A 113,668-nucleotide genomic window follows, 5' to 3' on the forward strand; every position below is an offset into this window, starting at 1 on the left:
AGGGCAGGGGTGGGGGTGAACCGCACGGGCAGCTCCGTCAGCCCGCGCAGCCAGGGCGAGGGGCGACGGGTCAGGGAGTCGGCCGGGATGTCGAGGTCGATGTCGGGCAGCCGGTCGAGGACGACCTCGATCCCCGTCCGGGCGATCACCTCGGCGACCTCCTGGGCCGGGAACGGACAGCGGTGCTCACCGTGGCCGAAGGAGAAGTGCGCGTTGTTGCCGCCGGTCAGATCGTCTCCGACGGGACGCACCTGAGGGTCGGAGTTGGCCGCCTGGAGGCCGAGCAGGAGCAGGTCTCCGGCCCGGATGTGCCGGCCTCCCAGGTGGGCGTCCCGCGACGCCCAGCGGCCGGCGACGACCTGGCTGGGAGTGTCCTCCCAGAGCACCTCGTTCATCGCCTCCGCGACGCTGTTGCGGCCGCCGAAGAGCGAGGCGGCGAAACGGCCGTCGGTGAGCATCAGCCGCAGCGAGTTGCCGATCCAGTCGGCGGTGGGCTGGTGTCCGGCCGCCATCATCACCATGAGGTCCTGGGCGATCTCCTCGTCGGTGAAACCACCGGGGTCGGCCAGCATCCGGGAGACGACGTCATCGGCGGGCGCGGCCCGGCGGGCGGCGAGCAACTCGCCCATCGAGGACGCCAGATGGCTCTGTCCCGCGAGGGCGCGCTCCCGGCCGTCGATCATGTCGTTGAGCGCGGTGACCAGGCCCGGGCCCTCCTCGTCGGAGAAGCCGTACAGCTGCGCCAGGACCCGCACGGGCAGCAGCATGGCGTACTGGCCGATGAGGTCGGCCGTCCCCTCGGTGCACAGCGCGTCGATCAGTTCGTCGGCGAACCGCTCGGCGTGACGGCGCAGCCGGGTGGGGTCGCTCGCCTCCAGCGCGTTGCTGATCATGGCGGCCCGCTCGCGGTGCCGCTCACCGACCGTGTAGAGGATCGACGGCTGCTTGCGGCCGATCATCGGCAGCAGGGGCCAGTCGCCGGGGATCGAGTCCCACTGGTTCCACAGCTCCGAGTCGCGGCTGAACAGGACGGGGTCGCCCGTGACCTGGTGCAGTTCGCGGTAGCCGAGGACGAGCCAGGCCGGGACGTCGCCCTCCAGCAGGACGGGCGTGACGGCGCCGTGCTGCGCACGCATCTCCCGGTACATCCGGAAGGGATCGGTCTGGAAGCGCGAACCGCTCAGCGGAACGGCGTCGGTGCTCACACGAACTCCCGTGGTGAAGCGGCGGCGTGGGCCCGCTGCCCGGCGTACCGGCTCTGGATGTGCTGGACGAGCGTGATGAGGACTTCCTTGCTGGACTCCCGGGTACGCGCGTCGCAGTCGATCAGCGGAACCTGCGGGTCGAGGTCGAGGGCCTCACGGACGTCGCTGTGCGCGTGGCGGGCGCCGCCGAAGTCGTTGCAGGCCACGATGAACGGCGTGCCGTGGCGCTCGAGACGGTCGATCGCGTACCAGGAGTCGTCGATGCGACGGGTGTCGACCAGGACGACCGCGCCGAGGGTTCCGGAGAACAGCCGGTCCCACAGGAACCAGAAGCGTTCCTGGCCGGGCGCGCCGAAGAGGTACAGCACGTTGCGCTCGTCGAGGGTGATCCGGCCGAAGTCGAAGGCCACCGTGGTGGCGGTCTTTCCCCGGATCTCGCTGGTGTCGTCGACCGCTTCGCCGGCCCTCGTCATCGTCTCCTCGGTGTTGAGGGGACGGATCTCGCTGACCGAACGGACCATGGTCGTCTTTCCGACGCCGAAGCCGCCCACGACGACGATCTTCAGACCGTTGTCGGCGGTGGCACCCAAGGGGGTGCGCACGTCAGAGGTTGCGGAGTCCAACGAGCACCTGCTCCAAGACGTCGGGATCGGGAAGGGCGGAGTTGCGGGGGTGGCGGGCGCTGACGCGGCCGGCGGCGAGCAGGTCGGACAGCAGGATCTTGGTGATGCTCACGGGAAGCCCCAGTTCGGCGGCGACCTCCACCACGGCGGTGGGCGCCTGCGTCAGCCGGAGGACCGCCGCGTGTTCCGACTGCATGCCTACGGTGGGGCCGCTCTCGGCCACCACCAGCGTCACCAGGTCGAAGGGACTGTCGGGCCCCGAACCGCTCCGTCCCCCGGTGAGGGTGTAGAGCCGGTCGGGGGCGTCGTCCCTGCCGGGGCGCTTCACGCCGTACGGGGCGGGGCCGTCAGGTGCTCGCCCAACTGTTCCACCAGCTCACTCATGTTGTGCCCGACGAGTCCGGGTTCGGCCTCCTCGGTGGTGACCACGGCCAGGTGCGCGCCCTCGCCGGCCTCCACGATGAACAGCGTTCCGCCGTAGAACTCGGTCATCGAGGAGCGAACGCCTCCGCTACCGTCGCCGAACTCCACCGAGGCGCCGTGCGACAGCGACTGGATGCCCGCGGCGATGGCGGCGAGCTGGTCGGCCTGGTCGACCGTCAGTTCCGGGGTGCGGCACAGCTTCAGCCCGTCGCGGGAGAGCACGAGGGCGTGCCGGGCGCCCGGGGTGCGCTCGAGGAGGCCTTCTATGAGCCAGGTGAGCTTCTCGTCGGCGGTGGTCGTGCCGGTCATGAGGTGGTGTCGCCTTCCGGGTGCGAGGGAGTGGGACCGCCGTGGACCGTCTCGGTCTGCGGGGACGGCGTGTCGTGTGAGTCGTCGGGGACGTCCGGCAGCGGGTGCCCGCCCGTGCGTTCCGCCGCGCCGCCCGCGCGCACCGCCTGGCGGAACGCGCCGAAGCGGTTGGCGCGGGTGCGGATGTCCTCGGGCGGGTCCGTGCGGCGCTCGACGCTCTGGGCGGCGGCGCGGGCGGACTCGGCGGCGGCCAGGGTGCGGCCGCGCCGCCGCTTGGGCAGTCCGTCGCCCGTTCGCGGGGTGTCGGCGCCGTCGTCCTGGGGCGGGAGCTGCTCCGCGGGCGCGGTGACCTCGGCGGGAGCGGGCGCGTCGAGGTCCGGCTCCGGGGCGCGCGGCGGGGCGTTGCGCGTGGGCGGGTCCGCCGGACGTCGTACGGGGGACGGCGCCGTGGTGAGGATGTCCTGGGGGATGAGGATGAGCACCCCGGTGCCGCCTCGCGCGGAGGGCCGGAAGGACACCTTCATGCCGTGCTTGCGCGAGAGTCGTCCCACCACGGCGAGGCCGAGCCGGGTGCCGGTGAGGCCGCCGAGGCCGCCCGCGTCGCCGGAGACGGCCTGTTCGGCGCGGCGCAGCTGGACGTCGCTCATGACGAGCCCGCTGTCCTCCACCGAGACGATGGCGCCCGCCGGTACCTCCTCGACGTAGACGTGCACTTCGGCGTTGGGAGGCGAGAAGTTGGCTGCGTTGTCGAGCACTTCGGCGAGTGCGTGCATCACGCCCTCCGCCGCGTGTCCGGCCACCGCGGTGTCACTGACGGAGTGCAGGCGGATGCGCTGATAGCCGCTGATCCGGCCCATGGCGCCGCGCAGTACGGACTCCATGGAGATCGGGCGGGCCCAACGGCGCCCCGAGCGCGCCCCGGTGAGGACGGCGACGGAGTCGGCGAGACGGCCGGCCTGGGCCGTGCGGTGGTCCAGGTGCAGCAGGTCGGCGAGGACTTCCTCGTCGCTGTGCCGCTCCTCCATGGCCCGCAGGTCGGCCAGGGTGCCGGTGGCCAGCGCCTGCATCCGGGCCGCGGCGTTGGCCGTCGCGGCGATCGCGGAGTCGCGGTCGCCGAGGGCGCGGTCGAGTTGCTCGGAGAGCCTGCGGACCTCGGCCGCGAGCCGGACCCGTTCGCCCTCGGACTCCTGGGCGCGCAGGGCGCGTTCCCTGGTGAACTCCTCGGCGAGGCGGGCTCGTTCGTGTGCGGTGGCGTCGGTGTGCCGCTGGTGTTCGCGGCGCCAGCGCTCGGCTTGGAGGTCGCGCTCCTGGGCGGCCCGCTCGGCCTCGGCGGTCGCCGTCCGCAGCGCGGCGCGGACGGAGCGCGCGGCGCGCCGGGCCTGCACGGCGACGGTCACGGCCACGCACAGCAGGACCGCGGCGGCGGCACCGCAGCAGCCCACGAGCGTCTGCGCCGACGCGGGTGCGGACGCGACGGCCCACAGGACGGCAAGGACGGACAGGGCAGCGGTCAGCAGGGGCAGGGGAAGCAGCGAACGGATGGTGGATCGGTCGCCGGAAGGGGCGGGCGCGGTCATCGCTCAGGTCCTCGGGTGGCCGCTCGTGAACGCGACCCTTGTGTTGTCCTAAGGGGCAGATAGTGCACAGAAGTCTGTAGTCGGTGATCAACCGGGCGTCACTATACGAGAGTTTCGATCAAGCCGAACAGTGTTCGACCAGCCCAGTTCGTAAACTCCCCGCCAAGCGGCGCGACATGGGGGCGTCGGACGGCCCCGCCCGACGCCCCACCACCCCTACTGACCAGAGCTTCTTTGCGCGAGCTGTGCGTGAGCCGTGTGCCGCATGTGCTGTCTGTGCCGCGTGTGCTTTGTGGTCTGTGGGGGTACGCGGGCCCGATGGGCTGGGTGAGGCCGGTGCCCGCGAGGCGACGACGGAGGAGCTGACTGCACATGCGGATCGATCTGACGGGACGCACCGCCCTGGTCACGGGCTCGACGCAGGGCATCGGCGCGGCGATCGCCGCCGGACTCGCGCGCTCCGGCGCCCGGGTGGCGGTGAACGGGCGGGACGAGCAGCGGGTCGCGGCGGGCGTGGCGCGACTGGCGGCGGAGGTGCCCGGTGCCTCCTTCGTGCCCGTGGCCGCCGATGTGGCAGGCGAGGAGGGCGCCCGGCGGGTCCTGGAGGAACTGCCGGAGGTCGACATCCTCGTCAACAACCTCGGCATCTTCGGCTCCGCCGACCCGCTGGAGATCAGCGACGAGGAGTGGCGGCGCTACTTCGAGGTGAACGTGCTGGCCGCCGTTCGGCTGACCCGGCTGTACCTGCCGGGCATGACGGAGCGGGGCTGGGGCCGTGTCCAGTACATCGCGAGCGACTCGGCGGTCGTCATCCCGGCCGAGATGATCCACTACGGCATGTCCAAGACCGCGCTCCTCGCCGTGGGCCGCGGCTTCGCGAAGCAGGCGGCGGGCACCGGGGTCACGGTCAACTCGGTCATCGCCGGCCCCACCCACACCGGCGGCGTCGAGGACTTCGTCTACGAGCTCGTCGACCGCGACCTGCCCTGGGACGAGGCCCAGCGGGAGTTCATGCGCAAGCACCGGCCGCAGTCCCTGCTCCAGCGGCTGATCGAGCCCGAGGAGATCGCCCACATGGTCGTCTACCTCAGCTCCGACCAGGCCTCGGCCACCACGGGCGGAGCCCTGCGGGTCGACGGCGGCTACGTCGACTCGATCCTGCCGTAGACCGCCGGGCGGGCCGGCGTGCGCTCAGCCGTGCAGGTGGGGCCGGTAGACGAGTTCCTGGATGTGCCCGTCGAGCGTCCGGCTCTCGATCAGCTCGAGGTCGAAGTCGGCCGCACCCTGGAAGATCGGGTCGAGACCCGTCCGACCGGTGATCACCGGGAACAGCGTCACCTGGACGCGGTCGACCAGACCTGCGGCCATCAGCGCCCGGTTCATCGACAGGCTGCCGTGCGAGCGCAGCGGTACCTCGGACTCCGCCTTCAGCCGGGCGACGACGTCGACGGCGTCGCCGCTCATGAGGTTCGCGTCCGGCCAGTCGAGGGGCCCCTCCAGCGTGGTCGACACCACCGTCGCCGGGAGACTCCGCATCCGTGTGACCCAGGGGTCACGCACCTCGGACTCCTCGGTGCTCGATGCCAGCATCCGCGCGAACGCCCGATAGGTGTTGGCCCCGAAGACCATCCGCTGCTCTTCGCGGTACAGGTCCAGACGGTGATCCAGCAGCTCAGGGCCCTGCTTGCCCCAGTAGCCGGTCCAGTCGCCGCCTGCGGCGCCGAAGCCGTCGAGGCTGGAGAAGACGTCGAAGGTGTAGGTCGCGGTCATGATGGTCTCCTCGGGTGGGGTCGATCGCGTCTCGCAAGGGAGACCGACGAGCGCACCGAGACTCATCGCCTCCGGCTCCCGGCTCCCGGCTCCCGGCTCGCGGACGCAGGAGACGGCGCCCCTGGGGCTACGGCCCGGTACTGGTGGCCTGGGGCTGTGAGACCGGGCTCTCCCAAGGCCAGAGAGGCTCGCCTCGGCCGGGACACGTCACACGCCTCGCCGCCCGCGGACGCGAGCGGCCGAAGTGGTCGGCCGAAGCGGTCGTGGCCGACCTGACAGCGGCTGTCCGTCAGACGTACCGCCCGGTCGACAGGGCCGTCACATCCACAGCATGCCGTCGTCCTCGTGCTCGCGCACACGGAAGGCGATCGTCCGCCGAAGCAGGTCGCCCGGCACGGGCCGGCCGCACGGGGGCTGAGGTCCAGCTATCCGAGGGGCCACTTCGATGCTCTTCGCGAGTTCTACGCAGGTGCCTCGAAGCGGGGCCTCGTGGTCGTCTCATGGTGAAACTGAGGGCCGAAGGCCGGAGACGCCGGCCTTCTCACGCGCGCTGGTTGCCGTGCCAGTCCAGTATCAGGACCGTGGCGTCGTCCTTGAGGTTGCCGTGGCAGGCGTCAAGGACCGCGGCGGTCAGGCTCCGGACGGCTTCGCGCGGGTGCAGCGCGCGGGTTTCGTAGATGACCGAGGCCAGGTCGACGGCCGCGGCTCCGCGTTCCTGCATTCCGTCGGTGAGCAGGACCAAGCGGTCGCCCGGACGCAGCTCCAGTTCCTGCACGCGGTAGGCGGTCGGGGCCACCACGCCGAAAGGCAGATTGACGGCGAGTCTGACCTCGTCGACGGTGCCGTCCCGCAGCCGCAACGGCCGGGGATGGCCGGCGTTGACCAGTTCGCACCGGCCCGTCTCGAGGTCGACGCACAGCAACTGGCCGGTGGCCAGGCCCCGGCTGTGGGCGAGCAGCGCCTGGTGGGCCTGGTGGGCCTGCTTGAGGGCGTCGCAGCCGCTGCGCCGTGCCTGGCGCAGGGCGCCGACCAGCAGGGTGGCCAGCAGAGCCGAGTTCGTGTCGTGGCCCATGGCGTCGGTGATGGACAGGTGCAGGGTGTCACGGTCGAGGGTGTAGTCGTAGGTGTCGCCGCCGATGTCGTCGGCCGGCACCAGCCCGGCCGCCAGGGTGAACTGGGGCGCCTCGCAGCAGGGCGCCGAGGGCAGCAGCTGGTGCTGGATCTCCGCGGCCAGGCTGGTCTCGGTGGTGCGCCGGCCGAGGTGGTACAGATCGGTGAAACGGCGGTCCGTGACGATGATGTAGGCCAGCGCGTGCGCGGCCTCGCGGACCTGCCGCAGCACGGTGTCGTCCGCGGACTGGAGGGTCAACTCCAGGACGCCGATGCAGTCGCCGCGGTTGGTGACCGGCGTGATGACGCGCCGTCCGCCCTGGCCGTCGGGTTCCACGTGCTGGCGCTGACTGCGCAGCACGCTGTCGTAGACGCTGCCGTACAGGTCGATCGGCTCGGCCCGGTCCTCGACTTCGGGCCCGGCCGCGGCGAGGCGTACCAGCCGCTGACCGATGAGGTCGACGAACAGGAAGGACACCCGCTCCGCGCCGAACCGCTTTTGCAGATCGTGTGCCACCACATCGATGGACTCACCGGGCGGCGCCGCCTCAGCGGCGGCCAGCAGCTCGCCCAGTTCCAGATCTCTGCCCTCCACAACAACCTCCTGTCGGTTGTCGCAACTTCTTCCCCGCGTCTCCGCAACATCACCTGGTTTATCCGTCTTGGCTGGTCAGAGCCACGGATCAGGTCGATGAGCCGTTCGAAAACCGGTGGAACAGCGCCGGGGTGCGGCGCTACCGTGCTGTCGAATCCGAGTCGTCTGGGCAAGGACGTGCCGTTGTACACCGTGTGAGACACCCCGAGAGCTGATCTGTCGCGCGTCGCGCATCCGCGCCGCGCTCCTTTTTGCTGCGGACTTCTCACTGGAACCGGTGTACTTCTGTGCTCGAAAACTGGGTGGTCATGCCCACCTGCCTGCCGACCGTTCTCCGTCGTTGCCACGCGTGCGCGTCCGAACGATTCCGGGCGAACGGCAAGTTCCGCGTCAACGCGCACCACAAGCTCCTCGACGCCTGGCTCCTCGTGCTGTGTGCAGCTTGCGGGGACACGGCGAAGCTCACGATCCTGGAGCGGGTGAACGTGCGCTCCGTACGACCCGGGCTGCTGGACCGGATGCACGACAACGACCCGGCCCTGGCGGCCGAGTTGCTTCAGGATCCGGTCGTGCGGCGCCGTAATCGCATCGCCCTCGACTGGGACGGCGCCTGGCGTCTCGAGACCGGCGGATCGGACCATCTGGACCGTGAGGTGATCGACATCTCGGTCCGCTTCGCGGCGCGGATCCCGGTCCGGCCGGTGCGACTGATCGCTGAAGGGTGCGGTCTTTCGCGGGCCGAGGTCGAGGGGCTGATCGCGGAGGGGAGGCTCGTTTCGGCGGTCCGGCTGAGCGGCAGGGTCTCCGGCGACTTCACCTTCACGCTCAAGCGCTGAGCCCTCCTCCGCCCTACGCCCCGCCCACGGGACAGTGGCGTGTCCGCGGGGCCACCACGGGCGGGCCCGTCCGGCACGATCTGCCGGACGGGCCCGCTTTCCCTGGCCGACAGGCCGGACAGACCCGCTTCCCGGACCGGCCGACCGGGTGGAGTCAGGTCTGCTGCTCCATGCTGATGGCCCGGCGCAGTTCCTCGCTCGCGGCGCCCGGTTCCTGCCGTTGGCTCTCCAACAACGCGGCGGCGATGGCGTCGAGTTTGCGCTGGATGGCGTGCTCGGCTCGGCGTTCGGAGTTCTTGAGCAGGGCGAGGAGCAGCAGCGAGACGGCGGACATCGTCTCGCCCACCATCAGCAGCCACGGCGTGGGCAGCTTCAGCGCGTGCGCGGTGATCGCGGTGGCGACCAGGACGAGGCACACACCGAAGAAGGCGGGCGAGCTGGTGAAGTTCGAGGCGTGTTCGGCCAGGCGGGTGAACCGGCCCGGCCGGTCGCCGTCCCGGTGCGCGGGGTGCTGAGGTGCCATCAGGTCACCGGCCGCCTTCACGGGGCCGGCCGGTCGGCGGGAGCCCCCAGGGCCCAGCCGGAGACGTCACCCAGCCGCCCACGCCACAGCGGAGCGGTCGCGGTCCCGGGCACGGACAGGAAGGTGACGTCGACGAGGTGGATGAAGGTGTGCAGCCCGTCGCCCGTTCCCGGCTCGGACCCGGCCTCCTTCACGGCGGCCCGGACCATGTGCGCCAGGTGTGCCATGTGGTCGGCCGCGTCCTCCGCTCCGGTGGCCTCCGACACCACCTCCTCCCACCGGTCGGCCCACGCGCGGGAACCGACCAGGTTCCCCGCGACGATGCCACCGGGCGTGGTCAGGCAGATCTTGAGGGCGGCCTCGGGCTGCGCGTCCACCAGTCGCAGCAGGATCTCCAGATGCGCGTCGATCGGCGGAAGCGCGGCACCGTGTTCGCTCACCACACGTCCTCTCTGAGTTTCCGCAAGGGCCACAGCTGTCGGTTCCACGGGGTTCCACTGAGGGTTGTCACTGGGTTGGTCACGGGTTTTGTCACTGGGTGGTGAGCATGCCCTTGCGCAGGCGCTTGAGGGTGCCGGAGAGCAGGCGGGAGACGTGCATCTGCGAGCAGCCGAGCCGTTCGCCGATCTGCGCCTGCGTCAGCTCCTCGACGAACCTCCAGTGCAGGATGAGCCGTTCACGCTCGTCGAGCTGGGCGAGCAGGGGCGCCAGCGCGTGGAAGTCCTCCACCAGTTCCATGGCCGCGTCGTCGGAGCCGATGAAGTCCGCCAGTGCCGTCTCGCCGTCGGGGCCACCGCCGATGGTGGCGTCCAGGGAGGCCGAGTTGTAGCCGTTGGACGCGAGGCGGGCCTCGATGACCTCCTCCTCGGTCAGGTCCATCAGTTCCGACAGCTCCTTGACCGTGGGGGTGCGGCCCATTCGGCTCTGGAGCTCCTCGGTGGCCTTCGCCAGCTGCACGCGCGCCTCTTGCAGGCGGCGCGGCACGTGCACGGACCAGGAGGTGTCCCGGAAGAAGCGCTTGATCTCGCCGACGATGTACGGGATCGCGAAGGAGGTGAACTCCACCTCACGGGATATCTCGAACCGGTCGATGGCCTTGATCAGCCCGATCACGCCGACCTGGACGATGTCCTCCATCCCGTCCGCGCCGCCCCGGTTGCGGAACCGGCCGGCCGCGAAGCGGACCAGGGACATGTTCATCTCGATCAGGGTGTTGCGTGCGTACTGGTACTCGGGCGTGCCTTCCTCGAGCACCGCCAGCTTGGCGAAGAACAGCTTCGACAGGCTCCGGGCGTCCTTGGGTGCCATCTTGCCCGGTTCCGGGATCTCCGGCAGTGCCGCCGTCGTCTGTCCCTCGGCCGCTTGTGCGATCGTCGCCCTCATCTGTGATCTCCCCACCCTGCCGGTGCCCTGCCTATGAGCTGATGTGGCCGCGTCTACCCCGTCCCTCCCGGAGCATGCACATGCCCGGGGAGAGTGCCCTGACAATCGGCCGGAATCCTGCTCGCCGACGCCGTCGCAGGGGCCGCCGGATGTGTCGTCGGATTGCGTCGATACGGGCCTTGAGCAGGCAGAACTCGTCGCCCCGGGGATGGCCGGGACATGCCACGACGCGTCGCCCGGTCATCGCAACGCGCAGCGAAAACACGCGACCGGCGGCGAGGACCACGGGGCGGCCGTACCCGCGGGGCGAGCGCGGGCGAAGGGCCTTCAGGACTGCGCTCTCGGCCTAGGTCCCGCTTCCGCGGGTGGGTCGCCGGGTGCTCTGACGCTTCTGGCCCTCGTCCCGGGCCTGCCGATAGGCGCTGAAGATCGTCTCCGCGGCGCCGGACAGCGCTCCCTTGGTGGTGCCCCGGGCACCGGACTCGGTGATCTTCTCGGTGAGTTCCGTGATTCCGGCCGGCTTGCGGGGCCCGGCCTCCAGATCGAGGCGGTTGCAGGCCTCGGCGAAGCGCAGATAGGTGTCGACGCTGGCGACGACGATCCGTATGTCGATCTTGAGTATCTCGATGCCGACCAGTGAGACGCGCACGAAGGCGTCGATCACCAGCCCGCGGTCGAGGATGAGTTCCAGAACGTCGTAGAGGCCGCTGGAACCGCCTCCGCCGCTCTGCTGTGTCGCGACGGTCATGCCGACCGACCCCCTTGCCCACTGTCTCTGCGTGCTTCCGTCGGCGATGCGCCTCGCCGCGACGCAGACTCTCTCTGCGAGTGGCCCGCCAACCCGCGGCCAAACGCCCTTACGGGCATTGGGAGTTGCCGATACGGGGATTGGGAGTTGCCGATTCGCCTTCGACAGTGACGGGTCGAGCAGCAGACGGGTCGAGCTGCTGCCGGATCGAGCGGGAGACGGCTTCGGGTGAGAGACGGCTCAACCAGCGGCGGGGAGCATGCCGCCGGGCCGGCCGTGGGAGCAGTTCGCCGCCGGGGCCGCCCGGGGAATGCGCATCCGGTGCAGCAGGTCACGCGTGAGACGGCGGTCGAGCGTGGTGCGCCAGGTGACGTCGGGGTGCCGGGAGCGCAGGTGCGACAGCGCCCTGGTGCCCAGCCCGCAGTCGCGGAACGGCTCGTCCAGGACGACGTCGGTGATCACGCCCTCGGCGCACTCGTCGCACGCCCGGTAGGTGACTCGTCCGACGATCTTGCGGATGTGCACCAGGAGCAGACACTCCTCGTTCGGGCCGCCGCCCAGGGAGGAGGACGGCAGCAGTTCGACATCGCGGTAGGCCAGCAGCCTGCGATGCCATCGCCCCGCCCGGCGCCCGGTACGCCGGTGCCGTCCCGCGACCCGCCGGGGCGCGGCGTCCTCCCCTGACCCGGTCCGGCCGTGCGCTTCGCTCATGACATACGTCTGGTTTCCCTGCATTCCATCGCGTGTGCCCCTGACCACCGCCCCCATGCCACACCACCACGAACCACCCCGCCGACACCGACCGCGCCCTCGATCAGTCGAGCGCCCTGAGCCCTTTTTCCCAGCGGGCACGGCGCTCCTCGTCGCTCTGCTCCCACCAGGGGGTGCCCCGCTCCCCCAGGGCGACCTTCGCCAGCCCTACGCGAGCGCGAGCCGCACGTTCGGCTTCGGTGTCCTGGGCCCGCTTGGCGGCCCCGACCGCGCGGCGGGCCGCCATGAGGTGGGAGCGGAGCCTTGAGGCGTCCTCCTCGGGAATGAGCGGATCGGTCGCCCGCCAGCGGCGTCCACCGACGACGATGAACCGTCCGTCAGGGGTGTGCTCCGGTTGCGCGTCAGGTGTCACGGGGTGAGTCTGCCGGGCGGGTGCGGCGGGACCGGGGAGGCGTGCGGGGGCGCGGGCGGACGGTCTACTTGACGGATCCGGCCATCACGCCCTGGACGAAGTGTCGCTGGAAGGCGAAGAACACGGCCACCGGGACGATCAGGGACAGGAAGGCGCCCGGTGCGAGCACGTCGATGTTGCTGCCGAACTGCCTTATCTGGGACTGGAGTTCCACGGTCAGGGGTTGGGAGGAGCTGTCGGCGAAGAGGAGTGCCACCAGCATGTCGTTCCACACCCACAGGAACTGGAAGATCGCCAGGCTCGCCAGGGCGGGGCGTCCGACCGGCAGCACGAGCCGGGTGAAGATGCGCCACTCGTTGCCCCCGTCCATGCGGGCCGCCTCCAGCATCTCCCGCGGTATCTCGGCGAAGTAGTTCCGCAGAAGGAAGATCGCGAACGGCAGGCCGTAGGAGACGTGGAAGAGGACGACGCCGGGGATCGTGCCGAACAGACCGAGTTGGCCGAAGAGTTTGGCCACGGGCAGCAGGCCGATCTGTACGGGGACCACCAGGAGCGCGACCACGAGCAGGAAGAGGGCGTCCCGGCCGGGGAACTCCAGCCAGGCGAAGGCGTACCCGGCCAGTGCGGCGATCGCCACCACCAGGATCGTCGTCGGTACCGAGATCAGCACGGTGTTCCAGAACGCCCGCGTCATCCCGGCGTTGCCCAGCAGCGAGGTGTAGTTGTCGAAGGACAGCTGGCGCGGACTGGTGAGCGCCGTCCACCAGCCGCCCTTGGCCGTGTCCTGCGCCGATCGCAGGGACGACACGAGCAGTCCGGCGAGCGGGGTGAGCCAGAGCAGTCCGACGACCACGAGGACCGCCTGCACCAGGCTGTTGCCGAGCCCGCGCCGCAGCGCACTGAGGTTCATCGCTGACTCCCTCGGAAACGACGGACGTTGAAGACCATGGCGGGGATCACCAGCAGCAGGAGCAGCACGCCGAGGGCGCTGCCGAGCCCCTGGTCGTTGCCGCCGCCGAAGGACACCAGCCACATCTGGGTGGCCAGCACGGTGGCGTCCTCCTGCACCGGGCCGGGCGCGATGATGTAGACGAGGTCGAACACCTTCATCACGTTGATGACGAGCGTCACGAAGACCACCGTCAGCACGGGTGCCAGCAGCGGCACGGTGATCCGGCGGAACACCTGCCACTCGTTGGCGCCGTCCATCCGGGCCGCCTCGAGCGAGTCACGCGGCAGCGTGGACAGGCCCGCGCCGATCAGCACCATCGCGAAGCCCGTCCAGATCCACAGGTAGGCGCCGATGATCGCCGGTGTGACCAGTGCCGGGCCGAGCCAGGAGATGCCGTCGTAGGGCTGGGAGAAGTTCGAGCCGGGGAGGGCGACGCTGTACGAGCCGGTCTCCAGGCCGGGGAAGCGGAAGGAGCCGTCGGCCGCCGTGGTGGTGCTCGCGACGGTCTTCCCGTCGCGTACCGCCTCGACCCTCACCTTCGGCAGCCCGCTCTCCTGACGGTCCACCGCGCCCTGCTTCCCTCCCCCGCCGGGGGTGAAGTCCAGGTAGACGACCCCCCGCAGTTCGTCGGGGCCCGCCGGGCGGGCGGCCGCCGCGGAGGCCGGTTCCGCGCCCGCCGGGAGGTCCTTGGGCGCGACGCCGACCAGGCCGAGGGTGACCGTGTCACCCGGCGACACCGTCGTGCCCGTGCGGTACGAGCCGTCGGCGCCCCGGGTCAGCCCCGCGCCGTCACGGGCGCGGGCGGTCGGGTAGCCGGCCGTGTCACGGAAGGCGTCGTGGACGCCGACGGCCGCCGCGTTGAGGACGCCCTTGTCGGGGTCCTCGTCGTAGGCGAGCCGGAAGATGATGCCGGCGGCCAGGAAGGAGACGGCCATGGGCATGAAGAGCAGCAGCTTGAAGGCGGTGGCCCAGCGGACCTTCTCGACGAGCACGGCGAGGATCAGGCCGAGACCGGTCAGCAGGGTGGGTGCCACGACCACCCAGACGGCGGTGTTGCGTACGGCTTTGAGGGTGGCCGGGTCGCGGAACATCTCGGTGTAGTTGTCGCCGCCGACGAACCGGGTGCCGGAGGCGTCGAAGAAGCTGCGGCCGACCGAGAACAGCACGGGGTAGACGACGAGGGCGCCGAGCAGGAGCAGTGCGGGAAGGACGAAGAGCAGGGCGACGGTCCTGCCCCGCCGCCGGGCGCGCCGCTTGCGGGCGACGGCCTCGGCGGCGGGTGGTGCGGTCGTCCGCGTGAGCGTGACGGTCATCGCCGTTCAGCCCTTGTAGGCCTTGGCGGCGGCGGTTTCCAGCTGTGCCGCGGTGGCCTTCGGGTCGGACGGGTCGCGCAGGAAGTCCTGGAGGATCTTCCACTCGCCTGCGCCCTTGGTGCCGCCGAACGCGGCCGGGGCCTGGTCGGACATGTCGAAGCGGACGGAGTCCGCGGCGGTGATGAGCGACTTGGCGGTGGTGCGGGTGACGTCGTCGCCGTAGGAGGCCAGGTCGAGCTTCTTGTTCGGGGAGAGGAAGCCGCCCGTCTCGGCCCAGACCGCGGCGGCCTCCGGGGTGGCCAGGTACTCCAGCAGGGCCATGCCGGCCTTGGTGTTCTTGCCGTCCTTGAGGACGACGGCCGCGTCGCCGCCGCTGACCACCGGTGCCTCGCCCGCGCCGACGGGCGGGAAGGCGAAGAAGTTCGCGTCCTCGCCTATCCTGCGGCCGAACTGGTCCTTGGCGACGCCCGCGACGAAGTCGCCCTCGTAGACCATGCCCGCCTCGGGCTCGGGCCCGAAGACCTTCTCGACGGAGCCCGGGAAGTCGGTGTTGAGGGCGCCCTTCTGGCCGCCCGCGAGGAGCTGCTTGTCCTGGAAGAGCTTGCCGAGCGTGGTGAGGGCGTCGACCACGCTCTGGTCGGTCCACTTCAGTTCGTGGGTGGCGAGGGCGTCGTACTTCTCGGGTCCGGCCTGGGAGAGGTAGACGTTCTCGAACCAGTCGGTGAGCGTCCAGCCGTCCTGGCCCGCCACGGAGAAGGCGGCGAGGCCCGAGTCGGAGACGGTCCGCCCGGCTTTCAGCATCTCGTCGTAGGTCTTCGGCGGCTGGACGCCGGCCTGTTCGAGAGCGGCGGGGCTGTACCAGACCGTCGACTTGTGCGCGGCCTTGAAGTAGAGGCCGTAGAGGGTGTCCTCGACGCTGCCGTAGTCCTTCCAGACCGGCGCGTAGTTGGCGGCGACGGCCTTCTGGGTGGTCGACGACAGGGGCAGGAGCCAGCCGTTCCCGGCGAACTGCTGGAGCACTCCGACCTGCGGGACCATCACCACGTCGGGGGCGTTGCCGCCCTCGATCTTGCTGCCGACGACGGTGGAGACGTTGTCGCCGGTGGAGACGAACTGGGTCTTGGCTCCGGTCTTCTCGGTGAAGGCGTCCAGCACCTTCTGGAAGTTCTTCTGCTCGGCGCCGGACCAGACGCCGGCCACGGTGACCGTCTGGCCGCCCAGTGCCTTGTCGCCGCCGCCCGCGGAGACGGGGTCGCCGCTCCCGCAGGCGGTCGCGCCGATTGCCAGGACGAGGGCGGTGCAGCCGGTGAGCAGGGAGGTACGTCGTCGCATCATCGTCGATGTCCGTTCGTGGAAGGGGAATTGGCGGTGGTGGAGAGGTGGAGTGGTGGAGAGGTGGGGAGGTGGTCGTGCTCAGGAGTCGGTGTCGTCACCGATCCACCAGGCGGCCGTGGAGCCGGGGAGTTCCCCGGCCCGGCAGGGGCCGCTGGACAGCAGGGGGATGCCGGGGACGGGCGCCGGAGCGGGCGCCGTTCCGAAGTTGACGGCGCAGACCAGGCCGTCGCCGCGGGCGAAGGCCAGGACCCCCGGCTGGGTGTCCAGCCAGCGCAGCGTGCCCTCGCCGAGCTGGGGCAGGCCGGCGCGCAGCTGGAGGCCGTCGCGGTACAGGTGCCAGAAGGAGCGGGTGTCGGCGAGGGCGCGATCGGTGGCGTACTGGGCGAAGTACTCGGGCTGCGGCAGCCAGGGCTTGGTGCCGTCGACGCCGGAGGTGAAACCGAACGGTGACGCCTGCCCGGACCACGGCAGCGGTACCCGGCAGCCGTCCCGGATGCGGGCGCGGCTGCCGGTGCGGCGGAAGATCGGGTCGGTGAGCACGTCGTCGGGCAGGTCGACGACCTCGGGCAGGCCCAGTTCCTCGCCCTGGTAGATGTAGGCGGCGCCGGGCAGCGCCAGCAACAGCAGGGCGGCGGCACGGGCGCGGGCGGCGCCGAGGCCGCTGCCCTCGACGGCGGGCTCGCCGTAGCGGGTGACCGTGCGGACCTGGTCGTGGTTGTTGAGGACCCAGGTGACGGTCGACCCCGTTCCCGCGATGTCCTGCATGGCCTCGGTGATGACCTTGCGGAAGGCGTCGGCGTCCCAGGAGGCGCTCAGCAGGTCGAAGAAGAAGGCCTGGTGCAGTTCGTCGGGGCGGACGTACAGCGCGTGTTCGCGGGCCGTCGGGACCGAGACCTCGCCGACCAGGAGCCGTTCGCGGCCGTCGCGTGCCGTGTACTCCTCGCACACCGCGCGCCAGCGCCGCCACACGTCGTGCACCTCGGGCTGGTTCCAGGCGAGGGGGTTGACGGAGTCGCGGGTGCGGGCGTCTGCCTCGGGGTCCGGCGAGTCGGGCAGCTCGGGGTGCTTGAACAGTCCGGCGGCGACGTCGATGCGGAAGCCGTCGACGCCCCGGTCCAGCCAGAACCGCAGCGCGCGGTCGAAGTACCCGCCGACCTCGGGGTCGCGCCAGTTCCAGTCGGGCTGCTCCGGCGTGAACATGTGCAGGTACCACTGGCCCGGGCGGCCGTCGGCCTCGGTCACCCGGCTCCAGGCCGGGCCGCCGAACATGGCGTGCCAGTTGTTGGGCGGCTCGGCGCCGTCCGCCCCGCGCCCGTCGGCGAAGTGGAAGCGGGCCCGGGCCGCGCTGCCGGGTGCGGAGGCGAGCGCCTCACGGAACCAGGGGTGCTCACTGGAGCAGTGGTTGGGGACGATGTCCAGCAGCACCTTGACGCCCAGCCGCCGGGCGGCCGCCACCAGCCGGTCGAACTCGGCGAGATCACCGAAGAGCGGGTCGACGTCGCAGTAGTCGGAGACGTCGTATCCGTGGTCGGCCTGCGGGGAGGGGTAGAAGGGGCTCAGCCAGATCCCGTCGACGCCCAGCTTCTTCAGGTACGGCAGTCCGGCGCGGACTCCGGCGAGATCGCCGACGCCGTCGCCGGTGCTGTCCAGGAAGCTGCGGACGTACACCTGGTAGATCACTGCCTCGCGCCACCAGTGGTGCGTGGCTGGGCGCGTGTCGGTGCGCGTGACGACGCGCGTGTCGATGTGCTGGGAGCTCACCCGTTGGCCTGTCTGTGCGGGCTGACTGTTATGCATGCATGTTATGTAGGCGTTTCACGGAGGTGTCAACGAACAGGCAGGGGCCATCTGACAGATGGGGATGGCAAACGCCCACCTATCAGGACAAAACGACACCGGTTGATACGTCGGCGTTACCTAACATGTAAGTAGGCGAAGGATGGTGCGGTGAGAGGGGAGGACAGCCGTGCCGACCGAGCCGGGTCAGCCGCGGCGGGAGATGTCCGCGAGCTCCCGGGCCAGCCGCCGCGCCGCCGCCTCGGGCGTGGAGTGCCCGGACATCGCGTCGTGCACGACCGCCTGCACCACCATGCTGACCTGGTCGTAGCGGGGGCTCTTGGGACGCGGGGCGGCCGTCAGGACACTCGCGCGCAGGGTCGGCAGGTACGGGAACCGCCGGACCAGTCCCGGGTCCTCGTACAGATCCGCGCGTACGGGCGGCAGCGCGCCCCGGGTCAGCACCTGCCGCTGGACGCCCTCGCTGGTGAGGTAGGCGATCAGCCGCGCGGCGGTGTCGGGGTGTTCGGCGTGCGTGTTGACGGCCAGGTTGGAACCGCCGAGCACGCTGGTCCCGGGCCCGTCGCGGCCCGGCAGCGGCACGGCGCCGACCTTGCCGGCCAGCGCGGACCCCGGCGCGGAGGCGCTGACGTACGCGTAGGGCCAGTTGCGCAGGAAGAGCAGGTGTCCGTCCTGGAAGGCCCGCCGGGACTCCTCCTCGGTGTAGGCCAGAGCCTCCTTCGGCACCCATCCCTCGCGGACGCCGCGCGCGAGGAACCCGATGCCCTCGCGGGCGGCGGAGTCGACGGTGACGCGGTCGCCCTCGTCGCCGAGGATCGTGCCGCCCGCCGAGTACACCGCCTCGGCCGCGTTGACGGTGAGGCCCTCGTAGGGCAGGAACTGCCCCGCGTAGCCGTCGAGTCCGTACCGCGGCGCGACGGTCTTCGCGGCCCGCTCCAGTTCGGCCCAGGTGCGGGGCGGCGGGACGCCCTCCGCGGCGAGGACGTCCTTGCGGTAGAGGAGCAGCCCGGCGTTGGTGACGTACGGGACGGCGTACAACCGGCCGTCGTACGTCGCCGTGTCCACGACCGGACGGAGGAAGCTGCCCAGCGGGAAGCGGTCCCTCGGCAGCGGGCGTATCCAGCCGGCGGCGGCGAACTCCGAGGTCCAGGCGACGTCGATGTTGAGGACGTCGAACCGGCTGCGGGCGCCGCCGCGCAGATCGGTGATCATCTGGGCGCGGGTCTCGTCCGCCGAGTCCGGCAGTTCGACGAGGGTGACCCTCTCGCCGGGGTGAGCGCGGTTCCAGCCCTGGAGCAGCGGGCCGAGATAGCCGGTGAGGTCGCCCGCGGTGGCCAGGGTGAGCGGTCCGCGGCCCTCCAGACCGCCGGCCGCCCGCGCGCCGGAGGCGCCGTAACCGGCCAGGACCACGGCGAGAACGAGGAGGCCCCTACCGGCGGCGCGTATCCACCGCATAGGTTCCTCCCTGTACACCCGGCGCCGGGCGCCCTCGCCCGGAGTCAGAGGCTATGTATACCCGTTAGGTATGGGCGATACTAGGGCCTGGACCACAATACGAGGCTGCGAGGAGGACAGCACGAGTGCGCCTGCCCCTCCTGGCCCTGCTGGCGCGCGGCCCGGCCCACGGTTACGAGCTCAAGCAGGACCTTGAGCGGCTTCTGGGCGCCGCGTACCCTCAGCCCAACATCGGCCAGATCTACGTGACGCTGAGCCGCCTCGAGAAGACCGGGCTGATCGAGGGCGAGGAGGTCGAGCAGTCGAGTCGGCCCAACAAGAAGATCTACCACCTCACCGACGCCGGCCAGGAAGCGCTGCGCGTCTGGTACGAGGAGACCTCGGACGAACCGAGGTTGCGGGACGAGTTCTTCATGAAGCTCGCCCTGGCCCCGCAGACCGGGCTCGCCGACCAGATCGCCCTGATCAACAAGCAACGACGCCACTACCTGAACACCATGCGTACCCTGTCGAAGCTCGTCACGGGCGAGCACCGCGAGAACCGGACGGCCCGGCTGCTCGTCGAGGGCGCCATGCTGCACCTGCAAGCCGACCTCGACTGGCTGGAGCGCTGCCAGGAAGAACTGGAGGAGCCGGAATGAACGACACTCCCACTCCTGCGCTGCGGGCCGAGGGCCTCGTGAAGACCCACCACGGCGAGGGCGCGCCCGCCCACGCCGTTCGCGGGGTGGACCTGTCCGTACGGCAGGGCGAGTTCGTTGCGGTCACCGGCCCGTCCGGCGCCGGGAAGTCGACGCTGCTGCATCTGCTCGGCGGCCTCCAGCGACCTGACAGCGGCAGCATCTGGCTGGACGGCGTACGCACGGACGGGTACAGCGAGGCGCAGTGGGCCGTGGTGCGCCGGCGGCGGATCGGCGTCGTCTTCCAGTTCTTCAACCTGGTCTCCAACCTGTCCGTCGCCGACAACGTCGAGCTGCCCGCGCTGCTGGCGGGGGTCTCCCCCAGGCGGGCCCGCGCGGAGCGGGAGGAGCTGCTGGCCGAGCTGGGCCTGGCGGGCAAGGAGCGCAGCATGCCCGGCGAGCTGTCCGGCGGCGAGCAACAGCGGGTGGCCCTGGCCCGGGCCCTGGTGAACCATCCGCCCCTGCTGCTCGCGGACGAGCCGGCGGGCAGCCTGGACAGCAAGGGCACCCGCGAGGTGACCCGGCTGCTGTCCCGGTTCCACCGGCGCGGCCAGACCATCCTCCTGGTCACCCATGACGCGCGCATGGCGAGCACCGCGGACCGGGTGATCAGCTTCTTCGACGGCCGGATCGCCGACGACGCGGTACTGGACGGCACCCCGTCCCCCGGCAAGGGGATATCCGCGGTACTGGAACTGAAGGACTGACCTGTGCGAGCCACGTTGCGCTGGGCGCACTCGGACCTGCGGACGCATCGCGGCGAAGCACTGTTCCTGGTGCTCGCCACCGTGGGCGTCGTCACCTCCCTGCTGCTGGCGGCGGCGCTGTTCGGGTACGCGACGAACCCGTGGGAGCGGGTCTTCACCCAGTCCCGGGGCGCGCACGTGTCGATCCACACCGGCTCCTCGGCCGACGCGGGCAGGCTCTCCGGGCTGGACGGTGTCGAGTCCGTCGCCGGTCCCTACGCCACGGCTTCCACCACGGTCACCTCCCGGGGCGCCCGCGCCTCCGTCGAGCTGCGCGGCAGCGCCGACCGGCCCGCCGTCGGACGGCCCCTGCTCGTCTCCGGCCGCTGGCTCGACCCCGCGGCGCCCGAGGGCGTGGTGCTGGAGAGCAGCCTGGCCCGCGCGCTGCTGGCCGAGCCAGGAGACGTGCTCACCCGGACCGGCGGCGCGGCGCTGACCGTCCTCGGCGTCGCCGACAGCCCCGAACCGCGCTACCGCCAGGGCGAGCGGCCCGGACTGGTCTGGGCACTGCCCTCCGCCGTGCCGCGCACCGGCTCCGAACGCGGCCAGGTGATCGGGCTGCGCCTGACGGATCCGGAGGACACGGACTACGCCGTCCAGCGCGCCGTCACGGTGCTGGGTGCCGGCGCGGTGCGGGAGGTCTCCACCTGGCAGCAGGCGCGGGCCGAGGCGCAGGGCGACGACCGGCTGCTGGGCCAGATACTGGGCCTGTTCGGTCTGGGCGCGCTCGTCGCCGCCGGACTCGCCGTGCACGGGGCCATCGGCACCCGGATCCGGGGTCACCTGCGGGACATCTCGATCCTGAAGGCGATCGGGTTCACCCCGGGCCAGGTGACGCGCGTCTTCCTGCTCCAGCATCTCGCCTACGCGCTGCTGGGCGCCGTGGCAGCGGCGGCGCTCACCCAGGCGCTGGGCAGCCGGCTGCCGGGGCGGCTGGGAGACGCGATCGGGGTGTGGCAGGGACTGCCCGGACATGCCGCGACCTCGGTCCTGGTGCCCGTCGGGGTGGTGCTGTTCATCGGCGCGACCACCGGGCTCGCGGCATGGCGGGCGGGGCGGGTGCCTCCGGTTCCGGTGCCCCGGACCGCCGCCCCGGCCGGGGGGCGTCTGTCGGGGGTGGCGCGTCGCGCGCTCGGCCTGCGGCTGCCGCCCGCGATGGTCCTCGGCTGGCACAAGGCGTTCACGCGTCGCCCGCGCTCACTGGCCACCATCGCCCGGCTCGCCCTGCCGCTGACACTGATCGTGGTGGCGATGAGCGCCTGGACGACCATCGAGCGCTTCCACAGCACCCCGGAGGAGATGGGTCTGGCGGCCGCGCTCACCGTCCGCGCCGACGGAGGGACGGGCGACGCGGCGACCCGGACACTGTTGGCGCGGCGTCCCGAGGTCGCCGCCGTCTATCCGGGCGTCGAGGTCGCGGCCCTGGTCCCGGGCCAGACGGCGACGATCGCCCTGCGCGGTCTGGGCACCCGTACGGACCCGTACCCCTACACCCTGGCCGAGGGCCGCCCCGCGCACGGTGCCGACGAGGCGGTGGCCGGGCAGGGGCTGCTGGACCTGCTGGACGTCCGGGTCGGCGACTGGGTGCGGATGACCGTGAGCGGCCGGCCCCAGATCCTCCACATCGTGGGCCGCAGCATCGAGCCGGAGAACGCCGGTCGGGTCATCTCCACCTCGCTCGACACCCTGAGGGAGAACGACGCGGAACTCCGGCCGACGCTGTACCAGGTCCGGTTGCGCGACGGCGCCGATCCGCGTCGTGTCGCCGCCGCGCTGAGCGCCGCGGCCGGGCGCGGACAGCTGGACGTGCACACGGTGACGAACCCCGCCGACGGTCTGTCGCCGCTGCGCAGTGTCGTCGTCGGTCTGCTCGGTGTCCTCGCGCTGATCGGGCTGGTCGATCTGCTGACGGCCATCGGCGGCACGCTGCGCGAGGGCGAACGGGATCTGCTCGCGCTCCGGGCGATCGGCCTGTCACCACGGCAGATCAGCGGGATCACGGTCGCGGCCACCGGTTGCACCGTGGGGGCCGCGGTCGCCGTCTCGCTGGCGCTGGGGCTCCCTGTCTCCCACTGGCTGATCGACGCGCAGGGCCGGTCGAGCGGCATCGGCGCCGGCATCGCCCGGGCACCGTCCGCCGTCGCGCTGTCCGCGTTCGGCGCGGCGGTGGTGCTGGGCGCGCTGGCGCTCGCCGCGCTGCCCGCGACCCGCGCCTCCCGGCGCCGTCCGGCGGACACGATGAGCGCGGTGGCGTAGTCCGCGGAGGACGCCCGGGCGCCCGGACACCTTTGCGGCCTCACGGCACCGGGCATGACGGGTAGCGGAGTGACCGACGAACCGGGGGGACGCATGCACGCCAGGGTCGAGTACCTGATCCGACACGGGGTGTCCCGACGTGTATGGGTGATCGCCGGCCGGTGCGGCGTACTGGCTCTGCGCCCTGGCCGGAGTCTGGTACCTGATCCGGCAGGGGGTGACGCTCGGCAATGTCGTCGCCCTGCACGTGATCTGTTTCGTGTGCGAAGCGGTCTCGGTGCTGGGGGTCCTGTGGCCGGGCGAAGAGGCCGGTTCGGAGCAGCTCGTGGACGATCACCAGGGTGTGACGGTGTCCGCCGCCTGCCTGAGCGGGATCTTCCTCGCGTTCCCGACCCTGATCACCCTGACCGTGCTCGACCGGACCGGCGTCCCGCTGGAGGCCGTGGTCGCTTCGACGACCGCACTGTTGCTGGCCTCGTTCGCGGGCCTCGTCGCCGTGACGGCCCTCGCTCCCACGGTGCGGCCCGCCCACGACGGGGCCGGTCCGCCGGACGGCCCGGGCTGGTCCGACGCCGGGGACTTCGACCTGGGCGACTAGGGAACCTGTGGGCGACCAGTGGGCTTGTGCGTCAAGGCGCTGCCCGGCGGCAGCGCAGGCGCCTGGACCGACGTCGGCTCACGGCATCGTGATCACGATCTTGCCGCGGGTGTGTCCTCCTTCCAGGCGCCGCAGGGCCTCGGCCGTGTCGGCCAGGGCGCAGGTCCGGTCGATCACCGGGGTGAGGCCGCCCGCCTCGATGAGCGCGGTGACGGCGAGCAGGTCCTCCTGGGCCGGTCCGGCCGGGGTCGCCGGGAGGATCGTGCGGAGCCGTTGCCGGGCGAACCCGTCGACCGCGATCACACGGAGCATGGAGCCCACCGCGCCGAACGCGCGGCCGGGTGAGCCACCGCCGTTGGCCACGAGTGTTCCTGTCGGGATGAGCGTCCGCCGCAGCCGGCTCAGCGGACGGTTGCCGACGTTGTCGAGGATCACGTCGTAGCGCTCCGGTCCCGCCGTGAAGTCCTGCCGGGTGTGGTCGACGACGTGCGCGGCGCCGAGTGAGCGCACCAGATCGACGTTGGCCGTGCCGCACACGCCGGTGACCTCCGCGCCGAGGCCCGCGGCGATCTGTACGGCGAACGTGCCGACGCCACCGGCCGCCCCGTTGACCAGCACCCGCTGCCCGGCCCGCACCCGGCCCACGGTCCGGATGCCCCGCAGCGCGGTCACCGCCGCCATCGGCACGGCCGCGGCCTGCTCGAAGGTCAGACCGGCGGGCTTGCGGACCAGCAGCTCCGCGGTGGTGCGCGCGTGCTCGGCGAGGGAACCGTGGGCGAAGCCCAGTACCTCGTCGCCCGGCCGGAACCCTGTCACGCCGGCTCCGACCGCCTCGATCCGCCCGGCGACGTCGATACCGGCCACCCGGCACCTCGGACGCGTCAGCCCCACGCCTCCCATCAGCCGCGCCACATAGGGATCGCCGCGCAGCATGTGCCAGTCGTAGGGGTTCAGCGCGGCGGCACGGACCCGCACCGAGACCTGGTGGTCCGAGATCTCGGGCCGTTCGGTGTCCACCAGCTTCAGGACGTCCGGCGGGCCGAACCGCTCCTGCACGACTGCCTTCGTCGGGGCGCTCCCTCTGTGCGGCTTCGACGGCCGGCCGAGGCGCCCGAGGCTGCCTTCCGACCCGGTGGGTGTACGCCGTACACCTCTGTCTCTGCGTCGCACGGTAGGTGTACGGCGTACACCCGTCAAGAGCGGAGGGCGATCGGGTTCTCAGGTCCTGCCCAGGAGGCGCTCGAGGCCGTCCAGCGTCAGGTCCAGAGCGAACTCGAACTCGAACTGGTCGTCGCAGCCCGAGCCGACGACGGACTCCGGGTCATGGGCGACCGCCATGGCCAGTTCGGTGATGTGCGGGTAGCGCGCGGCCATCTCCTCGGGCGGCATCGCGTCCGGGTCGGGCTCACCGGTGCCGGCACGGTCCTCGAACAGCTCCTGGGAGAAGCCGAGGAGGCGGCTGCCCATGACGTGCAGCGCGTGATGGACCAGCTGGACCGGGAACCCTCCGGCACGGAAGATCCCGATCATCGAGTCCAGGTACCGCATCACCGCGGGCGTCGGGGCGGTCCGCGCCTTCGTCCGCGACTCGATGACCGCGGGCGCCCACGGGTGGCGCAGCAGCATGCCGCGGGCCGACAGCACCCGCCGGCGCACGGTGGTCTTCCAGTCGGTGTCGGCGGCCGGTGGATCGATCTCGTCCATGAGGACGTCGATCATGCCGTCCAGCAACTCGTTCTTGTTGGCCACGTGCTTGTAGAGCGCCATCGGCACGACGCCGAGCGCCTGGGCGATGTTGCGCATGCTGAGCGCGTCGACACCGCCCTCGTCGGCCAGCGCGACGGCGGCACTCAGCAACCGCCCCTTGCTCAGCGGCGGGCGGGACCGCGCCGCGACGCCCGCCTTCCTCGTGATCTCCACCGTCTCCCCTCCCGTGCGACGACGCCGTCACCGCGCCGGACGGGACACCAGGGTATGCGTGAAGGGGGTGACGGGGCGTTCGAGGCGCTCGCCGTCCACGGTGATGTCGACCGCCTCGTTGTAGAAGGCGACCAGCTCGCCTATCGCGGCCACGGCGGGCAGCGGGGCGGGGTAGCTCCACGCGAGGTCGGGCGGCACGTCCGCCTCGCCGGCCCAGGACCAGTACGTCGCGGTGCCCTTGTAGGGACAGCCGGTGCGGTGGTCGGTGGGGGTCAGGAGGTCGAGTCGGACGTCCTCGCGCGGGATGTAGTAGCGGGTCGGCAGACCGGTCTCGAAGAGCAGGACCGGGCGGCGGGTGTCGGCGACGACCGTGCCGGCGATCTCGACCCGCACATGCCGGCTGCTGGGCAGGGCGTCGACCCGTTTGTGCGGGTCACGGGGGTGGATGTAGATCTCCTCCTCTTCCTCGTACCAGTGGTCGAGTCCCCTGCCCGTGCGCCGGAACCACTCGAAGGCGATGTGACCGGCCAGGTCCGCCGCGGGGAAGGTCCAGGCCGCGTTCTCCAGCAGCTCGCCGTCCACTTCGAGGTCGTAGAAGACCTGCGAGCCCGTGTGGGTGCCGGCGGGCGGGTTCCGCGCCGGCCGCAGCAGGTCCGTCCGCACCTCCGCGCGCGGGAAGGCGTACAACGGCACTGGCACCCCGGGCTCCCAGACCAGGACGGGGTGGCGGCTGTCGACGACGGTGAACTCGCCCTTGCGGCCCCGGACCCAGCGCGGACTGGGCTCCCACAGCAGACCTTCAGGGGTGGCGCGCACGGAATCGGCGGTGCTGAGCTCGGTCATGTCGGTTTCCTCCCTCGGATCCCTCCCTCGGAAGCTCCGCTGCCCTCCGCGTTCCCCGCAGGAGGGAGGCGTCACCGTCCGTGCAGTGCCTCCGGGTCGTCGGCGCCGCTGTAGGTGAACGACCGGAACAGCACCGCGCCCTCGGAGCAGGCGAGTCCGACCGTCCGGCCCGTCATGCCCGCGGCGACCTCGGTCGAGAAGTACCGGCCGTCGATACGGCCGAGTTCCCGGAATCCGTCCGGGCCGGAGGTGCCCGCCACCACCTCGTCGGGCCCCATGTCGACGCCGAAGGGCGTCGCGGCGGTGTGCGGTACGACGCGCAGTTCGAGGGTCGTCTCTCCGGTGGCGGCGGCTTCGCCCAGGACCGCGTGCGCCGCGCCGATCCGGGCGACGGCACGCACGCGGCCGTCCGCCACTTCGACGCATACGGCGTGACGGGGGTCGATGCGCAGCTCCAGTCCTCCGGACCCGCCGGCCTCCTCGGAGGCGATCACCGCTGCCCGCGCCCGCAGGTAGAGGTGTTCCTGGCGACGGCCCACGAAGACCGGACCGGCCGTCGCGGTCAGCAGGCGGCCGCGGTCCGTCGCCTTCAGCACGTCGGCGGGGAAGCCGCCCGGCGCGACCCAGGACGGCGGCAGGGCCCGCCCCGCATCCGGCAGGTGCTCGGTGAGCTCAGCCGCGTCGTCCGGCTGGATCGGTCCGGCGACGACGGGCCACTCCTCGCTCCAGCGCACCTCACAGGCGAAGGTCTCACGGCCGAGCACGTGCCACTCGGGACTGCTGCCGCGCGGCCGGACACCCAGGTAGACCATCGCCCACGTCCCGTCGGGACGCTGCACCAGGTCGGCGTGACCGGTGCTCTGGACGGGAGCGTCGCTGCCGCGCGCGGTGAGGACCGGATTGCCGGGGCAGGCCTCGAAGGGGCCGGCCGGCGAGGGGCCCCTGGCGAGGGTGACCGCGTGGCCGCGTTCGGTGCCGCCCTCGGCGACGATCAGGTACCAGTGCTCGCCGATGCGGTACAGGTGGGGACCCTCCGGGAACTTGCCGCCCGTCCCCTGCCAGAGCCGCCGTCGCTCGGTGAGCAGGGCGCCGGTGCGCGGGTCCAGGACGGCCTGCACGATCCCCTCGCCGAAGCGGCTCCAGGTCAGCAGACAGGCGCCGTCGTCGTCCCAGGCGAGGTCGGGGTCGATGCCCAGCGCGTCGGGGATCCACACCGGGTCCGACCACGGGCCGGCCGCGTCGTCGGCGGTGACCAGGAACATCCTCGGCTCGGCCGCCAGCAGGGTGGTGACCATCCAGAAGCGGCCGTCGTGATGCCGGAGGGTGGGCGCCAGGATCCCGCCCGAGGCCGCGACCCCCTCCAGCGGCAACTGCGACGGCCGGTCCAGCGCGTGGCCGATGTGCTCCCAGGTGCGCAGATCGGTCGACCGGTGGATCGGCACGCCCGGCGCGTACTCGAAACTGGAGTTGGCCAGGTAGTACACGTCTCCCACACGGCAGACGCTGGGGTCGGGATGGAATCCGGGAACGACCGGGCGGACGGGCAGCTGCACGACATGACTTTCTGTTGGTCGGCCGAAGGCGGGACGCGAGGGCAGGGGCGGGCGAGCGGGACAGGGGCGGGAACGAGGCAGGGGCGAGCGAGCGGCGCCGGGGCAGCCGAGCGGGCCGGTCGAGCACGGACGGGCGTCCGGCTCGCCCGGCCTCGGCGCGGCTCACCGATTCGGCCTCGGCGCGGCCCGCCGTGTCGGCCCGGTCAGGCCGCCTTGTCGGCCTCGGTCAGCGTGTCGTCGGTCTCGGGATCACGCAGGGGCGGGATGAACAGGGAGAGCACCAGCGCCAGCAGGGTGACGAGAGCGCCGAGCCAGAAGACCCAGGCGTATCCGGCGTCCTGGTAGAAGGCGGTGCCGTCGACCACGGTGCTGTGGGCGCCGAGCAGGGCGTACGCGCCGGCGGTGACGATGGCTCCGAACAGGCTGATCAGCATGTTGAGCATGCCGCTGCCGAGCCCCTGTTCGTCCCGGGAGACGACGCCGACCACGAGCACCGGCGCACCCGCCACCACGACACCGGCGCCGATGTTGGCGACGCAGGACGTCAGGGCGAGCTCCAGCTCGTTCCCGTGGAAGAAGCCGACGAGCGTGTAGCCGACGGCCATGACCACCAGGCCCGCGATCCAGACCTTGCGGGGGTCGAGGCTGCGCAGGAAGCGGCTGACGAGGATGCCGGTACCGAACATCACCAGGTTCCAGCTCACGCTGACCACGGCGTTGTGCTGCGCCGTCCATCCGAGACCGGCCGAGACACCCGGGATGTGCGGGAAGAGGGCGAGCAGAATGGCCAGGCCCGGCATGGTGAAGGCGACCGTCTGGGCGAGGCCTCCGGCGGTGAGCGCCAGGGCCACCGGGCGGCGGCGCAGCACCCCCAGGTCGAGGATGGGGTGGGCGCTGGCCCGCTCGACGAACAGGAAGGCGACCAGGGCGGCGGCTCCGGCGCCGAGCCAGCCGAGCGTCCGGACGTCCGTCCAGCCCCAGCTCTGGCCCTGGCCCTGGCCCTGGCCGACGGCATAGATCACGGCGGTGAGGCCGCCGCCGAGGACCAGCCCGCCCGCCCAGTCGAAGCCCGAGTCGAAGGCATGGCGCGGCGTCTCCGGCACGAGCACGGCGACCAGCAGGAACGCGACGGCGGTGGCGGCGGCGAGGAACCACAGGGCACCTCGGTAGCCCCACTCGTCGACGAGCCATCCCGCCAGGAAGGGGGTGCCGAGGGCGACCAGTCCGACGCTGCTGCCGATCATGCCGCTCGCCGACTTGACCAGCCGCCGCGGGAAGATGTCGCGCACCGCGGCGAAGGAGAGCGCGCCGAACGGGCCGTAGAAGCCGGCGATCGCGCGGCCGATCAGTACCAGCCAGAAGTCTCCGGCCAGGGCGGCCAGGGCCTCGCCGCCCGCTCCCAGGGCCATCATGGCGAGCATGACGCGCTTCCTGCCGTACAGGTCACCGAGCTTGATGGCGAACGGCGTCAGCAGGGTGGACACCAGAGTGAGCGTGAGCCCGAACCATGCCACCTGGGTGGTGTGGAAGCTCTGCGCGACGCTCGCGGTCGCGTTGGCGCCGAGGATGCCGCCCGCGGCCAGGAGCTGGGTGGGCCAGGCGAGCGCGATGAGCACCGCGACGAGACGGAGGTTCCAGCCGCCGCCGGTCTTGGCGGACGGCGCGATGTCGAGTGAGGGGCTAGGCGACGTCGGTGTCATGCCAGCCCTCCTTTCACGGAGGTGCCGAAGGGAGTGAGCGGAGATGTGGGGAGTGCGCGGAGGATCGAACCCGCCGTGACCTCCTCGTCCCGGAGGGGTCGGCGTGGCGATCCGTCGTCGCGTGACGTCGATGATGACCCGAACACCTAGTGCTTACTAGGTGTTCGGCAGGTGACCCATGTCACACGCCGCTGGGCACTCCCGGCCCGTCACGGGCACCTCACAGCGCCCCGGTACCGTTTCACCCATGGCGACACCCAGGGGGCCGCGCGGCGGCTACACGGCAGGCCGGGCCCGGCGCACCCAGATCCTCGAGGCGGCACTGCTGCGCTTCGGGCAGGACGGCTACCGCAAGACCTCCCTCGCCCGGATCGCCCGGGACGCCGAGATCACCGACGCCGGACTGCTGCACCACTTCCGCGACAAGCAGCAGCTTCTGCTGGCCGTGGTCGAGCACTGGCACGACCGCATGGACACGCAGTGGGAGCGGGTGTCGGAGTCGGTGCGGGACGCGTTCCGCTGCCACCTGGAGGACACCGCCGAGACGCTCACCATGCCGGGCATGGTGGAGCTCGCCGTCGTGGTCTCCGCGGAGGCGACGGCGCCGGACCATCCGGCCCACGACTTCTTCACCCACTGGCAGGAGAAGGGCGTGAAAGAGCTCACGGAGCGCCTGCGCGCCGGAAGCCGCAACGGCGAACTGCTGCCCGACCTGGACCACGACGGCATCGCCCGCGAGTGCGCCGCCCTCGACGTCGGCCTGCGCCAGCACTGGCTCGCCTCCGGCCGCTCCTTCGACCTCACCCCGGTGATGCACGCCCACCTGGACCGTCTGATGCGCAGCATCTCCACGGACGGACGAGGGCTGTAGGGCCGGGACCGCAGGGCGAGGGACGGCCGGGACCGTAGGGCGGGGGCGGCCGGGACCGCAGACCGGGGGCGGCGGGGCAGGGACGGACCCCTCCGGGCAAGGCCCCTCGCTCGATACCAGGAACACCCCCGGAAACCGTTTGTCATGCGCATGACTCACGGTGCGCACCCGCGTGTCCACTCCCGCGCCCACCATGTGATTCACCTCATACACATGAACACCTAGCGTTCACTAGGTATTGGCGCGCATGATCGAGCCTGCTCATCTCCGTTCCACGGATCCCGCCCCCGACATCCACGCCCACGGCGCCGAGGACTCGACATGCCCCACCCCTGGACCGCCCGCGTCATCTCCCCCTCCCGACCGGCACGGCCGTCCGCGACCGAGGTCCGGCCGGCCGCTCTGCTCCGCGGCGAGTTCACCGCGCGGGGCACGGTCGGAGCGGCCCGGCTCTCCGTCACCGCGCTCGGCGTGTACGAGCTGGAACTCAACGGCGCCGTGGTGGGCGACCACGTCCTCGCCCCCGGCTGGACCAGCTACCGGCACCGCCACCGCTACCAGGTCTTCGACGTGACGGACCTGGTCGAGGAGGGCGCCAACGCCTGGGGCGCCCACCTGGCCGACGGCTGGTACCGGGGGCTGCTCGGCTTCAACGGCGGCACCCGGAACATCTACGGCGAGGACACGGGCCTGCTCGCCGAACTGCGGATCGAGTACACCGACGGCACCTCCCACACCGTCACCACGGACGGCGACTGGCGCTGGAGCGACGGACCGGTGACCGCGGCGGGCCTCTACGAGGGCGAGGAGTACGACGCCCGGCGCGAGCAGGCCGGGTGGAGCAGGCCCGGCTTCGACGACTCGGCCTGGGAGCCGGTGCGGCTCCTGCCGTTCGACACCTCCGTGCTCTTCGAGGCCGACAGCCCGCCGGTGCGCCGCGTCGAGTCCGTCGCGCCCGTCGCCGTCACCACCTCGCCCGGCGGCCGCGCTCTCGTCGACTTCGGCCAGAACCTGGTCGGACGGCTGCGCATCCGCGTCCGGGGCGAGGCGGGCCGGACCGTCACCCTGCGGCACGCGGAGGTCCTGGAGGACGGCGAGCTGTGCACCCGCCCGCTGCGGCACGCCACGGCCACCGACCGCTACACCCTGCGCGGCGACGCCGACGGTGAGGTGTGGGAGCCCCGCTTCACCTTCCACGGCTTCCGCCACGCCGAGATCGACGGCCTGCCCGGCGGCCTGGACCCGGCCGACGTCACCGCCGTGGTCCTGCACAGCGACCTGCGCCCCACCGGCTGGTTCTCCTGCTCCGACGCCTCGCTGAACCGGCTGCACGAGAACGTCGTGTGGGGCATGCGCGGCAACTTCCTCGATGTGCCCACCGACTGTCCGCAACGCGACGAGCGGCTCGGGTGGACCGGCGACGTGCAGGTCTTCGCCCCCACCGCGGCCTTCCTCTACGACGTCCGCGCCTTCCTGCGCTCCTGGCTGCGCGACCTCGCCGCCGACCAGCGCGACGACGAGCGGGGTGTCCCGCCGGTCTTCAGCCCCGCCATCCCGGTGATCACCCCCGTCGAGATCCCGCCGGGCAATCCGCCGATGGCCGGATGGTGCGACGCGGCGGTGATCGTCCCCTGGGTGCTGTACGAGCGCTACGGCGACACCGAGGTGCTGCGCGCCCAGTACGCCTCCATGCGCGGATGGGTCGATGCCGTCGACCGCATCGCCGGGGAGGGCCGGGTCTGGGGTGCGGGCTTCCAGTTCGGCGACTGGCTGGACCCGGCCGCGCCCGCCGAGGACCCCGGACGCTCGACGACCCCCTCCGACCTGGTCGCCACCGCGTACTTCGCGTACTCAGCGCGGCTGCTGGCCCGTACCGCCCAGGTGCTGGCGGAGGAGGACGACGCCGAGCACTACTACGCGCTGGCCGACTCGGTGCGCGACGCCTTCCGGGCCCGGTTCCACACCGGGGGCGGACGGCTGACGGACGAGACCCAGACCGCGTACGCCCTCGCCCTGCGCTTCCGGCTGCTGGACGACGACGCGGAGCGCGCCGAGGCCGGACGCCGGCTGGCGGACCTCGTGGCCGCGGGAGGGCACCGCATCGGCACGGGGTTCCTCGGCACCCCGCTGGTGTGCGACGCGCTGACCGACACCGGACACGTGGACACCGCCTTCGGGCTGCTCACGCAGCGCTCCTGTCCGTCGTGGCTGTACCAGGTCGACATGGGCGCCACGACCGTCTGGGAACGCTGGGACAGCATGCTCCCCGACGGCGGGGTCAATCCCGGCGAGATGACCTCGTTCAACCACTACGCGCTCGGAGCCGTCGCCGACTGGATGCACCGCAGCGTCGCCGGCCTGGCACCCGCCGAGCCCGGCTACCGCCGGCTCCTGGTCCGCCCCCGCCCGGGCGGGGGCCTGACCTGGGCCCGCGCCGCGCACGAGACGCCGTACGGCAGGGCCGAGACCGGCTGGCGCGTCGAGGGCAGCCTGCTGCTGGTGGACCTGCTCGTGCCGCCGAACACCTCCGCGCTCGTCGACCTGCCGGGCGCCGAGCCCGTGACCGCGGGCCCCGGACGGCACAGCTTCCACACCCCGCTGCCGCAGCCGCTTCCACCGGCCCCTCTCGCCCGGACCTCCGGAGCCTGACCTCCGGAGATCCGACTGCCGGGGCCGGACCTCAGGAACCTGACGTCCGAGGTCCGGCCCCCCGGCGCACCGGCGTCGCCCCGGTCGGTGCCGGTCCCGGCCCCGACCGCTTTCCTCCACCCGCGATCCCCCACCCATGGAGCACGCAGTGACCCACCCGTACCAGGACCCCAGGAACAGCGTCACCGAGCGGGTGGCGGACCTGCTGGCTCGCATGACCGTCGAGGAGAAGGCCGGGCTGCTCTTCCATCACGTCATCGGCATCGGCGACCGGCCCGCGCCCGCCGGGCGCACCGCCGAGCAGATGATGTCCGAGAGCCTGATGTCCCACTTCAACCTGCTCGGCGCCGGCAGTCCGCGCCAGATGGCCGAGCTGCACAACCATCTCCAGCAGTTGGCCGCCGACACCCGCCTCGGCATACCGGTCACCCTCTCCACCGACCCCCGGCACGCCTTCACCGACAACCCCGGCACCGCGATGCTGGCCGGTCCCTTCTCCCAGTGGCCGGAGTCGCTGGGCCTGGCCGCCATCGGCGACGCCGACCTCGTACGGCGGTACGCGGACACCGTGCGCCGCGAGTACGTGGCCGTCGGGCTGCGCGTCGCCCTGCACCCGCAGATCGACCTGGCGACCGAGCCCCGCTGGGCGCGCGGCTCGGGCACGTTCGGCGAGGACGCCGACCTGACGTCGCGGCTCGTCGCCGCGTACATCGAGGGACTGAGCGGACCAGGCGGCGGCCTCGGTGTCGACAGCGTCGCCGCGATGGTCAAGCACTTCCCCGGCGGCGGGGCGCAGAAGGACGGCGAGGACCCCCACTTCCCCTACGGAAAGGAGCAGGTCTACCCCGGCGGCCGCTTCGACTACCACCTCAAGCCCTTCGAGGCCGCCATCGCCGCGGGCGCCACCCAGGTCATGCCGTACTACGGCATGCCCGTCGGCACCGAGCACGAAGAGGTCGGCTTCGGCTTCAACCGGGGCATCATCACCGGGCTGCTGCGGGAGAAGCTGGGCTTCGACGGCATCGTCTGCACCGACTGGGGCCTCGTCACCGACCAGCTGGTCATGGGCGAACCGCACCTGGCCCGGGCCTGGGGAGTGGAGGACCTCTCCCCCGCCGAACGGCTGCTGAGGATCCTGCACGCGGGCGCCGACCAGGTCGGCGGCGAGTCGTGCGCCGAACTCATCGTGGACCTGGTGCGCACCGGCCACCTGGAGGAGTCGCGGCTCGACGCCTCCGTGGTCCGGCTGCTCGGCGAGAAGTTCCGCCTCGGCCTGTTCGACGACCGGCGCTACGTCGATGCCGACGCCGCCGAGGAGACCGTCGGGCACGCCGACTTCCACGCCGCCGGCGCGGTCGCCCAGCGCCGCTCGGGCACCCTGCTCAAGAGCGGCCCGCTGCCGCTGTCCGGCAGGCCCCGTCTGTACGTCGAGGGCGTGGATCCGGCGACGGCCGCCGAGTACGCCGACCTCGTCCCGGACCCCGCCGACGCCGACTTCGCGGTGCTGCGCCTGGCCACGCCGTACGAACCGCGGCCCGGACTGTTCGAGTCCTTCTTCCACGCCGGCCGTCTCGACTTCCCCGAGGACCGCCTCAAGGAGATCCTCGGCCTGCTCGACGCCGTACCCACCGTCGTGGCGATCCACCTGGAGCGCCCGGCCGTCATCCCCGAGATCGCCGAGCGCTCGGCGGCTCTGCTCGCCGTGTACGGCACCGGCGACCGCGCCCTGCTCGACCTGCTGTTCGGCCGGGCCGCGCCGGAGGGCTCGCTGCCGTTCCAGCTCCCCCGCTCCATGACCGAGGTCGAGGCCGGACGCCCCGACGTGCCCCAGGAGAGCGCCGACCCGCTCTACCCCTTCGGCCACGGCCTGCGCTACGCGGACGGCGTCTGAGGTCCTCGCCGTCTTCCGCCGGCCCGGTCCTCCCCCGTGCCGGCCGGAGGCGGCGGCCGGCACGGCGCGGGTGTCCTGCTCGGGGCCGTGTCCTGCTCGGGGCCGTGTCCTGCTCGGGGCCGTGTCCGGCTTGGGCCTGCGGTTTGTGGGCAGTCGGGACAGACACCCCGCTGATCGGCCCGAGGAGACGGAATGGCGAAGGACTCACCGTTGAAAGCAGTGGGATGGGCGCGTTCCCTGCCCGTGAGCAGCGGGGTGAAGGTCGCCAGGGAGTGGACGCGTTCGCATGTGTCGTCGATCGGGTGGACGAAGACCGCGCCGGATCTGGTGGACTCGATCGTGCTGGCGGTCTCCGAGCTGGTCACCAACGCCCACGTGCACGCCCACAGCGCGGCGCAGTTGATCCTGACCTGGGACGAGGAGTGCCTGCACGTCACCGTGCACGACGCCTCGCCCCGGCTGCCCGAGCCCCGCGACCCGGGCCACAGCGCGCCGGGAGGCCGCGGCCTGCTGCTGATCGACGCCCTCGCCGACAAGTGGGAGGCCTATCCCTGCCCCCGCGGCAAGAGCGTGACCGCCTGCTTCCAGGCACCCCCGTCCGGCGGGCCCGGGACGATCCGCTCGGGATGAGCGTCCCGGGCACCGAAAGGAGGCCCCCATGACAGCCGACGAGGACGAACGGCTGGAACGCGCCATCCTCGACCTCCTGGGACAGCGGCGGCCGGACGCCTCGGTCTGCCCGTCCGAGGTGGCCCGGTCCGTCCACCGGGGTGCGGACGACGGCTGGCGGCGGCTGATGGAGCCCACGCGTGCCGCGGCACAACGGCTGTCCCAGGCGGGTCGGGTGGAGATCACTCAGGGCGGGGAGCCCGTCGACCCGGCGACCGCGCGGGGGCCGATCCGGATCCGCCGGCCCCGCTGAGGGACACCCCGACGGCCTCCGCGGCAGAGGGCGGTCAACGTCACAGGGGTGCGGGCGCAGCGCTCGGCGTCGCCGCGGTCGTCACTGCGGGGGATTGCCGTGCTTGCGCGAGGGCAGGTCCGCGTGTTTCGTCCGCAGCATCGCCAGAGCCCGGATCAACGTCTCACGGGTGGCGGCGGGGTCGATCACGTCGTCCACCAGGCCGCGTTCGGCCGCGTAGTACGGGTGCATCAGTTCCGCCCGGTACTCCTTGACCATCCGCTCCCGCATGGCCTCGGGCTCGTCCGCCTCCGCGATCTGCCGGCGGAAGATGACGTTCGCGGCGCCCTCGGCGCCCATCACCGCGATCTCGTTCGTCGGCCAGGCGTACGTGACGTCCGCGCCGATGGACTGCGAGTCCATGACGATGTAGGCGCCGCCGTACGCCTTGCGCAGGATCAGCGAGATACGCGGCACGGTCGCGTTGCAGTAGGCGTACAGCAGCTTCGCGCCGTGCCGGATGACGCCGCCGTGCTCCTGGTCCACCCCCGGCAGGAAGCCCGGCACATCCACCAGGGTCACCAACGGAATATTGAAGGCGTCACACATCTGGACGAACCTGGCGCCCTTCTCGCTCGCCTCGATGTCCAGGACACCCGCGAGCACCCGTGGCTGGCTCGCCACGATTCCCACGACCTCGCCGTCCAGGCGCGCCAGCGCGCAGACGAGGTTGCGGGCCCAGCTCTCGTGGATCTCCAGGAACTCCCCGTCGTCCACGAGGTGACCGATCACCTCGGTCATGTCGTAGGGCTGGCTGCCGTCGGCCGGAACGAGGTCCACCAGCGCCTCCGAGCGCCGGTCCGGCGGATCCGTGATCGGCCCCCGCGGCGCGCACTCCCGGTTGTTCTGCGGCAGCATCGAGAGCAGATAGCGCACCTCCTCGATGCACGTCTCCTCGTCGTCGTAGGCGAAATGGCACACGCCCGAGGCCTCGGCATGCACATCCGCCCCGCCCAGGCCGTCACGCGACACCTCCTCGCCCGTCACCGTCCGCACCACGTCCGGCCCGGTGAGGAACATCTGTGACGTCCCGCGCACCATGAACACGAAATCCGTCAGCGCGGGACTGTAGGCGGCGCCTCCCGCACACGGCCCCAGCACCACCGATATCTGCGGAATGACCCCTGACGCACGCACGTTGCGACGGAAGATCCCGCCGTAACCCGCCAGCGCCACCACACCTTCCTGGATGCGCGCACCCGCGCCGTCGTTCAAGGACACCAGCGGCGCACCCGCCGCCAGGGCCATGTCCATCACCTTGTGGATCTTCTCGGCATGCGCCTCCCCCAACGCGCCCCCGAACACCCGGAAATCATGCGCGTAGACGAAGACCTGCCGGCCCTCGACGGTGCCCCACCCGGTCACCACCCCGTCGGTGTAGGGGCGCCGCGCCTCCAGCCCGAACCCGCTCGCCCGATGTCGCCGCAACAAACCCACCTCGACGAACGAGCCCTCGTCCAGCAACAGGCCGATCCGCTCCCGCGCCGACAGTCTCCTGCCGCCCGATCCACCGCTCGGACCCGCCACCGCCTCCGCACGGACCTCGCGCAGCTCGGCCACCGCCACCCGGCTACCGGCAACGTTGGAAAACTCGTCCACACCGCTCACGGCACATCCCTCCGTCGTCACGAACCCAGCACCCCCGAAACCCCCACCACGACGAACCGCGCACGCGGTTCACATGGCAGGGGTGGACAACGCCAGGCCCGACACGCCGACATCAGGAACCACCGAGAGCCACCGACCGACCCATCACTCACCCCCCCCCGACCCAGCCCACAGCGCGCGGCCCCCAGCCCGCGGCCCACAGCCGGCGCGACCCCCGACCCCAGACCCGGCCTATCGCCAACTGCGCGGCGAGCGGTAGCCGGAACTCCCGCCCAGGCCACGCCACTCGGACACACCACCGACCCGTCCCTCGTCCACATCGGCACGCCGGGCGGCCAGCAAGGACGCCACCACCGCCACCACGGCGGCGACCTCCGTCTCCGTCACCCCGCCGCCCGACACCCGCACCACCGTGTCCTGAGCGAGTTCACCGCCCATGTCCCCACCTCCCTGAGCCGTCGGCGCTCGTTGTGTGCCGCAACCCTCCTCCACCCCGCTCAAAGCCAACCGGGGCCCCGCTCGAAACCCACTCACCCCTCCCCCACACGCACCTCGCCGGAATCCCGCAGAACCCATCTGAAACATTTGGTGCCGCCCACCGCGTCTGTGAGGTGTAGGACGACGGAAAGGCGCCCAGGGGTGGGAATGAGAAAGTCCCGGACATCGTCCCGGACAGATGAGTTCATGGAGTTCGCCACCGGACGTGCCGGGCATCTGCACCGCTCCGCCTGCCTGCTCACCAGCGGTGACACGCACCTCGCCGAGGATCTGGTGCAGGAGACCCTCAGCCGGATGTACACCCTGTGGGGTCGGATGTCCCGGATCGACAACCCGGCGGCGTACGCGCAGACCGTGCTCGTGCGGACCTATCTGACACACCGGCGGCGGTACTCCGCGGCCGAGCGCCCGCTGGCCGAGCTGCCGGACACCCCGGGGCACCGGGGCTCGGACGACCCGGCCCTGCGGCTCGCGCTGCTCGAGGCCCTGCGGGAACTGCCGCCCAAGGACCGGGTGGTGGTGGTGCTGCGGTACTGGGAGGACCGCAGCGTGGAGGAGACGGCCGACGCGATGAACGTGAGTTCCGCGGCCGTACGCACCCGCTCCACGCGGGCGTTGGCGAAACTCCGCGAACGGCTCGGCGGCAGCGTCGCCGAACTGATCACCCCGGCCTGATCGTCCCCGTCCGCACCCACACATGAACTGGTGGTTCCGTATGCCCTTCGAAGACGAGCTCGGGAAGGCGCTCCGCGACACCGCGGGCACCTTCACCGTCGACCGGCGTTCCCTGGCGGAAGGCAGCCTGGCACGCGGGCGCCGCAGGCTGGCCCGCCGCCGTGCCTCCGCCGTGGCCGGAAGCGCCGCGCTGGCCGTCGTCCTCGTGACGACGGCCGGTGTCCGGCTGACCGGCGGACAGGACGGCGTCGGCACCGTCGGCGGAACGGCCTCGACATCGCCCCCGACAGTCGATCACCGGCACTTCGAGGTCACCGCCGAGGACATGGAGAACATCCTCCAGAACGGTATGGAGGACACCGGGATCGCCGTCGTCCACCCGAAGTTCCGGGCGACGGGAAGCTCCGGGGCCGGCCGGGCCGCGACGGCCTCGGTCGACTTCGGGGACGGCTTCGGGACGGCGCGGGTCACGCTCTCGGTCCGCCGGGTCGACCCGGCGGAGCAGGATCTGAAGGAGCTGATCACCTGCCCGCCCGAAGAGGATTCTCCGTACGAGGAGTGCACGACACAGCCCGGCAACCGGGCCGTGAAGGGATACACCGAGGCGGGCAAGGCGGGCGGGATCAAGGAGTGGGCGGTCACGATGCTCTCCCCCGGCGGATACCTCATCGAGGTCGCCACCCACAACCTGGCGGCGACGAACACCGGCGCCGGCGCCGGCGCCGGCACGGACACGGCCGCCCGCTCCGTGCGGCGCGACCCTCGTATGAATCCCGGCAAGCTGCGCCATCTGGCGATGTTCGTCGACGCCTCGTTCACCCCCGGGGGCGAGGCCGACTCCCTGGGCAGGGTCGAGCCGGGCACCAGGGCCGAGCCGGGCGACTTCCTGCCCCTGCTCAAGGAACTGCTGCCCGGGCGTCTGCTTGTCGACTCGGAGGGCGGCACCGCGGCGCAGGGCCATGTCGTCGTCCTCGACCCCGACAGCGGCATGCGGACCTACATCGAGGTCGGCCGGATCGCCGGCGACAAGGAGGCATGGGACGAGACCCTGCCCGACGGCACCAAGGTGGGCACCCGGCAACTGCCCGGCAAGCAGCCGGGAGTCGTCCGGCTCCGGGTCGACGCGCTCAGGGTGAACGGGCTGTGGATCTCCGCCTCCGCCTACAACGCCCCCAGTCCGACGTCCAAGAAGAGCGGCGCCGCCCCTGCGATCACGGCCGAGGAACTCAAGACGATCGCCACCAGCCGGTCCTGGCTGCTCGCCCGCTGACACCGGTCACCCGCGTCGGTCGCCCGCATCGGTCGCACACGGCGGCCACACAGCGGCCACACGACGGGACGTTCACTCGTCGGAATCAGGACGTCTTGGGCGCGGCGCGCTTCGCGGTTCTGCTCCTGCCGGTGCCCGTGCCGCTGCCGGTGCCCGTGCCGCTGCCGGTGCCCGCGCCGCTGCGACCGGTTTTGGCGGGCACCCTCTTCCGGCCGGTGCCCTGTCTGGTGGCCGTGCCCTGCTTGGTGCTCGTGGCCGGCTTGGTGCTCGTGGCCGGCTTGGTGCTCGGGGCCTCCTCGGCGTCGGCGGACTCCTCGGCGTCGGCGGACCCCTCGGCGTCGGCGGACCCCTTGCCGCTCGGAGGCTCCTTGGCGCTCGTGGTCGACGGCGCGTCCCGGGTCGGGGCGGTCGGCCACTTGAACTCGAACTCCAGCTCGATCTCGCCGCCTCCGACCTCGACCTCGATCTCGGTCCGCAGGTCGTCGGGGATCCGCAGGCTCAGCGTCCCGGGACCGAACTCCAGCTCCACGTCCCCGCCCTCCCGCAGCGCGTCCGCGAGCGCCGTGAGCTGGTCGGCCGCCTCCAGACGTGACAGCGACCGCTTCTGCTCGAACTTCAGGTCTTTCATGAACGTCTCCGATCCGGCATGAACTACACATCACTGCAATTCTGGGGTCATATGCCGTATCGGACATCCGGTGGACCTGCCCTCGCACCCGGGTCAGTCCACCGGATGACCCGGTTCGATCGCGAGCGCGTCCGAGAGCCTCAGCAGCGGACGGCCGTCGGGCCCGCCCCGTGCCCCGGACCGCACGGGGTCCAGAACGAATCCGACATGATCACCGCCGTCGATCCGCTGCTCGACCCCGCCGACGAACCACGCGTACGCGTCCTCGAGGACGAGGGTCCCGCCGTGGCCCCGCGTCCAGCGCGTCCGCGTGAACTTGTCCACCTCGTCGCCGGTCTCGCCCCCGAACAGGGCGGCCAGGTCGAACTGTTCCGGCGTCAGCAGATGCACGGCGAGGAACTCGGCGGCGCGGGCCACCTCATAGGTCCGGTTCACCTTCGACAGCCACACCACGAACCGCACCGGTCGCATGGAGCACTGGGAGGCGAAGCCCACCAGACAGCCCGCCCGCTCGCCGCCCGCCGCGGCCGTCACGACACACATGTCGGGATCCAGCAAGTCGGTGAACGCATCCATGTCCGCCATCCCATGCCCCTCCGTCGGCCACCCGGTACCCGGCGCCGGGCCGGACGAGAACCTGGTTCCCGTGGGCCGTCCGCCCACACGGCCCTCGCGCCACGCGGGCCTCCGTCCGTGCGGAACGGCGTGATTGCTCGAAAGGGCGCGGAAGTCTTCCCCGCCGGCTGCCCCTGCGGCCTTGAGGCGTGCCGCCCGGCCGGGCCACGCTGATCGGTACGGCGCCGATGAGGCGCCCCGGAACGCGGGAGACATCGCGTGACCGGCACCTGAAGAGGAACCCACGGACAGACGGACATGGTGCGCAGAGCAGAACAGGACCCGATGTCCGCCTCTCCCGGGCAGCGGCCCGCCCCGCTTTTGACGGTGACCGCCGCACCCGGCACGGCGGCTCGGGTGTGGGCCGATCTCTCCGGTCGGGGGCTCGCCACCCGAGCCGGTGCGGACACCCTCACCGCGCTCCAGCGGAGCGCGGGCAACGCAGCGTTGAGCCGGACGGTGGGCTCGGCGGACGGCCCGCGCCTTCCCCACTCCCCCGGCCCCACCGGCTCCGCCCGCCGTACCGTCCAGCGGATCGCCACGGTCCCCGGCGGCAGCTACCCGGCGGACCGCGAGGAGGGGGACAGGGGCCCGCACTTCATGGAGCAGGAGCAGGAGGCCCGGGTGGTGGCCGGCAGCGGCGCGACCCTGGGCCCTCGCGGCGTTCCCGAGCGCATCCGCTTCCCCGCCCGTGAGGTGAAACCCGCCGAGGCGGGGCTGCGCGTCGCGGACGACGGCACGCTCGCCGTGCTCGACAAGGACGAGCCGAAGGAGTTCTACGCCGTCCAGCAGGTCGTCGACAACGCCAACGCCGCCCTGGACGCCGCGGGCAGCATCGTGCGCCTCGCCCTCCAGGGCCGGAGCATCACCGTCGGCGGCCGACGGCTCTCCCGGGTGCAGCCGGTGCTCGCGCAGCAGACGCAGCAGCCGGGCGGCGAGGAGTTCGTGTCGCTGGTGCGCAGCACCTGCATCACGGTGGCCTGCAAACTGATGGGCTCCAGCCGGGACAAGACGAGCCGCGTGATGCTCGGCGGCGGCACGGGGAGCTTCGACATCACCCCCGGCTCCGACAGCGATCCGCGGATCAGCAGTCTCGCCGGCCAGATCGCCTCCTCGCCCGACGGCGGCCTGGACGTGTCCGGGGCGGTCGGCGCGGCCGGGGCCAGGGACCGGGCTGCGCCGGACAACGGCAGGGTGTACGGCGAGGCCGTCAGGAACGGCGGCCGGGACGGGACCGCCGCTCGGCTGGGCGTCAACCAGCACGCGTCACCCCACGTCGGCGAGGGGTACGCGATCTTCAGCATGGCCGCCGAGGACGAGCGCGACCACTCCGTGCAGCCGCCCGCGGCCCGCGGTGACAACGTCTGGGGGTACCACTTCGCGGCCGTGGTCGCCTCCTCCCTGGACGGCAGCTGCCGGGTGACGCTGGAGAACTACGCGCGCAACGACTTCGACAGGATCGCGCGTGAGGAGCTGTACGACACGCTGTACCAGCGGGCGAAGAAGGCCGGCGGCTGGTTCAGCACCGTCAGCGCGCTGAACGAGACCGACGACCAGCAGGCGTTCAAGAGGAAGTTCGACGACGTGATGCGCGTGCTGTGCACGGACCCGGCCATCAAGGAGGTCCAGGGGCTCCCGCGGCGCAGACTCCAGGAGGACTTCGAGGACCACACCGGTCGTGCCTGGTTCTTCCGCGTCTACGGCGGCGGGCCGGGCGAGAGCTTCCACGAACAGCAGGCCGCCTCCGGCTACTTCAACAATCCGCTCACCGTGCGGGTCGCCAGGCCCTGAGGGTGACGGCGGGCGGGCCGTCTACTCGGTGGCTCTCGTGGTGGCGCTCCGAGAGCCACGCGCGTCCGGGGGCTCCGTTCCGCGGGGCAGCAGGGCTGCCGCGGCCAGGCCGGCGAGACCGATGACGGCCAGGGTGATCATCGCGGCGGCGTAGGCGCCCTTGCTGAGACCGGCGACGAGGATGGTGCCGGCGATGGCCGTGCCGAAGGACGAGCCGAGGTTCGAAACGCTCCGGGACAGCCCCGAGATCTCCCCCTGCTGCTGCTCGGGGAAGCTGGACTGGACGACGTTGACCGACGGCGTCAGCATGACGCCCAGGCCGAGGCCGATGAGCAGGAGGCCGGGGACGAAGGCCCACGCCGTGGTGAAGCTTCCGGCCAGGGTGATCAGGACGACCACTCCGGCGAGGGAGAGGACGAAGCCGGCCATGATGAGCGTGCGCTGAGGGTGTCGGCGGGCCAGCCGCTCGGCGGCCAGGGAGGTGGCCAGCAGGCCCAGGGTGGCCGCCGTGAAGACGACCCCGGTCCGCACGGCGTCGTAGCCGCGCACGACCTGGAGGTAGGCCGCCACCGTGAACGACGTGCCCATGAGCAACAGCCACTGGATGTTCTGGGTGACGAGTCCGAGGTTCGACGTGCGGTTGTCGAACAGGCGCAGCGACAGCAGCGGTTCCCCGCCGGACGCCTCCTTGGCGCGGGCGGAGCGGAAGAACCACCAGAGCACGAGTGCGCCGAGGACCAGCAGCCCGATCATGAGCCAGACGTTGTCGTCGGCCGCCAGGATGCCCGTGACGACGAGGACGAGGCCGACGGCGGAGAGGACCGCGCCGGCAATGTCGAAGGAGCGGGTCGGATCCGGGGGCAGCGGGTCGTCCATGCGTCGGCTGAGGAGGACGATCACCGCGATCACCAGGGCCTGGAACACGAAGGCCGCGCGCCAGCTGATGGCGGTGGTGATGAGTCCGCCGATCAGTGGCCCCGCGGCGGCGCCGATGCCGCCCAGTGCCATGACGACTCCGAACGCGCGGGCGCGGGAGGTGACGTCCGGGTAGAGGAGGGTGGTGAGGATGTAGACGGGTGGGATGAGCAGGGCGGTGCCGATGCCTTCCAGGATCGAGTTGCCGAGGATCAGCACGCCGAGTCCCGGGGCGGCCGCGCTCAGCAGGGCGCCGACGGCGTAGACGACGAGACCGGTCAGGAAGCAGCGCTTGCGGCCGTAGCGGTCGGTCAGCTTGCCGCCGGGGATCATCAGCGCCGCCATCACCAGCAGGAAGACGGTGATAGCCACCTGGACGCCCTGGACGGTGGTGTCCAGGTCCTCGCTGATGTCGTTGATCATCACGTTCATGTTGGAGCCGGCGAAGCTGCATATGAACTGGGCGAGGGCGAGGGCCGCGAGCGCCTGTCGACGCCCCGTGGGCCGCGCGGGCCGCGCCGTGTCATCCACCTGCGTCGCCCCCGCCCGTGTCCTCGTCGGGCACCGTGAGGCCGTGGGTCGCCGGATGCCCGTGGTTGCCGCGGCGCGGGCCGGACTGCGCCTTCTCCAGCTCCTCGTCGAGCGCCATCGCCGCGGTGACGAGGGCGAGGTGCGTGAACGCCTGGGGGAAGTTGCCGAGTTGCTCGCCCGAGGGGCCGATCTCCTCGGCGAAGAGGCCGACGTGGTTGGCGTAGGTGAGCATCTTGTCGAAGGCGTGGCGGGCCTGGTCGAGCCTGCCGCTGCGGGCGAGTGCCTCGACGTAGAAGAAGCTGCACAGGTTGAAGGTGCCTTCGGAGCCGCGCAGGCCGTCGGGCGACGCGTTCGGGTTGTAGCGGTAGACCAGGCTGTCGCTCACCAGTTCCTCGTCCATCGCGTCGAGGGTGCTGAGCCAGTCCGGATCGTGCGGTGAGACGAAACCGACGCGCGGCATGAGCAGGAGCGAGGCGTCCAGGACATCGGTGTCGTAGTGCTGCACGAACGCCTGCCGCTCGTCGTGCCAGCCGTGGTCGACGATCTGCTGGAAGACCGCGTCGCGCGCGCCGGTCCAGCGGGCGACGTCGGCGGGACGGGAGAACCGGGTGGCCGCGCGGACTCCGCGGTCGAAGGCCACCCAGGTCATCAGGCGGCTGTAGGTGAAGTTCTGGCGGCCGCCCCGGGTCTCCCAGATTCCTTCGTCGGGCTGGTCCCAGTGGTCGGCGAGCCAGTCCAGGACGCCGCTGAGTGCTCGCCAGCCGCGGATCGCGCCGATGTCACCGCCGACGATCAGGGCGTCCGACGCCTCGCCGTAGATGTCGAGCTGGAGCTGGCCGGCCGCCGCGTTGCCCGCCCGTACCGGACGGGATCCCAGGTAGCCCTCCAGATGGTCGAGGGTCTCCTCCGTCAGGTGGGGATCGCCGTCGACGCGGTACATGATCTGCAAGGGGTCCCCCGAGGTGAGGCGACCGGCCTCGATGCGCTCGCGCAGCCAACGGCGGAAGGCGTGCGCCTCCTCCTGGAAGCCCAGGTCGATCAGGGCTCTGACGGACAGCGACGCGTCACGGACCCAGGTGTAGCGGTAGTCCCAGTTGCGCTCTCCGCCGATCTGTTCGGGCAGCCCCATGGTGGCCGCCGCGATGGGTGCCCCGGTGGGGGCGTACGTGAGCAGTTTGAGCGTGATCGCCGAGCGGTTGACGATGTCCTGCCAGCGGCCCCGGTAGGTGCAGGAACGCAGCCACGACAGCCAGTACGTCCGGCACGTCTCGAGGGCGTCGGCGATCCCGTCGAGGGAGGGATGGGGCGGGGCGGGGTCGCCGCTCGCCGTGCTGGTCAGCACGACGGCGGCCGCCTGGCCGGCGGACAGGGTGAAGCGGGCGGTGATGTCGCTGCCGTCGGCGAGGAGCGTGACGCCGGCGGTGGACTGGAGATGCAGGTCCGTTCCGGGGCCGCGGAAGAGCACGGAGTGATCACCGGTCCGCGAGAGCGTGTGCGGGGCGCGGCCGTAGTCGAAGCGCGGCCGGCAGGTGAGGGCGAAGGGCACACTGCCCCGGACGACCCGGGCGACCCGCACCAGACGGTGCGTGTCCGTCGGGTCGGGGGAGTCGATCGGCACCATGAAGTCGGCCACCTCGCCGACTCCGTCGGGTGCCATGAAGCGGGTGATCAGGACGGCCGTGTCGGAGAGATACAGCTGCCGTACGGTCATGCCGTTGCCGTCCGGGTATTCGGCGGCGAGACGGCAGTGTCCGCCGCGTTCGCTGTCCAGGAGCGAGGCGAAGACGCTCGGCGAGTCGAAGCGGGGCGTGCACCACCAGTCGACGGTGCCGCCGGACGAGACCAGGGCGGCGGTCTGGAGATCGCCGACCATGCCGTGTTCCGCGATGGGCGGGTACCGGTTCACAAGATCTCCCTGCTCGGTCCGACGCACTGCGGCAGTTCGGACAGGACCACTTCCGCGCGCGCCCTGCCCTCGTCGAGCGTCCGCCCACACCCCGACCGCCGCCTCACCCCCGGCGGGTGAACCCGCCCCGCCGACCCGCCGGACCACAGCGGAGGGCCGGGGAGGCCGGGCGGCCGGGAGGCCGGTAGGCCGGGAGGCCGGGAGGCCGGGAGGCCGGGAGGCCGGGAGGCCGGGAGGCCGGGAGGCCGGGAGGCCGGGAGGCCGGGAGGCCGGGAGGCCGGGAGGCCGGGAGGCCGGGATGCCGGGAGGCCGGGATGCCGGGATGCCGGGAGGCCGGGATGCCGGGATGCCGGGAGGCCGGGAGGCCGGGATGCCGGGATGCCGGGATGCCGGAGGCCGGGAGGCCGGGAGGCCGGGAGGCCGGGCGGCCGGGAGGCCGGGAGGCCGGGCGGCCGGGAGGCCGGAGGTTGGGAGGCCGGAGGCCGGGCGGCCGGAGGTTGGGAGGCCGGAGGTTGGGAGGCCGGAGGTTGGGAGGCCGAGAGGCCTGGAGACCGCGAGACCGCGAGACCGGGAGACCGGGGCCCGGGAGACCTGGCAGCCGGGGGCCGAGAGGCCTGGCGGCCGGGGAGGCCGGGGGCCGGGAGGGGGCCGGGCCGGAGGCCGGGAGGGGGCCGGGAGGCCGCCGGGCCGGAGGCCGGGAGGCCGGGGCCCGGGCAGCCTGTCGACAGGAGACCGGGCAACCGGGAGACCGAGCAGCCGAAAGGCCGGGCAGCCCGGAGGGCCGGGAGACCGGGCAGCCGGAAAGCCTGACAGGCCGGGGGGGCCGGGGGCCGGGGCGGGGCCGACCGGGTGGTTTGCTACTCGGCGCTGGTCGGCGACGGTGACGCCGCTGTGGCCGGGGATGTCGAGGCGGACGGCTCGTCGGGGTCGTTGAACCCGGACAGCCGCAGGGTCAGCAGGGCCGTCAGTCCCGCCAGGACACCGAAGGTGAGAGCGGCCGGGACGCCGTTGCCCAGCTCGGAGAACCGGTGCACGGGCCCCCACACGTCGGCGGTGTCGTCGAGCGCCATGTGCAGGACCTGGCTCACCAGCAGTCCCGAGACCGTCGCGCAGACCCCGCCCACGGCCATCGCCGGGGCGGTGGTCCGGGTCAGCAGACCGGGGAGCAGCCGCAGCGACCACCACACCGCGGCCAGCATCAGCACGTCGACGGTCCGGTACAGCAGCCAGTCGCCGAACGCCCCGGCCGCCGGGCCCGTCCAGGCGCCGAGCAGCAGCCACTGGCGCAGCAGGTCGCCGGGCTCGGACAGCAGGCCCCCGCCGCCGAACGAGGTCTGGATGCGGGCCGCCACCGACTGGTGCGACAGGACCACCAGGGACACCGCGACCACCGCCGTCCCCGCACTCGCGGCCAGGCGGGCGGCGCGCGACGGCACGGTCCGCCGGGGCAGTGGCTCCGCACCCTTGTCGGTGAGACGTGCGACGAGCACGGTGAGCAGCGCGGTCAGCAGGCCCGCGAACACCGTGACCGGTCCGCTCGACGCGATCACCCCCGCCAGCTGCGGCAGGATCCGGTAGCTGCCGTGCCCCCGGGAGGCGATCAGCCACGGCGCGGAGACCGTCACGGCCAGCTTCGCGGCCACCGGGGCCCAGGCCCACAGCGAGAGCAGCAGGGCCGGTGCGCGGCGCCGCGCCGGAGGGATCCGGTGGATCAGCAGCAGCGCGCCGGCCAGGAAGAACACGAAGAGCGCCACGAACCTGATCTGCATGGCGGTGGCGTACAGATCGGCGTACCGGGTGCTCCCGGTGAGGGCCGCGCCCGCGCCCGCCGTCCCCGCGGTCCCGGCCCCCGTCCCGTCCGACAGCGAGCCCGTCGGCGGGTCGTACGACCAGGGGGCGAGCCAGCGCCGGAGTTCGACCACCGACTTGATGTCGAACACGCTGGTGGTGGCGCGCAGTTGGAGCGCCTGCTCGCTCGCCCCCGCCCACCACAGCAGCAGGGTGATCACCAGGCCGCCGGTCAGTGCCGGTATCGCCGCGCGCCGAAATGTCATGGTGCCTTCCCCCGTGCCGATCCTCGATCGGTGCGTGTTCCGATCAGTCGAAGATTAGGGGGTGGTGATCGCCGGTGACCGTTGATCCAACCCGGAGCGGGTAGCGGGTCCGGCATGGCTGAAGTGGTACAGGCTGGGTTGTGGGGATTGGTGGCGGGATCGGCGCTGCTGCTCGGTGCCGCGCTGGGTTACGGGCTGCGGATCCCGCAGAAGGCGATCGCGACGGTGATGGCCTTCGGTGCCGGGGTGCTGATCTCGGCGGTCTCCTTCGAGTTGGTCGGCGAGTCGTACGACCAGGCCGGGCTCGCTCCGGCGGCCGTCGGCACCCTCATCGGCGCCGTCGCCTACACCGGGGGCAACGTGTGGCTGGCCCGGCGGGGTGCCCGGCACCGCAAGCGCTCCGGTCACGCGCAGGGGCAGCCCTCGGAGGCCGAGCAGGGCGGGTCCGGGACGGCGCTCGCGCTCGGCGCCCTGCTCGACGGGGTGCCGGAGTCGGCGGTGATCGGGGTGAGCCTGCTCGACGGCGGCGCGGTGAGTCTGGTCACGGTGGCCGCGGTGTTCATCAGCAACGTTCCCGAGGGGCTGTCCAGCTCGGCGGGGATGAAGAGGGCCGGCCGTACCAGGGGATACGTGTTCGGCGTCTGGTCGGCGATCGCCGCGGCCGGCACGGTGTCGGCCGTCCTCGGTTACACGGTGGTCGGCTCCTTCTCCCCCGCCGTGATCGCGGCGGTCACCGCGGTGGCGGCCGGGGCGATCCTCGCCATGGTCGCCGACACCATGATCCCCGAGGCCTTCGAGGACGCCCACCTGGCCATCGGGCTGATCACCGTCTGTGGCTTCCTCGTCTCCTTCGCCCTGTCGCACGCTTGACCGCCGGGTGAGGCGCGCGGGGGCGGGCGCTCCGCGGGCAGGTGGTGACATGGTGGGGAAAGCGGCCGGTCGTTGCGCAGGTTCGGCGGATAAGGGATGGTTGCCGGACGGCAATCTTCCCGATCGACAGAGAGGTGGTGGGGTACGCGCGATGCGTTCCCCCGCTTGTGACTTCTTCTCCAGCTCCCTCCGGCAGTGCACGCGCGGGCGTCGGCACGGCGTGGAGTGACGCTCCCTACCCGGTGCTCGTCGTAGGCCGCGGCGGGGTCGTCGTCGGGACGAACGACGCCGCGCGCAGCCTGCTCCTGGAACCGGCCCAGGAGAACACCGCGCCGAACACCGCGGAGATCCTCACGGCGGGCGGCCGCATGCCGCGCTGGCTCGCGGAGGCGCACGGCCGCCTCGAGTCGACCGGGACACCTCCGGGTGCCGTGACGGGCGAGGTGGCGGGCCGTACGTTCCAGGCCCATCCCTCGCCCACCGAGGACGGGGACGTGGTGTGGTGGCTGGTGGAGGACACCGATCTCCGCCTGGCCGAGCAGGCCCTGCACAGCGAACGGGAACGAGCCGCGCTGCTGGCGGACATCTCCGGTGCGCTGCTGTCGTCGCTGAACGTGGACCGCTGTACGGAGGTGACGGCACGCATGGCCGCTGATCATCTCGCCGACGCGGCGGTCATCGTCGCGCCGTCTCAGGGGCGCCGCCATTCGCTGACCCACGCCCAGGTGGGCGGTGAGGTCACCCAGGTCATGGTGCCGATCGACGCGGGTTCGGTGCCCGGACTGGCGGAGGCGCTGCGCGGCTTCCCGCCGGTTCCCACCCGGTGGATCGACCCGGCCGACCTCCCGGACTGGGTGGTACCCCCGGGTTTCGACCGTCCGATCGGGTCGGTGATCGTGACGCCGCTGCCCGGGCACGGGATGCCGGCCGGGGTGCTGATCCTGCTGCGCTCCAGCACGCACCGCGCGTTCACGGACGGCGAGGAGGTGTTCGCCCGGCTGTTCGCCGCGCGGGCCGGGGCCGCGCTGTCGGCGGCGCGCCTCTACGCCGAGCAGGCGTCGATCACGGCCACGCTGCTGCGTGAGCTGCTGCCGCCGCGGCTGGAGCGGGTGCACGGTGTCGAGTACGCCGGGGCCTACCGGGCGTCGCAGGACCACGAGCGGGTCGGCGGCGACTTCTACGACGTCCACCCGGGCGCGGACCCCACCGAGGAGACGTTCGTCGTCCTCGGAGACGTGGCGGGCAAGGGGCTGGAGGCCGCCGTCCTGACCGGGAAGATCCGCAGCGTGCTGCACGCTCTGCTGCCCCTGTCGGGTGACCATCAGCAGGTGCTCGGCCTCCTCAACGGCGCACTGCTCAACTCCCACCACACCCGGTTCGCGACCCTGGTGCTGGCCTCGGTGCGGCGCCGGGCCGATCAGGTCCGGCTGCGGCTGACCAGCGCCGGGCACCTGCCTCCGCTGATCGTCCGCGCCGACGGCCGGGTGGAGGAGGCCGCCACCAGCGGCACGCTCGTGGGGGCACTGCCCGACGTCCACATGCGCAGCGTCGAGGTCGTGCTGGCGCCCGGGGAGACCTGCCTGCTGTACACGGACGGGATCACCGAGGCCCGCGGCGGCCCCCTGGGCGATCAGCTCTACGGTGAGGCGCGGCTGCGGGAGGCGCTGCGCGAGTGTGCGCGGATGCCGGCCGAGGCGGTGGTCGAGCGCGTGCAGATGCTGGCCGCGCAGTGGCTGGACAGTGACCGCCACGACGACATGGCCACGCTCGCGATCACCAACCCCGTCGGCGGTCACGGCTCGCCGCACGTCGTCGTGGACGGGCCCGCGGACCGAGGCCCGCACGGGAAGGAGCTGTGATGGCGGCCGGTGCGGTCGACACCACGCTGCGAGGACTGTCGGATCGCCTGTGGACGGCGGTGATCGGCCGGGACGAGCCGGCCGCGCTGCGGCTGGTGGCCGAGGCGGCCGACGCGGGAGCCGACGGTGAGGCGCTGCTGCTGGACGTGGTCGCCGGCGTGCAGCACCGCGTCGGCACCGAGTGGGCCGCCAACCGCATCACCGTGGCCGAGGAGCACGCCGCCAGCGCGATCACCGACCGGGTCATCGCAGCCCTGGCCCAGCACCGCTCCGGGCCGCCGCCAGGCTCCCCGGGGCGGGGCCGGGTCACGGTGGCCTGCGTGGACGGCGAATGGCATGCCCTTCCGGCCCGGTTCCTGGCCGAACTCCTCACCCTGCGCGGCTGGCAGGTGGACTTCCTCGGCGCCCGCACACCCACGCCGCGACTGATCGCGCACCTGCACGGGACTAACCCCGCCGCCGTGCTGCTGTCGGTCTCGATCCCCACACACCTGCCGACGGCGCACCAGGCGGTCACCGCGGTGCAGTCCCTCGGCATCCCCGTGATGGTCGGCGGCGCCGCCTTCGGCGCGGACGGCCGGTACGCCCGCCTCATCCAGGCCGACGCCTGGGCGCCCGACGCCCGCGCCGCAGCGGACCTCCTGGCCGGGGGTCTGACCGGGCACCGGACCCGGCAGCGGCAGCAGATCGACGACCTGCCCCATCTCGCCGACCAGGAATACACCTTCATCCGGCGGAGCCGTGCCGTCCTCGTCCGGCAGTCGCTGGCCGCCCTGGAGGACCGCTGGCCTGCCATGCGGTCCTACTCCACGGCGCAGCGGGAGCGGACCGCCGAGGACCTCGCCCACATCGTGGACTTCCTCGCCACCGCCCTCTACGTCGACGACGCGGCCCTGTTCACGACGTTCACCACGTGGACCGCGGACATCTTGACGGCCCGCCGGGTGCCCGCCGCCAGTCTGCGGCTCGGGCTGGACATCCTGGCCGATCAGCTGCACGACTACCCGCGCGCCCTGGGCTTCCTCGGGGCCGCGCGCGACACCCTGCCCGCGATGCCCACCGGCCCCGGCTCGGAAGTCGACGCATGACCCCCTGTCCGCCGCCCGAGTTCTCCCTGGCCGTCCAGGCCACCGACGCGCGCACGCTGCGTCTGGCGGTCCACGGCTGTCTCGACTACGACACCAGCGACGAGTTCACGCCCGCGGTGGCCGAGTTGCTGGACGCGCACGCCGACCGGCACGGGCCGGCCCTGCGGCATCTGCATCTGGACTGGGCGGAGCTGACCGCCGTCGACTCCAGCGGGCTCTCCGCCCTGCTCGGCCTGCGCCGCCGCACCCACCCGGCCGGCATCACCCTGCATCTGGACCACCAGCCCGCCCACTTCACCCGCCTGCTCGAAGTCACGGGCGTCGCCGCCCACTTGACCCAGCACGCGCAGCCCCCGGATTCCCCTGCCGCGGCGCGGGCGTCCGGCCGGAGTGCCACGGCCGCTCCTTCGCCGTGAACCGGACGGCGAGCGGCCCGCCCCCGGCAGGGGTACGGGCCGCTTCGGTCGGTGCTCGGATCCGGGTCGGTCAGTGGCCGGATCCGTGTCGGCCGCCCAGCTGGTCGCGGTGGCGCGGGTCGCCCAGGTAGGTGTCCGCGTCGAAGACGGGTGCCGACTTGGCCTGCGCCTTCGTCCGGGACAGCTGCACGATCCGGGCGTCGTGGTCGATGCCCAGGACGGCGTTCGCCGGGATCACCACGTCCTTGCCGAGAACCCACAGGCCGGTGTGCACCACCAGGAAGCGCGGACCGAGGTCCCTGGAGTACTTGCTGACCTTGCCGACGTGACCGTCCGTGGCGTCGACCTGGTATCCGGTGAGGTCGTCGTCCGGGGTGTGGCCGGCGGTCGGCACCTGGTGTGCGCGGTATTGGCTCACGATGTCCTCCCTGTCGTCCTGCTCCTGCGTGTGCCCGCTCAGGCGCGGGACAGGCGTGCGGGATACATCACGGCCTACGGTGCGGGGCTACGCCGTCCACACCCGTTCCGCGTAGTCGAGGAAGTTGCGCCCCATGATCTTCTCGATGCGGCCGGCGGAGTAGCCGCGCTGCTCCAGCAGCCGTATCAGCTCGCGGAACTGGTCCACGCCCCGCAGGTCGACCACGAACGGGTAGGTGTCCGCCCGTTCGCCGGCCGCGGAGACCCCGGCCTCCCGGCGCTGCGCCACATGCTCGGCCAGCCGCGCCCGGTAGGCGTCGAGGTCGTCGATCGCGGTGACGGGACCGTCGGTGCCGATACCGACGTGGTCCTCTCCGCAGACGTCCACGGCGTGCGCGATGTGCTCGACGACATCGGCGGCGCGCGCGTGCCCGGTGGGGCTGAGGAACGGCATGAAGTAGATGCCGACGAAGCCGCCGCGGGAGGCCACCAGACGCAGTTCCTCGTCGGTCTTGTTGCGGGGCAGGTCGGTCAGGGCGCGGCATCCGGTGTGGTTGACGGACACCGGGACGCGGGAGTGGGCGGCCGCGTCCAGACAGGTCCGCTCGCCGCTGTGCGACAGGTCGACCATGAGGTGGTGGTCGTTGAGCGCGTCGACCACCTCGCGTCCGAAGGCGGTCAGCCCCGTGGCGGCCGGTGCCGTCGAGCCGCCGCCGAGATGGTTGGCCTGGTTGTAGGTCAACTGGACCACGCGTACGCCGCGTTCGGCGAAGGTGGCGACCCGGCCGGCGTCGTCCCCGATGGCCACCGCGTTCTGGAACCCGTAGATGACGCCGACCCGGCCGTCGCGGGCGGCCGTGCGGATGTGCGCGGCGGTGGTGACCTTCAGCAGGTCGTCCGGGTGGCGGTCGATGATGCCGTCCCAGACGTCGATCTCGTGCAGGGTGTGTTCGTACGGCGGCAGGTCGCCCATCACATAGCCCAGGGTGATGTTGACGGCGGTCAGGCCGGAGGCCTTGGCTTCGGCCAGGGTCCGGGCGTCGACGGTGTACTGCTCGCTGGTCGGGTTGAGGTCCGCGGCGGCCCGCATCGACCGGGGGGCGTTGGGGTTGTCGAGCTGTCCCAGCGCGTTGACGATCAGGGGCGTGGTGGTCAACGGGTCTCCCGGGACGAGGTGGTGGCGTAGGCGGCGCGCGGGAAGCGGCGGCCCCGCTTGACGGTGAGGGTGATGGTGCGCAGGTGGTCGATGTCGGCCAGCGGGTCCTGCGCGAAGACCGCGAAGTCGGCGAGCTTGCCCGGCTCGACGCTGCCCGTCCGGTGTGCGGTGCCGGCGCTGCGGGCACCGACCAGGGTCGCGGCGCGCAGCACCTCCGGGGCCGGGATGCCGCACCGCTTCACGAGGAAGGCGAGTTCCTCGTACAGGGCGGGGAACGGCTCGCCGGGAGCGGTCTCGTAGTCGGTACCGGTGGCCAGGGCCACGCCGGCCCGGTGTGCCTGCGCCGTGAGGGCGACGGCCAACTCGGTCTGCCGCAGGGCGCGTTCGGTGCTCTCCGGGTCGTCGCCCGACAGCTCCTCGCTCGCCCACATGCCGGCGGTCGCGTCCAGGACTACGTCCTGTTCCCGCATCCGGGCGAAGAGCGCGTCGAGCCGCGCGTCCCGGCCGGTGACGAGGCTTTCGTGATCGACGGCCGGCTTGTCCTTGTAGCTGGTCAGCGGCTCCTTGGCGGCCTCGTGGGCCAGCAGGGTCACATGCGAGACGGTGTCCACGCCGGCCGCGACGACCTCGCCGGGTGTGGCGGGGAAGACGGCGGCGTGCGCCCACACCGGGATGCCCTGGCGGTGCGCCTCGGCGGTGATGGCGGCGACGAGGTCCGCCTCCAGGTCGGCGTAGACCTTGATGGCCGACGCGTAGGTTCCCCGCGCCAGGGCCACCGCGAGCTTGAGGTCGGTGGCGTCGGTGACCGCCTGCATCCAGGGCACGTGTCCGGGCACGGCGCCCTGGGTCACCTGGTGGGTGCGGGGGTCGTCGAAGAAGCCCGGGCCCGCCATGAGCGCCGCGTAGTGGATGTCGGGGGCGGCGATCTCGCCCACCAGAGCGGCCCGCGCGAGGTCGCCGACCTGACGCAGGTCGTCCGCCATGTCCCGGACGGCCGTCACCCCGCTGTGGACGAGCCGGCGCAGGACCGCCTCGGCGGCCGGACGGTCGGGCGGCGTGGCGAGGTGCTGGTGGGCGTCGACGAGGCCGGGTGTGACGAAGTGACCGGTGAGGTCGATGACTTCGGCGCCCTCGGCGAGGGCGGCCGCCACGTCCGTCTCGTCGGCGACGGACCGGATCACGGAGCCGTCGGCGACGAGCGACACGTCGGGACGGGGCGCGCTGCCCGTCCCGTCGAAGAGCGTGAAGCCGCGATAGACCGCCAACTCGCCGGACTCGGGCGGCGCGAAGGGCTTCGCCGCCCCGGAACTCTCGTTCGTCAAGGTCACCACTCTCGATCTGTTACGCTCTACGTAACAAGTCTCTCGCCAGTCGAAACAACCGGTACCCTACCCTCGAATCCCGGCGCCGGACACGCCCGCCGGGACGTCGGTCGGGTCATCCCGGTCATCCGGGAAGGGAAGGGTTTCGATGCCGCAAGCGCCCACAGCGCCGCAGGCGACACGCACGGCCGTGGACAAGGCGCTGGACCTGGTCGAGGCCGTCGCCCGGGCCCCCCGGCCGCCCCGGCTCACCGACCTCGCCGACGAGGTCGGCCTGCATCGGGCCACCGCCTACCGCGTCCTCGTGGACCTCGTCCGCCGCGGCTGGGTCCTGCGCGTCGACGACCGCTACCTGCCGGGCACCGCCGTCCTGCGCCTGTCGGCCCGGGCGGCGCACCACTCGCTGACCTCCCTGGCCCGTCCGGTGCTGGAGGACCTCTCCGCGCGCACCGGCATGATGGTCAACCTCCAGGTCCTGGAGAACGACGGCTCCCGGGTGGTGGACGTGATCCGCCCGGACCGCCTGGCGATGATCAGCACGCTCCGGGACGAGGCGCTGCCCGTGCACCGGTTCGCCGGGCCTCTCGCCCTGGTGGCCGCCCTGCCCCCACCGGCCCGCGGCCCCTACCTCGCCGTGGCGCGCGCGGCCGGACATCCGCTGGACGGCGAGGCGGGTCTGCTCGCCGACCTCGAGCGGACCGAGGCCGACGGGTTCGCCGTCGAGCACGGCCGCAACGAGCAGTTCGTGGCTTCCCTGAGCCGCGCCGTGGTCCCGGTCCCCGGGGCGCCGGTGTGCGCCGTCACCGTGGTCGGCCCGGACGCCGAGATCGACGAGCCGCGCCTGCGCCGCCTGCGCGAGGAACTCGCCTCCGCGGTCGACTCGCTGCGTGACCTGCTGTCCGGCCCGGGCACGGCGAGCGGCGCGTGAACGACGTCCTGGTCCTCGACAAGGCGGCCACCGCGGCCGCCCTCGACCCGCGCCGCCTGATGGCCGCCGTGTCCGAGGCGCTCGTCGCCGTGGCGCGGGACACGGTGTCCGCCCCGCCCCGGATAGCGGCCTTCGCCCCCGGCGGCCTGCTGGGCGCCATGCCCGGCCATGTGCCGGGCCTCGGCCTCGCCGCGAAACTCGTGTCGGTGTTCGCCGACCCCGCCCGTCCCGGCCGCAGCACCCACCGGGGCATCGTGGCCCTCTTCGACCCGGAGGACGGCCGTCCCCTGGCCGTGATGGACGCCGAACCCGTCACGGCCTGGCGCACCGCGGCGGCCGCCACGCACAGCGCCCTGGCACTGGCCGGGCCGGGACCCGTGGTGGTCGTCGGCACCGGCGCCCAGGCCCGGGCCCAGGTCTGTCTCCTCGCGGCACTCCGCCCGGGCGAACCGGTCACCGTCGCGGGCCGGGATCCCGAAGCGGCCCGCGCGCTGGCCGCCCTGCACCCGGCGGGCCGTGCGGCGGACGGCATCGAGGTCGCCGTGCGCGAGGCGGCCACCGTGTACTGCTGCACCGGCGCCACCCGGCCCGTCCTGCGGCGCGCGTGGCTCGCTCCGGGCACCCACGTCAGCTCGGTCGGCGGCTCCCACGGGCCCGAACTCGACGACGACACCGTCCGCGACGCCGCGCTCTTCGCGGAGTGGCCCGGCGCCGCCACGACTCCCCCGCCCTCCGGCGCCCACGAGCTGCAAGGCCCGGCCGGGGGCCGCGACATCGTCCTCCTAGGCTCCGTCCTCTGCGGCGAGGCCCCCGGCCGGACCTCCCCGGATCAGCTCACCGTCTTCAAGTCCACCGGCCACGCGGCCCTGGACGTGGCCGCCGCACACGTCGTCCACCGCACGGCGACCGGCCGTACGGCGACCGGCCACGGTACGGACGGCCCCAGGACGGACGAGCCGGCCCTCTGAGGCGTCGCCGAAACAAGCCGCCGGCAGCCCCACGGACGGCCCCCGCCCCCGTTCGAACGATGCGACCCGCGCTGCCCGGCACAACACCGTCGTGCCCCCTCACCACACCCGTCACTTCCACAACATCCGAGGTCAGAGCGCCGCAGCGGTCCTCACCAGGGAGTTCACGGAAGTCTCTGCGCGCGGTCCGACACCCGCATAGCGTGCGGGCACCCGAACACACGCACCGCTCCCCACGTACGCGCGGTCCGCACCCCTGGGGCCCACGACCCAGTAGGAGATCCTGGGATGTCCTCCGACAGCTCCGACTTATACCCGGCGCGGCACCTGCCCGCACGGCACGCCTCCTCCGCCGCAGCCCCGCGGTGGGCCGCCGCCGCCCCGTACGAAGAGACCCGCCTGCCGGCCCCCGTGCGGTCCGTGGCCGGCACCCACCGCGACCTGCGCCGGCTGCGCCGGGCCTGCCGCTGGCAGCGGCGCGTCGCCACGTTCGCCGCGCTCGGCTACTTCGCCGCCTTCCTCACCCTCACCGTAGAAGCCCCCTCCGTCATGACCCGCACCGCACCGGGCGGCCTGCCCACCGGACTCCTCCTCGCCCTGGTACAACTGCCCGTCACCTGGCTGGCGGTCCTCCTCTACGAGTTCACGGCGCGCCGCTACGTCGACCCGCTGGCCCGGCGGGTGCACGGCCGACCCCGTCCCGTCCCGCGCGAGGAGCCGCGGCCGTGACGGATTTCGACGGCTCCGCGCAGTCCTGGTCCCTGGTGGCGTTCTCCAGTGTCGTGGCCCTGACGCTCATGCTGTGCGTGCTCACCGGCCCCGATCGCGACGACCTCGACGAGTTCTACACCGGATACCGCTCCTTGTCGCCCCTGCGCAACGGCCTGGCCATCGCCGGTGACTACATCTCCGCCGCCACCGTGCTCACCATCGGCGGCGTGATCGCGCTGTGCGGCTACGACGGTGTCGTCCTGGCCCTGAGCACCGTGCTGTCCCTGCTGCTCCTGATGGTCCTCCTGGCCGAACCGCTGCATCACACCGGCCGGTTCACCATGGCCGACGCCCTCGGCAGACGGCTCCCGGGCCGCGCGGTGCGCATCACCGCCTGTGTGGTCACCCTCGCCTCGCTGGTGCCGATGATGGTCGTACAGCTGGCCGGGGTGGGTCAGTTGCTGGCGTACGTGCTCGGATTCTCCGACGGCGCGATGCGGACCGGCTGCGTCGTCGGGGCGGGCACCCTGATGATCAGCTACGCGGCCATCGGGGGGATGCGGGGCACCGCCCTGATCCAGATCCTGAAGACCGTGATCCTGCTCGGGTCCGGACTGATCGTCGCCGGACTCATCCTGCACACCTTCGGCTGGAGCCCGCGGACCCTGTTCCAGGCCGCCGCCCACGGCAGTGGCGCCGAGCAGAACTTCCTGCGCTACGGCCTTCAGTTCGCCAACGGCCCGCACCGCGGACTCGACATGGTGAGCACCCAGTGCGCCATCGTGCTGGGCGGCGCCTGTCTGCCGCACGTCACCATGCGGATGTACACCGCCGGCAGCGCTCCCCAGGTGCGCCGCGCGATGTCCTGGGCCATCTCCACGGTCACCCTGTTCATCGCCGTGATCACCGTCATCGGCGTGGGCGCGACGGCCCTCATCGGGCGGACGGGCGTCGCCGGGGCCGACCCGCGCGGCAACACCGCCTATCTGCTCGGCTCGCGTGCCGCGTTCGGGATGCATCTCTCCCGCCCGGAGAGCCTGCTGTTCGCCACCGTCACGACGGCGATCTTCCTGACGCTGCTGGCCTCCGTGGCCAGCATGACGCTGGCCTGCGCCAACTCGCTGGCCCACGACATCGCCGCGGCCCGACCGAACGTCTCGGCGCTGCGCGAGATGGCGCTGGCGCGGCTGGCCGCCCTGGCGGTGGGACTGCCCGTCATCCTGCTCGCCGTGCTCGCCCAGCACCGCAGCCTCCAGCCGCTCGCCACCGTCTCCTTCTGCCTCGGCGCCTCGGCCATAGCCCCCGCCCTCGTCTACAGCCTCTTCTGGCGGCGCTTCACCCGGGCCGGTCTGCTGTGCACGCTCATCGGCGGCTCGGTCAGCGTCCTCGTCCTGATGACCGGCACCAACCTTGTCTCCGGCTCGCCCGGATCCGCGTTCCCCGAAGTCGACTTCAACTGGTTCCCCTTCACGACCACGGCTCTCGTGTCGGTACCGGCGGGATTCCTCTGCGGCCTGCTCGGCACCCTCCTGTCCGGCCGGAAGGCGACCGCGCGCGAACGCGAGCGCTACGCCGCCATCGAAGCCGTCCTCCTCGCCGGACCGCCGACTCCCCGCAGCCGCTGACCCGCCGGCAGGTCATGGGCCGCGCGGGGGGCCGCGGGGCCGAACGCCGGGCGCGGCCGTGTCCCCGCGCCGAGCATGATCGTTACTCCCGTTGCCGAACGGCCACCGCCCGGTGAGCGCGTCGGCGTCCACTCGTGCGTGCCCGCGTCCAGGGCACGCCCCTCGTCAGCGGAGAGGAACAGCCTTGGTGAGCGGCTGGATCACCGTCGGTCTCGGAACCGCCGCCGCGCTCTGCCCGCTGCCGTGCGCCGGCGGACCCGCGGTCGTCGTCGACACCACTTCCCCCACCCCCCACGTGGTGGTGTGCTCCGCCGACGGCTGGGTCGAGGTCGGCGGCTCCGCCCCGCAGCGGCCCGCCGCGCCTTCGTCGTCACCGCCCACGCCACGGCCGTCGCGCGAACCGGACCCCTCGAAGCGGACACCAGCGGCGGCACGGACGCCTCGCCCGGCCGACGTCCCCCCGGCCGGGCCCTCGTCGACGCCCCCTCGTCCGCGTCCCGCCGGGCGGCGCGAGTCCGCGCCGGAACCGCCGCCCGAGGCCGCCGGCGTCGTCGCCGACCCGCCCGCACCGGCACCGGCGCCCGCACCCGCTCGGGCACCCGACCCGACGCCCCGCGCCGCGCTCTTCCGCTGGGTGCCGCGCTTCCACTACGGCGGTGGTTCGGCTCGTCCGGCACCCGCCGGTCTGTCCACCACGATGACCACCGTCGTGATCACCACCCCGGCCATCCTGGCCGCCGCCGCGCTGCGCCCGGGCTCCCGACGCCGGAACCGCGGCTGACCGCCCAGGCCCGAGGAACCGCCCGCCCCACAGCACCTCCCCCTCACACGTTCATCCCCTCACCCGCTCACACGCTCATCCCCCACTGCTCATCTCTCATCTGCTCATCCTGGAGTCCTGCTGTGCCGGAATGGCTGATCTACACCCTGGCCTGCGCGCTGGTCTGCGCCTTCGTGGTCGCCGCCACCGTGATGCGCCACCGCCGTGTGGCGGACGACGAGGACACCTCACAGACACCCGACGTGCTCGAGTACATGGTGATGATGGTCGGCGTCGTCTACGCCATCGTCCTCGGGCTGGCGATCGCCGGCGTCTGGGAGGCACGCGGGGCCGCCGAGGACACCGTGCAGCGCGAGGCCCAGGCCCTGTACGAGATCGACCAGCGGTTGGACGTCTATCCGGCCTCCTTCCACACCCAGGTCCAGCAGCACATCGACGCCTACGCCCGGCACGCCGTGACCGCCGAATGGCCGGCCATGGAGGACGACGATCCGATCGACGCCACCGGGGGCCGGCTGCTGACCCGCATCCGCAGCGACATCGCGCACCACACGCCCTCCGACGAACTCCAGGCACAGGCGTACCAGCCGCTCCTGGACCAGGTCGCCGCGGCCGACGACGCCCGCCACCAGCGCCTCGACAGCGCCGGCAGCACCCTGCCGGGGGTGGTCTGGTTCGGCCTGATCGCCGGTGGGATCGTCACGCTCGGTCTGCTCTACGCCCTCCAGATCCGCCGCTCCGCACGGGAGTTGATGCTGGCCACCGCGTTCAGCGCCCTGGTGGTGTTCCTGCTCTTCCTGGTGTGGAGCTTCGACGCTCCCTTCGGGCACTCCGGCACCGACTCGGCCCAGCCACTGCAAGAGCTGTACGCGAGCACGTCCTGAGGCTCATGAGCCGTCGCGGTCCTCGCCGCGCGGCAGGGCCGGTTGCCGGTGGTCGAGGGGGCTCCGACCTTCGCGTACGAGGCCCGCTGCCGGAGTCACGGTTTCGGCTACGTACCCGTCGGTCAGAACCGAGCCTCGACCTCCGTGACGGCCTCGAGGAGTGACGCGGACGTCCCGCGCCGCTACCCCGTCAGCTCCGCCAGCCAGGGATGCCCGGCGTGCACCCGCTCCAGCCACTCACCGAGGCGAGCGCGCCGCGCCGGGTCCAGCAGCGGCAGCGTCCCGTCGAAGTCCGCCTGGTCCTTGGGCCGCGTCCCCTTCGCCTTGAACAGGAGCACCACCTCCGGCACCAGGTAGGGGATCCCGTCCGCCGTCCGCTCGACGATCGCGTCGTACGGCAGCCGCAGACTCCCGTCCCGCCGACAGATCCAGGTCTCGCCCACGTGCGGCTCACGAAAGACGTCGAACAGGTACCGGCCGCTCACCGGATCACGGAGCCAGGTCTGATGTGTGGCCGCCAGTGCCTCGGCTCCCGCTGCCGCCCAGACCCGTCCCGAACCCACCGCGTCCCACACGTACTCGGGGAAGCGGTCCCGGATCCTCGGGAATCCCGCCACGGGCACCGCGATCTCCAGATCACCGTGCGGCCGCGTCTGCTCACCGCGGAACAGATCCAGTGCCCACCCGGCCGCGACGCACCAGGGCGTGCCCACCCCGGCCAACCGCTCCGCCACCCGCTCCGGCCGCCAGGCGTCCGCCCACCGGGCACGCAGTTCGTCCGCGTCGGGCTCGACGCCGCCGGGCGGCCGCGGTTCGGTCATCGCCACAACCTGTCCGCGGCGCGTGTGTCCGTCCGCCCCCTGCGGCGAGTGGAGCGGATTGACCCACGATCCTGACCCCGAAATGCACCCCGGCACCGGTCGATCCACTCCCTAGAGTCGTACGCATGACGACGAAGAACGAGACCACGCAGAGCTCCCGGACCGCCCTGACCAACGGCTTCGCCCCGGTCCTCACTCGCGCGGCGGACGCCGAGACGACCCGTGACCCCAGCAGCGTCATGACACTGCTCGCGGACTCCGATCACACCGGCGGACGGCTCACCGGCTACCGCTCGACGTTCGCGGAGGGCGCGGTCGGAGCACCCGCCCACCTGCACACCGCCGCGTCCGAGGCGTTCTTCGTGATCGACGGAGCGCTCCAGGCACTGGTGGGCGAGGAGATCGTCGTCCTGGAGGCAGGCGACTTCCTCGTCGTACCGCCGCACACCCCCCACGCCTTCGCCGCGGCACCCGGCAGGACGGCCGACGTACTGTTCGTCTTCACCCCGGGCGCGGGCCGCTTCGACTACCTGCGGCTCCTCGGCCGGGTGATGCGCGGCGAGGCCGACCCGCAGGAGATCAAGGACTCCTCGGAACGCTTCGACAACCACTACGTCGACAGCCCGGCCTGGCGCGAGGCACTCGCCGCACGCGGCTGAGGCCACGGCCCGGGGACCGCGGCCGCACGTCGCGGGTCCCGCTCCCGACCGGTGCCGGACACGGGTACGCGGCAGCAGTGTCCGGGTCAGGCGGCGGCGGCTGTCTCGGCCAGCTTCTGGAACTCGCCGAGGTCGTAGTTGGCCAGTGCCGAGTCCAGATTGGTCAGCGCGCCGACGCGCTCGACGAACCCCTTGGGGTCGTACTCGATCTGGAGCGTCACGCGGCTCGTCGTCTCGCTGAGCCGGTGGAAGGTGACCACACCCGCGTGGTGGACGCCCTCGACGGTGTGCCAGGCGATCCGTTCCCGCGGCACGACCTCGGTGAGCTCGGCGACGAAGTTCTTGTCGGCGCCGGGCAGTTGCAGCTGCCAGGCGAAGCGGCGGTCGTCGAGCCGCTCGACCAGCCGTACGTGGCTGAGGAAGGACGGCCACCGGGTCACATCGCTCCACAGTTCCCACGCGACAGCGACGGGGGCCTCGATATCGACCGTTTCCACGAGGGACGCGGACATGCGGTACCTCTCCTCCGGTTGGTCGGGCGTCGGCCCGAGGGTTTGCGATGCGGAGCGGATACCCGCGAAGGGGCGGCACACACGACGCGCCGCGACGGGGGACTCCCGAGGGGGCCGGGGTGCGCCCCGTCGCGATCGGCGCGCCGGTCAGCGCACCAAGGGGAGGAAGACCGTGTCGACGATCTCCTCGAGGACGCGCTCGGGTACGGGGGCGAAGCTGGTGAGGATCTCGTGGCGCAGCAGGTCGAAGGGCAGGGCCTTGACGCGTTCGGTGAGGCGGCCGCGTTCGATCTCGCCCCGGTCGACGGCGCGGTCGTAGAGCACGTCGAGGGCTTCCTTGCGCCCCGTGGCGAGGGGGTCGCGCAGCTCGGCGGTGCAGGTGCCGGTCTCCTGGTGGTAGCCGGCCAGTTGTGCGCTCATGACGGTGATGAGCGGGACACGGGTGGCGTTGATCTCCCGCATGAGGGTGAGGACGTCCTCCCGCAGGCTCCCGGTGTCGGGGGTGTCGAGGCGGTACCCCCGCAGCGTGTGGACGATGGCGGCGCGGACCAGTTCCTCGCGGTCCGACCAGCGGCGGTAGAGGACAGGCGGGCTGGTGCCCGCCCGCCGCACGACGGCGTCCATGGTGAACCTGGCGTAGCCGTTGGCCGTGAGTTCGTCCCAGGCCGCGTCGAGAAGCGCCTTCTCCAGTGCCGCTCCGCGGCGTCGCTCGGGCATCCGCCCTCCCTTAGATAGATTTGCCTATCTTATTCTATCGCTCTACCCTGACAGCCGTAAGATAGAACTTTGTATCTTAAGGTGGCTGTTCATGAGCACTGCCGACCGGGCCGGTTCCGCGCCCGCCGCGGTGGACCCCGACCGCATCGACCCCGCCGTGTGGCGCACGGCCTTCACCGTCCTCGTGGGCGCCCTCGCCGTCGTCTTCGACACCACCATCGTCAGCGTCGCCCTCGACGACCTGGCCGGGGACCTCGATGCCCCGCTGTCGACCGTCCAGTGGGTGAGCACCGGCTATCTGCTGGCCATCTTCGTCACCATCCCGCTCGCCGGCTGGGCCCAGGCGCGGGTCGGCGGCAAACGCCTGTGGATCGCCTCCCTGAGCGTGTTCCTGCTCGGCTCGATCCTGAGCGCGCTGGCGTGGAGCTCGACCAGCCTCATCGCCTTCCGCGTCGTCCAGGGCGTCGCGGGCGGCATCATGATGCCACTCACCGTCACGCTGATCATGCAGGCCGCCAAGGGCCGCAACATCGGCAAGGTCATGGCCGTCATCACCGTCCCCACCGCGCTCGGCCCCGTCCTGGGGCCGGTTCTGGGCGGTCTCGTCCTGCATCTGGCCGACTGGCGTTGGCTGTTCCTCGTCAACATCCCCTTCTGTGTCGCCGGCTGCCTGCTCGCCCGGCGCGACCTGCCCGACGACCGTCCGGCGCCCGACGGCCACCGTCCCCGCCTGGACGTCGTCGGGCTGCTCCTGCTGTCCCCCGGCGTCGCCGCCCTGATCTACGGCCTCTCCCAGGTCGGGGGCGGCACGGGCTTCACCGGTGCCCGGGTCCTCGTCCCGGTGGTCGGTGGACTCGCCCTGATCGGCGTATTCGTCGCCTGGGCGCTGCCGCGGGACGGCGCGCTGGTCGACCTGCGGCTGTTCCGCCACCGCGCGGTGGCCTCCTCCTCCGCCCTCGTCTTCCTGGCCGGCCTGTCCCTGTACGGGGCGATGATGCTGCTGCCCCTGTACTTCCAGCAGGTCCGCGGCGAGGACGCCCTCGGCGCCGGACTGCTGCTCGTCCCCCAGGGCGTCGGCGCACTCGTCGCCCGCGGCCTGGCCGGCCGGTACACCGACCGCTTCGGCCCCCGGCGGGTCGCCATCGCGGCGTTCACCTTCGTCACCGCGGCCGGCGTGCCGTTCGCCTTCGTCACCGCCGACACCGGCGAACCCCTGCTCATGGCCGCACTGTTCGTCCGCGGCATCGGCCTGGGCGCCGCCATGATCGCGCCCAGCGGCGCGGCCTACGTCGGCCTTCGGCACGAGGAGATCCCGGACGCCAGCATCATCACCCGCGTCGCCCAGCAGATCGGCGGCTCGATCGGCATCGCCGTCCTCACCGTCGTCCTCCAGCGCAGCGCCGGGGACGCCCGCACGCCCGAGGCCCTGGCCCACGGCTTCGACGCCGCCTTCTGGTGGTCGGTGGCCTTCACCGCCGTCGCCGTCCCGCTCTGCCTGCTGCTCCCGAACCGCCCCGAGCCGGAGGCCGTCCCGGGGCGCGCCGACACCACGCGCTCACGGCGATGAACGTCCGCTCCGTACCTCAACTGCGGTGAACTCTTCTCATTGCCGTCTCGTCGGGCGATTCCCGAATTCCGGCATCGCGGTTTTCGGGAGCCGTCGAAGGGGCGATTTCTCCCCTGTTCTCAGCGGCGCGTCACATGACGTTCCCGAAGGTGCTGTCGTCCGGACGAACCCCCGGCCGCCTGCGCATCCTTCCTTCTGTGCGCTTACCCCATGATCGCCTTATGCTGTTGTGCGGGAGAGCTCGAGCAGTCGACGTGCCGGCTCCGTGCCGGCGGGAAGCGGGCTTCCAATGGCTGACAGACTGAAAAGGCTGGGGTTGGTCGGCGAACTGTCGGCCGAGTTCGTCGGCACCATGATTCTCATTCTCTTCGGCTGTGGCGTGGTGGCCCAGGTGGTCGCCGGTGGAGCGCTCACGACGCCGGCCGGAGGACTCGGAAACCACGACAGCATCGCCTGGGCCTGGGGCCTCGGCGTCACCCTGGGTGTGTACGTCGCGGCGCGGCTCAGCGGCGCTCATCTCAATCCGGCGGTGACGGTCGCCCTGGCCACGTTCAAGGGCTTCCCGTGGCGCAAGGTGGCGCCCTACGCGCTGGCCCAGACCGCGGGCGCGTTCGTGGCCGCTCTCATCGTGCGGTGGAACTACACCGAAGCGCTGGCGAAGGCCGACCCCGGACACACGATCAAGACACAGGGCGTGTTCTCCACGCTCCCCGCCAACGGCAATCCGAACCTGCCGGTCCACGAATGGGGCGCGTTCCGTGACCAGATCATCGGCACCGCGATCCTGCTCCTGCTGATCCTGGCCGTCACCGACCTGCTGAACACACCGCCGGGCGCCAACCTGGCTCCGTTCATCGTCGGTCTCATCGTCGTGGCCATCGGCATGGCGTGGGGAACCAACGCGGGGTACGCGATCAACCCGGCACGTGACTTCGGCCCCCGATTGGCCAGCTTCTTCACGGGCTACGGCACAGCATGGCGAGATCAGTACGGGAATCTCTATTTCTGGGTGCCGATCGTCGGTCCCCTGATCGGCGGCCTGCTCGGCGCCGGCCTCTACAAGGCCTTCATCGGCCGGTTCCTGCCGACGGCGGAGCCGGAACCCCCCGGCCGTGTTCCGAGCCCCGAGCAATGACACCCACAGCAGAGGCGGCAATCCATGGCTGACTTCGTGGGCGCGGTGGACCAAGGCACCACCAGCACCCGATTCATGATCTTCGACCACTCCGGCAACGAGGTGGCGAAGCACCAGCTGGAGCACGCCCAGATCCTTCCGCGCTCGGGGTGGGTCGAGCACGACCCGGTGGAGATCTGGGAACGCACCAACTCGGTGATGCAGAACGCGCTGCGGCACGGCAACCTCTCCCCCGAGGACCTGGCCGCGATCGGCATCACCAACCAGCGGGAGACCACCGTGGTGTGGGACCCGCGCAACGGACGTCCCTACTACAACGCCATCGTCTGGCAGGACACCCGCACCGACTCCATCGCGGCTGCCCTGGAACGCTCGGGCAAGGGCGACGTCATCCGCCGCAAAGCGGGGCTGCCCCCGGCGACCTACTTCTCCGGCGGCAAGATCCAGTGGATCCTGGAGAACGTCGACGGCGTCCGCGCGGCGGCCGAACAGGGCCACGCCCTCTTCGGCAACACGGACGCCTGGGTTCTGTGGAACCTGACCGGCGGCCCCGACGGCGGTGTCCACGCCACCGACGTGACCAACGCCAGCCGCACCATGCTGATGGACCTGGAGACCCTCGACTGGGACGACGAGCTGCTGGGCTTCTTCGACATCCCCCGGCAGATGCTGCCCACCATCAGCGCGTCCTCCCACCGCGAGGCGTTCGGCGTGACCCGCACCTCCCGGCCCCTGCGCGCCGCCATCCCCATCACCGGGGTGCTCGGCGACCAGCAGGCGGCCACGGTCGGACAGGTCTGCTACGCGCCGGGCGAGGCCAAGAACACCTACGGCACCGGCAACTTCCTGGTCCTCAACACCGGTACCGAGCTGGTCCGTTCGCAGCACGGCCTGCTCACCACCGTGGCGTACCGGTTCGGCGACAGCCCGGCGGTGTACGCCCTGGAGGGCTCCATCGCCGTCACCGGGTCCGCGGTGCAGTGGCTGCGTGACCAGATGAAGATCATCAACGATGCGGCGGAGAGCGAGACGCTGGCGCGCACCGTCGAGGACAACGGCGGCATGTACTTCGTTCCCGCCTTCTCGGGCCTGTTCGCTCCGTACTGGCGCTCCGACGCCCGCGGCGCGATCGTGGGTCTGGCCCGCTTCAACGACAACGGCCACCTCGCCCGGGCGACCCTGGAGTCCATCTGCTACCAGAGCCGCGACGTGGTCGAGGCCATGGAGCAGGACTCCGGAGTCCACCTCGACGTGCTCAAGGTCGACGGCGGCGTCACCGCCAACGACCTCTGCATGCAGATCCAGGCGGACGTCCTCGGCGTACCGGTCAGCCGACCGGTCGTCGCCGAGACCACCGCGCTCGGCGCCGCCTACGCGGCGGGTCTGGCGACCGGATTCTGGCGCGACACCGACGAACTGCGCACGCACTGGCAGGAGTCCAAGCGCTGGGAGCCCCAGTGGTCCGAGGACCGGCGCGCGGAAGGGTACGCGGGCTGGAAGAAGGCCGTGGAGCGGACCCTCGACTGGGCCAAGGTCGAATAACCCGACGACAGCAGGCGCCGCCCGAGAGCATCGGGCGGCGCCCGCCCGCGAGGACGGCGCGCGTACGTGCGGCGCGAAGGACGCCGCGATGACGGCGATGCGGCCCCCGGGCGGCGGCGCCCGGACAGCGGTGCCCGGACAGCGGTGCCCGCCCGCATCAGCCCACGGGCTGCCCGGTCTTCAGCCGTGCGGTCAGGCGTGACAGGAGGGGCAGCGCCGCGGCGAGCGTCTCCCGCTCGTCGGGGCTGAGGGTGTCGTTGATCGCGACGCCGAGCGAGTCCGCCCGCCTGCGGCGTTCCTCGGTCAGACGGTCGCTTCCCGCCGCCGTGAGGTGCAGCAGGAGCTTGCGCCCGTCGCTGGGGTGGGGCTCCGTGGACACAAGGCCCCGGGCGAGGAGCTCCTTGACCGCCTTGGCGGCCGACTGGTGGCTGACTCCCCGCTGCTGTGCGATGTCGGCGGTGGTCAGCGGGCCGTCGCGGTCCAGGTAGCCGAGGACGGCAGCCTCGCCGGGAGGCATCGTGTCGGCGGTACGCACCGTGCGTACGAGCTGCCCGATGGTGAGGCGAAGCTCCTCCGCCAGCTGGTCGTCGTCCATGGCGCCAGAGTAGCCGGTGCTCGCCAACCAAGCTGTACACCTTGGGTGCATTGTTTCCGGCCTCGCTCCCGAACCGGGGTCCGTGCCACATGCCCGGAACCCGAGCCGGGGACCCTGAAACCGAGGCCGAGCCCGGGGGTCCTGAACCCGAGCCCGAGGCCCCGGGTGCGCCCCGGCCAAGCCCTGCATCTCGTTATCTACAGTCTAGGTGTACAGTTTGGTTGTAAACCTTCGATCGGGGGAATCCCCCGGAAAGGACCCACCGTGCAGCTCACCAAGCACGCCCACGCCTGTGTCACGCTCGAGAAGGACGGGACCCGCCTGGTCATCGACCCCGGCACCCTCACCCCGGACGCGGCGGAGGCCGTGTCCCGCGCCCACGCCGTACTGATCACGCACGAACACTTCGACCACTTCGACGAGCAGGTCGTCTCCGCCGCCCTCGAAGCCCGGCCCGAACTCCAGGTCTACGGCACAGCCGCCGTCGCGACCGCCCTCGGCGACGGCGACGGCCGCGTCCACACCGTCACCGCGGGCGACACGATCACCGTCGGCTCCCTCACCGCCACCGTCCACGGCCACCGCCACGCGCGGATCCACGCCGACATCCCGTGCCCCGACAACGTCGGCTACCTCATCGACGACGGCGCCCTCTACCACCCCGGTGACGCCTACTTCGCACCCGACGCTCCCGTGCGCACCCTGCTGCTGCCGACGAGCGGCCCCTGGACCAAGCTCGGCGAGGCCGCCGACTACGTCCGCGCAGTCAAGCCCGAACAGGTCATCCAGATCCACGAGCTCATGCTCAGCGAGCTCGGCCAGCACTCCACCGCCCGCCTCCTCGGCGAGGAAGGCCTGACCGGCGTCCCCATCACCCGCGTCGAGCCCGGCAGCACCGTCGGGCTGTGACGCCCCGGGCGCCGGCCCGGACGGCCGCAGCGGACAGGTACCTCGGGCGGCTAGCGATTGACGGACCGCATGCCCGCCTCGTCGTACCGCTCACCCGCCGGCTCGGGCAGCTCCGCGTCGATGCGGGCCAGGTCGTCATCGGTCAGCGTGATGTCCACCGCGGCGGCGTTCTGCTCCAGGTAGGTACGGCGCTTGGTGCCCGGGATGGGCACCAGGTCCTCGCCCCGGGCCAGCACCCAGGCGATGGCCAGCTGGGCCGGTGTCACGTCCTTCTCGGCGGCGATCTGCTTCACCTTCGCCGCCAGCCCCAGGTTCGCCGCCAGGTTGGCGTCCTGGAAGCGCGGGTTCTCCCGGCGCCAGTCGTTCACGTCCAGGTCGTCGGGCGAGGTGAACCGCCCGGCGAGGAAACCGCGGCCCAGCGGCGAGTACGGCACGAAGCCGATCCCCAGCTCACGGCAGGCGGGCAGCACCTCGTCCTCCACGTCACGCGACCACAGCGAGTACTCGCTCTGCACGGCGGTGATCGGGTGCACGGCGTGGGCGCGCCGGATGGTCTCCGCGCTCGCCTCGCTCAGGCCGATGCCCCGCACCTTGCCCTCGGCGACCAGCTCGGCCAGCGCGCCGACCGTCTCCTCGATGGGCACGTTCGGGTCGACCCGGTGCTGGTAGTACAGGTCGATGTGGTCGGTCCCCAGCCGCTCCAGGGAGCCGTGGACCGAGCTGCGGACGTGCTCGGCCGAGCCGTCCTGCGGGCCCACCGTGCTGATGTCGCCCGGTACGGCGTCGTCCATCCGGTAGTTGAACTTCGTCGCGATCACGTACTCCTCGCGGTGCCCCCGGATCGCCTCGCCTACGAGCGACTCGTTGGTGAGGGGCCCGTACATCTGCGCGGTGTCGAGGAAGTTCACCCCGATGTCCAGGGCACGCCGGATGGTCTCGATCGCCTCCTTCTGGTCGGTGGAGCCGTAGAAGGCGGACATGCCCATGCACCCCAGACCGATGGCCGATACCTGCAAGTCCCGCAGACTGCGCTTCCGCATGCCGTGTCCCAGCCTTTCCTGTTCACTCGTTCAGCGTTCGGACCGCACGAAGGCCCCTCATCCATCTAGCGACGGATTCCACGGCCCGGCATCCCGTGAGACGTACCGGACGCCGGCGGCTCGCCCGCCCCGGTGTCTGCGACGCTACGACCTGGAGCGCACTCCAGCGCAAGTCCCCGATGCCGCACCGCGGTCCCCGCCTACTTGCGGGTAGCCCCCGTTGCGTCCCGCCGTCACTCTCCGGGTAAGCGCTCGCCCAGCCGTGCGGTGCCGGGTGCCGATCGGCCTGTCCGCTGCCTGGTACGGGCCGCACGGAGCGCTGATCAGCAATGACGAGGTGGCAGGGTTCGTCGCCGAGGCGGACGGCCGGCTGCACGGCGTGGCCGTGGCCGACCTCGCCCGCCCCGTACAGGCCGTGCGGGAGCTACGGCGAGTCGTGGAGGAGCTGGGATTCGTCGCATGCGGGCGGTGCCGTGGCCGTGGGAGCTGCCGCCGACCGACCGGCTGTACCACCCGCTCTACGCGGCCTGCGTGGACCCGGGCATCCCCTTCTGCACCCAGGTGGGACACACCGGCCCGCTCAAACCCCCGGAGACCGGACGGCCCATCCCCCCGGTCCCTCCGCCAGGCCTGTCGCCAGGTCCACCGCCAGCTCCGTCCGCCACCGCACGGACATCCGCTGATGCAGAATCGTCGCGGCCGCAGCCGACGGCCCCGCTTCGGCGAACTCCCGCAGCGCGCGGGCCGCCTCCGTGCGCAGGGCCCAAGCGCTGAAGTCCGCCTGCGTCACGGGCGGGTCGCCGTCGAGCCGGACACGCCGCCCGCTCACGGCCTGGCAGGTCGCCCACGTCTCGGCGGTGAGCATGCGGATGCGCAGGTCCAACGGGCTGTCCGGGGCGAGGTCCACCGGTTCACCCCGAGCGAGGCGGGTCAGTGCGTCACGCACCTCGTCGTACACGTCGAAGCGGGTCTCCGCCGCCAGTCGCGTCAGCTGGGCGGCCATCGCCGTACGCAGCCGGGCGGCCGGTGTCCGCTCGACGAGCGCGGCCAGGTCGAAGTCACGGACCATGCCGACGTGGCGGCCGGTGTGCCGGTCGACGTCCTCCAGCAGCGGCAGAACCAGCGAGCTCGTCAGCTCCGCGCCGGTGTCGTCGTCCGGCCGGTACGTGATGCCGAACTCCTCGCGCAGGTCGGCCAGGAAGCGGGCGTAGGCCTCCGTCGACCCGGGCCAGCGGCTGCCGCCCTCGCGAGGTGACAGGACATGGCGCGTCCTGTCGGGCCTCGGTACGCCGTCCTCGGTGACCGTGAGCCGGACCTCCGGGCCCCGCCTGGTCAACGCCACCGCGCGCGTGCCCGCGGACACCGCACGCAGCACCTCCGGCCGGATGAACTGGGCGGCACCGCCCTCCTGGGTGGCGTAGGCCCAGTCGCCGACGCCGCCCGCACGGACCATCGGCCGGTGCGCCGCCCAGGGTGAGTCCGCGGCTTTCCGGGCCCGGTCACGGGTGCGTGGGCGGACGGTGTCGGGTATCGCGCCCAGTCGGCGCAGCAGTTCCGCCGGGGTGAGGTGCTTCGCGAGGACGACATCCGGCTGGGTCGGAGGCGCCGGTGACGGGGGCCGGTGCCGGATCCAGGTGAGGCGCGGGCCGTTCACCCGCTCGCCCGGGGCGGGCCGCGGTCCGGCGGGTACGGGCGGTGCCGTCGACCCCGGCTCCGGCTCCGGCTCCGGTTCGGCGGACTGGACAGCCGACGTCAGCAGTGAGACCGGATCCGGGACGGTGGTCTTCTCGACGTCCCACAACAGGGCGCCCTCGTAAGCCAGCGGTGTCAGGCCGTTGAACGGGCGGCCCTGTTCCAGGGCGTCCGCGAGGTCGGCCAGTGCGTGGCGCAGCGAGGCCCATCCGGTGAAAGAGGGGGTGTCCTCGTCGAAGTAGCGGCCGATCCGCCCCCAGTGGCGGCCTGGGCGACAGGAGAGGAACAGACCGTCCGAGGACTGCCAACCGACTCCGAGGGTGACCAGCAGCCAGTCGTGGTGCCAGTACGCGTCGAGTTCGCCGTCCTCGTCCTCGTGGTCGTCCTCGTCCTCGTGGTCGTCCTCGCCGAGGATGCCGTCGTCCGCGAGGTCGGCGCCGATACCACGCAGGAACGTGGTGCTCTGGACGATGTCCGCGACGCGGGCGAGCGGTCCGTAGTGCGCCAACACGAGTGCCCCGGAACGGAGTTCCACGCCGTCGTGGCAGAACAGCGAGTCCACCAGGTCGGGGTGGAAGCGGACCCCCAGAGCCCGCTCGGCGGCCTTGATGTCCGACGGCGACGCGGGCGGGCGCAGCAGGGCATGGCTGGCGGGCGCGTGCCGCAGCAGCCACGCGTCGATACGGGCCCACGAGTCCTCGACAGCGGGAACACTCATGCCCGGACCCTACGAGCCACCACTGACAACGGGTGCCGGAAGAACCGGAACCGGCCCGAGCCTGCCGGAAGGAGCCGGGACGGCGTCGCCCGGCCCCCGGTGAAATGCCGTAGCACAGACGGTGGTTGAGAGAGTGATACCTTCGCCCGCATGCCCGCACTGATCACACCCACCGATCGGCTCCATGTCTCCTGGATGTCGGCGTGCGACGAATGGCCCCCGGGTGCGCATCAGTCCGGGACCGGCCTGCGTCTCGCCCCCGAAGCCGACCTCGCCGACCCCGGCGTCTTCTCGGCGTGGGTGGAGCAACTGCGGCAGCAGTCCGACACGTCGGAGGCCTTGGGCGAGGAGCGCGTCCACGCCACCCACTGGTGGATCGTCGAGGGCGACACCTACCTGGGAGCCATCGATCTGCGGCACCGGCTGAACGCCGTCCTGCTCGATGTCGGCGGGCACATCGGCTACAGCGTCCGGCCCTCCGCCCGGCGACGTGGTCTGGCCACGTGGGCCCTCGGGGCGGTGCTGCCCGAGGCTCGTGCGCTCGGCCTGGACAAGGTCCTCGTCACCTGCGACGACGACAACGTCGGGTCGGCCCGCACCATCGAGCGCAACGGCGGTGTGCTGGAGGACGTCCGGGCCACCGAAGCGGGCGGCAAACGGCGGTACTGGATCACTCTGTGAGCGAAGCGGTGCGACCGCGCCGGCCGAGGCCGTCCGCCGACCTCAGCCACCGCGGCTGACGGGACGCACGCCCACCCGGGCCTGCTGGCGGCCCGTCAGTCCCCCGTCGCCTACCCGTCGGACACCTCCGGCACCTCGCCACCTCGGCACTCCGGCACTCCGGCACTCCGGCACTCCGGCACGGCGGCGATACTCCGGCACCGCGACACTCAGGCCCCTGGTTGCTCCGGCACCTCGACACTCCGGCACCTCGACGCTCGGTGAACGTGGCCCCATCCGGCTGGTGCCGCGCCCGCGAACAGACTGTCTGCGCTCTCCCGGGCCGAGGTACGGCCAGACTGGCGACGACCCGCCGTACCTGCTCCTCCCGGCCGGCCGCCCACGGCGGCCGGCTCCGGAGCGGGGCACCCCCGCCAGGTCCCAGACACGTCACGGAGAACCATGACCGCCGACGGCACGACCCCCGATCCCGTCCCGCAAGTGCGCGCCGCCGCGCTCCTGCGCCGCCCCAGGCTGTGGCTGATCCCCACGGTCCTCACCGGACTGCTCGCCCTGCTGCTGTCGCTGCTGTACATGGGCGGCATCGTCAATCCGCAGCGCGACCTGCACGACCTGCCGATCGCGCTGGTCAACGGCGACACCGGCAAGCCGCCGGCCGGACAGGAACAGAACCTCGGCACCCAGGCAGCGGCGGCCATCACCTCGGACACCTCGAGCGACACCACCGACTGGCGGCAGCTGACCCTCGCTCAGGCCCAGGACGAACTGAACTCGGGCAAGGTCTACGGCGCCCTGGTCATCCCCGCGGACTTCACCGACTCCGTCACCGCGCTCACCCGCGCGAACGCGACCGCGCGCCCCACGATGACCGTGCTCACCAACCCCGCCAAGGGCAGCCTCGGTTCCTCCCTCGCGAGCAGGATCACCACCACGGCGGCCCAGCAGACGTCCCGGTCCATCGGCAGACAACTGACGGCCGCGGCCCCGGGAGCGAACTCCACGACCCGGCTGCTGCTCGCCGACCCGGTGAACGTCGTCACCCAGGTCGGCCACCCCCTGGGCGACAACAGCGGCCTCGGTCTGAGCGCCTTCTACTACACGCTGCTGCTCGTGCTGGCCGGCTTCATGGGCGGCAACGTCATCAGCAACGGTGTCGACACCGCACTCGGTTACGCGGACAACGAGATCGGCCCCTGGCACACCCGGCTGCCCACGGTGCCGATCGACCGCACCCAGACCCTGCTGCTGAAGATGGCGATGACGGCCGGCATCTCGGTCCTCAGCGTCTCCCTCGTGCTGCTCGCCTGCGTCGGTGTCCTTGGCATGGACGCCACCCACATCCCGCTGCTGTGGATCTACTCGTACTGCGCGACCCTCGCGGTCGGTCTCGGCGTCCAGGCCATCAACGCGGCCTTCGGCGGGATCGGCCAACTCGTGTCCATGTTCGTGTTCATCGTGCTCGGCCTGCCCTCGTCCGGCGCCACCGTTCCGCTCCAGGCCGTCCCCGGGTTCTACCGCTTCCTGTCGCACTTCGAGCCCATGCGCCAGCTCAGCGACGGCGTCCGCGCCATCCTCTACTTCGACGCGCGCGGCGACGCCGGTCTCACCCGCGCCTGGACCATGATCGCGATCGGCGCGGCCGCCGGGCTCCTCTTCGGCTTCGCGATGACCTCGTACTACGACCGCAGGGGCCACAAGCGCCTCACCCCGCAGCCCGCCTGAAGGGCCGTGCCACGGTACGCCGCCCCGCGCGGCCTCTGGACGGCGCTGCGCGCGGCCCGGTGCGTAGAGCCGCTGGTCAGGGCTGTGCGCGACCCAGTACGTCGAGCCGCTGTTCAGGGCTGTTCGCGGTCCAGTACGTAGAGCTGCGGGAGGTTGACGACGATCGCCTCCTGGGTGCTGCGGGCGATGACCACCACGGCCTCCTCGGCGGGGTCCGGGTTCTCCTCGCGGTGCGGCACGAACGGGGGGACGAAGATGTAGTCGCCGGGCGAGGTGCGCAGCCGCACCTCTTCCGGGGTGCCGCCGGAGTCGTCGAGGAAGACGAACTCGGGGTGTCCGCTCACCACATGGATGGCGGTCTCGGACTCGCCGTGGTGATGGTCCGAGGACGAGGTCGCGGGGGCGACATGCGTCTGTCCCATCCACAGCTTCTCGGAGCCCACCGTCGTACCGCTGACGGCGGCGAACCTGCGCATGCCTCCGGTCTGGGCGGTGTCGCCGTCGAGTTCACCGGCGCGGATGTGATGCAGCCGGGCGCGCAGGGGTGTTCCCCGATGGCCCGCACGGTCACCGAGATGAGGGTGGAATCCTTCGCCGGGAGTGGTCAGCGGCTCGCTCATGGGTCGGACGCTAGAGCGGCACCGAAAAGGATGTCAAGAGGTGTCCATTGCGGTTCACCTGCGGCAATGTTCCCGCAATGAAGGAGGAGAGAGCGTGGAAGCCCTGGCTGCGGCCCGCTCTTCGGGCATCATGTGCGCATGCATATCTCCGCGAAGGCGGACTACGCCACGCGGGCCCTGTTGGAGCTCGCCCGCGAACCCGCCCGCCCTCTGACCTGTGAGGCCATCGCCTCCTCGCAGCAGATCCCGTTCCGTTTCCTCAAGTCCGTGGTGGGCGAGCTGCGCAGGGCCGGTCTGGTGCGCAGCCAGCGCGGCTGCGAAGGCGGGTACTGGCTCGGCCGGCCCGCCGACGAGATCACCCTGCTCGACGTGGCGCACGCCGTGGACGGCGAGTTGATCACCCTGCGGGGCGAGCCGCTGGACGGGCTCGACTATCCCGGGCCGGCTTCCGGCCTGCCCGGGGTGTGGCGCCGTATCGAGGCGGACGCCGCCGCCGTCCTGGGCGGCACCACGCTCGACGCGCTGCTGCCCGAGGGAGTGGGCGGACAGCTGGACCGGAAGGGAGCCGCGTGACGGGCGAAGCAGTTCACGCACCGGTCGAGGTGGTGGAGTACACCGACCCGCTGTGCCCCTGGGCCTGGGGTTCGGAGCCCGTCTTCCGCGCGCTGCGCGCGGCGCTGGCGGGCCGTGTCCACTGGCGTCGGGTGTACTGCATCCTCTTCGACCACGACGACGACCCGGCCCCCGACGCGGCCGCCGAGACCGCCTGGTACGCCCGCTACATCGAGGACATCAGCGGGCACACCCAGGCGCCCAGGGCGTTCCGCCTCAGCCGGGTGGCGGCGAGTTCGTGGCCCGTCTCGCTGGTCGCCAAGGCCGCCGAACTCCAGGGGCCCGAGGTGGCGGACCGGGTGCTGCGCCGGCTGCGCGAGAGCGTCTTCGTCCTCGGTGAGCCCGCGGACACGCCCGCCCTCGCGTTGTCGGCGGCGCGGGGTGTGCCGGGTCTGGACCACGAGCGGCTGGCGACGGACGCGGCCTCGGCGGCCGTCCTGGACCGGGTGCGGGCCGACCGTGCCGAGGCACGTCGGCCGGTCCGTGAGGTGCTGTCCGTGCCGGACGGGTCCTCCCCGCATCCAGGCGCCGCCAAGGAGACGCCGGACGGCGGGCACCGGTACGCGCTGCCGACGCTGCTCCTGCGTTCGCCCGCCGGTGTGCGCGCGGTGCCCGGTCGGCGGTCGTACGAGGAGTACACCGCCGCGCTCGACGCCCTGGTTCCGGGGCTGTCGGCCCGCCCGGCGACGCGGGAGCCTGCGGAGGCGCTCGCGCACTACCGGAGCCTCACCGGGCCCGAACGGGTCCTGCTGACACGAGGTTCGTGGCCTCCGGCGGACGCCGTCCGGGTGGAGACGGCGGGCGGCCCCCTGTGGCTGCATGCCGAGGAGGCCCGCACGCATCCGGCCACCCGGCACGGCTCCTCCCCCGCCTCCTGATGCCGCGGCGCGCCGCTTCCTTTCCGGCGCTGCCGCGCACTGCCGTCGAGCCGTCCCGCGCTGCCCCGTCGCCGGCCCGCGACGGCCGTCCCGCCGCCCCGTGCCGCCGTCTCGCGGGCACCGACAGGGCTCTGATCAGCACTCAGAGGCCGTCCCGCCGAATGAGACACCTTTTGGTGTCCATTGACAGGCCCTGACGGCCGACCCCAGGATGTGCACCATGCTTACGACGCACCCCGGTGTGGTGTGCCGCTACGTGGACCTGCGGCGCACTTGCAGCGCTCTCTGTCGCTGACCGCCCGCCACCCGCGGTCCCCAGGCGCCTGACCGCTCGAGCCGGCATCGGCCCACCGCCGTACGTCCGCACGGTGCCCGTCATCTCGCGCCGCCTCCCTTCGGGCCTCCTCGCCTGCCTTCCTCACCCCTCCCCGGCTCTCCTCCGCGACCCCGCCGACGTCTCACGCCCTGAGTTTCCGCATGCCCGTGCGGCCCCACCGCCGCGCCGTCCGGGCCTGCCCGCTCCGGCGCACCACGACGTCCCGAGGCGCGGCACACCGCCCCGGTTTTCGAGCCCGCGGCCCCGGCACGGCCGGAGCCCTCGACGAAAGAATTGAGATGTACGGACGACCCACGCCCCAACGCCCCGGTCCGAAGCTCCCCACCGCGAACCTCCGCTCCCCGCACCGCCGCAGGCTGCGCGCCGCCGCCCTGGGCACCGCCCTCGCCACCATCCTCGTCCCGGCGCTCAGCGCCTGCGGCGGCGACACCGCGGCGGCGAGCGGCAACGCCACCCTGAAGTGGACCTCCTCCTACTTCCCCACCCACTGGGACCCGGTGGTCGGCGGCAGCGGCGCCCAGTTCCGTGAACTCGCCCTGGTGTACGCCTCCTTGACGCGCACCGACGAGAGCGGCAAGGCGGTGCCCGACCTGGCCAAGAGCTGGGAGTACAACGCGAAGGGCGACCAGATCACCTTCCACCTGCGTCCCGGACTCAAGTTCAGCGACGGGGAGCCGGTCGACGCCGCCGCGGTGAAGGCGGCCATCGAGCGCGCCAAGACCCAGAAGAACTCGGCGCTCTTCGGTGACCTGACCTCCATCAAGTCGGTGACAGCGAACGGGCTCGACGCCGTCGTCCAGCTCAGCCAGGTCGACTACCAGATCCCCCAGCTGCTCGGCGAGCGCGTCCTCCAGATCACCAGCCCCAAGGCGGCGAAGTCCCCCGAGAAGCTGGACCAGAACCCGGTCGGCGCGGGCCCGTTCGTCGTCACGCAGATCGTGCCGGGCACCAAGGCGGTCCTGAAGAAGAACCCGGACTACTGGGACGCCGAGAACATCCACATCGACAACGTCGAGCTGACCTCGGCCCCCGACGCCTCCACCGTGGTCTCCGGTCTCCAGACCGGCGTCTACAACTTCGCCGACATCCGTCCCAGTCAGGCGGACGCCGCCAAGAAGGCCGGCCTGGACGTGTTCGTCCAGCCCGGGTTCAACGCCTCCAACATCAGCCTCAACATCAACAAGGCGCCGTTCGACAACGACAAGGTCGTCGACGCGGTCCGTCACGCGATCAACCGTCAGGAGTTCGTCGACAAGCTGACGTTCGGCTACGGCGAGGTGACCGACCAGCCCTTCCCGAAGGGATACGTGGCCTACGACCCCGCGTCGGAGAACGCCTACGCCTACGACCCCGCTAAGTCGAAGCAGCTGCTCACCGAGGCGGGATACAAGTCCGGTGCCATCAAGCTGAACCTGGTCATCCCGGCGGAGGACCCGCAGGCGGAGATCGTCCAGTCGCAGCTGGCGAAGGTCGGCATCACCGTCACCATCAAGATCGACAAGAACTGGTCGACGCCGTTCTTCGCCAAGGACCTGACGTTCTCTCTGTACGGCACCACCGGGCGGGACTCGGCGGTGCAGACCCTCACCGCGCACTTCGGTCCCAACGGTCCGCTCAACCTCAGCTCGCCCTACGAGCCGGCCGGCTTCGAGGCGGCCGTGGCCAAGGTCCGCCAGACCCCGCTGGACTCGCCCGACTACACGACGGTCCTCCAGGCCGCGACCCGGGCCGGTCTCCGGAGCAAGGCGCTGGTGTTCACGTACTCCCAGCCCAACCTCATCGCCAAGAGCAAGTCCATCTCCGGCCTGCCGAAGAACCCGGCCCACATCGACTGGACCGGCGTGACCATCGGCGGCAGCTGACACGCCGTCCACCACTGAGAGGGGGCACCCCATGACGACGACGCAGGCTCAGGCCGCACCCGACGTCCGTCGCACGGTCGCCGCGGCCAGAACGCGGCACACACTCGGCCGCGTCCTGGCCACCTTCGCCCGGTCGATCGCGATCTTCGTGCCCGTCTTCCTGGTCGCGACGTTCGTGACGTTCGCGCTGCGCTCGCTCTCCGGGCTCAGCCCGGCGCGGATCCAGCTGGGCGAGGAGGCGACGCCCGAGGCGATCGCCCGGGTCGAGGCGCAGTGGGGCCTCGACCGGCCCTTCCTGGTGCAGTACGGCGACTGGTTCGACGGCGTCCTGCACGGGCAGCTCGGCACGAGCTGGACCAACGGAGCCGACATCTCCACCCTGATCGGCCTCGGACTCGGCGTGAGCCTGTCCGTGGCGACCTTCGCGCTGCTCATCGGCGTGGTCGTGGGCTTCGCCCTCGGCACGGTCGCGGCCCTGCGCCGCACGACCTGGATCGACCGCGCCATCACCGGCTTCGTCACGGCGATCTCGGTGATGCCCGCCTTCGTCGTCGGGATCGTGCTGGTCGCGGTCTTCGCGGTCGGGCTGAAGGTGTTCCCCTCCGCCGGGTACATCCCGGCCGAGCAGGGGCTGGGGCCGTGGCTGGCCCACATCACCCTGCCCGCCGTCGCGTTGAGCTTCGACGTCGTCGCCGACGTGGCCCGCCAGCTGCGCTCCTCTCTTGTCGCGGCCTACCGCGAGAACTATGTGACGGGCGCCGTCGTGCGAGGACTCAGCCCCCGCCGGGTCTTCTTCGGCCATGTGCTGCGCAACGGTCTGGGGCCGGCGCTCGCGACCCTGGGCCTGAAGTTCCCCTCCCTCGTCGGTGCCTCCGTCGTCACGGAATGGATCTTCGGTCTCCAGGGGTTCGGCCGGTTCGCCAACGACTCCGCGCAGGCCGGGGACGTACCGGCCGTGCAGGGGGTCCTCGTCGTGTCGATCGTCCTGGTCGTGGTGTTCAACCTGTTCGTCAACCTGGTGCTGGCGCGTGTGACGCCCGCGTCGCAAAGGGGGGTGTGACCGTGGTACGCCGTGTTCTGGCCCTGCCGTCCGCGCGGATCGCCGTGGCCGTGCTGGCCGTGATCGCCGTCCTCGCCGCGCTCGGCCCGCTGCTGGCTCCCCAGGATCCCCTGGCGACCAGTGACAACACCCTCGCCGCCGCCTCCGGCGCACACTGGCTGGGGACCGACTACCTCGGCCGGGACGTGCTGAGCCGGCTCCTCGACGGCTCCCGGGTCAGCGTGCTCGGCTCGCTGGAGGTAGCGCTCACCGCGCTGCTGGTCGGGGTGGTCCCCGGCATCCTGTCGGTGTACCTGGGCCGGGCCTTCGAATGGATCACCCTCAGGCTCGCCGACACCCTGGTCGCCCTGCCCTTCCTGCTGTTCGCCGTCGCCGTCGTCGCCCTGCTGGGCAACGGCATCACCCAGGCGATGCTCGTCACCGGGGTCCTGGTCTCCCCGCTGTTCTACCGGGTCTCCCGCGCCGCGACGCTGGCCGTGGCCCGCTCGCAGTACGTGGAGGCCGCGATCGTCTCCGGGGCCTCCCTCGGCTGGGTCGTCCGCCGTCACGTCTGGGCCAAGGTGCTGCCGCCCATCGCGGTCGCCCTCGCGCAGACCGTCGGCGTCGGCTTCGTCATCGTCTCCAGCCTGACCTTCCTCGGCATCGGCGTGCAGCCACCGGATCCCACCTGGGGCGGACTGCTGGCCTCGGACCTCGGCTACCTCAGCCACCGCCCGTGGGCACCGCTCACGCCGGCCCTGCTGATCGTGGTCACGGTCTGGGCCTGCAACCTCCTCGCCGACGCCGTCCGCGACGTGTCCGGCGAGGCGGGCCGCGCGCTGCTCAACAACCGCCGGGCCCGCGCCAACCGGCTCGACAAGGCCGACCCCGCTCCCGCCGGAGGTGCGTGATGAGCACGCTGTCCGAGAAGCTCCAGACGCCCGTCGAGGACACCGCGCGGCGGGCCCGGCCGCCGGCACCCGTGCTGTCGGTACGCGACGTGCGGATCAGCGACCGGGCCGCCGGCCGGGAGATCGTCCACGGGGTGAGCTTCGATCTCACCCCGGGCAGGACGGTGGGCATCGTGGGCGAGTCCGGCAGCGGGAAGACGCTCACCTGCCGGGCCGCCCTGGGCATCCTGCCCGCCCACTTCGAGGTCACCGGCGGTTCGATCGAACTCGACGGCCGGGACATCACCGGCTTCTCCCCCGCCGAGTGGACCTCCCTGCGGGGCTCGACGATCAGCGCGGTCTTCCAGGACCCCGCCTCCTACCTCAACCCTTCGATCCGGGTGGGCGCACAGGTCGCCGAGGTGATCCGGGTCAAGCAGAAGGCCGGGCGGCGCGCGGCACGCCGACGGGCTGTCGAGCTGCTGCGCGCCGTGCACCTGCGGGATCCGGAGCTGGTCTGCGGCCAGTACCCCTACGAACTGTCCGGCGGCATGCTCCAGCGGGTGCTCATCGCCGCGGCGATCGCCGCCGGCCCGCGCGTCCTGATCGCCGACGAGGCCACGACCGCGCTCGACGTCACCGTCCAGGCGGAGATCCTCGATCTCCTCGCCGACCTGCGCGAACGGACCGGCCTGGCCCTCGTCGTGGTCTCCCACGACCTGGCCGTCGTCGCCCAGCTGTGCGACGAGGTCCTCGTCCTGCGGCAGGGCGAGGTGGTGGAACAGGGCCCGACCCAAGAGGTCCTCCACCACCCGCGCCACGAGTACACCCGGCTTCTGATCGCCGAGCACGAGCAGTACGGGCTGGACAGGTTCCTGGCCCCCGAGGAGGACGCGTGAGCATCGATCCGCACCGGGCGCCCGCCGCCCCTGTCCTGTCGGTCGAGGGCCTGGACGTACACTACGGACCGCGCCGCCGACGCCGCCGCGCCCTGCACGACGTCAGCCTGAGCATCGCTCCCGGCGAGACCGTCGGCGTCATCGGCGAGACCGGCTCGGGCAAGTCCACGCTGGCGCGGACGATCCTCGGCCTGGTGCGCGCCTCGGCCGGCTCGATCGTCGTCGACGGCGAGGAGGTCGGCGCGTACGGCCCCCGCCGGTGGCGCGCGCTGCGCCGCCGGGGCGTGGTCCAGTACGTCTTCCAGGACCCCCTGCGCAGCCTCGACCCGGATCTCACCATCGAGGACTCGCTCGCCGAGCCGCTCCTCGTCCAGGGCGTCCCCCGCGCCGAGGCCGCCGGCCGGGTACGGGCCTTCCTCCCCCGGGTCCGGCTCGGCGAGGAACTCCTCGACCGGCTGCCCGGCGAGCTCTCCGGCGGGCAGCGCCAGCGGGTCGCGGTGGCGCGTGCCCTGGTCACCGAACCGCGTCTGGTGATCCTGGACGAGCCGGTCAGCGCCCTGGACTCGGCCAACCGGGTCCAGGTCCTCGAGATCCTCAAGGAGCTCCGCGCCGACGGGGTCGCCCTCGTCTTCATCTCGCACGACCTCGGCTCCGTGGCCGGGGTCGCCGACCGCATCGCCGTGCTCTACCAGGGCGAACTGGTCGAGGTCGGCGCGGCCGCCGACGTCATCCGCGCACCGCGGCACCCCTACACCCGCCTGCTCGTCAGGTCCGCGCCCACCCTGCACAGCGCACCGGCCGACCGGGCCGAACGCGAGGCGCTGCGCACCCTGTTGCACTCCTGAGCCCACGACAGACAGGAACAGTCATGTCCCGCACGATCCACCTCGCCCTCCACCCCTACGGCGTCGGCGGCCCCGGCCAGCACGGCCTGTGGAAGGACCCGCGCGTCGCGAAGAACGCCAGCATCGACATCGGTTACTACATCCGGCTGGCGCAGGCGGCCGAACACGCCCTGTTCGACGCCCTGTTCATCGTGGACAGCCAGTTCATCAACGCGACCTACCCGGCGCACTACCTCAACCGCCTGGAGCCGCTGACCCTGTTGTCCGCGGTCGCCACCCACACCCGGCACATCGGGCTGGTCGGCACGGCCAGCTCGACGTACAACTCGCCCTTCAACCTGGCCCGCCGGTTCGCCTCGCTCGACCACATCAGCGGCGGCCGCGCGGGATGGAACGTCGTCACCAGCTTCGACACCGGCACCTCCCGCAACTACGGGCTGGACGAGCACCTCGACTACACCACCCGCTACGGCCGCGCCCTGGAGTTCGTCCAGGTGGCTCGCGGGCTGTGGGACTCCTACGAGGACGACGCCTTCCCCGCCGACGTCGAGCGGGGCGTCTTCCTGGACCCGTCCAAGCTCCACGAACTCGACCACGTGGGAGAGCACTTCAGGGTGGCAGGACCGCTCAACCTCTCCCGCTCCCCGCAGGGCCAGCCGGTGATCTTCCAGGCCGGGGTGTCTGAGGAGGGCCGCGATCTCGCCGCCCGGGTCGCCGAGGGCATCTACGCGCCCGGCGGCACCCTGGAGCAGGCACGGGAGTACTACACCGACATCAAGAAGCGCACCGCCTCCTACGGCCGCGACCCCGACCACATCAAGATCTTCATCCACGGCGGCCCGGTCGTCGCCGCCACCGACGAGGCGGCCCGCCGCCGCGAGCGGGAGATCTTCGAGGAGGACAACGACTTCGACCGCAACCTCGCCCTGCTGGGCCGCTCCTTCGGGGCCTACGACTTCAGCGTGCACGATCTGGACGCGCCCTTCCCCGATGTCGCGCACCTCGCCGAGAAGGGCGGCCGCACCGGCGCGGCGAAGCTCATCGAGCGGGCCCGTGCCGAGAACCTGACTTTGCGTCAAGTGGCGGACTCCGTGAACCAGTTCCGGCAGTCGCCGTTCGTGGGTGATCCGCGCACGGTGGCCGACACCATCGAGCGGTGGTTCGACGCCGGGACCTTCGACGGCATCAACCTCGCCTTCCGCACCGAGGACGAACTGGCCCTCTTCGTCGACGGAGTGGTGCCGATCCTCCAGCAGCGGGGCCTGTTCCGCACCGAGTACGCGGCCGACACCCTGCGCGGCAACCTCGGACTGCCCGTGCCGGCCAACCGGCACGCCCGCGAGCCGCAGCTCGTGCGGGACTGACGGCACACCGTGCGCGCCACAGCCTGACAACGAAAGGCCATCCCCCATGACGAGCGAGAGACCCCGCCTCCGGCTGGGCTTCCTCACCCATGTCCAGGGCCGCGACGACGACTTCGCCCGCACCTACCGCAACGCCCAGGAACTGTTCACCGTCGCCGACGAACTCGGCTTCGACATCGGCTGGGTCGCCCAGCACCACGTCCCGCTCGGCGGCGGTGGACTGTCCTCCCCGTGGACCTTCCTCGCCCACGCCGCGGCCCGCACCACCCGCATCCGACTCGGCACCGCGGTGACCGTCCTGCCGCTGGAGGACCCGGTCCGCCTGGCCGAGGACATCGCCACCGTCGACACTCTCAGCGGCGGGCGGGTCGAGATCGGTGTGGGCAGCGGGTCGAGCGATCTGGAGTACGCCGCCTTCGGCCGGGACGTCGCCGGGAAGCGCGAACTGACCAGCCGCAACCTCGACGTGCTGCGCCAGGCCCTGGCGGGCCGGGAGGTGGGCGCGCCGGGCTTCCGGATCCAGCCCCGGCCGGGCGACTTCACCGACCGCGTGTGGCAGGGCGTGTTCAGCGCACAGGGTGCCGCCTACGCGGCGGAACACGGTTCGAACCTGCTGCTCAACCGGGCGGCGTACGGCTTCGACGCCCGCACCGACGAGGTGCAGCGGCCCTGGGCGGACGCCTTCCTCGCCACCTGGGACGCACCGCGCCGCCCGCGCGTCGGCCTCTCCCGGTTCGTGTTCCCGGCCGAGGACCGGCGCACCGCGCTGCGCCACATCGGGGACGACGTCCACCGCGCGGCCCTGCGCATGGCAGAGCACGGCGCGTTCCCCGCGGGCCTGGACGCGGACGAGGCGCTGCGTCGCTTCCACTGCTTCTACGGCCACCCCGAGGAGATCGTCGCGGAGTTGCGGCGGGAGAAGGTCCTGCCCGTCGCGACGGATCTGATCGCCCAGTTCAACCCCGCCGTCCCCGACCACGACGCGACCGTCCGCGCCCTCGAACTCATCGCGACCGAAGTGGCCCCGGCGCTGGGCTGGACGCCCGCGCACCGGACAGAACCCGCATCCGCATCCGCATCCGCATCCGCATCCGCATCCGCAGGAGTGTGACATGACCCAGTACAGCGACTATCACGGCCCCGAGGGCCTGCGCGTCCGCGGCACCGTCGTGGTCGTTCCCGGCCGGGGCGAGACCCGCGCGACCTACGCCCGGTTCGGCAGGCGCCTGGCCGCCGACGCCTACCGCGTGCGGGTCGTCGACGGCCCGGACCTCGCCACCGAGGACCCGGCCGCCGCGCCGGACGGCTTCGCCGCGCGCATCGCCGAGGCCGTCGGGAGCACGGCGCCCGAGGGCGAGGCGGTCCGGCCCGTCGTGCTCGTCGGAGCGGACTCGGGCGCCGCCGCGATCGCCGCGCTCCTCGGGCGGGGTGCGGGAGCGGCGGCCGGGCGGCCCGATGCCCTCGTCGTCGCCGGCCTGCCGGGGCGGACCGCGGGCGCCGTGGAGAGCTGGGACGACGAACTCGCCATCCGTACCTCCTGCCCCGCCCACCGGGGCGTGCTCACCGACGATCCCCAGGTGCGCCGGGGCGCGCTCGACGACGCCCTGCCGGACGCCCTGCTCACGGCCGCCCACGAGGGCGAGATCGACGTCCCGGTGCTGTTCCTGGTCGGCGACGCCGATCCCCTCGCCGACCACGAGGCGTTGGCGCGCACGGCCAAGTCGCAGCCCCGCGCCCGCCTTTCGGTCGTGCACGGCGCCCATCACGACGTCCTCAACGACCTCCAGCACCGTTCGGCGGCCGGCGAGGTCGTCTCGTTCCTCGAAACGCTCCGCAACGAGGTGCGTCCCGTGGTCACCGTCCGGTCGAGCGCCTGGTGACCGACCGTCCTGCGCGTACTCCCCGTTCGCACGTCTGATCCTCACCCCCGGAAGGTCCCGTATGGCTGCCATCCTGTCCGTCTCCGGAAGTCCCTCCCCCACCTCCCGCACCACCCGGCTGCTGCGCCATCTGGACGACCGGCTGCGGCGGCAGGGGCACGAGGTGACCCCGCTGGACGTCCGCACCCTGCCTCCGGAGGCGCTCCTCGGCGCGGACTTCGGGCATCCGGCGATCGTCGCCGCCGCGGATCTGTTCGCGCGGGCGGAGGGGGTGGTGATCGGCACGCCCGTGTACAAGGCCGCCTACTCGGGGCTGTTGAAGTCGCTGCTGGACCTGCTCCCGCAGTACGCGCTGACCGGGAAGACCGTGCTGCCGCTGGCCACCGGTGGCAGCACGGCCCACGTCCTCGCCATCGACTACGCCCTGCGCCCGGTCCTCAGCTCCATGGGGGCGGCGCACATCGTGCCCGGCTGGTTCACGCTCGACCGGGACATCTCCGACCTCGCCACGGACGTCGGCTCGTCGCCCCTCGCGCCCGCCGCCGCGCAGGCACTGGGCCTGGTCACGGACCAGTTCTCGGCCGCCCTGGGCGGACGCACGGACGCCCTCGCCGCCACGGGCTGAGGCTCCGGGTCCGGACCGCCGGACGGCGTGCCGTATCCGGGTCCGCCGTCTTCGACCGGGGGTGGGGCGCACCGCCCGGCCGGTCCCCGAACTCGCCCGTCCCACAAGGGATGTGGTGGTGATATCGGGTATGTATCAGGCTATGGGAGTTCATTTCATCACGGGTGCCGGTTCGGGTATCGGCGCGGCGGTGGCGACGCTGTTCACCGCGCGGGGACAGGAGTTGTGGCTGCTGGCCCGGGACGAGGCACGGGCGAGGGAACTGGGCGCCCGCTTCCCCCGGAGCCGCACTCTGGTGGCCGATCTGTCCGTGCCGGGTGCGTTACGGGCCCGACTGGAGGCGCAGGCGCTGCCCGCGCGGCTCGACTCGCTGCTGCATGTGGCCGGGGTGGTGGAGTCGGGCCGGGTGGGCGAGTTGAGCGCGGAGGTCTGGCAGGACACGCTCTCCGTGAACCTGATCGCCCCGGCGGAGCTGACGGGGTTGCTGCTGCCCGCCCTGCGCGAGGGCCGGGGACACGTCGTCTTCGTGAACTCGGGCGCGGGGGTGCACGCGCCTCCGCGCCTGAGCGCCTACGCGGCGTCGAAGTTCGGTCTGAAGGCGCTGGCCGAGTCCCTGAGGGCGGAGGAGTACGCGCACGGCGTCCGGGTGACCACGGTGTACCCCGGCGAGACGGACACCCCGATGCAGGTCCGATTGCACGAGCAGTTCGGTCTCCCCTACGCGCCGGAGGCCCATATGAGCCCGGCGTCCGTGGCGGCCGCCGTCGTCACGGCGCTGGATCTGCCACGGGACGCGACGATGAGCGATCTGATGCTGCGGCCGGGCTGCTGAGTCCGGCGTCCGCGCGGTGGCCCCGGGCGGGGGCGTTGTCGTCACCGGTGCCACCGGTCCGGGGACGACCCGTCCGGGGGCGGTCGTCACCGGGGCAGTCCTCGCCGGGGCGGTCGTCACCAGGGCGGTCGTCGCCGGTGGTTCCGGTTCGCCAATGGCCCATCAGGTCGGCGTAGAGCGGGGCTTCGGCCAGCAGTGTCCGGTGCGTGCCGACGCGTGGTCGGCCTCCGTCCATGAGCAGCACCCGGTCCGCGCGGTGGGCCGAGGCCATGCGGTGCGCGATGGTCACGACGGTTCCGGGCCGGCGGCGGAACGCTTTTGCCACCCGCCGTTCGGCCGCCGCGTCGAGGTGACCGGTCGCCTCGTCGAGGACGATCAGCCGGGCGGCGGAGAGGTAGGCCCGTGCCAGGGCCACGAGTTCGCGTTCACCGGAGGAGAGTCCGGCCGGATCGACCCGGCCGTCGGCGCCGCCCAGCCGCTCCACCAGAGCGCTCATGCCGAGTTCCGCCACCGCCTCGGCGAGGACGTCGTCGGGGGTGTCGGGGGCGAGGTAGCAGAGGTTCTCGCGCAGGGTGCCCGCGAACACGTAGGGGGTCTGCGGCAGCAGGACCCGGGCGGGTGCCAGGTCGTGCCGGGCGATCCGGTCGAGCGGCACCCCGCCGAGGACGACCTGCCCGCTCCGCGGCGGTCGCATGCCGGTCAGCACGTCGGCCAGCGTGGACTTCCCGATGCCGGACGGGCCGACGACGACGAGGTGGTCGCCGTCGGCGAGATCCAGGTCGACCCCGTCGAGCACGGGTTCGGCCCCCGGGCCGTAGGCGAAGGTGATTCCGCACAGCGCTGCCGAGCCGTCCGCGGGCCGCAGAGCGGGGTCGGGGTCGGGGAGGGGCTCCGGGTGTCGCGCGGCCTCGGCGAGACGCTCGGCCGCCACGGCCAGGCGCAGCCAGGAGGCGCCGAGCCCCTGCACCAGGAGCCTGATCGCCGGCTCCAGGGTGGCCAGGACGTAGGCGAGCACGCCCACGATCTCGCCGGGAGTCATGCCCTGGGCGATCAGGCTCGGCGCGGCCAGGACGACGAGCAGGAGGGGGCTGTGCGCGCCCAGCGCCACGATCAGACGGCGCAGCGCGGACACGGAGGCGAGCGCCCTCGACGTGCGCAGGTGGCACGACACCGTGTCGAGGACCTCCCGTTGAGCGTGCTCCTGGGCGCCGCACGCGACGACGTCCCGGAGTGCCCCGACGGTCTCCACGGTGCGGCCGGCCAGGGCCTCCTCGGCGTCGAACGCCTCACGCTGCCTGCGGACCGTCGCGGGGGCCAGCACGGCGAAGAGAGCGAGCGCCACGAGGAGCGGACCCACGACGAGGGGAACGGCGGCCGGGGCGACGACGGCGGTGCCCGTGACGACGGCGGCGGCCGTCAGGACGAACTGCCACAGGAGCATGAGCTGGCCGGCCAGCGCGTCCAGGACGGCCTCGACCTGCCGGGTGAGCCGGGCGACGGCGACGGCCGCGCAGTCGTCCTGCCCGGCGCCGGGCGTCACCGCGCGGCACAGGGTGCCCGTGACGACGTCGCGGAGCAGCCGGTCCCGCAGCGGCTCGACGATCTCGGCGAGCCAGGGGTAGGTCTGCCGGCCGGCCCAGGCACCACCGAGGGCGCAGAGGGCGAACAGGCCCAGTCCGAGGGCCGCCGTGCGGGGCCGGTCCATCAGGAAGCCCTGGTCGACGGCGAGGGCGAGGGCCTTGCCGGACGCGAGGGCGGGCGCGGCGGAGAGCAGCGTCCACCAGGTCAGCCGGAGGGCGGCGGCACGGTCGGCCGCGAGACTGTCACGGATCAGGCGCAGGGCCGTGCCGTTGGCCGCCGTGAGGGAGCGGGAGGCCCGGGGCGGGGTCGGGCGGAGCGGGCGGGCGGTGTGTTCCGTCATGCGGCGTCCCATGGGTGTCGTCCTCTCGTGGGCGGCCCGCCGCGTCCTCGGTGCCGCGGAAGATGCTGCGGTAGGCCGGTACACGCCACAGCTCGTGATGCGGGGCGAGGGCCCTGACACGTCCCTCGTGCAGCCAGGCCACGAGGTCGGCCCGGGCGGCCGTGGCCGTCCGGCGCGTCACGACCAGTCGGGTGCGGTCGCCGTGCGAGTCGTCCATGGCGCGCAGCACCGCGGCCTCGGTGCCGGAGTCCAGGCTCGACGTCGCGTCGTCCAGGACGAGCAGCCGGCCGTCGCGGGCCAGGGCGCGCGCGAGTCCCAGACGCTGGCGCTGCCCCCCGGAGAGCGGCGCGTCGCGGACGGGGGTGTGATAGCCGGCGGGCAGACGGCGGATGAAGGCATCGGCCTGCGCGGCCAGCGCGGCCGCGCGGACCCGGGCCTCCGGGACGGGATCCGCCGCGACGCGCAGGGCGTCGAGGACCGTGGCGCCGGTCAGTTCCGGGGCACCGAAGGCAAACGCGACGGCGGCGCGCAGGTCGGCGGGGCGGATCTCGTCCACGGGCACTCCGTCGAGCAGTACGGTGCCCCGCTCCGGACACAGGAGTCCGCCGGCCACCGCCGCCAGCAGGGAGGTGCCGGCGCCGGAGCGTCCCACGAGGGCGACGCAGTGCCCGGCGGGGAGGACGAGGTCCAGCCCGTCGAGCACCGTGCCGCCCGCTCTGCGGACGGTGATCGCGCGCAGTTCGACGCGTCCGGGTCCCGGCGGCAGGCCGCGCAGGCCCGGCGGCTGCCTGGGCACGGCGAGGACCTCGAGGACGCGCGAGCGCCCGGCGCGGGCCCGGGCGTGGTCCAGCAGGCTCTGCGCGGCGCCGAACCCGCCGAGTCCCAGCGTGACGTAGCCGAGCGCGGCGACGAGTCCTCCGGGGCCCAGCGTGCCGACGGACAGTTCGTACCCGGCGACGGCGATCACGGTGATCTGCGTCGCGGGGGCGAGCAGTCCGGTGGACCAGGCGACCCGGCGCTGGCTGTCCCACAGGGCACGGCCGTGGCGGGAGAGTTCCGGTACCGGTCCCAGGACGCGGGCGATCTCGCGTTCGACCGTTCCGGCGGCCGCGATGGTGCGGTGGCCGGCCAGGGCGTCCAGCAGCCGGGCGGCCACGGCAGCCTGCGCGCCCTGGTAGCCCTCGCCGCGTCGTACGGTGCGTCGCAGGTGGCGGCGCAGCAGCAGCCAGCCCAGGGGCGCCGTGATCGCGAAGGCGGCGGCCAGTTCCGGCGCGAGCAGTCCGAGGGCGAGCACGGAACCGGCCGCCATGGCGAGTTGGGCGACGGCGTAGACGGCCGCCTGGACGCCCAGTCCGGCCTCGGCGGCGCTCGCGGTGAGTCTGGCCACCAGCTCGCCGGTCGCCATCCGCCGGACGGGGTAGGGGCCGACGGCCACGATGTGCCGTGCGAGTGCGGCGCGCAGTCGCGCCGTCGCCTCGGCGGTGGCGCGCGGGCCCGCGTACTGCGCGAGGGTCTCGGCGGCCGTGAGCAGGCCGAGGACGGCGGCGAGCGGTCCCACGCCCGCGCCGGCGTCGCCGGACAGGGCGCGGTCGACTCCCGCGGCCAGAGCGGCCGGCAGTACCAGCGCGGCGGCCGAACTCGCCGCCACCGACAGAGCGAGGACGGTGGGCCACCACCACGGGGCCGGGGCTCGGGGCGATCCGGACCGCCGTGTTCGAGCGCCGTGTGCGAGGGGGTCGCAGGCCGTACGATCGGGAGCTCCGCTCCGCTGCTGTCGGTGGTCCTGTCCCATACGAAGACTCCTGCGGGAGGCGGGCGGGCGGTCCGCGGGGCGGCACGAGAACGCCGGCCCGGGCTGTCCCTCAGCCCGGGCCGGCTCTGTTCACCAGGTCATCCGAGGGTGGGGCGGTCGGACGGCCCGGGCGGTGCGACTACAGGCACAGCAGCGTGCTGACGGTGCTGTTGGTGCAGTTGACGGCGCTCAGGGAGCTGAGCACCGACAGGTACTCGGTGGTCTCCTCGGGGGTCTCCAGGGCCTGAAGGCTGAGGATGGACATGGTGTACTCCTGTCACTTCGGTTGGGTTTTCCCGGCGATCGCCGGAAACTCTGGGCTGCGACCGGGCAGGTCGCAGGGGGCGCCGCCTCCGTCGGGCGGCGGTCAGGACGCCTGGGACCTCAGGACACCCGGGACAGCGGGAGGGAGGCGGGCGACGCGCTTCCTCGACCACTCCAGAAGGGCAGCGCCGGGGTGTCGGCGAGGGCCGAGCCGAGCGCGAGGAGGACGCCGGCCGAGCCGGTGGCGAGATCCATCGACAGGCGCAGGAGTTGCTCGCCGGGGAAGGCCGCGTGCCCCTGGTACGGAACGAGATGCCAGACCAGGCGCCGGATGTGCCGTCGGATCACCGGTTCATGGAGCGGGGTGCCGTCCTGGAGCAGGTGCAGCAGGAGGATCAGGCCCGCCCGTCCGTTGAACAGGCCGGACTGGACGATGAACTCCGGTTCGGCGGCGCCGCGCATCTGCTCGAGGCTGCGTCGGCGCTCCGGGTCGGGGCGATGTCGCAGCAGGGCGTGGAGTGCGGCGGCGATGCCGGCGCTGCCCGACTCGAGGTACGGCAGGACCCGGCTGCCGTCGTCGACCTGGAGGGTGCCGTCGTCGCCCAGGACGCATCGGGCCAGGTCGAGGTCGAGGGCCTGTTCCGCGAGGTCCAGCAGACCGGCGTCACCGGTGCTGTCGTACAGGCTCAGGAAGAACAGTGCCGCGCCGGAGGGGCCGTGCAGCAGCCCTGGGCGACGGCCGTGGGCCGGGCCGGCCTTGCCGGACTCCGGTTTCAGTCGGGCGGCGAGGCGCTCGGCGACGTCGACCGCGACGGAGTGCAGGGAGGCGTCGGCTGTGGTGTCCGCGAAGTGCAGCAGGGTCAGTCCGATGCCGGGCAGGCCCCCGGCGAGATCGCTCCCCTGGGCGTCGAGCGGATCCTCGAGAAGCCGGTCGAGGAGGTTGTGGGCCTGCCGGGTCCGGCCGAGACGGTCCAGGGCGAAGGCCACTCCGTGCGCGCCGGTGTAGAGGCCGGGGCGACAGGGCTCGCGTGCGACGGCCTCCACGAGCCATTCGACGTGATCGGGCCGGACGGGCGCGCCGACGTTGTGCAGGGCCCAGAGCACGCCCGCCGCGCCGTAGGCGAGGCCGAGGCCGTCATGGGTGAACTGGCTGGGATCTCCGGGGAATAGACGGTCGGTGCGGTCCCGGGTGGCGCTGGCGTCGATCGCCGCCGCCAACGAGTCCCGCAGCGCGGGCCACTGCGCGCGGTCTCCGCTGAACAAGGTCGCCGGTGCGGCGAGTTCGGGCGGACCACCGGAGGGTGCGGGGCGTGGTGTGGGGGGGCGTGCGGCGGGTGGTGTGGGGGGTCGTGCGGCGGGTGGTGTGGGGGGTGGTGCCGGCGAGCGGCCCTCGGCCGGTCTGGCCGGCAGCCCGAAGCGTCTGGAGGCGACGTCCCTCAGCTCGTCCCGTTTCCCCGGGGCCAGTGACGTCAGCTGGAGGAGCGGCATGAAGATCCATAACCGGAGGGCTTCGAGCGCGTAGGTGTCGATCGCGAAGCCCTCGAGGTCGGCGGGTGCGGCGAAGCCGGCGGCGCCGAGCGCGGGTCTGACGAACTCGTCGACGGGCGAGGCGAGTTCGAAGTCCACGAAGCACACCCGTCCGTCCGGGCGAACGATCAGGTTGCGTGGATGGAGGTCCCCGAAGACGACACCGCGGGCGTGGATGGCGCGCAACCCTTCCTCGATGCCGGCGAGGACGGTCAGCGCCTCCTCCCGGTAGCGGTCGATCGTCTCCTGGTCCGGGTCGGGGCGGACCAGGGGGTAGCGCAGCCCGAACCATCTGTTCAAGGGCTCGCCGGGCACATACTCCTGGACCAGGAAGTGGTGCTCCCAAGCCCTGAGGTAGCCCAGCGCGGACGGTACGGCGGGCAGACCCTCCAGGCGCCGCAGGATGTCGTACTCTCTGCCGAGCCGCAGTACGGCGTCGTCACCGCGCTGGTCGAGTCCCGCGTCGGGTCGGGCCTCCTTGAGGACCACTTGATCGCCGCCCCGGGTGGGCCGCGCCGTGTAGATGCCTCCGCCGTTGGAGAAGTGCAGGGCCCGTTCCACCGTGTACGGGAAGTCCGCCGTGCTCGTCGCGGCCCGGTCGGCCAGGGCCTGGGCCAGGACCGCCGGTACGGGAGCCCAGTCGGGCACCTCGAACACCGCGCGCCGTACGTCCGGGCGGAGCCGGCCCGACGGTTCGCGCAGGGCAAGGACGAGTTCACCGGTCTCCGATCGGCAGAACTGCTCGGAGAATCCTCCGTAACGCAGGTACAACGGCCCGTTGCGCCAGCGCAGATCGCTGAGGATGTACGGTCCGCGCAAGCCGGCGAGGGCTTCGTCGAGGTCGGTGAGGCACCGCTCCAGCTCGGGCTCGTCGACCGGGTACAGCGTCATGAACTTGCCGCTCGATCCGCGCGAGGCGTACTTCGCGTTCTGGGTCTGCACCAGGGCCGGACTGCGCAGGAACTTGTAGGCCACCCGCCGCTCGACGCAGTACGCGCCGACGACGGAGAGTATGTGCTCCGCGTTGTCCAGACACGCGGACACGTGAATCTTCCAGCCCTGGTCGGGCAGTTCGACGTCGGCGGGCCTGCGGCCCACCCACACCTCTCTCGCGGAGGACAGCCAGCCGGCGGGTAAGGGCTCGCCCACCGCCGCGAACTCGTCCATGGCCGCCCATCGGACCGGCGAGTCGTAGAACACTTTGTCGGCGTACGAAAAGGCCTCGTAGCGCATATCCATAACGCTCCCCCTTCACGGTGACAAGCCATTCCCGGACGAATGCAGTACGGACGGTGTTCCCCGTCAACTTCCTTGCGGAGTGATAGGTTGAACGTTTTTCGTCCTGCGATGTGAAGGTAGGGCACGCCGGTCTCCGATCGGCAGAGCGCATTCCACGCGCACATCGGGGCGCGCGAAGCCCGGGCACCTCATGGGTGTGCCTTCAATTGCACCGCGCATATGCGTTCGGCCTGCCCCACGAGTAGATCCGGGTGTGCCCACTTCGCCGACGGACGGTGAGGTGATGGCGCGGTGCCCGTCCGCACGACGGCACCGGCAGCGCGCTCCGCGGCGGGAGCGCGCCCGCGACGCCCGGCGCCGTCACGGTCTCACGCAGGCGCCGCCCGGTCGTCGAGGAGGACACCCAGCCGGGCGGCCACCGCGGTGAGCGCCGCCCCCAGGGGGAGCTCGACCCGGGCCAGGGCGTGCCGGTCGCCCCGGGTCGGGTCGCGGTTGACGATCAGCACCGGCTTGCCCTCCTGGGCCGCCTGGCGGACGAACCGCAGGCCGGACATCACGGTCAGCGAGGAGCCCAGGACCAGCAGCGAGGCCGCCTCGCGGACCAGTGTGCGGCAGTGCTCGACGCGCGGCGGCGGCACGGACTCGCCGAAGAAGACCACGTCCGGTTTGAGGATCCCGCCGCAGACCGCGCAGGGCACCACGCGGAAGTCGCCGACCTGTTCGTCGGTGAGGTCGGCGTCGCCGTCCGGGTTGATCGCGGCGGCCACGGGCGCGAAGTCCTCGTTGGCCTCCGCCAGCCGTCGGGCGAGCTCGCGGCGCGGGCTGAAGGCACCGCAGGACAAGCAGACGACCCGGCCGAGGCTGCCGTGGAGTTCCACGACGTCCTCGCTGCCGGCGGCCTGGTGCAGGCCGTCGACGTTCTGGGTGATCACGCCCGCGAGCAGGCCGCGCCGCCCGAACGCGGCCACGGCCCGGTGCCCGGCGTTGGGGCGGGCCCGTCCGAAGGTCCGCCAGCCGAGGTGGCTGCGCGCCCAGTAGCGGCGCCGGGCATGGGCGTCGGCGGTGAAGTCCTGGTAGGTCATCGGGGTGTGCCGGCTCAGGCTCCCGCCCTCGCCCCGGTAGTCGGGGATGCCCGACTCCGTCGAGATACCGGCCCCACTGAGCACCAGCACGCCGCCGGCGCTCAGCGCGTCGACGACCTGTTCCGGATCGGTGGTGCCCGGCGGCAGGTCCTCGTCAGGGGTCCAGCTCAGAGTGGGGCGCATGCGCATGCCGCCAGCGTACGGAACGACCCCCGTCCGCGCCCGGGACCGGAACCCGTGCACCGCCTTCACCGGGCCTGCCGCCCCGTCACCCGGAGGCGAGATGGGTCACAACATGATCCCGGGGAGGGGCCGGCGGAGCGGCCCTAAGGGCCTGCCCACACGGCATTTACATGCAGCATGCATCGAAGTATGCACGGTCCGTGAGGGGGACATGTCCGCCTATCGTCGCCCTTTGGCCTGCCGCCGGCGCCGTCGAGCAGACCCGTCCCTGCCCCCGACGAAAGTAGGCGAGCGAAGCTTTGACAACCGCCACAGTCGCCTCTCCCCCGACACCCCTCCCGACCGCCCCGAAGAACGCCACCGTCACGGACCCGGCGCTCGTGAAACGCGCCGTGAAGGCCGCCGCGCTGGGCAACGCCATGGAATGGTTCGACTTCGGCGTCTACAGCTACATCGCGGTCACCCTGGGCAAGGTCTTCTTCCCCTCCGGGAACCCGACCGCCCAGCTGCTCTCCACCTTCGGCGCCTTCGCCGCCGCCTTCCTGGTCCGACCGCTCGGCGGCATGGTCTTCGGGCCGCTCGGCGACCGCGTCGGCCGTCAGAAGGTGCTGGCCGTCACCATGATCATGATGGCCGCGGGCACCTTCGCCATCGGCCTCATCCCGTCCTACGCGTCGATCGGCGTCGGAGCCCCGCTGCTCCTGCTGGCCGCCCGTCTGGTGCAGGGCTTCTCCACCGGCGGCGAGTACGCGGGCGCCTCCACCTTCATCGCCGAGTACGCGCCGGACAGGCGCCGCGGCTTCCTCGGCAGCTGGCTGGAGTTCGGCACGCTCGCCGGTTACATCGGCGGTGCCGGTCTCGTCACGGCCATGACCGCCCTGCTGTCCACGGAGGACCTGCTCGGCTGGGGCTGGCGGATCCCCTTCCTGATCGCGGGTCCGATGGGCATCATCGGCCTCTATCTGCGGATGCGGCTGGAGGAGACCCCGGCGTTCGCGGCCGAGATCGAGAAGGCCGAGTCGAACCGCCCGAAGGTGCCGCTGCGCGCGATGATCGTGGGCCAGTGGCGGGCGCTGCTGCTCTGCGTCGGCCTGGTGCTGGTCTTCAACGTCACCGACTACATGCTGCTGTCGTACATGCCGAGCTATCTGACCAGTGAGCTCCACTACGACGAGACGCACGGTCTGCTCGTCGTGCTCGGTGTGATGGCCGTGATGATGATCGTCCAGCCCTTCGCGGGCGCCCTGACGGACCGTGTGGGTCGCCGCCCGGTGATCGCCGCGGGCTGTGCGGGCTTCCTGTCGCTGTCCGTCCCGGCGCTGCTGCTGATCCGTCAGGGCAGTCTGGTCGCGGTCGCGCTCGGCATGGGCGCGCTGGGCCTGCTGCTGGTCTGCTTCACGGCGGCGATGCCCGCCGCGCTGCCCGCGCTGTTCCCGACGAAGGTCCGCTACGGCTCGCTGTCGATCGGCTTCAACGTCTCCGTGTCGATCTTCGGCGGCACCACCCCGCTGGTGGTGACGGCCCTCATCGGGGCGACCGGGAACATGATGATGCCCGCCTACTACATGATGGCCGCGGCCGTGGTCGGCGGTGTGGCGGTGTGGTTCATGACCGAGTCGGCCGGGCGCCCGCTGCCGGGCTCGGGGCCCTCGCTGTAGCGCCGAGGACGCCGGCCGGGGCGGGTCAAGTCCGTCCCGCACGGGCCTGTTTCGGCCACCGCGACGGGCCCGCCCTCCCGCACGCCGGAGCCGGGTGTCGGTTCTCGTTCCATCAACTATGCGCCACGGACGTTTGTTCAAAGGCGGACGGTGCACACGAGAAACAGACACTGTCTTCACACGACGAAGCGGAGAGAATCATGGGCATTATCGCGTGGATCGCCATCGGTCTGCTCGCCGGCGCCATCGCCAAGGCCTTGATGCCGGGCAAGGACCCGGGCGGCATCATCATCACCATGCTCATAGGCATCGCCGGCGGCCTGCTCGGCGGCTGGCTCGGAAAGGTGATCTTCGGCGTCGACTCCATCGACGGGTTCTTCGACCTGTCCACCTGGATCGCCGCGATCATCGGCTCGTTCATCCTCCTCGCCCTCTACCGCGTCGTCACCGGCAACCGGCGTTCGCACCGCCACGCGTAACCCGCCGCCGACTGTGTAGACGGCAAGGCATCCGGACGGCTCCCCTCCTGTACCCGGGACGGGAGCCGTCGGCGTGTCCGGCGCCACCCGCCTCCGACCTGCCGGACCCAGGCCCCCGCGTGAGGAGACCCCGGCTTCCGCAGGAGGAGACCCCGGCCTCCGCGAGAGGATGCGACGGCCTCCGCAGGAGGAGAACCCGGCCTCCGCGGGGGGGATGTGACGGCTTCAGCGGAAGGATGTGACGGCTTCCGGGGGGAGATGTGACGGCCCGACCGGCCTCCGGGGGACCTACCGGCCTTCGGGGGAACTTCGCGTCCCCGCCGCTCTGCGGCGGTCGGCGAGTGGTACGGGCATGAGATGTCCACACCCTCCGATCAGCCCGGCCCGCCGCCCGGCCGCAGCGGCGGCCCGGAGCCGCACGTACCGGCCCTGCTGCGGACGGCGGCCGCGTACGCGTGGCGGATCATCGCCGTCGGCGTGGTCGTCCGCGTCACCTTCTCCGTGCTCGGACAGTTCCACCGGATCGCCGTCGCCGTCTTCCTGGGGCTGGTCATGACCGCGGTGCTCCGCCCAGTGGCAGGCCTTCTCGCCCGCCTCGTGCCCCGGGCGCTCGCGGTCGCCGCCGCGCTCGTCGGCGGCGCCGTCCTGGTCCTCGGGGTGCTGGCCCTGGTGGGTGAGACCGCGGCGGGTCAGCGAAGCGGCCTGGAGCGGGAGTTCGTCACCGGAATCGACCGGATCGAACGTCAGCTGGAGGACGCTCCCTTCCGCCTTCCTCCGCACGCGTTCGACGATCTCCAGTCCCGGATCGGCAAGCTCCTGTCGAGCCACCGCGCCACCGTCATCAGTACGGCGCTCAGCGGCGCGAGCCGGCTGTTCGAGGTGCTGACCGTGCTCGCGCTGGCCGTGTTCTGCGCGGTGTTCTTCACCTACTCCGGCGACCGGCAGTGGCAGTGGCTGTGCGATCAGCTCCACGCCGGGGCACGGCGGAACGTCACGATCGCGGGCCGGGCCGCCTGGCGGACCTTCACCGGCTACACGCACGGCATCCTGCTGGTGGCCGCGACCAACGCGGTCCTCGTGGGGATCGCGCTGTTCGCTCTGGGGGTGCCGCTCGCGGTGCCCCTGGCCCTACTGGAGTTCCTGGCCGCGTTCATTCCCCTGATCGGCTCGCCCATCGCCCTGGCGATCGCGGCCGTCGTCGCGCTCGCCTCGCAGGGACCGGTCGTCGCCCTGCTGGTCGTGGCCCTGATCGTCGTCATCGGACAGATCGAGGGCCACGTCCTGCACCCGGTCGTGATGAGCTGGGCCGTCCGGCTGCACCCGGTGGTGGTCGCGCTGGCGGTCGTCGGCGGAGCGGTCGCGGCGGGCGTGATCGGCGCCGTGGTGGCCGTACCGCTGGTGGCCGTGGTGTGGTCCGTGTACCTGGCGCTGCGCGATCCCGTCGACAGCGCCGCGTAGGCGAGGGCGAGCCGGGGCGTCGGATCAGGAACGGACGATGCGGCGCACGTTGTCCACGGCGCCGCAGTCGGCCTTCAGCTGACGCTCCCTCTCCTCCAGGAACGCCTCGCCCAGCTCTTCCCGTCGCTCCATGGCGACGTTCTCGCGGGCACCGTTGAGGATCGTGCGCTCCTCCTCGTCGGTGTGGTGGGCGACGGCCTGCACGAGCTCTTCCAGCTTCTCGTCCCACTCCTCGGAGCCGACCTCGTCGACCTCCAGCAGGTCGAGGAGCGCCTTGTTGCCCTCCTCGTGCTCCTCCTCGCCGTGCTCCACCTCTTCGTCGTCGATCTTCTTGAAGCGCTTGAGGGCGGGGTACACCTTCGACTCCTCCGCCAGCGCGTGCGCGACCAGCAGATCGGCGAGCTCCCGCAGGGCGGCCGCTCGGTCGGCTTCGACGCTGCGCATCAGCCGGAAGAGATCCTCCATCCTGCGGTGATCCTGAAGGATGAGGGCGACGACGTCTCGGCTGTCGGGCACGTCAGGCATGTCAGGCATGGGCGCGGGTTTCACTTTCGTACGAGGACCCCGAGGCGGGGACCCTGAGGGGCGGGGATCCTGAGGCAGGAATCCCGGGACACAACCGAGTACCCCGGCCCGCCGCATTCATTGATCCCGACGAGAGGCCGCCGCACCGGAATACTGGGGATTGAACGCATCCCGATACCGGGGTCGCCCCAGAGCCGATCCGCTCGGAGTCGTCACCGTGGGTGACACACCTGACGTACGCCGTGCGCCCGCGGTGACCGCGCCCCCGCGCCCCCGCGCCCCCGCGTCCCACCGGCCCCGGGGCCTCTCCCCCGCCGGTCAGACGAAGGCGCTCTCCCCGGTGATCGCCTTGCCGACGATCAGGGTGTTCATCTCCCGGGTGCCTTCGAAGGAGTAGATGGCCTCCGCGTCCGCGAAGAAGCGCGCCACGTCGTACTCCAGGACGATGCCGTTGCCCCCGAAGATCTCCCGGGCCCAGGCGACGACCTCGCGCATCCGGGCGGTGACGTGGGCCTTGGCCAGCGACGAGTGCTCGTCCCGGAACACGCCGGAGTCCTGGAGCGCGGCGAGCCGGTGCAGCATGCCCCAGCTCGAGGTGATGTTGCCCAGGCTCTTCACCAGGAGGTCCTGCACCAGCTGGAAACCCGCGAGCGGCCGGCCGAACTGCTGCCTCTGCGTGGCGTAGCGCAGGGCCAGTTCGTAGGCGCCGATCATGACGCCGAGGGCCTGCCAGGCGACCCCGCTGCGGGTGGCGCGCAGGACTTCCGCGACGTCACGGAAGGAGGACGCGTTCTGAAGCCGGTCGCGCTCCGGCACCCGGACGTCGGTGAGGGTGATGTCCGCGTTCTCGACGATGCGCAGCGACGTCTTGTGGGCGATCTTCTCGGCCTTGAACCCGGGCGTGTCCCGGCCTACGACGAACCCCTTGACCTGGTCGTCGTCGACGTCCTTGGCCCAGACGACGATGTGGTCGGCGAAGGTGGCGTTGCCGATCCAGCGCTTGGCGCCGTTGAGCACCCAGGTGTCGCCGTCCCGCTGGGCGGTGGTGCGCATGCCGGCCGCGATGTCGGAGCCGTCGAGCGGCTCGGTGAGGGCGAACGCCCCGATGGAGTCCATCCTCGCCATGGCGGGCAGCCAGCGGTCACGCTGTTCCTGGTCGCCGCAGGCGTGGATCGCGTACATGGCGAGGCCGTTGTGGACACCGAAGAAGGTGGCGACCGAGGCGTCGACGCGGCTCATCTCCATCGCCATCATCCCGGACAGCAGATGGCCGGCGGCGGGACCGTGGTCGCCATAGCCCTCGTACGACAACCCGACCAGGCCGCTCTCACGGAAACGGCTGATCAGCTCCCTGGGGAAGGTGCCCTCGGCCCAGTGCTCGGCCACCAAGGGCTGCACCTCGTCGCGCATGAACGCCCTGGTCCGGAGCAGGACCTTGCGCTCCTCCTCCGTGAGGCCGGCCTCGAAGTCGTAGAAATCGGCGACGTTCTGCTGTTCCGTGAGTGAAGTCATGGGGCCCTTCTTCCACGCTTGTGCCGAGCGATGCGCGCCGCGGGCATCGTCCCTGCCGCGGTCGCCCGCTTCTGACATGCCGTCTTGCGACGCCTGAACGCCGCCGGGTTCACCTCCGCGCACGGGCCCCCACCCCTGCCGAACGTGGGAGGCCGGCGTGTCCGAGGACCCTGCGTGAGCCGCGCGAATGAGGGCAGAAGCCACTATTGGCACGGCAAACACCTGGCGCCTCACGCTGCACTGAGGCCCCTCACGCAAGACGAGTAAGGAACTTCAGTGGCTGACCTACTGACCGACGGGCAGCCCGACCCAGCGCGGTCCGGGCCGTCCGACATCGCGGCACTGCCCGAGCAGGTCCGTCAGGACCTGACCCGGCGGCTGAGGCGGAACAAACGCCCCTTCCGTGATGACGACGTCCAGGTGGTCGAAGCACCACTGCTCCGGCGTGCGGTCAGCGCCTCGGCGCTCGGCAACTGCATGGAATGGTTCGACTTCGGCGTCTACAGCTACCTCGCCGCCACCATCGGCAAGGTCTTCTTCCCCGGAGCGTCTCCCGCCGCCCAGCTGATCTCTTCCTTCGCCACCTTCGCGGCCGCGTTCGTCGTGCGCCCGCTCGGCGGCCTCGTCTTCGGACCGCTCGGGGACCGTCTCGGCCGGCAGAAGGTTCTCGCCACCACCATGATCATGATGGCGGTCGGCACCTTCGCCATCGGCCTCATCCCCAGTTACGCCACGATCGGCATCGCCGCCCCGATCCTGCTGCTGCTCGCCCGCATGGTGCAGGGCTTCTCCACGGGCGGCGAGTACGGGGGCGCGACGACCTTCGTCGCCGAGTACTCGCCCGACCGTCGCCGCGGCTTCCTCTCCAGCTGGCTCGACTTCGGCACCTTCGTCGGCTACGCGCTGGGCTCCGCCCTGGTCACCACGCTGAACCTCGCCCTCAGCGACGCGCAGATGCTCTCGTGGGGCTGGCGCATCCCGTTCCTGATCGCGGGGCCGCTCGGCGCGATCGGCCTCTACATGCGTCTCAAGCTGGAGGAGTCGCCGGCCTTCCAGCAGCAGCTCGACGAACACGAGGCGGGCCTCGCCAAGGAATCGGCGGGCACCGAGTTCAAGACCATCGTCAAGGACCACTGGCGGGGGTTGCTCGTCTGCATGGGACTGGTGCTGCTCTACAACGTCACCAACTACATGGTCACCGGATTCCTGCCCACCTACCAGACGGAGACCCTCGGCCGTTCCAGCAGTTCGGCGGACGTCCTGGTGCTCGTGGGCATGGTGTGGATCGTGCTGCTGATCACCTTCCTCGGCAGTCTCAGCGACCACGTCGGCCGACGCCCGCTCTACGGCTTCGCGGCGGCGGGAATGATCGTGCTCGCCATCCCCTCCTTCCTGTTGATCAAGATGGACGGAACCTGGCCGCCGCTCCTCGGGGTGCTGATCCTGTCGACCCTGCTGGCGTGTTTCGCCGCGCCGAGCGCCGCCACGCTGCCCGCGCTGTTCCCGACCGCCGTCCGTTACGCGGCCATGGGCATCGGCTTCAACTTCGCGGTGGCCGCGTTCGGCGGGACGACCCCCCTGGTCACGGAGGCGCTGGTGAGCATCACCGGGAACGACATGATGCCCGCGTTCTACCTCATGGCCGCCGGCGCCATCGGGCTGTTCACGGTCCGTTTCCTGCCCGAGAGCGCCCAGGTGTCGCTCCACGGTTCCCAGCCGATGGTGGGATCGAAGAAGGAACGCCGGGAACTGATCGTCACCTCGCAGGAGCTGTTCCGGGTCGGACGTGAGTCGTCCGACCGCCGGTGAACCCGACTTGACGACGTGTCACCCGGCGCCTCCGGTCCGGGAGACGGCGGCGCGTGGACGCGGGCCTCAGGCCGGGCCAGGTCCGCGCTGCGGGGTCATGGCCCAGCGGATGGTCCGGGTCAGGGCCTGTCCGGTGGGGCGTACGGCGAGGTCCTCGACGACCGGCACCCGGGGCAGCCACAGCATGCCCCGGGCCCAGGGCGGCAGCAGCACGACGGCGTTCGCGGCCAGTCCGCCGTAGAAGGGCCGTGCCGCGAGGGGCAGGGGAGGCCGGAACAGCAGGAAGCGGGCGGTGGCACGGGCCTCGGGCGTGGCCCTGAGTTCGCTCCGATAGGCGGTGAGGCGCTCGGACAGCTCGCGGCGGTCGCGCGGCGGGTCGCTCACCCCCAGCGCCTCGGCGACCCGCGCGGTGTCGGCGACGTAGGCGTCGCAGCCGGCCGCGTCCAGGGGACGGGCTCCGAAGCGTTGGTGAGCGCGCAGGAAACTGTCCGTCTCGGCCACGTGCACCCAGCCGAGCAGGTGCGGATCGGACGCATGGTACGGCACGCCCTCGGCCGTCGTCCCGCGGATCCGCTCATGGATGCCGCGGACCTTGTCGACCGCCCGCTGAGCGTCGTCGACGGTGCCGTAGGTCGTCACGGCCAGGAAGGTGCTCGTGCGCTGCAAGCGGCCCCACGGGTCGCCGCGGTATCCGGAATGGCCGGCCACCGCGGCCATGGCCAGCGGATGCAGGGACTGAAGCAGCAGTGCGCTCAGTCCACCGATGAACATCGAGGCGTCACCGTGGACGACGCGGATCGGTCGGTCCGGTGTGAACCAGCGCGGGCCGGGAGTGTCGTGGATGCGGGCCCGGTTCGCCGGTCCGTCGGCTCCGGCGACCCGGCGGAACAGGGCCCGGCCCATCTGTTCACGGACTACGGTCAGCACGGCGGCCTCCCCTCTCCTGCTGTCCAGTGTCCGCGATACCCGTCCAAAACCTGGCACGGCGGCGGGATCGGCGAATCCGTCACAGAAAGTGCCCGATCGACTTCTCAGCGTTCGGAGGTCCGGCGGTCTTCCGGCTGACCATCATTCAGTTCTGTACAACCCACGGCGTGTCCTGAGGGTCATAGCTTCCGAGTCGAGGACGGGACACCTCGTCCACCAGGGGGCTGACATGAACGCTCGCACGATCAGACACACCTCGCTCAGCATCGGGACGGCCGTCGCGCTGGCGGTCGGCGGTCTCGGTCTCACCCCGGCGCCCGCGACGGCCTTGCCGGGCGCGCCGCGGGCGGCCGACGACGAGACGGTGATCCCCTTCGGCACCAGGGGCGGCCTCAGTGCCTACGTAGAGACCCTCGCGCTCGGCGGCGGGAAGCTCAGCGTGCTGGGGACGGCGGACCCCGAGCCGAAACGCGGGCTGTGGGAGTTCGACCTCCCGGCCGTCGGCACCCCGCAGCCGGGGTCACGGCAGCTCGCGGCGTCCCAGGTCTGGACCGACTACCCGTGCGAGGGCGTCGACCCCGCGGAGTACACGTGCAGCGGGTTCTACTCCACGCTGTGGGCGCTGGGCGACGGACGGGTCGGCTTCATGACACCGTTCGGTGGCCAGGAAGCGCTCGGCGGCGGAGCGCCCAAGAGCGAACTCGGGCTCGGTACCTTCGACTGGGAGTCCCCTGACCACGTGGTGGCCGCCGGCGGTTCGTACGTCGCGGTCGACGACGAGGGCGTGCAGCGCATCGGCTCCTTCGCGCCGGGCGTGTCCTATCCGGGGCAGGTCCACACCCGGCCGGTCACCGCGGTGTCCATCTGGGGCACGAAGGTCTGGAAGCCGGGCAGTGCCGTCGGCACGGTCAACTCCTACGACCTGGTGACCAAGGCGAGTTCGGCGAACCTGGCGCTCGGGTCCGGCTGTGTCCCCGACGACCTCCAGGTGGTCGGGCGGTGGCTGTACTGGCGGTGCTCCGCCTCCGGCAAGGCCGGGGTGTGGGACAACAGCACCGCCAAGAACATCACCGTCCCCGGTGCGTCGCCCGCGAAGGTCGGCGACGGCTATCTCGTGCAGCAGTCCGAGGACGGGCGCACGGTGACGCTCACGGACTTCCACCTCGGCGGGGGCCACTCCGCCGTCACCACTCCCTTCTTCACGGCCCCCGAAGGGGCGTGGGTCGGCATGCTGACGGTCGACCGGTACGGCGGCCATGTGGCCTACGTCGACGGCGAGCAGATGATCCACATCCGGCCGGTGACGGTGCCGCGGTCCCGGATCAGTCTGTTCGACTGGCGCGCCGACCCCACGGTGGACCTGCGCCGGGCGAGCGACCGGCTGTGGGAGAGCACCTGGCGGTTCACCCGCCCGCCCGCGTCCTGGAAGCTCACCATCAAGGACGCGTACGGCACCACCGTCCGTACCCTCAGCGGCACTTCCCACGAGGGCGCCGCCGTCCGCGCGGCCTGGGACGGCCGGGACGGCACGGGCGGGAAGGCGGTGAGCGGCCGCTACCACTGGACCATGACCGTGGACCCGGGCGACGGCGGCGCCGTCCGCACCCTCCCGACGGGGAGCTTCCTGCTGTCGGGCGGCCGGTCCGCCTTCCACGACGCCGACACCGACGGCTACGGCGAGCTGTACACGGTGACCGCCGACGGCCTGCTCGAGGCCCACCGGTTCGCCGACGGCAGACTCACCGACTCCCGCGGCTGGTCGGGCTGGAGCCCCGGCACCCGCTTCGTCCCCGTCGGCGACATGACCGGCGACGGCTGCTCCGACATGCTCAGCAGGACCACCGACGGCAAGCTCTACCGGCACTCCGGCGGCTGTACCGGCGTCTACCTGCCCGACGCCGGTCGCACGCTGGTCGGATCCGGCTGGAACGGCTTCGACACCGTCGTCGCCGCCGACGACTTCACCGGGGACGACCGCCCCGACCTGCTGGCCCGCCAGACCACGACCGGCTACCTCTACCTGTACAGGTCCAACAGCCATGGCGCTCTGGACCCGGGCGTTCGCGTCGGCACGGGGTGGAAGGGCTACACCGTCGTCGGCGCCGCCGACGTGACCGGCGACGCCATCGGCGACCTCCTCGCGCGGGACGCCGGCGGCGAGCTGTGGCGCTACGACGGCAACGGCACGGGCGGTTTCAAGCCGCGGACGCTGGTGTTCCGGGACTGGGGCGCCGGCCGCAACGCGATCGTCGCGGTCGGCGATGTGACCGGCGACGGCTTCCCCGATCTGGTCTCCCGCACCACCGACGGCAAGCTGCTGCGGAACAAGGGCTGGGGCGACGGCACGTTCAGCGCCACCTACACCCTCGGCTCCGGCTGGCAGACCTACGGTTCACTGTCCTGAGGCGGCGCCGCCGACGCCGGACGAAGTCAGCAGGCGTCGTACTTCCAGGCGCCTTCCTCCAGCGCCCACGGCTGCTTCGTCCGATCGAACCTGGGCAGGCCTTCCACCTTGTACGTGGCGCGGCCGAGGTCCCCCGACACCTCGGCCCGCACGTCGGTCGCCAGGTGGTCGGGCCCGTAGTCCGTCTTCGCCTGCCGCACGACGCCGGCGTACGCGTCCTTGGTGATCTCCTTCGCGCAGCGCGCCGACAGCATGGCGTACGCGGTGTCGCTGTCACCGGCGAAGTAGGCGGCGGTGTACACGGCCACGGCCGCCTCGAGGTCGTCGCCCTCGTGTTCGGCGGGCACGCTGACGGTGGGTTCGGCGGCGGGTTTGCCGCTGTCGCTCGCTGCCGGGGCGTCCCCGGACGAGGAGCAGGCGGTGAGCACGGCGAAGAGCAGGGCAGCGGTGGCGATGGTCGCGCGGGTGCGCATGGTTGTCCCCCCTGGACGATGGTGCCAAAAAGGGCATGGTGCCATGGCCATGACGGGTCACGGCCGCGTGGGTGGGGTTTCGGCGGAGGCCTGTGACAACACCGCCACGGGGATGTGACAGTGCGCGCTCCCCTGGGGGTGACAGTGGCGGTCCCCCTGGGGTTCACCGATCACCACGGCGGCCACCGGAACATCAGAGGCTCCCTCGCACCTGTATGTTCGCGCGACGCGGCTCCCCTCGGCCGATCGGCTGAGGCCCGGCGCGCCTCGGCGGCGGGACGTGCCGTCCGTGGAGGATCGGTGCGGTGGCGGCCCCGGGACGACGGGCCGCCACGCGTCGCTCCCCTCCCCGTGTGAAGAGGTCCGGTCATGCAACCGTTCGACGACCCGCGGTTCCCGGCGCCTGCCGACCGGGACCCGGCAGGCGCCGGGCGCCGTGCCCTCGGCGCCATGGCGTCCGCGACATGAGCGCCGCCGCGGGCGGTGACGCGCCGGGCAGCGGTCGCTACGGCGAGGCCGTCTTCCGTCCCGGACAGGCGGGTGAGGGCGAGCGCATCGATTTCGGCGCCCTCGCCTACGACGACATCACCATGGCGCGGTTGCGGGCACTGGGGGCGGGCCCGGGATGGCACTGTCTCGACGTGGGTGCCGGCACCGGCACGGTCTCCCGCAGGCTGCTGGAGGAGGCCGGGGTGGCGAGTGTGCTCGCCGTGGACCGCGACGTACGTTTCCTCAGCACACGGCCCCTGCCCGGGCTCGACGTGCTGGAGGCCGACATCAGCGCCCCGGACGCCGTCGCGGGCCGGTTCTCGCTCGTCCACGCCCGCTTCGTGCTGATGCACCTGCCCGAACGCGACCGCCTGATCAGCGCGTTGGCCGAACTCGTGGCGCCCGGTGGTGCGCTGGTGCTCGGTGACGCGGTCGACCTGACGAGCGACCGGATGCCCGGGACGCCGTACAGCGCGGTGATGCGCGCGATGTGGCAAGGGCTGCGGTCCACCATCGGCACCGACGTCTCCTGGGTGCCGTCGTACCCGCACCTGCTGCGGGGGGCGGGTCTCGGCTCGGTCGGCGCCGAGATCCATGTGCCTCCGCTGCTGCCGGGCAGCCCCATCAGCCGCTTCTGGACGGACACCTGGGAGCGGAGCCGAGCGGCGATGCTCGCCACCGGGCTGGTCGACGACACGGTCGTCGACGAGGCGGTCCGGTACCTGGACTCGGACGAATGCGCCGCGCTGTCGGCCGGCTTGCTCACCGCCTGGGGGTGGAAGCCCGCGGAGGGACCGCGATGACCCACCGCCGGTCCTGCCCCCGCCCCGCGGGGGTCCGTCTGGTCGGGCGGCAGCAGGGCCTGGTCAGGCGGGCTGCCACAGTTCGATCCGGTTGCCCTCAGGATCGGTGACCCAGCCGAAACGGCCGACGCCCTCCATGTCCTGCGTTTCCTCGGACACGTCCGCTCCCCTGGCGCGCAACTGCGCGAGCATCGCCTCCAGGTCGCGGACCCGGAAGTTGAGCATGGTGCGCTGGGCGCGGGACCCGAAGTAGTCGGTCCCGGACTCGAAGGTGGCGAACACCGTCGGTCCGGCTCCCTGACTCCACAGGCCGTTCTCATCGGCGTCCAGGCCCAGGCAGTCGCGGTACCAGGCGCCCAGGGCCGCCGGGTCCGCGGCCCGCAGGAAATACCCACCGATTCCCAGCACACGTTCCATGCCGCCATCCTGCCAGGCCGACGATCGGACGGGGGGAAGCACACCGGCACCCGAGGACCGACCCGCTTGCCCGGTCGGCGGCCGGTGACGCGAACGGTGACGCGAACGGGGCGGCGTGCGCCGACGTGGTGTCGGAGTACGCCGCCCTCGGGCGGAACAGGGTGCGGGAGGCGGCCCGCGGTGGCACGGCGGCTACTTCGCGTCGCTGTCGAACCTGGCGGCCGACCAGAGGTAGCCGAGGACGGCGAGACCGAGGCACCAGGCGACGGCGATCCATCCGTTGTGGCCGATCTCGGTGCCGAGCAGCAGGCCGCGCAGGGTCTCGATGGCGGGGGTGAAGGGCTGGTACTCGGCGATCGGCTGGAACCAGCCCGGCATCGCGTCGATCGGGACGAAGGCGCTGGAGATGAGGGGGAGGAAGATCAGCGGCATGGCGTTGTTGCCGGCCGCCTCGGCGTTCGGGCTGATCAGGCCCATGCCGACGGCGATCCAGGTGAGCGCGGTGGCGAAGAGGACGAGCAGTCCGAACGCAGCGAGCCATTCCAGGGCGGTGGCGTCGGTCGACCGGAAGCCGATGGCCACCCCGACGGCTCCGACGAGGATCACGCTGGCGACGCACTGGAGCACGCTGCCGACCACGTGCCCTATGAGCACGGATCCGCGGTGGATCGCCATGGTCCGGAAACGGGCGATGATGCCCTCGCTCATGTCGGTGGAGACGGAGACCGCGGTGCCGATCGTGGTGGAGCCGATGGTCATCAGCAGGATTCCCGGGACCAGGTAGGCGATGTACTCGGACCGGTCCGCTCCGCCGCCTCCGATGCCCGCGCTCATCGCCCCGCCGAAGACGTAGACGAAGAGCAGGAGCAGCATCACCGGCGTGAGCAGCAGGTTGAGGGTGAGGGACGGGTAGCGCCGGGCGTGCAGGAGGTTGCGGCGCAGCATCGTGGACGAGTCGCGCACGGCGAGGGAGAAGCTCATCGGGCAGCCTCCTCGGGCTGGTCGGCCTTGCTGGACTGGACCGGCACGGTGGAGCCGGTGAGGGCGAAGAAGACGTCGTCGAGGTCGGGGGTGTGCACGGTCAGTTCGTCGGCCTCGATGCCGGCCGTGTCCAGCCGGTCGAGGACGGAGCGCAGCTCGCGCTGGCTGCCGTCGCTGGGGATCTGGAGGGCGAGGGCCTCGTCGTCGCGGGTGACCTCGCCCAGTGCGGCGAGGGCGGCGTGGTAGGCGGCCGGGTCGGTGAAGCGCAACCGGACGTGTCCGCCGGGGACGATCCGCTTCAGCTCCTCGGCGCTGCCCTCGGCGGCGATGCGGCCGTCGTGGAGCACCGCGATGCGGTCGGCGAGCTCGTCGGCCTCCTCCAGGTACTGGGTGGTGAGGAAGACCGTGACGCCGTCTGCGACCAGCTCACGGATGATCTGCCACATGTTGTGCCGGCTGCGCGGGTCCAGGCCGGTGGTCGGCTCGTCGAGGAAGATGATCCGCGGATCGCCGACGAGCGTCATGGCGATGTCCAGGCGACGCTTCATACCGCCCGAGTAGGAGGCGGCGGGCTTCTTCGCCGCCTCGACGAGGTCGAAGCGCTCCAGCAGCTGAGCGGTGACCCGCCGGCCCCGCGCCCGGGACAGGTGGTGCAGGTCGGCCATGAGGAGCATGTTCTCCTCGCCGGTGATCAGACCGTCCACCGCGGAGAACTGCCCGGTCACACCGATCGCCGCCCGCACCGCCTGCGGATCGGCCGCGAGGTCGTGGCCGCCGACGCGGATCTCGCCGGAGCCGCGGTCGGGTGAGACAAGGGTCGAGAGGATCTTGACCGCGGTGGTCTTGCCGGCGCCGTTCGGGCCGAGCAGGGAGAAGACTGTTCCTTCAGGGACGGTGAGGTCGATGCCGTCGAGGACGGTCTTGTCGCCGTAGGACTTGCGCAGCCCGTGAGCCGCGATGGCCGGGACGATGGTCATGACGCTTGCTCCTCAGAGGCTGCGGGCGACGATGTCGCCGTAGGCGGTGGTCGCGTGGATGTTCAGGCCGGCGGCGGCGCCGTCGGTGTTCTTGAGCGCGTTGTGGACCCGGCCGTAGGAGGTGCCGGCGTCGAGGGAGGCGGAGACTCCGCGGGCGGCGCCCACCGACACCTCACCGGCGTCGGTGCGCAGCATGACCGTGCCGCGCACGGCCTCGGCGATCCGGATGTCACCCTTCTTGGTGCTGATCTCAGCGGGGCCGTTGAGACGGCCGACCGTGACGTCACCGGCCATCAGGGTGAGGCGGGCGCTCGCGGTCTCGTCGAGCTTGATCGAGCCGTGCGAGCCCTCGATGACGACGTCGCCGAGCCGTCCGACACCCCGGAACTCGGCGCTGGCCGCCTTCGCCTCGACCCAGGAATCGGTGGGCAGCTGGATGGTCACCTCGATGGATCCGGAGTCGCCGAGGACCCGGTTGCGCACGGGGGCCTCGATCCGCAGGACCCCGCCCGCGAACTCGACCCTGGCCTCCTCCGCGGCCTTCACGTCGCGGCCCTTCGAGGGGTCGGCGGGCAGTACCTCGACCGTGGTGTCGGCACGGTCGGCGGCGATCAGCCGGATGCGCCCCGCGGGGATGTCGAGGACGGCGGCGATCGGGGAGGAGGTGTCGAACTTCTGCATCGTGCTCTCCTTGGCTTCGTTGTTTCCGACACCGGAAAAGCTACGTTGCATTCACAGATCCCTCAACATACTTGTTGCACTCGATTGCGATAAACGCAGTTCACAGGCCATAAATCGTTGCAACGGTTAGGGAATCAATGCAACGACACACCCCGACCTTCGTTGCAATGGAGGTGAAGTGAACGCTATGCTGGCGACCCAACGGCGCACGAAGGAGGCCGCGATGCCGGGAGGCAGACTCACCCAGCAGGAACGCCGGCAGATCTCACTGGGACTGGCCGACGGCCTCGCCTACGCCGAGATCGCCAGACGTCTCGACCGCCCGACCTCGACGATCACCCGCGAGGTGATGCGGAACGGCGGTCCCACCGCCTACCGCGCCGACCTGGCCCACCACGCCACCGAACGCCGTACGCACCGGCGGCGGCAGGCCACGCCCCGGGGGCCGGTGCCGACGCCGGCCCATGGACGCGACGCCGAGGCGGTGCGCGCGTACGAGGAGATGTTCACGACCCTCCTCATGGGACAGGGCCTGCCCAGGATGATGTCCCGGGTGCTGACCTGCCTCTACACCACGGACGCGGGCAGCCTCACCGCCTCCGAGCTCGTCCAGCGCCTCGAGGTCAGCCCGGCGTCCGTCTCCAAGGCGGTCGCGTTCCTCGAGCGCCAGGGCCTCATCCGCCGGGAACGCGACGAACGCCGCCGGGAGCGCTACGCCGTCGACGACGACGTCTTCTACCAGTCGACGATCGCGAGCGCCCGGGCCAGCCTCCAGCTCGCCGAGGCGGCCCGGCAGGGTGTCGGCGTCCTGGGCTCCGACACCCCCGCCGCCGCCCGGCTGGAGAACATCGCGCGCTTCGTCGACTTCGTCGCCGAGGGCATAACCCGTGCCGCGGAGCAGGCCCGCGAGGTCCTCCACACCAAAGCCAGAACGCCCGCGGACGGCACCGCCGAGCCGGACCCGGAGCACGGGTAGACGCCCGTCCGAAGCGGGCCGACAGCCCGGCGCCCGGGCGGTCGCCGGGCGGTTCAGCCGGTCAGATGGCGTTCCAGCCAGTCCGCGGCGGTCCGGCGGAACAGCCGCCGGTTGTCCGCGCGCAGGAAGTCGTGTCCCTCGTCGCGCAGGGTGAGCAGCCGGGCCGCTATACCGCGGTCGCGCGCCGCCCGGACGAACTGCTCGGACTCCCCCGGGGGCACGTTGGTGTCGTGTTCGCCGTGGACGGCGAGCAGCGGGACGCGCAGCGCGTCGATGCGTGTCATCGGCGAGAGTTCCCGCAGCAGTTCACGGTCGCGCTCGGGGTGGCCGTACTTGTGGGCGGCCGACTCGGCGAGCCAGGGCTCCGTACCGGCGAAGAAGGTCGCGAAGTCCGACATGCCGCAGACGGCGACGCCGGTGCGGAACAGATCCGGATGCCGTACGAGCGAGGCGAAGGTCAGATAGCCGCCGTACGAGCGGCCCATGACCGCCAGACGGGTCGGGTCGGCGGGGCCCGCGGGCACCGCGTGGGCGGCGCAGTCCGCGACGTCGTCCAGCGCGGCGAAGCGTCCCGCACCCAGGTCGGCGTCGACGAACGACCTCCCGTGGCCCGAGGAGCCCCGGACGTCGGGGGCGAAGACGTCCAGTCCCCGCCCGGTCAGTTCGTGGTACAGCGGGCTGAAGACGGGGCGTTCGTGCTCCTCGGGACCCCCGTGCAGGTGGATGACGCAGGGGGCCGGAACGTCCGGCGCGCGGCCGGGCGCCCGGTAGTACCAGCCGCTCAGGGGCAGCCCGTCCCGTGCGGTGAGCCGCAGCAGGACGGGACGTACGGGCGAG

104 protein-coding genes (2 of these 104 cut by a window edge) are annotated in these 113,668 nt (G+C 72.1%); 50 read left to right on the forward strand and 54 right to left on the reverse strand.

Going from position 1 to position 113,668, the window contains the following annotated elements:
- The 5 genes in view from AOQ37_RS18530 to AOQ37_RS18550 are tightly spaced (each overlapping or abutting the next) and all read right to left on the reverse strand, a layout consistent with a single transcriptional unit that may run on beyond the window.
- Positions 1–1,205, reverse strand: the 5' portion of a protein-coding gene (locus AOQ37_RS18530; RefSeq protein ID WP_062645670.1) for a cytochrome P450. It extends 13 nt beyond the left edge of the window; only the first 1,205 of its 1,218 coding nucleotides appear in the window; it begins with the start codon at positions 1,203–1,205; its stop codon lies off the left edge, out of view.
- Positions 1,202–1,828, reverse strand: a complete 627-nt coding sequence (locus tag AOQ37_RS18535) for a GTP-binding protein (RefSeq protein WP_374701513.1) — start codon at positions 1,826–1,828, stop codon at positions 1,202–1,204. Before AOQ37_RS18535 ends, AOQ37_RS18530 begins: the two co-directional genes overlap by 4 nt.
- Positions 1,809–2,156 carry a DUF742 domain-containing protein gene (locus tag AOQ37_RS18540; RefSeq protein WP_062645671.1) on the reverse strand — a complete coding sequence of 116 codons (348 nt, stop codon included), beginning with the start codon at positions 2,154–2,156 and terminating at the stop codon, positions 1,809–1,811. The genes AOQ37_RS18535 and AOQ37_RS18540 overlap by 20 nt, the downstream gene beginning before the upstream one ends.
- Entirely contained in the window at positions 2,153–2,560 is a 408-nt protein-coding gene (locus tag AOQ37_RS18545) for a roadblock/LC7 domain-containing protein (RefSeq protein ID WP_020126464.1), read from the reverse strand. Before AOQ37_RS18545 ends, AOQ37_RS18540 begins: the two co-directional genes overlap by 4 nt.
- Entirely contained in the window at positions 2,557–4,137 is a 1,581-nt protein-coding gene (locus tag AOQ37_RS18550; protein ID WP_062645672.1) for an ATP-binding protein, read from the reverse strand. Before AOQ37_RS18550 ends, AOQ37_RS18545 begins: the two co-directional genes overlap by 4 nt.
- Positions 4,138–4,509: 372 nt before the next feature.
- Between AOQ37_RS18550 and AOQ37_RS18555 the strand changes: the two genes are divergently transcribed.
- Positions 4,510–5,304 (forward strand): SDR family NAD(P)-dependent oxidoreductase, encoded by a 795-nt coding sequence (locus tag AOQ37_RS18555; RefSeq protein ID WP_062645673.1) that lies wholly within the window; start codon positions 4,510–4,512, stop codon positions 5,302–5,304.
- Positions 5,305–5,328: 24 nt separating this feature from the next.
- Here AOQ37_RS18555 and AOQ37_RS18560 read toward each other — a convergent pair whose 3' ends face one another.
- Together AOQ37_RS18560 and AOQ37_RS18565 are read right to left on the reverse strand one after the other, a co-directional pair.
- Entirely contained in the window at positions 5,329–5,907 is a 579-nt protein-coding gene (locus AOQ37_RS18560; RefSeq protein ID WP_062645674.1) for a dihydrofolate reductase family protein, read from the reverse strand.
- 541 nt (positions 5,908–6,448) lie between these two features.
- A complete protein-coding gene (locus AOQ37_RS18565) occupies positions 6,449–7,612 on the reverse strand; it encodes a PP2C family protein-serine/threonine phosphatase (protein WP_062645675.1) in 1,164 nt (387 codons plus the stop codon).
- A gap of 308 nt (positions 7,613–7,920) precedes the next feature.
- On the opposite strand from AOQ37_RS18565, the gene AOQ37_RS18570 reads away from it, so the two are divergent.
- A complete protein-coding gene (locus tag AOQ37_RS18570; protein ID WP_234436944.1) occupies positions 7,921–8,448 on the forward strand; it encodes a DUF1062 domain-containing protein in 528 nt (175 codons plus the stop codon).
- A gap of 154 nt (positions 8,449–8,602) precedes the next feature.
- Here the strand turns inward: AOQ37_RS18570 and AOQ37_RS18575 are convergent, their stop codons facing one another.
- From AOQ37_RS18575 to AOQ37_RS18625, 11 genes are all read right to left on the reverse strand, one after another.
- Positions 8,603–8,971 carry a low affinity iron permease family protein gene (locus AOQ37_RS18575; protein WP_062646053.1) on the reverse strand — a complete coding sequence of 123 codons (369 nt, stop codon included), beginning with the start codon at positions 8,969–8,971 and terminating at the stop codon, positions 8,603–8,605.
- A 17-nt stretch (positions 8,972–8,988) separates the two neighbouring features.
- Positions 8,989–9,411: a GvpU-like protein gene (locus tag AOQ37_RS39910; RefSeq protein WP_062645677.1), complete on the reverse strand. Its 423-nt coding sequence runs from the start codon at positions 9,409–9,411 to the stop codon at positions 8,989–8,991.
- A gap of 91 nt (positions 9,412–9,502) precedes the next feature.
- On the reverse strand, positions 9,503–10,354 hold the full coding sequence (locus tag AOQ37_RS18585; protein WP_062645678.1) for an RNA polymerase sigma factor SigF: 852 nt from the start codon (positions 10,352–10,354) through the stop codon (positions 9,503–9,505).
- A 346-nt stretch (positions 10,355–10,700) separates the two neighbouring features.
- Positions 10,701–11,102: a gas vesicle structural protein GvpA gene (locus AOQ37_RS18590; protein ID WP_062645679.1), complete on the reverse strand. Its 402-nt coding sequence runs from the start codon at positions 11,100–11,102 to the stop codon at positions 10,701–10,703.
- A 240-nt stretch (positions 11,103–11,342) separates the two neighbouring features.
- Positions 11,343–11,813: a GNAT family N-acetyltransferase gene (locus AOQ37_RS41380; RefSeq protein ID WP_234436945.1), complete on the reverse strand. Its 471-nt coding sequence runs from the start codon at positions 11,811–11,813 to the stop codon at positions 11,343–11,345.
- 103 nt (positions 11,814–11,916) lie between these two features.
- A complete protein-coding gene (locus AOQ37_RS18600) occupies positions 11,917–12,225 on the reverse strand; it encodes a hypothetical protein (protein ID WP_062645680.1) in 309 nt (102 codons plus the stop codon).
- Positions 12,226–12,289: 64 nt separating this feature from the next.
- Positions 12,290–13,135 (reverse strand): carbohydrate ABC transporter permease, encoded by an 846-nt coding sequence (locus tag AOQ37_RS18605; RefSeq protein ID WP_062645681.1) that lies wholly within the window; start codon positions 13,133–13,135, stop codon positions 12,290–12,292.
- Positions 13,132–14,490: an ABC transporter permease subunit gene (locus AOQ37_RS18610; RefSeq protein WP_062645682.1), complete on the reverse strand. Its 1,359-nt coding sequence runs from the start codon at positions 14,488–14,490 to the stop codon at positions 13,132–13,134. Before AOQ37_RS18610 ends, AOQ37_RS18605 begins: the two co-directional genes overlap by 4 nt.
- A gap of 6 nt (positions 14,491–14,496) precedes the next feature.
- A complete protein-coding gene (locus AOQ37_RS18615; RefSeq protein WP_062645683.1) occupies positions 14,497–15,825 on the reverse strand; it encodes an ABC transporter substrate-binding protein in 1,329 nt (442 codons plus the stop codon).
- 78 nt (positions 15,826–15,903) lie between these two features.
- Positions 15,904–17,586 (reverse strand): glycoside hydrolase family 13 protein, encoded by a 1,683-nt coding sequence (locus tag AOQ37_RS18620; protein ID WP_078890258.1) that lies wholly within the window; start codon positions 17,584–17,586, stop codon positions 15,904–15,906.
- 222 nt (positions 17,587–17,808) lie between these two features.
- Entirely contained in the window at positions 17,809–19,077 is a 1,269-nt protein-coding gene (locus AOQ37_RS18625) for an ABC transporter substrate-binding protein (protein ID WP_062645684.1), read from the reverse strand.
- Positions 19,078–19,202: 125 nt separating this feature from the next.
- On the opposite strand from AOQ37_RS18625, the gene AOQ37_RS18630 reads away from it, so the two are divergent.
- From AOQ37_RS18630 to AOQ37_RS18645, 4 genes are all read left to right on the forward strand, one after another.
- Complete coding sequence (locus AOQ37_RS18630; protein ID WP_062645685.1) at positions 19,203–19,718, forward strand: PadR family transcriptional regulator; 516 nt, start codon at positions 19,203–19,205, stop codon at positions 19,716–19,718.
- Positions 19,715–20,464, forward strand: a complete 750-nt coding sequence (locus tag AOQ37_RS18635) for an ABC transporter ATP-binding protein (RefSeq protein ID WP_062645686.1) — start codon at positions 19,715–19,717, stop codon at positions 20,462–20,464. The genes AOQ37_RS18630 and AOQ37_RS18635 overlap by 4 nt, the downstream gene beginning before the upstream one ends.
- A 3-nt stretch (positions 20,465–20,467) precedes the next feature.
- A complete protein-coding gene (locus AOQ37_RS18640; RefSeq protein WP_062645687.1) occupies positions 20,468–22,759 on the forward strand; it encodes an ABC transporter permease in 2,292 nt (763 codons plus the stop codon).
- 217 nt (positions 22,760–22,976) lie between these two features.
- Positions 22,977–23,357 carry a hypothetical protein gene (locus AOQ37_RS18645; protein WP_062645688.1) on the forward strand — a complete coding sequence of 127 codons (381 nt, stop codon included), beginning with the start codon at positions 22,977–22,979 and terminating at the stop codon, positions 23,355–23,357.
- 78 nt (positions 23,358–23,435) lie between these two features.
- Here the strand turns inward: AOQ37_RS18645 and AOQ37_RS18650 are convergent, their stop codons facing one another.
- The 5 genes from AOQ37_RS18650 to AOQ37_RS18670 form a co-directional block, all read right to left on the reverse strand.
- Positions 23,436–24,413: an NAD(P)-dependent alcohol dehydrogenase gene (locus AOQ37_RS18650; RefSeq protein ID WP_062645689.1), complete on the reverse strand. Its 978-nt coding sequence runs from the start codon at positions 24,411–24,413 to the stop codon at positions 23,436–23,438.
- Between the two features lie 162 nt (positions 24,414–24,575).
- Positions 24,576–25,271, reverse strand: a complete 696-nt coding sequence (locus AOQ37_RS18655) for a TetR/AcrR family transcriptional regulator (RefSeq protein ID WP_374701525.1) — start codon at positions 25,269–25,271, stop codon at positions 24,576–24,578.
- 33 nt (positions 25,272–25,304) lie between these two features.
- Positions 25,305–26,120: a DUF427 domain-containing protein gene (locus AOQ37_RS18660; RefSeq protein ID WP_062645691.1), complete on the reverse strand. Its 816-nt coding sequence runs from the start codon at positions 26,118–26,120 to the stop codon at positions 25,305–25,307.
- Between the two features lie 71 nt (positions 26,121–26,191).
- A complete protein-coding gene (locus tag AOQ37_RS18665; protein ID WP_062645692.1) occupies positions 26,192–27,673 on the reverse strand; it encodes a glycoside hydrolase family 43 protein in 1,482 nt (493 codons plus the stop codon).
- 203 nt (positions 27,674–27,876) lie between these two features.
- Entirely contained in the window at positions 27,877–29,373 is a 1,497-nt protein-coding gene (locus AOQ37_RS18670; protein ID WP_078890259.1) for an MFS transporter, read from the reverse strand.
- 247 nt (positions 29,374–29,620) lie between these two features.
- Between AOQ37_RS18670 and AOQ37_RS18675 the strand changes: the two genes are divergently transcribed.
- The 5 genes from AOQ37_RS18675 to AOQ37_RS18695 all read left to right on the forward strand — a co-directional run bounded on the left by AOQ37_RS18675 (position 29,621) and on the right by AOQ37_RS18695 (position 35,706).
- Positions 29,621–30,244, forward strand: coding sequence for a TetR/AcrR family transcriptional regulator (locus AOQ37_RS18675; RefSeq protein WP_062645693.1), 624 nt, complete (start codon positions 29,621–29,623; stop codon positions 30,242–30,244).
- 321 nt (positions 30,245–30,565) lie between these two features.
- A complete protein-coding gene (locus AOQ37_RS18680) occupies positions 30,566–32,893 on the forward strand; it encodes a family 78 glycoside hydrolase catalytic domain (protein ID WP_062645694.1) in 2,328 nt (775 codons plus the stop codon).
- Positions 32,894–33,029: 136 nt separating this feature from the next.
- Positions 33,030–34,784 (forward strand): glycoside hydrolase family 3 protein, encoded by a 1,755-nt coding sequence (locus AOQ37_RS18685; protein WP_062645695.1) that lies wholly within the window; start codon positions 33,030–33,032, stop codon positions 34,782–34,784.
- A 192-nt stretch (positions 34,785–34,976) separates the two neighbouring features.
- Complete coding sequence (locus tag AOQ37_RS18690) at positions 34,977–35,414, forward strand: ATP-binding protein (RefSeq protein ID WP_062645696.1); 438 nt, start codon at positions 34,977–34,979, stop codon at positions 35,412–35,414.
- A gap of 28 nt (positions 35,415–35,442) precedes the next feature.
- Positions 35,443–35,706, forward strand: a complete 264-nt coding sequence (locus AOQ37_RS18695; protein WP_062645697.1) for a DUF3253 domain-containing protein — start codon at positions 35,443–35,445, stop codon at positions 35,704–35,706.
- Positions 35,707–35,787: 81 nt separating this feature from the next.
- On the opposite strand, the gene AOQ37_RS18700 is transcribed toward AOQ37_RS18695, so the two are convergent.
- Together AOQ37_RS18700 and AOQ37_RS40475 are read right to left on the reverse strand one after the other, a co-directional pair.
- Positions 35,788–37,344 carry an acyl-CoA carboxylase subunit beta gene (locus tag AOQ37_RS18700; protein WP_234436947.1) on the reverse strand — a complete coding sequence of 519 codons (1,557 nt, stop codon included), beginning with the start codon at positions 37,342–37,344 and terminating at the stop codon, positions 35,788–35,790.
- Positions 37,345–37,584: 240 nt separating this feature from the next.
- A complete protein-coding gene (locus AOQ37_RS40475; RefSeq protein WP_062645699.1) occupies positions 37,585–37,791 on the reverse strand; it encodes an acyl-CoA carboxylase epsilon subunit in 207 nt (68 codons plus the stop codon).
- 207 nt (positions 37,792–37,998) lie between these two features.
- Here AOQ37_RS40475 and AOQ37_RS18710 point away from each other — a divergent pair, with 207 nt between their 5' ends.
- Together AOQ37_RS18710 and AOQ37_RS18715 are read left to right on the forward strand one after the other, a co-directional pair.
- The gene (locus AOQ37_RS18710) at positions 37,999–38,526 is read left to right on the forward strand and encodes a SigE family RNA polymerase sigma factor (RefSeq protein ID WP_062645700.1); all 528 of its coding nucleotides are present in this window, start codon (positions 37,999–38,001) and stop codon (positions 38,524–38,526) included.
- 40 nt (positions 38,527–38,566) lie between these two features.
- A complete protein-coding gene (locus tag AOQ37_RS18715) occupies positions 38,567–39,796 on the forward strand; it encodes a hypothetical protein (protein WP_062645701.1) in 1,230 nt (409 codons plus the stop codon).
- A gap of 85 nt (positions 39,797–39,881) precedes the next feature.
- On the opposite strand, the gene AOQ37_RS38835 is transcribed toward AOQ37_RS18715, so the two are convergent.
- Both AOQ37_RS38835 and AOQ37_RS18725 read right to left on the reverse strand, forming a co-directional pair.
- Positions 39,882–40,424, reverse strand: coding sequence for an amphi-Trp domain-containing protein (locus tag AOQ37_RS38835; RefSeq protein WP_062645702.1), 543 nt, complete (start codon positions 40,422–40,424; stop codon positions 39,882–39,884).
- Positions 40,425–40,517: 93 nt separating this feature from the next.
- Complete coding sequence (locus tag AOQ37_RS18725; protein WP_062645703.1) at positions 40,518–41,009, reverse strand: flavin reductase family protein; 492 nt, start codon at positions 41,007–41,009, stop codon at positions 40,518–40,520.
- A gap of 357 nt (positions 41,010–41,366) precedes the next feature.
- Here AOQ37_RS18725 and AOQ37_RS18730 point away from each other — a divergent pair, with 357 nt between their 5' ends.
- Positions 41,367–42,830, forward strand: a complete 1,464-nt coding sequence (locus tag AOQ37_RS18730; RefSeq protein WP_159401354.1) for a hypothetical protein — start codon at positions 41,367–41,369, stop codon at positions 42,828–42,830.
- 21 nt (positions 42,831–42,851) lie between these two features.
- Here AOQ37_RS18730 and AOQ37_RS18735 read toward each other — a convergent pair whose 3' ends face one another.
- From AOQ37_RS18735 to AOQ37_RS18745, 3 genes are all read right to left on the reverse strand, one after another.
- Positions 42,852–44,276: an MFS transporter gene (locus AOQ37_RS18735; RefSeq protein ID WP_062645705.1), complete on the reverse strand. Its 1,425-nt coding sequence runs from the start codon at positions 44,274–44,276 to the stop codon at positions 42,852–42,854.
- The gene (locus tag AOQ37_RS18740; RefSeq protein WP_078890260.1) at positions 44,269–46,182 is read right to left on the reverse strand and encodes a glycoside hydrolase family 15 protein; all 1,914 of its coding nucleotides are present in this window, start codon (positions 46,180–46,182) and stop codon (positions 44,269–44,271) included. Before AOQ37_RS18740 ends, AOQ37_RS18735 begins: the two co-directional genes overlap by 8 nt.
- An 857-nt stretch (positions 46,183–47,039) precedes the next feature.
- Positions 47,040–48,236, reverse strand: a complete 1,197-nt coding sequence (locus AOQ37_RS18745; RefSeq protein WP_062645706.1) for a hypothetical protein — start codon at positions 48,234–48,236, stop codon at positions 47,040–47,042.
- Positions 48,237–48,350: 114 nt separating this feature from the next.
- On the opposite strand from AOQ37_RS18745, the gene AOQ37_RS18750 reads away from it, so the two are divergent.
- From AOQ37_RS18750 to AOQ37_RS18765, 4 genes are all read left to right on the forward strand, one after another.
- The gene (locus tag AOQ37_RS18750; RefSeq protein WP_062645707.1) at positions 48,351–49,106 is read left to right on the forward strand and encodes a ZIP family metal transporter; all 756 of its coding nucleotides are present in this window, start codon (positions 48,351–48,353) and stop codon (positions 49,104–49,106) included.
- Between the two features lie 242 nt (positions 49,107–49,348).
- Positions 49,349–50,965, forward strand: a complete 1,617-nt coding sequence (locus AOQ37_RS18755; RefSeq protein WP_374701514.1) for a PP2C family protein-serine/threonine phosphatase — start codon at positions 49,349–49,351, stop codon at positions 50,963–50,965.
- Entirely contained in the window at positions 50,965–52,053 is a 1,089-nt protein-coding gene (locus tag AOQ37_RS18760) for a cobalamin B12-binding domain-containing protein (protein ID WP_062645709.1), read from the forward strand. Before AOQ37_RS18755 ends, AOQ37_RS18760 begins: the two co-directional genes overlap by 1 nt.
- On the forward strand, positions 52,050–52,469 hold the full coding sequence (locus AOQ37_RS18765) for an STAS domain-containing protein (protein ID WP_062645710.1): 420 nt from the start codon (positions 52,050–52,052) through the stop codon (positions 52,467–52,469). The genes AOQ37_RS18760 and AOQ37_RS18765 overlap by 4 nt, the downstream gene beginning before the upstream one ends.
- A 70-nt stretch (positions 52,470–52,539) precedes the next feature.
- Here the strand turns inward: AOQ37_RS18765 and AOQ37_RS18770 are convergent, their stop codons facing one another.
- The 3 genes from AOQ37_RS18770 to AOQ37_RS18780 all read right to left on the reverse strand — a co-directional run bounded on the left by AOQ37_RS18770 (position 52,540) and on the right by AOQ37_RS18780 (position 55,370).
- Positions 52,540–52,887, reverse strand: coding sequence for a hypothetical protein (locus AOQ37_RS18770; RefSeq protein WP_062645711.1), 348 nt, complete (start codon positions 52,885–52,887; stop codon positions 52,540–52,542).
- A gap of 87 nt (positions 52,888–52,974) precedes the next feature.
- A complete protein-coding gene (locus tag AOQ37_RS18775) occupies positions 52,975–54,042 on the reverse strand; it encodes a dipeptidase (RefSeq protein WP_062645712.1) in 1,068 nt (355 codons plus the stop codon).
- Positions 54,039–55,370 carry an amidohydrolase family protein gene (locus AOQ37_RS18780; protein WP_062645713.1) on the reverse strand — a complete coding sequence of 444 codons (1,332 nt, stop codon included), beginning with the start codon at positions 55,368–55,370 and terminating at the stop codon, positions 54,039–54,041. The genes AOQ37_RS18775 and AOQ37_RS18780 overlap by 4 nt, the downstream gene beginning before the upstream one ends.
- A 142-nt stretch (positions 55,371–55,512) precedes the next feature.
- Between AOQ37_RS18780 and AOQ37_RS18785 the strand changes: the two genes are divergently transcribed.
- The 6 genes from AOQ37_RS18785 (at position 55,513) to AOQ37_RS18810 (ending at position 61,261) form a co-directional block, all read left to right on the forward strand.
- Positions 55,513–56,292, forward strand: a complete 780-nt coding sequence (locus tag AOQ37_RS18785) for an IclR family transcriptional regulator (protein WP_062645714.1) — start codon at positions 55,513–55,515, stop codon at positions 56,290–56,292.
- Positions 56,289–57,260, forward strand: a complete 972-nt coding sequence (locus tag AOQ37_RS18790; RefSeq protein WP_062645715.1) for an ornithine cyclodeaminase family protein — start codon at positions 56,289–56,291, stop codon at positions 57,258–57,260. Before AOQ37_RS18785 ends, AOQ37_RS18790 begins: the two co-directional genes overlap by 4 nt.
- A 288-nt stretch (positions 57,261–57,548) precedes the next feature.
- Positions 57,549–57,989, forward strand: coding sequence for a DUF485 domain-containing protein (locus tag AOQ37_RS18795; RefSeq protein WP_062645716.1), 441 nt, complete (start codon positions 57,549–57,551; stop codon positions 57,987–57,989).
- A complete protein-coding gene (locus AOQ37_RS18800; RefSeq protein ID WP_062645717.1) occupies positions 57,986–59,596 on the forward strand; it encodes a sodium/solute symporter in 1,611 nt (536 codons plus the stop codon). Before AOQ37_RS18795 ends, AOQ37_RS18800 begins: the two co-directional genes overlap by 4 nt.
- Before the next feature lie 187 nt (positions 59,597–59,783).
- Positions 59,784–60,377, forward strand: a complete 594-nt coding sequence (locus tag AOQ37_RS18805) for a hypothetical protein (RefSeq protein WP_159401355.1) — start codon at positions 59,784–59,786, stop codon at positions 60,375–60,377.
- A 122-nt stretch (positions 60,378–60,499) separates the two neighbouring features.
- Positions 60,500–61,261: a bestrophin-like domain gene (locus AOQ37_RS18810; protein ID WP_062645719.1), complete on the forward strand. Its 762-nt coding sequence runs from the start codon at positions 60,500–60,502 to the stop codon at positions 61,259–61,261.
- 182 nt (positions 61,262–61,443) lie between these two features.
- On the opposite strand, the gene AOQ37_RS18815 is transcribed toward AOQ37_RS18810, so the two are convergent.
- Positions 61,444–62,082 carry a nucleotidyltransferase domain-containing protein gene (locus tag AOQ37_RS18815; RefSeq protein WP_062645720.1) on the reverse strand — a complete coding sequence of 213 codons (639 nt, stop codon included), beginning with the start codon at positions 62,080–62,082 and terminating at the stop codon, positions 61,444–61,446.
- 125 nt (positions 62,083–62,207) lie between these two features.
- Between AOQ37_RS18815 and AOQ37_RS18820 the strand changes: the two genes are divergently transcribed.
- Positions 62,208–62,741, forward strand: a complete 534-nt coding sequence (locus AOQ37_RS18820; RefSeq protein WP_062645721.1) for a cupin domain-containing protein — start codon at positions 62,208–62,210, stop codon at positions 62,739–62,741.
- An 86-nt stretch (positions 62,742–62,827) separates the two neighbouring features.
- On the opposite strand, the gene AOQ37_RS18825 is transcribed toward AOQ37_RS18820, so the two are convergent.
- Both AOQ37_RS18825 and AOQ37_RS18830 read right to left on the reverse strand, forming a co-directional pair.
- A complete protein-coding gene (locus AOQ37_RS18825) occupies positions 62,828–63,253 on the reverse strand; it encodes an SRPBCC family protein (RefSeq protein ID WP_062645722.1) in 426 nt (141 codons plus the stop codon).
- A 147-nt stretch (positions 63,254–63,400) separates the two neighbouring features.
- Positions 63,401–63,970 carry a TetR/AcrR family transcriptional regulator gene (locus AOQ37_RS18830; protein ID WP_062645723.1) on the reverse strand — a complete coding sequence of 190 codons (570 nt, stop codon included), beginning with the start codon at positions 63,968–63,970 and terminating at the stop codon, positions 63,401–63,403.
- Positions 63,971–64,061: 91 nt separating this feature from the next.
- Here AOQ37_RS18830 and AOQ37_RS18835 point away from each other — a divergent pair, with 91 nt between their 5' ends.
- The 3 genes from AOQ37_RS18835 to glpK all read left to right on the forward strand — a co-directional run bounded on the left by AOQ37_RS18835 (position 64,062) and on the right by glpK (position 68,214).
- Entirely contained in the window at positions 64,062–65,537 is a 1,476-nt protein-coding gene (locus AOQ37_RS18835; protein ID WP_062645724.1) for an MDR family MFS transporter, read from the forward strand.
- A 289-nt stretch (positions 65,538–65,826) separates the two neighbouring features.
- Positions 65,827–66,672: an MIP/aquaporin family protein gene (locus AOQ37_RS18840; protein ID WP_062645725.1), complete on the forward strand. Its 846-nt coding sequence runs from the start codon at positions 65,827–65,829 to the stop codon at positions 66,670–66,672.
- 24 nt (positions 66,673–66,696) lie between these two features.
- Positions 66,697–68,214: a glycerol kinase GlpK gene (glpK, locus tag AOQ37_RS18845; protein WP_062645726.1), complete on the forward strand. Its 1,518-nt coding sequence runs from the start codon at positions 66,697–66,699 to the stop codon at positions 68,212–68,214.
- A gap of 157 nt (positions 68,215–68,371) precedes the next feature.
- Here glpK and AOQ37_RS18850 read toward each other — a convergent pair whose 3' ends face one another.
- A complete protein-coding gene (locus AOQ37_RS18850; RefSeq protein ID WP_062646057.1) occupies positions 68,372–68,809 on the reverse strand; it encodes a MarR family winged helix-turn-helix transcriptional regulator in 438 nt (145 codons plus the stop codon).
- Positions 68,810–69,073: 264 nt separating this feature from the next.
- Here AOQ37_RS18850 and AOQ37_RS18855 point away from each other — a divergent pair, with 264 nt between their 5' ends.
- A complete protein-coding gene (locus tag AOQ37_RS18855) occupies positions 69,074–69,718 on the forward strand; it encodes an MBL fold metallo-hydrolase (protein ID WP_062645727.1) in 645 nt (214 codons plus the stop codon).
- Positions 69,719–69,768: 50 nt separating this feature from the next.
- Here AOQ37_RS18855 and AOQ37_RS18860 read toward each other — a convergent pair whose 3' ends face one another.
- Together AOQ37_RS18860 and AOQ37_RS18865 are read right to left on the reverse strand one after the other, a co-directional pair.
- Positions 69,769–70,758, reverse strand: coding sequence for an aldo/keto reductase (locus AOQ37_RS18860; protein ID WP_062645728.1), 990 nt, complete (start codon positions 70,756–70,758; stop codon positions 69,769–69,771).
- Positions 70,759–71,338: 580 nt separating this feature from the next.
- Positions 71,339–73,168, reverse strand: a complete 1,830-nt coding sequence (locus AOQ37_RS18865; protein ID WP_062645729.1) for an SMI1/KNR4 family protein — start codon at positions 73,166–73,168, stop codon at positions 71,339–71,341.
- Positions 73,169–73,318: 150 nt separating this feature from the next.
- On the opposite strand from AOQ37_RS18865, the gene AOQ37_RS18870 reads away from it, so the two are divergent.
- The gene (locus AOQ37_RS18870; protein ID WP_062645730.1) at positions 73,319–73,849 is read left to right on the forward strand and encodes a GNAT family N-acetyltransferase; all 531 of its coding nucleotides are present in this window, start codon (positions 73,319–73,321) and stop codon (positions 73,847–73,849) included.
- A 441-nt stretch (positions 73,850–74,290) separates the two neighbouring features.
- The gene (locus AOQ37_RS18875; protein WP_062645731.1) at positions 74,291–75,571 is read left to right on the forward strand and encodes a YhgE/Pip domain-containing protein; all 1,281 of its coding nucleotides are present in this window, start codon (positions 74,291–74,293) and stop codon (positions 75,569–75,571) included.
- Between the two features lie 113 nt (positions 75,572–75,684).
- Here the strand turns inward: AOQ37_RS18875 and AOQ37_RS18880 are convergent, their stop codons facing one another.
- Complete coding sequence (locus AOQ37_RS18880; protein ID WP_062645732.1) at positions 75,685–76,191, reverse strand: cupin domain-containing protein; 507 nt, start codon at positions 76,189–76,191, stop codon at positions 75,685–75,687.
- A gap of 138 nt (positions 76,192–76,329) precedes the next feature.
- Here AOQ37_RS18880 and AOQ37_RS18885 point away from each other — a divergent pair, with 138 nt between their 5' ends.
- From AOQ37_RS18885 to AOQ37_RS18940, 12 genes are all read left to right on the forward strand, one after another.
- Positions 76,330–76,764, forward strand: a complete 435-nt coding sequence (locus tag AOQ37_RS18885; RefSeq protein ID WP_062646058.1) for an RrF2 family transcriptional regulator — start codon at positions 76,330–76,332, stop codon at positions 76,762–76,764.
- Positions 76,761–77,681: a DsbA family oxidoreductase gene (locus AOQ37_RS18890; RefSeq protein WP_062645733.1), complete on the forward strand. Its 921-nt coding sequence runs from the start codon at positions 76,761–76,763 to the stop codon at positions 77,679–77,681. The genes AOQ37_RS18885 and AOQ37_RS18890 overlap by 4 nt, the downstream gene beginning before the upstream one ends.
- A gap of 615 nt (positions 77,682–78,296) precedes the next feature.
- Entirely contained in the window at positions 78,297–79,880 is a 1,584-nt protein-coding gene (locus AOQ37_RS18895) for an ABC transporter substrate-binding protein (protein WP_199825051.1), read from the forward strand.
- A 31-nt stretch (positions 79,881–79,911) separates the two neighbouring features.
- The gene (locus AOQ37_RS18900; RefSeq protein WP_062645734.1) at positions 79,912–80,940 is read left to right on the forward strand and encodes an ABC transporter permease; all 1,029 of its coding nucleotides are present in this window, start codon (positions 79,912–79,914) and stop codon (positions 80,938–80,940) included.
- Positions 80,941–80,942: 2 nt separating this feature from the next.
- Entirely contained in the window at positions 80,943–81,830 is an 888-nt protein-coding gene (locus tag AOQ37_RS18905; RefSeq protein ID WP_062645735.1) for an ABC transporter permease, read from the forward strand.
- On the forward strand, positions 81,830–82,708 hold the full coding sequence (locus tag AOQ37_RS18910; RefSeq protein ID WP_062645736.1) for an ABC transporter ATP-binding protein: 879 nt from the start codon (positions 81,830–81,832) through the stop codon (positions 82,706–82,708). Before AOQ37_RS18905 ends, AOQ37_RS18910 begins: the two co-directional genes overlap by 1 nt.
- Complete coding sequence (locus tag AOQ37_RS18915) at positions 82,705–83,553, forward strand: ABC transporter ATP-binding protein (RefSeq protein ID WP_062645737.1); 849 nt, start codon at positions 82,705–82,707, stop codon at positions 83,551–83,553. Before AOQ37_RS18910 ends, AOQ37_RS18915 begins: the two co-directional genes overlap by 4 nt.
- Positions 83,554–83,576: 23 nt before the next feature.
- On the forward strand, positions 83,577–84,917 hold the full coding sequence (locus tag AOQ37_RS18920) for an NtaA/DmoA family FMN-dependent monooxygenase (protein WP_062645738.1): 1,341 nt from the start codon (positions 83,577–83,579) through the stop codon (positions 84,915–84,917).
- A 46-nt stretch (positions 84,918–84,963) separates the two neighbouring features.
- Positions 84,964–86,028 carry an LLM class flavin-dependent oxidoreductase gene (locus tag AOQ37_RS18925; protein ID WP_062645739.1) on the forward strand — a complete coding sequence of 355 codons (1,065 nt, stop codon included), beginning with the start codon at positions 84,964–84,966 and terminating at the stop codon, positions 86,026–86,028.
- 1 nt (position 86,029) lies between these two features.
- Positions 86,030–86,797, forward strand: coding sequence for an alpha/beta hydrolase (locus AOQ37_RS18930; protein ID WP_062645740.1), 768 nt, complete (start codon positions 86,030–86,032; stop codon positions 86,795–86,797).
- A 61-nt stretch (positions 86,798–86,858) separates the two neighbouring features.
- The gene (gene ssuE / locus AOQ37_RS18935) at positions 86,859–87,422 is read left to right on the forward strand and encodes an NADPH-dependent FMN reductase (RefSeq protein ID WP_062645741.1); all 564 of its coding nucleotides are present in this window, start codon (positions 86,859–86,861) and stop codon (positions 87,420–87,422) included.
- Positions 87,423–87,564: 142 nt separating this feature from the next.
- Positions 87,565–88,254: an SDR family oxidoreductase gene (locus tag AOQ37_RS18940; RefSeq protein ID WP_062645742.1), complete on the forward strand. Its 690-nt coding sequence runs from the start codon at positions 87,565–87,567 to the stop codon at positions 88,252–88,254.
- Here the strand turns inward: AOQ37_RS18940 and AOQ37_RS18945 are convergent.
- The 5 genes from AOQ37_RS18945 to AOQ37_RS18960 form a co-directional block, all read right to left on the reverse strand.
- Positions 88,190–90,175, reverse strand: a complete 1,986-nt coding sequence (locus AOQ37_RS18945; protein WP_234436948.1) for an ATP-binding cassette domain-containing protein — start codon at positions 90,173–90,175, stop codon at positions 88,190–88,192. The genes AOQ37_RS18940 and AOQ37_RS18945 overlap by 65 nt on opposite strands.
- Complete coding sequence (locus tag AOQ37_RS18950) at positions 90,078–91,823, reverse strand: ATP-binding cassette domain-containing protein (protein ID WP_234436949.1); 1,746 nt, start codon at positions 91,821–91,823, stop codon at positions 90,078–90,080. Before AOQ37_RS18950 ends, AOQ37_RS18945 begins: the two co-directional genes overlap by 98 nt.
- Before the next feature lie 283 nt (positions 91,824–92,106).
- Positions 92,107–92,232, reverse strand: a complete 126-nt coding sequence (locus AOQ37_RS39920) for a SapB/AmfS family lanthipeptide (RefSeq protein WP_020127262.1) — start codon at positions 92,230–92,232, stop codon at positions 92,107–92,109.
- A gap of 119 nt (positions 92,233–92,351) precedes the next feature.
- Positions 92,352–94,997 (reverse strand): class III lanthionine synthetase LanKC, encoded by a 2,646-nt coding sequence (gene lanKC, locus AOQ37_RS18955; RefSeq protein ID WP_063781164.1) that lies wholly within the window; start codon positions 94,995–94,997, stop codon positions 92,352–92,354.
- Positions 94,998–95,365: 368 nt separating this feature from the next.
- Positions 95,366–96,268 carry an NAD-dependent protein deacetylase gene (locus tag AOQ37_RS18960; protein WP_062645745.1) on the reverse strand — a complete coding sequence of 301 codons (903 nt, stop codon included), beginning with the start codon at positions 96,266–96,268 and terminating at the stop codon, positions 95,366–95,368.
- Between the two features lie 293 nt (positions 96,269–96,561).
- Between AOQ37_RS18960 and proP the strand changes: the two genes are divergently transcribed.
- The 3 genes from proP (at position 96,562) to AOQ37_RS18975 (ending at position 99,857) form a co-directional block, all read left to right on the forward strand.
- On the forward strand, positions 96,562–97,920 hold the full coding sequence (gene proP / locus AOQ37_RS18965; protein WP_062645746.1) for a glycine betaine/L-proline transporter ProP: 1,359 nt from the start codon (positions 96,562–96,564) through the stop codon (positions 97,918–97,920).
- 200 nt (positions 97,921–98,120) lie between these two features.
- On the forward strand, positions 98,121–98,399 hold the full coding sequence (locus AOQ37_RS18970) for a GlsB/YeaQ/YmgE family stress response membrane protein (RefSeq protein ID WP_062645747.1): 279 nt from the start codon (positions 98,121–98,123) through the stop codon (positions 98,397–98,399).
- 357 nt (positions 98,400–98,756) lie between these two features.
- The gene (locus AOQ37_RS18975) at positions 98,757–99,857 is read left to right on the forward strand and encodes an AI-2E family transporter (RefSeq protein WP_062645748.1); all 1,101 of its coding nucleotides are present in this window, start codon (positions 98,757–98,759) and stop codon (positions 99,855–99,857) included.
- A 24-nt stretch (positions 99,858–99,881) separates the two neighbouring features.
- On the opposite strand, the gene AOQ37_RS18980 is transcribed toward AOQ37_RS18975, so the two are convergent.
- Together AOQ37_RS18980 and AOQ37_RS18985 are read right to left on the reverse strand one after the other, a co-directional pair.
- Positions 99,882–100,373, reverse strand: a complete 492-nt coding sequence (locus tag AOQ37_RS18980; protein ID WP_062646060.1) for a hemerythrin domain-containing protein — start codon at positions 100,371–100,373, stop codon at positions 99,882–99,884.
- A gap of 327 nt (positions 100,374–100,700) precedes the next feature.
- Positions 100,701–101,894, reverse strand: coding sequence for an acyl-CoA dehydrogenase family protein (locus AOQ37_RS18985; protein WP_062645749.1), 1,194 nt, complete (start codon positions 101,892–101,894; stop codon positions 100,701–100,703).
- A gap of 276 nt (positions 101,895–102,170) precedes the next feature.
- Between AOQ37_RS18985 and AOQ37_RS18990 the strand changes: the two genes are divergently transcribed.
- Positions 102,171–103,703 carry an MFS transporter gene (locus AOQ37_RS18990; RefSeq protein ID WP_062645750.1) on the forward strand — a complete coding sequence of 511 codons (1,533 nt, stop codon included), beginning with the start codon at positions 102,171–102,173 and terminating at the stop codon, positions 103,701–103,703.
- Positions 103,704–103,769: 66 nt separating this feature from the next.
- On the opposite strand, the gene AOQ37_RS18995 is transcribed toward AOQ37_RS18990, so the two are convergent.
- On the reverse strand, positions 103,770–104,630 hold the full coding sequence (locus AOQ37_RS18995) for an oxygenase MpaB family protein (protein ID WP_062645751.1): 861 nt from the start codon (positions 104,628–104,630) through the stop codon (positions 103,770–103,772).
- A 229-nt stretch (positions 104,631–104,859) separates the two neighbouring features.
- On the opposite strand from AOQ37_RS18995, the gene AOQ37_RS19000 reads away from it, so the two are divergent.
- Entirely contained in the window at positions 104,860–107,034 is a 2,175-nt protein-coding gene (locus tag AOQ37_RS19000; RefSeq protein WP_062645752.1) for an FG-GAP-like repeat-containing protein, read from the forward strand.
- A gap of 26 nt (positions 107,035–107,060) precedes the next feature.
- On the opposite strand, the gene AOQ37_RS19005 is transcribed toward AOQ37_RS19000, so the two are convergent.
- Positions 107,061–107,507 carry a hypothetical protein gene (locus AOQ37_RS19005; RefSeq protein ID WP_062645753.1) on the reverse strand — a complete coding sequence of 149 codons (447 nt, stop codon included), beginning with the start codon at positions 107,505–107,507 and terminating at the stop codon, positions 107,061–107,063.
- A 464-nt stretch (positions 107,508–107,971) separates the two neighbouring features.
- Between AOQ37_RS19005 and AOQ37_RS19010 the strand changes: the two genes are divergently transcribed.
- A complete protein-coding gene (locus AOQ37_RS19010; RefSeq protein WP_062645754.1) occupies positions 107,972–108,799 on the forward strand; it encodes a class I SAM-dependent methyltransferase in 828 nt (275 codons plus the stop codon).
- Between the two features lie 63 nt (positions 108,800–108,862).
- Here the strand turns inward: AOQ37_RS19010 and AOQ37_RS19015 are convergent, their stop codons facing one another.
- From AOQ37_RS19015 to AOQ37_RS19030, 4 genes are all read right to left on the reverse strand, one after another.
- Complete coding sequence (locus tag AOQ37_RS19015; RefSeq protein ID WP_062645755.1) at positions 108,863–109,216, reverse strand: VOC family protein; 354 nt, start codon at positions 109,214–109,216, stop codon at positions 108,863–108,865.
- Positions 109,217–109,408: 192 nt separating this feature from the next.
- A complete protein-coding gene (locus AOQ37_RS19020; protein WP_062645756.1) occupies positions 109,409–110,197 on the reverse strand; it encodes an ABC transporter permease in 789 nt (262 codons plus the stop codon).
- Positions 110,194–111,174 (reverse strand): ATP-binding cassette domain-containing protein, encoded by a 981-nt coding sequence (locus AOQ37_RS19025; RefSeq protein WP_062645757.1) that lies wholly within the window; start codon positions 111,172–111,174, stop codon positions 110,194–110,196. Before AOQ37_RS19025 ends, AOQ37_RS19020 begins: the two co-directional genes overlap by 4 nt.
- 12 nt (positions 111,175–111,186) lie before the next feature.
- On the reverse strand, positions 111,187–111,855 hold the full coding sequence (locus AOQ37_RS19030) for a DUF4097 family beta strand repeat-containing protein (RefSeq protein ID WP_062645758.1): 669 nt from the start codon (positions 111,853–111,855) through the stop codon (positions 111,187–111,189).
- 223 nt (positions 111,856–112,078) lie between these two features.
- On the opposite strand from AOQ37_RS19030, the gene AOQ37_RS19035 reads away from it, so the two are divergent.
- The gene (locus AOQ37_RS19035) at positions 112,079–112,831 is read left to right on the forward strand and encodes a GbsR/MarR family transcriptional regulator (RefSeq protein WP_062646061.1); all 753 of its coding nucleotides are present in this window, start codon (positions 112,079–112,081) and stop codon (positions 112,829–112,831) included.
- A gap of 53 nt (positions 112,832–112,884) precedes the next feature.
- Here AOQ37_RS19035 and AOQ37_RS19040 read toward each other — a convergent pair whose 3' ends face one another.
- On the reverse strand, positions 112,885–113,668 hold the end of the coding sequence (locus AOQ37_RS19040; protein WP_062645759.1) for a prolyl oligopeptidase family serine peptidase. It continues 1,448 nt past the right edge of the window; only the last 784 of its 2,232 coding nucleotides appear in the window; its start codon lies beyond the right edge, outside the window; its stop codon occupies positions 112,885–112,887.

This window comes from Streptomyces maremycinicus (genome assembly GCF_001184025.1).
Lineage (GTDB): Bacteria > Actinomycetota > Actinomycetes > Streptomycetales > Streptomycetaceae > Streptomyces > Streptomyces maremycinicus.

Coding starts and splice junctions, on each gene's coding strand:
- AOQ37_RS18545 (WP_020126464.1), bottom strand. CDS start 2,560: ATGACCGGCACGACCACCGCCGACGAGAAGCTCACCTGGCTCATAGAA.
- AOQ37_RS18550 (WP_062645672.1), bottom strand. CDS start 4,137: ATGACCGCGCCCGCCCCTTCCGGCGACCGATCCACCATCCGTTCGCTG.
- AOQ37_RS18555 (WP_062645673.1), top strand. CDS start 4,510: ATGCGGATCGATCTGACGGGACGCACCGCCCTGGTCACGGGCTCGACG.
- AOQ37_RS18560 (WP_062645674.1), bottom strand. CDS start 5,907: ATGACCGCGACCTACACCTTCGACGTCTTCTCCAGCCTCGACGGCTTC.
- AOQ37_RS18570 (WP_234436944.1), top strand. CDS start 7,921: ATGCCCACCTGCCTGCCGACCGTTCTCCGTCGTTGCCACGCGTGCGCG.
- AOQ37_RS18575 (WP_062646053.1), bottom strand. CDS start 8,971: ATGGCACCTCAGCACCCCGCGCACCGGGACGGCGACCGGCCGGGCCGG.
- AOQ37_RS18585 (WP_062645678.1), bottom strand. CDS start 10,354: ATGAGGGCGACGATCGCACAAGCGGCCGAGGGACAGACGACGGCGGCA.
- AOQ37_RS18590 (WP_062645679.1), bottom strand. CDS start 11,102: ATGACCGTCGCGACACAGCAGAGCGGCGGAGGCGGTTCCAGCGGCCTC.
- AOQ37_RS41380 (WP_234436945.1), bottom strand. CDS start 11,813: ATGAGCGAAGCGCACGGCCGGACCGGGTCAGGGGAGGACGCCGCGCCC.
- AOQ37_RS18605 (WP_062645681.1), bottom strand. CDS start 13,135: ATGAACCTCAGTGCGCTGCGGCGCGGGCTCGGCAACAGCCTGGTGCAG.
- AOQ37_RS18610 (WP_062645682.1), bottom strand. CDS start 14,490: ATGACCGTCACGCTCACGCGGACGACCGCACCACCCGCCGCCGAGGCC.
- AOQ37_RS18615 (WP_062645683.1), bottom strand. CDS start 15,825: ATGATGCGACGACGTACCTCCCTGCTCACCGGCTGCACCGCCCTCGTC.
- AOQ37_RS18625 (WP_062645684.1), bottom strand. CDS start 19,077: ATGCGGTGGATACGCGCCGCCGGTAGGGGCCTCCTCGTTCTCGCCGTG.
- AOQ37_RS18635 (WP_062645686.1), top strand. CDS start 19,715: ATGAACGACACTCCCACTCCTGCGCTGCGGGCCGAGGGCCTCGTGAAG.
- AOQ37_RS18660 (WP_062645691.1), bottom strand. CDS start 26,120: ATGACCGAGCTCAGCACCGCCGATTCCGTGCGCGCCACCCCTGAAGGT.
- AOQ37_RS18670 (WP_078890259.1), bottom strand. CDS start 29,373: ATGACACCGACGTCGCCTAGCCCCTCACTCGACATCGCGCCGTCCGCC.
- AOQ37_RS18675 (WP_062645693.1), top strand. CDS start 29,621: ATGGCGACACCCAGGGGGCCGCGCGGCGGCTACACGGCAGGCCGGGCC.
- AOQ37_RS18680 (WP_062645694.1), top strand. CDS start 30,566: ATGCCCCACCCCTGGACCGCCCGCGTCATCTCCCCCTCCCGACCGGCA.
- AOQ37_RS18685 (WP_062645695.1), top strand. CDS start 33,030: ATGGAGCACGCAGTGACCCACCCGTACCAGGACCCCAGGAACAGCGTC.
- AOQ37_RS18690 (WP_062645696.1), top strand. CDS start 34,977: ATGGCGAAGGACTCACCGTTGAAAGCAGTGGGATGGGCGCGTTCCCTG.
- AOQ37_RS18695 (WP_062645697.1), top strand. CDS start 35,443: ATGACAGCCGACGAGGACGAACGGCTGGAACGCGCCATCCTCGACCTC.
- AOQ37_RS40475 (WP_062645699.1), bottom strand. CDS start 37,791: ATGGGCGGTGAACTCGCTCAGGACACGGTGGTGCGGGTGTCGGGCGGC.
- AOQ37_RS18710 (WP_062645700.1), top strand. CDS start 37,999: ATGAGAAAGTCCCGGACATCGTCCCGGACAGATGAGTTCATGGAGTTC.
- AOQ37_RS18715 (WP_062645701.1), top strand. CDS start 38,567: ATGCCCTTCGAAGACGAGCTCGGGAAGGCGCTCCGCGACACCGCGGGC.
- AOQ37_RS38835 (WP_062645702.1), bottom strand. CDS start 40,424: ATGAAAGACCTGAAGTTCGAGCAGAAGCGGTCGCTGTCACGTCTGGAG.
- AOQ37_RS18725 (WP_062645703.1), bottom strand. CDS start 41,009: ATGGCGGACATGGATGCGTTCACCGACTTGCTGGATCCCGACATGTGT.
- AOQ37_RS18745 (WP_062645706.1), bottom strand. CDS start 48,236: ATGACATTTCGGCGCGCGGCGATACCGGCACTGACCGGCGGCCTGGTG.
- AOQ37_RS18750 (WP_062645707.1), top strand. CDS start 48,351: ATGGCTGAAGTGGTACAGGCTGGGTTGTGGGGATTGGTGGCGGGATCG.
- AOQ37_RS18760 (WP_062645709.1), top strand. CDS start 50,965: ATGGCGGCCGGTGCGGTCGACACCACGCTGCGAGGACTGTCGGATCGC.
- AOQ37_RS18765 (WP_062645710.1), top strand. CDS start 52,050: ATGACCCCCTGTCCGCCGCCCGAGTTCTCCCTGGCCGTCCAGGCCACC.
- AOQ37_RS18785 (WP_062645714.1), top strand. CDS start 55,513: ATGCCGCAAGCGCCCACAGCGCCGCAGGCGACACGCACGGCCGTGGAC.
- AOQ37_RS18795 (WP_062645716.1), top strand. CDS start 57,549: ATGTCCTCCGACAGCTCCGACTTATACCCGGCGCGGCACCTGCCCGCA.
- AOQ37_RS18815 (WP_062645720.1), bottom strand. CDS start 62,082: ATGACCGAACCGCGGCCGCCCGGCGGCGTCGAGCCCGACGCGGACGAA.
- AOQ37_RS18820 (WP_062645721.1), top strand. CDS start 62,208: ATGACGACGAAGAACGAGACCACGCAGAGCTCCCGGACCGCCCTGACC.
- AOQ37_RS18825 (WP_062645722.1), bottom strand. CDS start 63,253: ATGTCCGCGTCCCTCGTGGAAACGGTCGATATCGAGGCCCCCGTCGCT.
- AOQ37_RS18830 (WP_062645723.1), bottom strand. CDS start 63,970: ATGCCCGAGCGACGCCGCGGAGCGGCACTGGAGAAGGCGCTTCTCGAC.
- AOQ37_RS18835 (WP_062645724.1), top strand. CDS start 64,062: ATGAGCACTGCCGACCGGGCCGGTTCCGCGCCCGCCGCGGTGGACCCC.
- AOQ37_RS18840 (WP_062645725.1), top strand. CDS start 65,827: ATGGCTGACAGACTGAAAAGGCTGGGGTTGGTCGGCGAACTGTCGGCC.
- glpK (WP_062645726.1), top strand. CDS start 66,697: ATGGCTGACTTCGTGGGCGCGGTGGACCAAGGCACCACCAGCACCCGA.
- AOQ37_RS18850 (WP_062646057.1), bottom strand. CDS start 68,809: ATGGACGACGACCAGCTGGCGGAGGAGCTTCGCCTCACCATCGGGCAG.
- AOQ37_RS18860 (WP_062645728.1), bottom strand. CDS start 70,758: ATGCGGAAGCGCAGTCTGCGGGACTTGCAGGTATCGGCCATCGGTCTG.
- AOQ37_RS18865 (WP_062645729.1), bottom strand. CDS start 73,168: ATGAGTGTTCCCGCTGTCGAGGACTCGTGGGCCCGTATCGACGCGTGG.
- AOQ37_RS18870 (WP_062645730.1), top strand. CDS start 73,319: ATGCCCGCACTGATCACACCCACCGATCGGCTCCATGTCTCCTGGATG.
- AOQ37_RS18875 (WP_062645731.1), top strand. CDS start 74,291: ATGACCGCCGACGGCACGACCCCCGATCCCGTCCCGCAAGTGCGCGCC.
- AOQ37_RS18880 (WP_062645732.1), bottom strand. CDS start 76,191: ATGAGCGAGCCGCTGACCACTCCCGGCGAAGGATTCCACCCTCATCTC.
- AOQ37_RS18885 (WP_062646058.1), top strand. CDS start 76,330: ATGCATATCTCCGCGAAGGCGGACTACGCCACGCGGGCCCTGTTGGAG.
- AOQ37_RS18895 (WP_199825051.1), top strand. CDS start 78,297: ATGTACGGACGACCCACGCCCCAACGCCCCGGTCCGAAGCTCCCCACC.
- AOQ37_RS18900 (WP_062645734.1), top strand. CDS start 79,912: ATGACGACGACGCAGGCTCAGGCCGCACCCGACGTCCGTCGCACGGTC.
- AOQ37_RS18910 (WP_062645736.1), top strand. CDS start 81,830: ATGAGCACGCTGTCCGAGAAGCTCCAGACGCCCGTCGAGGACACCGCG.
- AOQ37_RS18920 (WP_062645738.1), top strand. CDS start 83,577: ATGTCCCGCACGATCCACCTCGCCCTCCACCCCTACGGCGTCGGCGGC.
- AOQ37_RS18925 (WP_062645739.1), top strand. CDS start 84,964: ATGACGAGCGAGAGACCCCGCCTCCGGCTGGGCTTCCTCACCCATGTC.
- AOQ37_RS18930 (WP_062645740.1), top strand. CDS start 86,030: ATGACCCAGTACAGCGACTATCACGGCCCCGAGGGCCTGCGCGTCCGC.
- ssuE (WP_062645741.1), top strand. CDS start 86,859: ATGGCTGCCATCCTGTCCGTCTCCGGAAGTCCCTCCCCCACCTCCCGC.
- AOQ37_RS18940 (WP_062645742.1), top strand. CDS start 87,565: ATGGGAGTTCATTTCATCACGGGTGCCGGTTCGGGTATCGGCGCGGCG.
- AOQ37_RS18945 (WP_234436948.1), bottom strand. CDS start 90,175: ATGACGGAACACACCGCCCGCCCGCTCCGCCCGACCCCGCCCCGGGCC.
- AOQ37_RS39920 (WP_020127262.1), bottom strand. CDS start 92,232: ATGTCCATCCTCAGCCTTCAGGCCCTGGAGACCCCCGAGGAGACCACC.
- lanKC (WP_063781164.1), bottom strand. CDS start 94,997: ATGGATATGCGCTACGAGGCCTTTTCGTACGCCGACAAAGTGTTCTAC.
- AOQ37_RS18960 (WP_062645745.1), bottom strand. CDS start 96,268: ATGCGCATGCGCCCCACTCTGAGCTGGACCCCTGACGAGGACCTGCCG.
- AOQ37_RS18970 (WP_062645747.1), top strand. CDS start 98,121: ATGGGCATTATCGCGTGGATCGCCATCGGTCTGCTCGCCGGCGCCATC.
- AOQ37_RS18975 (WP_062645748.1), top strand. CDS start 98,757: ATGTCCACACCCTCCGATCAGCCCGGCCCGCCGCCCGGCCGCAGCGGC.
- AOQ37_RS18985 (WP_062645749.1), bottom strand. CDS start 101,894: ATGACTTCACTCACGGAACAGCAGAACGTCGCCGATTTCTACGACTTC.
- AOQ37_RS19000 (WP_062645752.1), top strand. CDS start 104,860: ATGAACGCTCGCACGATCAGACACACCTCGCTCAGCATCGGGACGGCC.
- AOQ37_RS19005 (WP_062645753.1), bottom strand. CDS start 107,507: ATGCGCACCCGCGCGACCATCGCCACCGCTGCCCTGCTCTTCGCCGTG.
- AOQ37_RS19010 (WP_062645754.1), top strand. CDS start 107,972: ATGAGCGCCGCCGCGGGCGGTGACGCGCCGGGCAGCGGTCGCTACGGC.
- AOQ37_RS19015 (WP_062645755.1), bottom strand. CDS start 109,216: ATGGAACGTGTGCTGGGAATCGGTGGGTATTTCCTGCGGGCCGCGGAC.
- AOQ37_RS19020 (WP_062645756.1), bottom strand. CDS start 110,197: ATGAGCTTCTCCCTCGCCGTGCGCGACTCGTCCACGATGCTGCGCCGC.
- AOQ37_RS19025 (WP_062645757.1), bottom strand. CDS start 111,174: ATGACCATCGTCCCGGCCATCGCGGCTCACGGGCTGCGCAAGTCCTAC.
- AOQ37_RS19030 (WP_062645758.1), bottom strand. CDS start 111,855: ATGCAGAAGTTCGACACCTCCTCCCCGATCGCCGCCGTCCTCGACATC.
- AOQ37_RS19035 (WP_062646061.1), top strand. CDS start 112,079: ATGCCGGGAGGCAGACTCACCCAGCAGGAACGCCGGCAGATCTCACTG.